At 57.3% G+C, this 115,343-nt stretch carries 100 protein-coding genes and 4 tRNA genes (1 of these 104 cut by a window edge); 46 read left to right on the forward strand and 58 right to left on the reverse strand.

The window, feature by feature from the left end; translation table 11 throughout:
• The 3 genes in view from L881_RS0102765 to abgT are tightly spaced (at most 58 nt apart) and all read left to right on the forward strand, a layout consistent with a single transcriptional unit that may run on beyond the window.
• Positions 1-619, forward strand: the end of a protein-coding gene (locus L881_RS0102765; RefSeq protein ID WP_025732198.1) for a M20 family metallo-hydrolase. Its footprint begins 695 nt before the window's first position; 619 of the gene's 1,314 nt are visible here — the last part of the coding sequence; its start codon lies beyond the left edge, outside the window; its stop codon occupies positions 617-619.
• Complete coding sequence (locus L881_RS0102770) at positions 616-2,061, forward strand: M20 family metallopeptidase (RefSeq protein WP_025732199.1); 1,446 nt, start codon at positions 616-618, stop codon at positions 2,059-2,061. Before L881_RS0102765 ends, L881_RS0102770 begins: the two co-directional genes overlap by 4 nt.
• Before the next feature lie 58 nt (positions 2,062-2,119).
• Positions 2,120-3,655 carry a p-aminobenzoyl-glutamate transporter gene (gene abgT, locus L881_RS0102775; RefSeq protein WP_025732200.1) on the forward strand — a complete coding sequence of 512 codons (1,536 nt, stop codon included), beginning with the start codon at positions 2,120-2,122 and terminating at the stop codon, positions 3,653-3,655.
• A gap of 182 nt (positions 3,656-3,837) precedes the next feature.
• On the opposite strand, the gene L881_RS0102780 is transcribed toward abgT, so the two are convergent.
• Complete coding sequence (locus L881_RS0102780; RefSeq protein WP_051464771.1) at positions 3,838-4,182, reverse strand: hypothetical protein; 345 nt, start codon at positions 4,180-4,182, stop codon at positions 3,838-3,840.
• Between L881_RS0102780 and xseA the strand changes: the two genes are divergently transcribed.
• Entirely contained in the window at positions 4,181-5,821 is a 1,641-nt protein-coding gene (xseA, locus tag L881_RS0102790) for an exodeoxyribonuclease VII large subunit (RefSeq protein ID WP_025732202.1), read from the forward strand. The two genes, L881_RS0102780 and xseA, sit on opposite strands and share 2 nt — an antisense overlap.
• Here the strand turns inward: xseA and L881_RS0102795 are convergent, their stop codons facing one another.
• The 3 genes from L881_RS0102795 to argA form a co-directional block, all read right to left on the reverse strand.
• Positions 5,822-6,394, reverse strand: a complete 573-nt coding sequence (locus tag L881_RS0102795) for a hypothetical protein (protein WP_025732203.1) — start codon at positions 6,392-6,394, stop codon at positions 5,822-5,824.
• 37 nt (positions 6,395-6,431) lie between these two features.
• On the reverse strand, positions 6,432-7,919 hold the full coding sequence (locus L881_RS0102800; protein WP_051464772.1) for a sensor histidine kinase: 1,488 nt from the start codon (positions 7,917-7,919) through the stop codon (positions 6,432-6,434).
• Between the two features lie 145 nt (positions 7,920-8,064).
• Positions 8,065-9,393: an amino-acid N-acetyltransferase gene (gene argA, locus L881_RS0102805; protein WP_025732205.1), complete on the reverse strand. Its 1,329-nt coding sequence runs from the start codon at positions 9,391-9,393 to the stop codon at positions 8,065-8,067.
• A 389-nt stretch (positions 9,394-9,782) separates the two neighbouring features.
• On the opposite strand from argA, the gene L881_RS12720 reads away from it, so the two are divergent.
• A complete protein-coding gene (locus tag L881_RS12720; protein ID WP_025732206.1) occupies positions 9,783-10,679 on the forward strand; it encodes a CYTH domain-containing protein in 897 nt (298 codons plus the stop codon).
• A 33-nt stretch (positions 10,680-10,712) separates the two neighbouring features.
• Here L881_RS12720 and L881_RS0102815 read toward each other — a convergent pair whose 3' ends face one another.
• Both L881_RS0102815 and L881_RS0102820 read right to left on the reverse strand, forming a co-directional pair.
• Positions 10,713-11,333 (reverse strand): L-threonylcarbamoyladenylate synthase, encoded by a 621-nt coding sequence (locus tag L881_RS0102815; RefSeq protein WP_025732207.1) that lies wholly within the window; start codon positions 11,331-11,333, stop codon positions 10,713-10,715.
• Between the two features lie 177 nt (positions 11,334-11,510).
• Complete coding sequence (locus tag L881_RS0102820; protein ID WP_025732208.1) at positions 11,511-12,407, reverse strand: PHP domain-containing protein; 897 nt, start codon at positions 12,405-12,407, stop codon at positions 11,511-11,513.
• Positions 12,408-12,825: 418 nt separating this feature from the next.
• Here L881_RS0102820 and L881_RS0102825 point away from each other — a divergent pair, with 418 nt between their 5' ends.
• The 4 genes from L881_RS0102825 to mnmC all read left to right on the forward strand — a co-directional run bounded on the left by L881_RS0102825 (position 12,826) and on the right by mnmC (position 17,979).
• On the forward strand, positions 12,826-13,389 hold the full coding sequence (locus L881_RS0102825) for a septation protein A (RefSeq protein WP_025732209.1): 564 nt from the start codon (positions 12,826-12,828) through the stop codon (positions 13,387-13,389).
• 60 nt (positions 13,390-13,449) lie between these two features.
• The gene (locus L881_RS0102830; protein ID WP_025732210.1) at positions 13,450-13,749 is read left to right on the forward strand and encodes a YciI family protein; all 300 of its coding nucleotides are present in this window, start codon (positions 13,450-13,452) and stop codon (positions 13,747-13,749) included.
• A gap of 133 nt (positions 13,750-13,882) precedes the next feature.
• Positions 13,883-14,944 carry a lactonase family protein gene (locus L881_RS0102835; RefSeq protein WP_025732211.1) on the forward strand — a complete coding sequence of 354 codons (1,062 nt, stop codon included), beginning with the start codon at positions 13,883-13,885 and terminating at the stop codon, positions 14,942-14,944.
• 998 nt (positions 14,945-15,942) lie between these two features.
• Positions 15,943-17,979, forward strand: a complete 2,037-nt coding sequence (mnmC, locus tag L881_RS0102845; protein WP_025732212.1) for a bifunctional tRNA (5-methylaminomethyl-2-thiouridine)(34)-methyltransferase MnmC2/FAD-dependent 5-carboxymethylaminomethyl-2-thiouridine(34) oxidoreductase MnmC1 — start codon at positions 15,943-15,945, stop codon at positions 17,977-17,979.
• A 238-nt stretch (positions 17,980-18,217) separates the two neighbouring features.
• Here mnmC and L881_RS0102850 read toward each other — a convergent pair whose 3' ends face one another.
• The 3 genes from L881_RS0102850 to L881_RS13345 all read right to left on the reverse strand — a co-directional run bounded on the left by L881_RS0102850 (position 18,218) and on the right by L881_RS13345 (position 22,836).
• The gene (locus tag L881_RS0102850) at positions 18,218-18,502 is read right to left on the reverse strand and encodes a YheU family protein (protein WP_025732213.1); all 285 of its coding nucleotides are present in this window, start codon (positions 18,500-18,502) and stop codon (positions 18,218-18,220) included.
• Between the two features lie 77 nt (positions 18,503-18,579).
• The gene (ligA, locus tag L881_RS0102860; RefSeq protein WP_025732214.1) at positions 18,580-20,631 is read right to left on the reverse strand and encodes an NAD-dependent DNA ligase LigA; all 2,052 of its coding nucleotides are present in this window, start codon (positions 20,629-20,631) and stop codon (positions 18,580-18,582) included.
• A gap of 243 nt (positions 20,632-20,874) precedes the next feature.
• Positions 20,875-22,836 (reverse strand): cell division protein ZipA C-terminal FtsZ-binding domain-containing protein, encoded by a 1,962-nt coding sequence (locus L881_RS13345; protein ID WP_025732215.1) that lies wholly within the window; start codon positions 22,834-22,836, stop codon positions 20,875-20,877.
• A gap of 483 nt (positions 22,837-23,319) precedes the next feature.
• On the opposite strand from L881_RS13345, the gene L881_RS12730 reads away from it, so the two are divergent.
• Positions 23,320-24,066, forward strand: a complete 747-nt coding sequence (locus L881_RS12730; RefSeq protein ID WP_025732216.1) for an AzlC family ABC transporter permease — start codon at positions 23,320-23,322, stop codon at positions 24,064-24,066.
• Entirely contained in the window at positions 24,056-24,400 is a 345-nt protein-coding gene (locus L881_RS0102875; protein ID WP_025732217.1) for an AzlD domain-containing protein, read from the forward strand. The genes L881_RS12730 and L881_RS0102875 overlap by 11 nt, the downstream gene beginning before the upstream one ends.
• A gap of 94 nt (positions 24,401-24,494) precedes the next feature.
• Here L881_RS0102875 and smc read toward each other — a convergent pair whose 3' ends face one another.
• The 10 genes from smc to ccmA form a co-directional block, all read right to left on the reverse strand.
• On the reverse strand, positions 24,495-27,995 hold the full coding sequence (smc, locus tag L881_RS0102880) for a chromosome segregation protein SMC (protein ID WP_025732218.1): 3,501 nt from the start codon (positions 27,993-27,995) through the stop codon (positions 24,495-24,497).
• A gap of 214 nt (positions 27,996-28,209) precedes the next feature.
• A complete protein-coding gene (gene ccmI / locus L881_RS0102885) occupies positions 28,210-29,112 on the reverse strand; it encodes a c-type cytochrome biogenesis protein CcmI (protein WP_025732219.1) in 903 nt (300 codons plus the stop codon).
• Entirely contained in the window at positions 29,112-29,609 is a 498-nt protein-coding gene (locus L881_RS0102890; protein ID WP_025732220.1) for a cytochrome c-type biogenesis protein, read from the reverse strand. Before L881_RS0102890 ends, ccmI begins: the two co-directional genes overlap by 1 nt.
• An 11-nt stretch (positions 29,610-29,620) precedes the next feature.
• Positions 29,621-30,151: a DsbE family thiol:disulfide interchange protein gene (locus L881_RS0102895; RefSeq protein ID WP_025732221.1), complete on the reverse strand. Its 531-nt coding sequence runs from the start codon at positions 30,149-30,151 to the stop codon at positions 29,621-29,623.
• Positions 30,148-32,124 (reverse strand): heme lyase CcmF/NrfE family subunit, encoded by a 1,977-nt coding sequence (locus L881_RS0102900; protein WP_025732222.1) that lies wholly within the window; start codon positions 32,122-32,124, stop codon positions 30,148-30,150. The genes L881_RS0102895 and L881_RS0102900 overlap by 4 nt, the downstream gene beginning before the upstream one ends.
• Before the next feature lie 69 nt (positions 32,125-32,193).
• Positions 32,194-32,751, reverse strand: a complete 558-nt coding sequence (gene ccmE, locus L881_RS0102905) for a cytochrome c maturation protein CcmE (protein WP_025732223.1) — start codon at positions 32,749-32,751, stop codon at positions 32,194-32,196.
• Positions 32,748-32,981 (reverse strand): heme exporter protein CcmD, encoded by a 234-nt coding sequence (ccmD, locus tag L881_RS0102910; protein ID WP_025732224.1) that lies wholly within the window; start codon positions 32,979-32,981, stop codon positions 32,748-32,750. Before ccmD ends, ccmE begins: the two co-directional genes overlap by 4 nt.
• Entirely contained in the window at positions 32,978-33,727 is a 750-nt protein-coding gene (locus L881_RS0102915; protein ID WP_025732225.1) for a heme ABC transporter permease, read from the reverse strand. Before L881_RS0102915 ends, ccmD begins: the two co-directional genes overlap by 4 nt.
• Before the next feature lie 78 nt (positions 33,728-33,805).
• On the reverse strand, positions 33,806-34,507 hold the full coding sequence (gene ccmB, locus L881_RS0102920) for a heme exporter protein CcmB (RefSeq protein ID WP_245587912.1): 702 nt from the start codon (positions 34,505-34,507) through the stop codon (positions 33,806-33,808).
• The gene (ccmA, locus tag L881_RS0102925; RefSeq protein ID WP_025732227.1) at positions 34,494-35,147 is read right to left on the reverse strand and encodes a cytochrome c biogenesis heme-transporting ATPase CcmA; all 654 of its coding nucleotides are present in this window, start codon (positions 35,145-35,147) and stop codon (positions 34,494-34,496) included. The genes ccmB and ccmA overlap by 14 nt, the downstream gene beginning before the upstream one ends.
• Positions 35,148-35,361: 214 nt before the next feature.
• Between ccmA and L881_RS13705 the strand changes: the two genes are divergently transcribed.
• The 3 genes from L881_RS13705 to L881_RS0102935 are packed head-to-tail and all read left to right on the forward strand — an operon-like array spanning position 35,362 to position 36,666.
• Positions 35,362-35,568 (forward strand): hypothetical protein, encoded by a 207-nt coding sequence (locus L881_RS13705; protein ID WP_156926481.1) that lies wholly within the window; start codon positions 35,362-35,364, stop codon positions 35,566-35,568.
• On the forward strand, positions 35,552-36,028 hold the full coding sequence (locus L881_RS0102930) for a LexA family protein (protein ID WP_025732228.1): 477 nt from the start codon (positions 35,552-35,554) through the stop codon (positions 36,026-36,028). The genes L881_RS13705 and L881_RS0102930 overlap by 17 nt, the downstream gene beginning before the upstream one ends.
• Positions 36,028-36,666 (forward strand): IMPACT family protein, encoded by a 639-nt coding sequence (locus L881_RS0102935; protein ID WP_025732230.1) that lies wholly within the window; start codon positions 36,028-36,030, stop codon positions 36,664-36,666. The genes L881_RS0102930 and L881_RS0102935 overlap by 1 nt, the downstream gene beginning before the upstream one ends.
• Before the next feature lie 313 nt (positions 36,667-36,979).
• On the opposite strand, the gene L881_RS12735 is transcribed toward L881_RS0102935, so the two are convergent.
• Together L881_RS12735 and L881_RS14025 are read right to left on the reverse strand one after the other, a co-directional pair.
• Entirely contained in the window at positions 36,980-37,282 is a 303-nt protein-coding gene (locus L881_RS12735) for a chaperone modulator CbpM (RefSeq protein WP_034578254.1), read from the reverse strand.
• 13 nt (positions 37,283-37,295) lie between these two features.
• Positions 37,296-38,276, reverse strand: a complete 981-nt coding sequence (locus tag L881_RS14025) for a DnaJ C-terminal domain-containing protein (protein WP_025732231.1) — start codon at positions 38,274-38,276, stop codon at positions 37,296-37,298.
• Positions 38,277-38,398: 122 nt separating this feature from the next.
• Between L881_RS14025 and L881_RS0102950 the strand changes: the two genes are divergently transcribed.
• On the forward strand, positions 38,399-39,394 hold the full coding sequence (locus L881_RS0102950) for a tRNA dihydrouridine synthase (protein ID WP_245587913.1): 996 nt from the start codon (positions 38,399-38,401) through the stop codon (positions 39,392-39,394).
• A gap of 230 nt (positions 39,395-39,624) precedes the next feature.
• On the opposite strand, the gene L881_RS0102955 is transcribed toward L881_RS0102950, so the two are convergent.
• From L881_RS0102955 to L881_RS0102995, 9 genes are all read right to left on the reverse strand, one after another.
• A tRNA-Arg gene (locus L881_RS0102955) sits at positions 39,625-39,701 on the reverse strand.
• 268 nt (positions 39,702-39,969) lie between these two features.
• Positions 39,970-40,046: transfer RNA gene (locus tag L881_RS0102960), tRNA-Arg, on the reverse strand.
• Positions 40,047-40,082: 36 nt separating this feature from the next.
• Positions 40,083-40,175: transfer RNA gene (locus L881_RS0102965), tRNA-Ser, on the reverse strand.
• A gap of 106 nt (positions 40,176-40,281) precedes the next feature.
• A complete protein-coding gene (csrA, locus tag L881_RS0102970) occupies positions 40,282-40,491 on the reverse strand; it encodes a carbon storage regulator CsrA (RefSeq protein ID WP_025732233.1) in 210 nt (69 codons plus the stop codon).
• A 237-nt stretch (positions 40,492-40,728) separates the two neighbouring features.
• A complete protein-coding gene (locus L881_RS0102975) occupies positions 40,729-41,979 on the reverse strand; it encodes an aspartate kinase (RefSeq protein ID WP_025732234.1) in 1,251 nt (416 codons plus the stop codon).
• 42 nt (positions 41,980-42,021) lie between these two features.
• Positions 42,022-44,628, reverse strand: coding sequence for an alanine--tRNA ligase (gene alaS / locus L881_RS0102980; RefSeq protein WP_025732235.1), 2,607 nt, complete (start codon positions 44,626-44,628; stop codon positions 42,022-42,024).
• A 316-nt stretch (positions 44,629-44,944) separates the two neighbouring features.
• Complete coding sequence (locus L881_RS0102985) at positions 44,945-45,418, reverse strand: regulatory protein RecX (RefSeq protein ID WP_025732236.1); 474 nt, start codon at positions 45,416-45,418, stop codon at positions 44,945-44,947.
• Positions 45,419-45,696: 278 nt separating this feature from the next.
• Positions 45,697-46,770, reverse strand: a complete 1,074-nt coding sequence (recA, locus tag L881_RS0102990; RefSeq protein ID WP_025732237.1) for a recombinase RecA — start codon at positions 46,768-46,770, stop codon at positions 45,697-45,699.
• Between the two features lie 201 nt (positions 46,771-46,971).
• Positions 46,972-47,469: a CinA family protein gene (locus tag L881_RS0102995; RefSeq protein ID WP_025732238.1), complete on the reverse strand. Its 498-nt coding sequence runs from the start codon at positions 47,467-47,469 to the stop codon at positions 46,972-46,974.
• Between the two features lie 277 nt (positions 47,470-47,746).
• Here L881_RS0102995 and mutS point away from each other — a divergent pair, with 277 nt between their 5' ends.
• Together mutS and fdxA are read left to right on the forward strand one after the other, a co-directional pair.
• On the forward strand, positions 47,747-50,314 hold the full coding sequence (mutS, locus tag L881_RS0103000) for a DNA mismatch repair protein MutS (RefSeq protein WP_034578486.1): 2,568 nt from the start codon (positions 47,747-47,749) through the stop codon (positions 50,312-50,314).
• A gap of 280 nt (positions 50,315-50,594) precedes the next feature.
• Entirely contained in the window at positions 50,595-50,918 is a 324-nt protein-coding gene (gene fdxA, locus L881_RS0103015) for a ferredoxin FdxA (protein WP_025732240.1), read from the forward strand.
• 410 nt (positions 50,919-51,328) lie between these two features.
• Here the strand turns inward: fdxA and mctP are convergent, their stop codons facing one another.
• The 6 genes from mctP to L881_RS0103045 form a co-directional block, all read right to left on the reverse strand.
• A complete protein-coding gene (gene mctP / locus L881_RS12740) occupies positions 51,329-52,807 on the reverse strand; it encodes a monocarboxylate uptake permease MctP (protein ID WP_034578259.1) in 1,479 nt (492 codons plus the stop codon).
• Positions 52,807-52,989, reverse strand: coding sequence for a DUF3311 domain-containing protein (locus L881_RS0103025; protein ID WP_342664092.1), 183 nt, complete (start codon positions 52,987-52,989; stop codon positions 52,807-52,809). The genes mctP and L881_RS0103025 overlap by 1 nt, the downstream gene beginning before the upstream one ends.
• Before the next feature lie 221 nt (positions 52,990-53,210).
• On the reverse strand, positions 53,211-53,996 hold the full coding sequence (locus L881_RS0103030; RefSeq protein ID WP_025732242.1) for an acetoin reductase: 786 nt from the start codon (positions 53,994-53,996) through the stop codon (positions 53,211-53,213).
• 19 nt (positions 53,997-54,015) lie between these two features.
• Complete coding sequence (locus L881_RS0103035; RefSeq protein WP_025732243.1) at positions 54,016-54,981, reverse strand: beta/alpha barrel domain-containing protein; 966 nt, start codon at positions 54,979-54,981, stop codon at positions 54,016-54,018.
• A gap of 50 nt (positions 54,982-55,031) precedes the next feature.
• On the reverse strand, positions 55,032-56,819 hold the full coding sequence (locus tag L881_RS0103040; protein WP_025732245.1) for a glycerol-3-phosphate dehydrogenase/oxidase: 1,788 nt from the start codon (positions 56,817-56,819) through the stop codon (positions 55,032-55,034).
• On the reverse strand, positions 56,816-58,366 hold the full coding sequence (locus L881_RS0103045; protein WP_025732246.1) for an FGGY-family carbohydrate kinase: 1,551 nt from the start codon (positions 58,364-58,366) through the stop codon (positions 56,816-56,818). Before L881_RS0103045 ends, L881_RS0103040 begins: the two co-directional genes overlap by 4 nt.
• A gap of 179 nt (positions 58,367-58,545) precedes the next feature.
• Here L881_RS0103045 and L881_RS0103050 point away from each other — a divergent pair, with 179 nt between their 5' ends.
• Positions 58,546-59,328, forward strand: coding sequence for a DeoR/GlpR family DNA-binding transcription regulator (locus L881_RS0103050; RefSeq protein ID WP_025732247.1), 783 nt, complete (start codon positions 58,546-58,548; stop codon positions 59,326-59,328).
• A gap of 160 nt (positions 59,329-59,488) precedes the next feature.
• Here the strand turns inward: L881_RS0103050 and L881_RS0103055 are convergent, their stop codons facing one another.
• The 8 genes from L881_RS0103055 to L881_RS0103090 all read right to left on the reverse strand — a co-directional run bounded on the left by L881_RS0103055 (position 59,489) and on the right by L881_RS0103090 (position 69,413).
• A complete protein-coding gene (locus tag L881_RS0103055) occupies positions 59,489-60,445 on the reverse strand; it encodes a D-ribose ABC transporter substrate-binding protein (protein WP_211238878.1) in 957 nt (318 codons plus the stop codon).
• 46 nt (positions 60,446-60,491) lie between these two features.
• Positions 60,492-61,613, reverse strand: a complete 1,122-nt coding sequence (locus L881_RS0103060) for an ABC transporter permease (RefSeq protein ID WP_025732249.1) — start codon at positions 61,611-61,613, stop codon at positions 60,492-60,494.
• A gap of 37 nt (positions 61,614-61,650) precedes the next feature.
• Entirely contained in the window at positions 61,651-63,192 is a 1,542-nt protein-coding gene (locus L881_RS0103065) for a sugar ABC transporter ATP-binding protein (RefSeq protein ID WP_025732250.1), read from the reverse strand.
• Positions 63,189-63,830, reverse strand: a complete 642-nt coding sequence (locus L881_RS0103070; RefSeq protein ID WP_084055377.1) for a DUF2291 family protein — start codon at positions 63,828-63,830, stop codon at positions 63,189-63,191. Before L881_RS0103070 ends, L881_RS0103065 begins: the two co-directional genes overlap by 4 nt.
• A gap of 54 nt (positions 63,831-63,884) precedes the next feature.
• Positions 63,885-64,991 (reverse strand): MDR/zinc-dependent alcohol dehydrogenase-like family protein, encoded by a 1,107-nt coding sequence (locus tag L881_RS0103075; protein WP_025732252.1) that lies wholly within the window; start codon positions 64,989-64,991, stop codon positions 63,885-63,887.
• Positions 64,992-65,503: 512 nt separating this feature from the next.
• Entirely contained in the window at positions 65,504-66,796 is a 1,293-nt protein-coding gene (eno, locus tag L881_RS0103080) for a phosphopyruvate hydratase (protein ID WP_025732253.1), read from the reverse strand.
• Positions 66,797-66,903: 107 nt separating this feature from the next.
• Positions 66,904-67,752, reverse strand: coding sequence for a 3-deoxy-8-phosphooctulonate synthase (gene kdsA / locus L881_RS0103085; protein ID WP_025732254.1), 849 nt, complete (start codon positions 67,750-67,752; stop codon positions 66,904-66,906).
• A complete protein-coding gene (locus L881_RS0103090; RefSeq protein ID WP_025732255.1) occupies positions 67,749-69,413 on the reverse strand; it encodes a CTP synthase in 1,665 nt (554 codons plus the stop codon). Before L881_RS0103090 ends, kdsA begins: the two co-directional genes overlap by 4 nt.
• A gap of 451 nt (positions 69,414-69,864) precedes the next feature.
• On the opposite strand from L881_RS0103090, the gene L881_RS0103095 reads away from it, so the two are divergent.
• From L881_RS0103095 to betT, 6 genes are all read left to right on the forward strand, one after another.
• The gene (locus tag L881_RS0103095) at positions 69,865-70,785 is read left to right on the forward strand and encodes a 2-hydroxyacid dehydrogenase (RefSeq protein ID WP_025732256.1); all 921 of its coding nucleotides are present in this window, start codon (positions 69,865-69,867) and stop codon (positions 70,783-70,785) included.
• Positions 70,786-70,837: 52 nt separating this feature from the next.
• Positions 70,838-71,785: a 2-hydroxyacid dehydrogenase gene (locus L881_RS0103100; protein WP_025732258.1), complete on the forward strand. Its 948-nt coding sequence runs from the start codon at positions 70,838-70,840 to the stop codon at positions 71,783-71,785.
• A 244-nt stretch (positions 71,786-72,029) separates the two neighbouring features.
• Positions 72,030-72,935, forward strand: a complete 906-nt coding sequence (locus L881_RS0103110) for a LysO family transporter (protein ID WP_025732259.1) — start codon at positions 72,030-72,032, stop codon at positions 72,933-72,935.
• A gap of 101 nt (positions 72,936-73,036) precedes the next feature.
• Entirely contained in the window at positions 73,037-74,476 is a 1,440-nt protein-coding gene (locus L881_RS0103115; protein ID WP_025732260.1) for an ATP-binding protein, read from the forward strand.
• Positions 74,473-75,162, forward strand: coding sequence for a response regulator (locus L881_RS0103120; RefSeq protein WP_025732261.1), 690 nt, complete (start codon positions 74,473-74,475; stop codon positions 75,160-75,162). The genes L881_RS0103115 and L881_RS0103120 overlap by 4 nt, the downstream gene beginning before the upstream one ends.
• 496 nt (positions 75,163-75,658) lie before the next feature.
• The gene (gene betT, locus L881_RS0103125; protein WP_025732262.1) at positions 75,659-77,713 is read left to right on the forward strand and encodes a choline BCCT transporter BetT; all 2,055 of its coding nucleotides are present in this window, start codon (positions 75,659-75,661) and stop codon (positions 77,711-77,713) included.
• A 99-nt stretch (positions 77,714-77,812) separates the two neighbouring features.
• Here betT and L881_RS0103130 read toward each other — a convergent pair whose 3' ends face one another.
• Both L881_RS0103130 and L881_RS0103140 read right to left on the reverse strand, forming a co-directional pair.
• Positions 77,813-78,982 (reverse strand): alpha-hydroxy acid oxidase, encoded by a 1,170-nt coding sequence (locus L881_RS0103130; protein ID WP_025732263.1) that lies wholly within the window; start codon positions 78,980-78,982, stop codon positions 77,813-77,815.
• A 480-nt stretch (positions 78,983-79,462) separates the two neighbouring features.
• Positions 79,463-79,549: transfer RNA gene (locus tag L881_RS0103140), tRNA-Leu, on the reverse strand.
• A 166-nt stretch (positions 79,550-79,715) separates the two neighbouring features.
• Here L881_RS0103140 and queA point away from each other — a divergent pair.
• The 5 genes from queA (at position 79,716) to secF (ending at position 85,287) form a co-directional block, all read left to right on the forward strand.
• Positions 79,716-80,795: a tRNA preQ1(34) S-adenosylmethionine ribosyltransferase-isomerase QueA gene (queA, locus tag L881_RS0103145; protein WP_025732264.1), complete on the forward strand. Its 1,080-nt coding sequence runs from the start codon at positions 79,716-79,718 to the stop codon at positions 80,793-80,795.
• A 29-nt stretch (positions 80,796-80,824) separates the two neighbouring features.
• Positions 80,825-81,955: a tRNA guanosine(34) transglycosylase Tgt gene (gene tgt / locus L881_RS0103150; RefSeq protein ID WP_211238886.1), complete on the forward strand. Its 1,131-nt coding sequence runs from the start codon at positions 80,825-80,827 to the stop codon at positions 81,953-81,955.
• A gap of 116 nt (positions 81,956-82,071) precedes the next feature.
• Positions 82,072-82,410, forward strand: a complete 339-nt coding sequence (gene yajC / locus L881_RS0103155) for a preprotein translocase subunit YajC (protein ID WP_025732266.1) — start codon at positions 82,072-82,074, stop codon at positions 82,408-82,410.
• A 116-nt stretch (positions 82,411-82,526) separates the two neighbouring features.
• Complete coding sequence (gene secD / locus L881_RS0103160) at positions 82,527-84,371, forward strand: protein translocase subunit SecD (RefSeq protein WP_025732267.1); 1,845 nt, start codon at positions 82,527-82,529, stop codon at positions 84,369-84,371.
• A gap of 10 nt (positions 84,372-84,381) precedes the next feature.
• Positions 84,382-85,287 (forward strand): protein translocase subunit SecF, encoded by a 906-nt coding sequence (secF, locus tag L881_RS0103165; RefSeq protein ID WP_025732268.1) that lies wholly within the window; start codon positions 84,382-84,384, stop codon positions 85,285-85,287.
• A gap of 257 nt (positions 85,288-85,544) precedes the next feature.
• Here secF and L881_RS0103170 read toward each other — a convergent pair whose 3' ends face one another.
• On the reverse strand, positions 85,545-86,345 hold the full coding sequence (locus L881_RS0103170; protein ID WP_025732269.1) for an inositol monophosphatase family protein: 801 nt from the start codon (positions 86,343-86,345) through the stop codon (positions 85,545-85,547).
• A 322-nt stretch (positions 86,346-86,667) separates the two neighbouring features.
• Here L881_RS0103170 and L881_RS0103175 point away from each other — a divergent pair, with 322 nt between their 5' ends.
• The 12 genes from L881_RS0103175 (at position 86,668) to der (ending at position 98,690) form a co-directional block, all read left to right on the forward strand.
• Entirely contained in the window at positions 86,668-87,504 is an 837-nt protein-coding gene (locus L881_RS0103175; protein WP_025732270.1) for an RNA methyltransferase, read from the forward strand.
• Positions 87,505-87,834: 330 nt separating this feature from the next.
• A complete protein-coding gene (gene iscR, locus L881_RS0103180) occupies positions 87,835-88,311 on the forward strand; it encodes a Fe-S cluster assembly transcriptional regulator IscR (protein ID WP_025732271.1) in 477 nt (158 codons plus the stop codon).
• 38 nt (positions 88,312-88,349) lie between these two features.
• Complete coding sequence (locus tag L881_RS0103185; RefSeq protein WP_025732272.1) at positions 88,350-89,516, forward strand: cysteine desulfurase family protein; 1,167 nt, start codon at positions 88,350-88,352, stop codon at positions 89,514-89,516.
• Positions 89,517-89,562: 46 nt separating this feature from the next.
• Positions 89,563-89,889, forward strand: a complete 327-nt coding sequence (locus tag L881_RS0103190) for a HesB/IscA family protein (protein ID WP_025732273.1) — start codon at positions 89,563-89,565, stop codon at positions 89,887-89,889.
• Between the two features lie 163 nt (positions 89,890-90,052).
• Complete coding sequence (gene ndk, locus L881_RS0103195; protein ID WP_025732274.1) at positions 90,053-90,478, forward strand: nucleoside-diphosphate kinase; 426 nt, start codon at positions 90,053-90,055, stop codon at positions 90,476-90,478.
• An 87-nt stretch (positions 90,479-90,565) separates the two neighbouring features.
• Positions 90,566-91,696, forward strand: coding sequence for a dual-specificity RNA methyltransferase RlmN (gene rlmN, locus L881_RS0103200; RefSeq protein ID WP_025732275.1), 1,131 nt, complete (start codon positions 90,566-90,568; stop codon positions 91,694-91,696).
• A 41-nt stretch (positions 91,697-91,737) separates the two neighbouring features.
• Positions 91,738-92,478, forward strand: coding sequence for a tetratricopeptide repeat protein (locus L881_RS0103205; RefSeq protein WP_025732276.1), 741 nt, complete (start codon positions 91,738-91,740; stop codon positions 92,476-92,478).
• Between the two features lie 25 nt (positions 92,479-92,503).
• On the forward strand, positions 92,504-93,577 hold the full coding sequence (locus tag L881_RS0103210; protein WP_025732277.1) for a RodZ domain-containing protein: 1,074 nt from the start codon (positions 92,504-92,506) through the stop codon (positions 93,575-93,577).
• Positions 93,578-93,700: 123 nt separating this feature from the next.
• Positions 93,701-95,002 (forward strand): histidine--tRNA ligase, encoded by a 1,302-nt coding sequence (hisS, locus tag L881_RS0103215; RefSeq protein ID WP_025732278.1) that lies wholly within the window; start codon positions 93,701-93,703, stop codon positions 95,000-95,002.
• Positions 95,003-95,116: 114 nt separating this feature from the next.
• A complete protein-coding gene (locus tag L881_RS0103220; RefSeq protein WP_051464773.1) occupies positions 95,117-95,788 on the forward strand; it encodes a YfgM family protein in 672 nt (223 codons plus the stop codon).
• Positions 95,785-96,945, forward strand: a complete 1,161-nt coding sequence (gene bamB / locus L881_RS0103225) for an outer membrane protein assembly factor BamB (RefSeq protein ID WP_025732280.1) — start codon at positions 95,785-95,787, stop codon at positions 96,943-96,945. The genes L881_RS0103220 and bamB overlap by 4 nt, the downstream gene beginning before the upstream one ends.
• Positions 96,946-97,274: 329 nt before the next feature.
• The gene (der, locus tag L881_RS0103235; RefSeq protein WP_025732281.1) at positions 97,275-98,690 is read left to right on the forward strand and encodes a ribosome biogenesis GTPase Der; all 1,416 of its coding nucleotides are present in this window, start codon (positions 97,275-97,277) and stop codon (positions 98,688-98,690) included.
• A 334-nt stretch (positions 98,691-99,024) separates the two neighbouring features.
• Here the strand turns inward: der and L881_RS0103240 are convergent, their stop codons facing one another.
• The gene (locus L881_RS0103240) at positions 99,025-99,882 is read right to left on the reverse strand and encodes an ATP-binding protein (RefSeq protein WP_025732282.1); all 858 of its coding nucleotides are present in this window, start codon (positions 99,880-99,882) and stop codon (positions 99,025-99,027) included.
• Between the two features lie 141 nt (positions 99,883-100,023).
• Complete coding sequence (aroE, locus tag L881_RS0103245; RefSeq protein ID WP_025732283.1) at positions 100,024-100,842, reverse strand: shikimate dehydrogenase; 819 nt, start codon at positions 100,840-100,842, stop codon at positions 100,024-100,026.
• Positions 100,843-101,147: 305 nt separating this feature from the next.
• Between aroE and L881_RS0103250 the strand changes: the two genes are divergently transcribed.
• Positions 101,148-101,633, forward strand: a complete 486-nt coding sequence (locus L881_RS0103250; RefSeq protein ID WP_084055379.1) for a DinB family protein — start codon at positions 101,148-101,150, stop codon at positions 101,631-101,633.
• Positions 101,634-101,646: 13 nt separating this feature from the next.
• On the opposite strand, the gene hemF is transcribed toward L881_RS0103250, so the two are convergent.
• Genes hemF through dprA form a run of 3 tightly spaced genes read right to left on the reverse strand, consistent with a single transcriptional unit; the run spans position 101,647 to position 104,358 of the window.
• Complete coding sequence (gene hemF, locus L881_RS0103255; protein WP_025732285.1) at positions 101,647-102,588, reverse strand: oxygen-dependent coproporphyrinogen oxidase; 942 nt, start codon at positions 102,586-102,588, stop codon at positions 101,647-101,649.
• Between the two features lie 48 nt (positions 102,589-102,636).
• On the reverse strand, positions 102,637-103,215 hold the full coding sequence (tsaC, locus tag L881_RS0103260; RefSeq protein ID WP_025732286.1) for an L-threonylcarbamoyladenylate synthase type 1 TsaC: 579 nt from the start codon (positions 103,213-103,215) through the stop codon (positions 102,637-102,639).
• Positions 103,216-103,275: 60 nt separating this feature from the next.
• Positions 103,276-104,358 carry a DNA-processing protein DprA gene (dprA, locus tag L881_RS0103265; RefSeq protein WP_025732287.1) on the reverse strand — a complete coding sequence of 361 codons (1,083 nt, stop codon included), beginning with the start codon at positions 104,356-104,358 and terminating at the stop codon, positions 103,276-103,278.
• Between the two features lie 335 nt (positions 104,359-104,693).
• Here dprA and def point away from each other — a divergent pair, with 335 nt between their 5' ends.
• The 3 genes from def to rsmB all read left to right on the forward strand — a co-directional run bounded on the left by def (position 104,694) and on the right by rsmB (position 107,629).
• Positions 104,694-105,200: a peptide deformylase gene (def, locus tag L881_RS0103270; protein WP_025732288.1), complete on the forward strand. Its 507-nt coding sequence runs from the start codon at positions 104,694-104,696 to the stop codon at positions 105,198-105,200.
• A 111-nt stretch (positions 105,201-105,311) separates the two neighbouring features.
• The gene (gene fmt, locus L881_RS0103275; protein WP_025732289.1) at positions 105,312-106,286 is read left to right on the forward strand and encodes a methionyl-tRNA formyltransferase; all 975 of its coding nucleotides are present in this window, start codon (positions 105,312-105,314) and stop codon (positions 106,284-106,286) included.
• The gene (rsmB, locus tag L881_RS0103280; protein WP_025732290.1) at positions 106,286-107,629 is read left to right on the forward strand and encodes a 16S rRNA (cytosine(967)-C(5))-methyltransferase RsmB; all 1,344 of its coding nucleotides are present in this window, start codon (positions 106,286-106,288) and stop codon (positions 107,627-107,629) included. The genes fmt and rsmB overlap by 1 nt, the downstream gene beginning before the upstream one ends.
• Before the next feature lie 428 nt (positions 107,630-108,057).
• On the opposite strand, the gene L881_RS0103285 is transcribed toward rsmB, so the two are convergent.
• The 5 genes from L881_RS0103285 to L881_RS0103305 all read right to left on the reverse strand — a co-directional run bounded on the left by L881_RS0103285 (position 108,058) and on the right by L881_RS0103305 (position 112,916).
• On the reverse strand, positions 108,058-109,266 hold the full coding sequence (locus tag L881_RS0103285) for an aspartate aminotransferase family protein (RefSeq protein ID WP_025732291.1): 1,209 nt from the start codon (positions 109,264-109,266) through the stop codon (positions 108,058-108,060).
• Between the two features lie 177 nt (positions 109,267-109,443).
• Entirely contained in the window at positions 109,444-110,352 is a 909-nt protein-coding gene (locus tag L881_RS0103290; protein ID WP_025732292.1) for a metal ABC transporter permease, read from the reverse strand.
• Positions 110,349-111,191, reverse strand: coding sequence for a metal ABC transporter permease (locus L881_RS0103295; RefSeq protein WP_025732294.1), 843 nt, complete (start codon positions 111,189-111,191; stop codon positions 110,349-110,351). The genes L881_RS0103290 and L881_RS0103295 overlap by 4 nt, the downstream gene beginning before the upstream one ends.
• The gene (locus L881_RS0103300; protein ID WP_025732295.1) at positions 111,188-112,009 is read right to left on the reverse strand and encodes a metal ABC transporter ATP-binding protein; all 822 of its coding nucleotides are present in this window, start codon (positions 112,007-112,009) and stop codon (positions 111,188-111,190) included. The genes L881_RS0103295 and L881_RS0103300 overlap by 4 nt, the downstream gene beginning before the upstream one ends.
• Positions 111,996-112,916 (reverse strand): metal ABC transporter substrate-binding protein, encoded by a 921-nt coding sequence (locus tag L881_RS0103305; protein ID WP_025732296.1) that lies wholly within the window; start codon positions 112,914-112,916, stop codon positions 111,996-111,998. Before L881_RS0103305 ends, L881_RS0103300 begins: the two co-directional genes overlap by 14 nt.
• A gap of 407 nt (positions 112,917-113,323) precedes the next feature.
• On the opposite strand from L881_RS0103305, the gene pncB reads away from it, so the two are divergent.
• Positions 113,324-114,493, forward strand: a complete 1,170-nt coding sequence (pncB, locus tag L881_RS0103310) for a nicotinate phosphoribosyltransferase (RefSeq protein WP_025732297.1) — start codon at positions 113,324-113,326, stop codon at positions 114,491-114,493.
• A gap of 110 nt (positions 114,494-114,603) precedes the next feature.
• Here pncB and L881_RS0103315 read toward each other — a convergent pair whose 3' ends face one another.
• A complete protein-coding gene (locus L881_RS0103315; protein WP_025732298.1) occupies positions 114,604-114,909 on the reverse strand; it encodes a hypothetical protein in 306 nt (101 codons plus the stop codon).
• Between the last annotated feature and the right edge of the window lie 434 nt (positions 114,910-115,343).

Genomic DNA, 115,343 nt, shown 5'->3' on the forward strand with positions numbered 1-115,343 from the left:
TGTGCGCTTTCACGGGGTGGCAGCACATGCAGGCGGTCAGCCGGAAGCGGGTCGCAACGCCTTGCTGGCAGCAGCGCAGGCCGCACTGGGGCTGGCCGCCATCGCGCCCCACAGCGGTGGTGCCTCCCGCGTCAATACCGGCGTAATGAGGGCGGGCAGTGGCCGCAATGTGGTGCCCGCCGACGCCCTTCTCAAGATTGAAACCCGCGGTCAAACCGACGCCATCAACCAATATGTAGTGCAGCGTGCTCAGGAGGTCATCACAGGCGCCGCAACCATGCACGGCGTGACGTGTGAGCAGAAGATCATGGGTGCAGCAACTTCCAGCCATCCTTCTCCTGCATGGGTGGACTATCTGCGTGAGGTCGCTTCCCGCGTTACGGGGGTAGAGCATGCGCAGCCCCACTGTGAGCGCGGTGCCGGGTCAGAGGACGCTACGCTGATGATGGAGCGCGTTCAGCAGCAAGGTGGTCTGGCATCCTACATGGTGTTTGGGACCGAACTCAGCGCAGGCCATCACAATGAAGGGTTCGACTTCAATGAAGAGGTTATGCAAACCGCGGTCGAAACACTGGCACGCATAGTGCTGGAATTTCCCTGGCAGGAGCCGATCCGATGACTCGTTACAACGATTTTGCCAATGCGGTGATTGAAGGCAAGCAGCAGCACTTCATAGAGATGGCCGATGCCATCTGGGATCACCCCGAAACCCGCTTCGAGGAGCAGTGGTCCGCCGACCACCTTGCCAGCGCACTAGAGAAAGAAGGCTTCACCCTTGAGCGTAACGCTGGCGGCATTCCTCACGCCTTTATCGCGAGCTATGGTCAAGGCAGCCCCGTTATTGCGCTATTGGGCGAGTATGACGCTCTGGCAGGTCTGAGCCAGCACGCCCATTGCGCTGAACCTTCCGCTATTACGGAAGGCGGTAACGGCCATGGGTGTGGGCATAACCTGTTGGGAACAGCGGCGCTGGCTGGCGCTATCGCGGCCAAGCAATGGCTTGAGCAGAAAGGCGGCAGCGGCACCATTCGCTTCTATGGCTGCCCGGGGGAAGAGGGCGGCTCCGGTAAAACATTCATGGTGCGCGAGGGGCTGTTCGACAATGTGGATGCCGCGCTGACGTGGCACCCGGAAACCTTCGCGGGCATGTTGAATAACCGCACGCTGGCCAATATGCAGGTGGCCTGGCGCTTTACTGGCACTCCTTCTCATGCCGCCGCCTCTCCTCACCTGGGTCGCAGTGCTCTAGATGCCGCCACACTCATGACCGTGGGCAGTAATTTCCTCAACGAGCATCTGATCGACCAGGCGCGCGTCCACTATGCCATTACCGATAGCGGTGGCGTCTCGCCCAATGTGGTGCAGCCGCATGCTGAAGTGCTCTATTTGATACGTGCCCCCGACATGGCCGAAGTCGAGCGGATATTCGAGCGTGTCGATAAGATTGCCCAGGGCGCGGCTTTGATGACGGAAACCTCGGTCAGCTATCGCTTCGACAAGGCCTGCACCAACTACCTGCCCAATCGCTCACTCGAACGAGCCATGTATGAAGTGTTGCAGCACTTTGGCACTCCACAGTGGAGCAGCGCTGAACAGGAGTTTGCTGCTTCCATTCGCGCCACCCTGAGTGACAGCGATATCGACACCAGCCTGCAAACCATCGCCAATACCGGTGGTGACGCTGGTGCCGACTTTATCCGCCGTCATCGCAGCACCGTATTGGCGGATGAAGTCGCGCCCTATGCAGAGAGCGACACCCTATGGGCTGCCTCTACCGATGTCGGCGATGTTAGTTGGAAAATGCCGGTGGCTCAGTGCCATACCCCCTGCTTTGCCATGGGCACCGCCTTGCATAGCTGGCAACTGGTGAGCCAAGGGCGCACCTCGATTGCCCATAAGGGCATGCTGCTTGCAGCGAAGGTGCTAGGGGCTTCTGCCATTCGCCTATTGGAAGACAAAGCGTTGCTTCAGCAAGCGCGTGCAGAATGGCAGCAGCAGCTAGACGAAAAGCCATATCGCTGCCCCATTCCTGAAGGAATAACGCCCTCCCCGCTGAAGTAGCGGCAGGGTCAAAACACCACAATTACAACAAGCGCACTATTGTTCAGGAGCTGCACCCATGAAGACTTCTTCTGCACCGCCCAGCGGAAGCGCTCTCTTTTCTCGCGTGGAAAAGATCGGCAACAAGGTACCCCATCCATTTTTACTGTTTATCTATTTGATCGGCGTTCTGATGGTGGTAACCGCCATTCTGGGCAGCCTGGATATTCAGGCGATCAATCCGGTCAATAATGAAGCAGTAACGGTCAATAACCTGCTCAGTGCCGATGGCATTCACTGGCTGCTGCCCAATATTGTCAAGAATTTCAGTGGCTTTACGCCGCTGGGGGCCATTCTTGCGCTGGTTCTGGGGGCCGGGTTTGCTGAGCGAGTGGGGCTATTGCCAGCGCTGATGGTGAAAATGGCCTCCCATGTTGGGGCAACCTACGCCAGCTACATGGTGCTCTTCATCGCCTTCTTCAGCCACATCTCTTCCGATGCGGCCCTGGTTATCATGCCGCCCATGGGTGCCTTGATCTTTCTGGCAGTCGGCAGGCACCCCGTAGCGGGGCTAATGGCCGCCATTGCAGGCGTGGCATGCGGTTTTACCGCTAACCTGTTGATTGTCACCACCGACGTACTGCTGTCAGGCCTTAGCACCGAAGCCACCAAGGCCATCGACCCAAGCCTTGAGGTCAGCGTACTCGATAACTGGTACTTCATGGCGGTGTCGGTCATCGTACTGACCATTGTGGGTGGGCTTATTACTGACCGCCTGGTGGAGCCGCGACTGGGGCCTTGGCAGAAGGAAAACGACGAAAAACTGCATCAGCTCACGCCTCTGGAGCGACGCGGGCTGCGTGTTACGGGGCTGGTCGCTCTAGTGTTTATCGGTCTTCTTGCCCTGTTGGTGGTGCCGGAAAACGGTCTGCTGCGTGATCCGGTGAATCACACTATTCTGCCTTCTCCCTTTATCAAGGGTATTGTGCCGCTGATCATCCTGTTTTTGATCATCGTCTCGCTTGCCTATGGCATAACCACCGGCAAGATTCGCCGCCAGGGCGATATTCCACCGCTATTGATTGAACCCATGAAAGAGATGGCCGGGTTTATCGTGATGGTGTTTCCACTCTCCCAGTTTGTCGCGATGTTCAACTGGAGCAATCTCGGCACCTTTATGGCGATAGGGCTGACTGATCTGCTGGAGACGATCGGCATGAATGGGGTGCCCGCCTTCCTTGGCCTGACACTGCTCTCCGCCCTGCTGTGCATGTTCATTGCCAGTGGCTCGGCCATCTGGTCGATTCTGGCCCCGGTTTTCGTACCGATGTTCATGCTGCTCGGCTTTCACCCAGCCTTTGCCCAGGTACTGTTCCGCGTAGCCGACTCGTCCGTGCTGCCGCTGGCCCCTGTCTCGCCCTTTGTGCCGCTGTTCCTCGGCTACTTGCAGCGCTACTTCCCTAAAGCACGCCTCGGTACCTACTACTCACTGGTGCTGCCCTATCCCATCGCCTTCCTGTCAATCTGGCTGATATTACTGGTGATCTGGTACCTGGCAGGCTTGCCCATAGGCCCCGGCGTTTATGCCACGCTAGCGCAAACCGCCTCGCCATAAGCTTCAGCCGTAGAGCCTCGACACACGGCCCCGCATCAGCCACACCGATACAAACGCCAACCACTACAAACCCATCAAGGAAGGCGCGGAATCATCCGAGGGCAGCGCATTTTTGCACTCGGATGGTCTGACGCGCCTGACGAAAGCGGGGGTGAAGGGGGCTGCCAAAGTCCCCTTCAACATCAAGCAATAACGTATGTAAAGATGTCAGCAGTGAAGTGCTGCGCAAGCTCTCGATTAATCACCTCGATAAACACACCAACACCTGCAACCTCCATCAAGGAAGGCGCGGAATCATCCGAGGGCAACGCATTTTTGCACTCGGATAGTCTGACGCGCCTGACGCCAGCGGGGGGAAGGGGGCCTGCAAGGTCCCCTTCAATATCAACCAATAACGACTGCAAAGACGCCAGCAGTGAAAGCCTCGGCTCCCTACCTCCCAAAAATTGAAATACCCCCAGCCTAGCGCCCTCCTCCCTCATCAATGTCATACTAGCCACCATATACATCACCATCCGAGCTGCCATGTCCTCCTCATTCCTCAACCGCTTTCTTGATACGTCTGAGCCATCACCGGATAACGACGATGAGGCGCTGACGGTGACTGCGCTGAACAAGCAGGCGCGGCAGCTATTGGAAGGCAATTTCAACAGTGTTTGGGTGCAGGGCGAGATTTCGTCACTGTCGCAGCCGCGCTCGGGGCATGCCTACTTCACCTTGAAGGATGACGATGCTCAGGTGCGCTGTGCGCTGTTTCGTCAGCGGGCACTGGGGGTAAGAGCGCCGTTGCGCGAGGGGCAACTGGTGCAGGTACGCGCGCAGGTATCGCTTTTTGAAGCACGCGGTGACTATCAGCTTATCGTTGAAGCCGTGCGTGAAGCGGGAAAAGGGGCGCTACTAGCAGCGCTGGAGGCACTGCGCGTCAAGTTGGGTGAGGAAGGTATTTTCGCCAATGGTCGCGCGCTGCCCTACCCGCCCGAACGGTTGGCGGTGATTACGTCACCAACGGGCGCGGCACTTCAGGATGTCATCAGCGTGCTTACGGCGCGCTGGCCGTGGGTGAAGGTCATTCTTGTGCCGGTTCAGGTACAGGGCGATTACGCAGCCGAGCAGATCGCTTCAGCAGTGCGACGAGTGAATACGGAAACCCAGGCCGACGCCATTCTACTGACCCGTGGCGGGGGCAGTTTCGAGGACCTGTGGTGCTTTAACGACGAGCGCGTGGCCCGCGCCATTCATGGATCGCATATACCAGTGATGTCGGCGGTCGGCCACGAAACGGATACGACGCTGGCCGATTACGCCGCAGACGTGCGCGCCCCTACCCCCTCTGCGGCAGCCGAACGTCTGGTGCCCGATCAGCGTGAGCTGCGTCGCCAGCTGGCACAGCTCGCGCGCAGGCTGCTGGCGGCCAAGGATAGTTACCTGAACCGGCAGCACCAGCGCCTTGACTACATACGCGCACGCCTGCGCCATCCGGGGGAGCACTTGCGTCATCAGCGCCTCTGGCTGACGACGTTAGAGAACCGCTTGCACAGCGCCAAACAGCGCCGCCAGCTCGACGCCGAACGCCATCTGCAACAGCTCTCCCAGCGCTTGCTCAATGTCCAGCGCAGCCGATTGAATACGCAGCTTCAACATTTGAATGCACTGGAGGCTCGGCTACGTTCACCGCTGGAACAGTTGCGGCGCTACCGCGCACTACTGGCATCCCTTGAGCAGCGTCTGATACGCGCCCAGCAGCGTCGTCTTCATCAGTATCAGCAGGAAATACGGACTGCGCACGAACGGCTACAGCGCCAGTCGCCACAGCGTCGCTTGATCGAGTACCAGCAGCAGCTTGAGCTGCTTGAGACACGTTTACAGCGTATCGGACCGCGCCTCTCCCAACAGGGCAACACGCAAATGGGAAGACTGGAAACACGCCTCTACGCCGCCATCAAACACCACCAGCAGCGCTCTGCCGAGCGTCTTGGCATTCTGGGTAAACGGCTGGATATCGCCAGCCCTCTCGCCACATTAAGACGTGGTTATACGGTGCTGGAGAAGAGCGATCACAGCGTGGTGCGCAGTGCCGCTGATGTGCAGGAAGGAGAGAGGCTCAGCGCCCGACTTGGTGAAGGACGGCTGAGCCTCGAAGTGAAGTCAAAAACACTCAAGCAGTGATCAGCGCTGGCCGCGTTCTCTGTCCCACTGGGACTCTATCGCTGCCAGCTCATTGATCTTGCGTTTAAGATCCGTATTTTCACGCTCAAGCTGCTCTATTCTGGCTGACTGGCTACTGCTGTCTTTGTGCGCTGCCGATAGCGCGGCGTGGGAGCGGATCAGCTTCATATGCTCGGCACGCTGCTCGGCGTCCACTTGCAGCAGGCTGAAGAACGAACGCAACCGCTGCGGCGAATCAGACACACCGCTTTGATACAGCCGCTGCGCCTGTACAAGCTCCTGCTGATCGCTCGACCAGCCCAGCGCTACCGCCCTGACCAAACGATCCTGAAGCGAACTGCTGGGCGCCTGGCGCTCGATGCGATCACGCCACTTCTGATCGGCCCTTTGCGCAGTCATGGCAAAAGCCATCCAGCTATGAAGGGAGCAATCGCTGTTTTTCAGCAGCGGAAGTCCTTCCGACTCACAACTGCTGCCACTGCTCGAAACCAGCTGACAGCCTGAGAGCGTCAGCAATACGCTGACCACGCAGGCAGTAAGGGGGCCACGGTAATTAAGTGCTGATAACGGCATAAGGTTCTGCTGGAATTTTCCTGATTGAAATAAGTGCTTACTGGCTATCGGTGGCGACCGGCGGTGTGTATTCGCCCTCTTCAGCCTGCGGCAACATCAGGCGGAAGCACACATCCTCCTGCGCATCATCGACCAGCCGCAGGCTACCGCCCTGAATCAAGGCACTTTCCGACGCGACGGAAAGACCAATACCCGACCCCTTCAACGGCCCCTTGCGGCGACTGGAGCCCTGGAAAAACGGCTCAAACAAGCGAGTCTGCTCTTCCGCACGGATAGGGTTACCGGTATTGGCGATTTCTACATAGAGCCACTCAGCGTCGGTCCACACACGTACCCACAAGGTGCCGTGATCCTCGCCGTAGGCGATGACATTGGAGACCAGATTATCAATGATGCGGGTAGTACGAACGCGATCGGCCTGCCAATACACCGGCTGACGCGGCAGTTCGAGCGCTTGCCCCTTACTTTCAAGCGCCAGACGATGTTTTGCAACAATTTCGTGAATTAATGTTACTACATCGAAACGAGATATCGTCAACGTGCGATTACGTTGGGTTTGATTGTAATCCAGTAACTGCTCGATCAGGATTTGCAGCTCGGCGCTGCTGTCATCAATCAGCAGCACAATTTCACGCTGACGCTTGCCCAACGCCCCCACCATGCCATCTGCCAATAGCCCGGTGCCTTCACGAATGGCTGCCAGCGGTGTCTTCAGCTCGTGGGACATATGGCGCAGGAAGGAGCGCTTCTGGGCTTCCAGCTCATCCAGCCGCTTGCCCAGCCAGTTCAAGCCCTGATTAAGCGATACCAGCTCCGCCGGCCCATTGATGACGACCTCCGTATCGCGGGGCGGCTCCTCAAGCGTGCGAATCTGCTGCTCCAGCAAACGGATCGGATGCGTAATGCGCCAGGTGAAGAAGATAATCGCGGCCAGCGTCAGCAGCAGTGTAATGCCCAGCTCGATCCATAGGGTGGCATAGATATCACGCGCTTCGTTGCGCATCGCCTGCAACTGCGTATCGACCAGATCGTTGGTCATTACTTCAATGGTGCGCACGTCATTGCCCAGTTTGAGCAGGTCTGACAGCAGTTGATGCTGCTCCTCGGCGTTGTTTCCGGGAAAACGGCGCAGCCTGACAAGGGTCGCGCGGATATCCGACTCAACCTCAAGCCCATCCAGGCGCTTGGCCTGCTGCTCAAACAGCGCCGAAAAGCGGCGCAACCGCTCACGATAGGAGTTCAGCAGGTTGTCGTTGTTGACGATCACATACTGGCGCGCCACGCGCTCAAGCTCACTGCTCAACATGCCGAGCGACTGCGTGCGGCGAGTATCATCGACACCGGCACGGGCGCTGTATTCCCCCAACTGCGCCAGGCGCGATACATCGTGGGCGGCCTGATAGATCATGACCAGAATCGGCAGCATCGCCAGTGCAAAGCCGAGCAACACCAGATACAGCAAGGACATGCGCCGTGGAGCGCGCCCCTTACGCCGCGAAGAAGTCACCTGTCTGGATAATGCCATGGGAAATCCTTACCAAAACACGCTGGTAAACAAGAGTGAATAGATAGCATCGTGCCGAGAGGCTGGCATTAGCGCCCGTTTCTCGGCACCTGATGTGACGACAGGGAAGTGTTAAAGCACTGGCTTCACCAACCGCCGCTACTGTTTAGGGGGCATCACCCGCCTGCAACAACTTGACCAGAATTTTTGAATTACGCGCGTGGTTGTAGCCATCACCACGCTCTTTGGGCAAGTCGTTCAGGCTTCCGGGGGTGAAGCCGTGCTCAAGAAACCAGTGCGACGTATGAGTGGTCAAGGCAAACAGCGCACGGTAGCCGCGCAAGCGGGCTTCATGCTCGATCTCTTCCAGCAGCAATTCTCCGCGCTCGCCATTACGGTAATCAGGATGAACCACCAGCGATGCCAGTTCGCCCATTTTCGCTGTGTCGAAGCGATGCAGCGCGGCGCAGGCGATGGTCATGCCGTCGCGCACGATCACCCGATAATCCTCGATTTGGCTCTCCAGCCGTTCGCGAGAGCGATGAATCAGCACCCCTTTCTCTTCCAGCGGCTTCATCAGCTCCAGCATACCTCCCACGTCACCGCGCTCTGCCACGCGCAGCTGCTCGTAGCTCTCCTGGGTAATCATGGTGCCGATCCCATCGCGGGTGAACAGCTCGCCCAGCAGCGCATTGCTATCGTGCCAGCTCAGCAGGTGCGCACGGCCCACCCCTCCTCGCGCAGCAGCACAGGCGGCATCCAGGTGGCGCGCCAGCTCCGGATTCGCCGCACGGTCAAACGCTACGCGCTGCGCCTCATGCGGCCCCAACTGGCGCAACAGCTCGCCGTTGCCATCACTCAGGCCCTTGGCGTCTCCCAGCAGCACCAGCTTGTCAGCCTTGAGCGCCACCGCCACGCTGCGCGCAATGTCAGTCGCTTCCAGATCGAAGACTTCACCGGTACTGGAGTGGCCCAGCGGTGGGATCAGCACCAGCATGCCAGCGTCGAGCAGCTGCTGGACCGCCTCTGAGCGCACGCTGCGCACTTCACCGGTCTGGAGATAATCAACGCCATGGCGCACTCCCAGCGGGCGTGCCATCACCAGATTGCCGCTTACCGCGTGAATATCCAGCCCGTGCATGGGGGAGTTGGGCAGCCCTACCGAGAAACGCGACTCCAGCGCCAGGCGAGCGCGATTGGCTTCACTCTCGATCACCTTCATCGCCTGGCCTGATATCACCCTGCGTTGCTCGATCAACGGCGCTTCAATGGAGGCGCTCCTGAGCGCGCACTCGATCTGCTCACGCACGCCAAACACCACCACTACCCGCACACCCAGCGTGTGCAGCAGCGCGAAGTCCTGAACCAGCGTATCGAGATGATCGCCCTCGAAGACGCCTCCTTCGATCAATACCACCAAAGTGCGGTGACGATGCCTGTCAATGTAGGGAGCACTGCCGCGAAACCACTCGGCAAAACGAAACCCTGATGTCATGGTTAGCCTCTGAAGCTGACGCTCTTTTTCATGAATGACGCACGTTGAATCACGCGGGTAAAAGCGGAAGCAAGCAGCACTGCTCGTAGGCGAAATGCCCCACAACGCCGTCATGCTTGCTACCCTGTACAATACCGCACACAGCGCGTGAGGTCGCGCTTCCCGCCGGGGCTGCCACGCTCGGCACAGCCGCCAAAAGAGCGTGCCGCCGGATGCCTTGATGGTCATCCAGCGCGTTTCAACGCGCTGGGGAAGGCGACGTTAACGGTATCGGTAAAAATTTTCAGCCTGCGGAGCTAGCCAAGTATCATTGGCTATAGGCCACGCCAGCTTCGCCGCTATCAAGACACACTATTTCAACTACATTTCCACCACAGGGATTCATCGCTATGGCAAGCAACGACAACCGCGAAATCGAGCTGAAACTTGCGCTAGGGCCAGAAGGCCGTACCCAGCTGATGGCAAGCGAACTGCTCAGCCAGCTCACGCCAGCCCGCATGTCGCTGGGCAACCGCTACTTCGATACACCTGACGGCCAACTGCAACAGCATCGGCTGGCGCTGCGCCTGCGCAAGGGAGAAGGCGAGCGCTTGATCCAGACATTGAAAAGCGTCGGCACCAGCACAGGCGGCCTGAGCCAGCGCGGTGAATGGCAGTGGGAGTGCGATACCGATCAGCTCGATCTGGAGGTGCTGAAAGCCCTTGCCCAGCAGCATTCGGAATTGGCGCCCCTCGCCGATGACGCCTTGCTTGAGCAGTTACAGCCGCTCTTCTCTACCGACTTCGAACGCGTCGCTTACACCATTCCCTGGCAGGATGCCGTGATCGAACTTGCGATTGACCACGGCAGCATCGTGGCGGGCGATCAGACGCGCGCTATCAACGAAGTTGAGCTGGAGCTGAAACAGGGCAGCCCAGAAGCGCTGTGGGCGCTAGCCGATGTTGTGGTCAAGGAAGCGCCGATGCGCCCTTCCGATAGCAGCAAGGCGAGTCGGGCAGGTGCCCTGCTCTCCCCTCAACCGCTTGGCGACGAGCTACCGGAAGAGCCGGAGGCACTCTTGGGTGCCGCCATCGCCGCGCTGGACTACGCCGAAGATGAACGCGGCAGCCACCACGGCATCGAAATAGCGCTATTGGCGCTGCAAAAGCTCGATATTCACTATCCTGAACTGGGTGGCGAAAAACTGATCGAGGCGTTGAGCCAGCCCGACTGGCAGCAGCATACCCAGGTAGGTATCGAAATGCTTGCTTTGGTGAATCGGCTAGGTGCTGACCACCAGGACTGACAGCACCAGCCAATCAAGCCGCTTCCCGCGCTGTTACTCAAACGGCGCGGTATCGCCCCGTCCTTCCCTGAGAATCTGCGGTGGCAGCTCGCGCAGATCCACGACCGTGGTAGGTTCCAGCGAACAGGCACCGCCATCAATAATAATGTCGAGCTGGTGACCGAAGCGATCACGAATGTCTTCGGCGTCTGTCATCGGATACTCATCATCAGGGGCGATCAGCGTTACACTCATCAGCGGCATCCCCAGCGTATCCACAATAGCGCGCGCAATCGGGTTATCAGGCACACGCACACCGATGGAGCGACGCTTGGGATGCAACAGCAGGCGCGGCACTTCGCTGGTTGCCGCCAGAATGAAGGTATAAGGCCCGGGCGTATGCGCCTTCAGCAGTCTAAATACCGCGTTATCTACCTTGGCGTAGGTACTGATTTCGGAGAGATCGGCACACACCAGCGTGAAATTGTGCTTGTCATCCAACTGGCGCAGCCGCTTGATACCTTCCACCGCTTTCTTCTCGCCCAGCGAACAGCCCAGCGCATACCCAGAGTCAGTGGGATAGGCGATCACACCACCCTTGCGCACCCGCTCAACGACCTGGTCGATCAACCGCTGCTGCGGTGTTTCCGGATGAATTTCTAGAAAATCGCTCATCGTGTTCTCCTATAACAGCGCCGCCCTGCGAAAAGATTCCAGACGGATCACTTCAGGCAATCTTGAGCAGACAGCCCAAGCCCCCCTTCATTATTATGTGCCAGCAAGCGTCTGCCACAAGCAGCATCTCCATGGAGAACGCCCGCCTACGCGCAGCGTTCCGCCCATCAACGATTATCAGCCCCCACTATAACGCTTAAACCAGCCACACAGACGCGGATGCTGCCAAATGGGGGGAACGCCAGTGCCCGGTGGCTCGCTGAAGCGGCCCGGCGCAAAAGGGCCACGCGTCATATGGAAATCACTGCCCAGCGACGCGTAAAGGCCACGCTCATCAAGCTGACGGGCGAGATCGCGGCCGCGATCGCTGTTCTGAAAGCCACTGACCAGTTCGGCCCCTTCACCACCAGCCGCCGCGAACGCATCCATCAACAGCCCACGCTTGCGGCGCGTCAGCCCATAGCGCAGTGGATGTGCCAGCACGGCTACCCCACCGCTGCCGGTGATCCACTCCACCACTTGCTCCAGCGTCGGCCACAGCGCCTTGATGTCACCGGTTTTGCCAGCGCCAAGGTAACGTTTAAACGCCTCGGCACGATCGCTGACAATTCCTGCATCGACCAGCGCCTCGGCAAAATGCGGCCGCCCCACTGCGGCTCGCCCTTGCGCTTTTTCACGCGCCCGCTGGTAGGCGTTGGCAAGCCCTTTCTTCTCCAGCTTATGGGCGATGCGTTCGGCGCGCTCTTCACGCGCACGCTCAAGGGTGTGAAGTGCTTCTGCCATGGGCGAGGATGGCACCAGCGCCTGCTGCTCGCCATCAGGGAGAAGTGCCACGACATGAATGCCGACGCCCGACCACTGGGTGGATAGCTCGGCACCGGCAAGCAGCGCCATGCCGTGCTGTTCGGCAGTCTGACGCGCCTCAGCCACTCCCGCGAGGGTATCGTGGTCGGTAAGCGCCATCCAACGCACACCGTTGGCGTGGCACTTGGTCACCAGCTCTGTCGGTGTCAATGCGCCATCAGAAGCAGTGGAGTGCATGTGAAGATCAATTCCCGCCACCTCCGGCCCCATGCGCTCGGGCAATCTTGCAGCAGCGGAGGGAAGCGGTGGAGCGTTGGGGTCGGCCATTGGCATCATCAATTGATAGATCGTGGGTAGCTCAGCAACAAACTCTCTGGGAATCTCGGCCCTGGGCACAAGCGCGCCGTCAGCGCTCGGCAAGGCCCGAAAGGATCGTGCTGAAACAGGCATCTTACGGCGCATTCTAACGTTGCCTTAACGCTACCGATAGCGCTTTTACGACAGCAAGGCTCTTCACTCGCTGACCGAGCAGGTATAGTAGGAGCCTTGTTTACGGGGAAGCGCTCTTCCTGAAGCCTGTTCAACATTGCTGCGCGTCGGCTCTACTGCATTAAAACAGGCTCTTGGCGACACTGAGTACAAGGTGTCGGCTTGCCCGCTGCCCACTGCAACCATCAAGAGTTCATTCATGAAACTGCTGCTCGATTTTCTGCCGATCGTTGTCTTCTTTATTGTGTACAAGATGACCGGCAGCCTGATTATCGCCACTGCGGTGCTGATCCCTGTCACCATTCTGCAAGTGCTGTTCACCTGGTGGCGCTACCGCACCGTTGAAAAAATGCAGCTGGTAACGCTGGGGCTGGTGATCGTGCTGGGTGGCCTGACGGTGCTGCTCCACGACGGGGATTTCATCAAATGGAAGCCGACCATCGTCAACTGGCTATTTGCCGCTGCCTTTTTGCTATCACCACTGGTGGGGCGCGGCGAGAATAAAGGCAAGCCCGTTGTGCAGCGCATGATGGAAAAGAACGTCACCCTGTCGGGGCGTGTCTGGATGCGCCTTAACCTCGCCTGGGTATTCTTCTTTATTGTGCTGGGTGCCGCCAATATCGCGGTATTTACGCTTTACAGCGAGAACGTTTGGGTTAACTTCAAGCTGTTCGGCATGCTCGGTCTGACGGTCGTCTTTATTCTGGTGCAGGGCGTTTATATTGCCCGTCACGCCGAGCAAAACACCCCTTCCGACCGCTGAAGGCATGGCATTTGCCGGTTCAACGCGCTCGCCATCATCATCATCAACAGGAGCTATTTAATGCTGTACGCCATTGTCAGTCAGGATCACCCCAATACGCTGGATAAACGCATGGCCGCTCGCCCCGATCATTTGGCGCGACTGGAACAGCTCAAGGCGGAAGGACGCCTGATCGTTGCCGGCCCCAATCCTGCCATTGACAGCGAAGCGCCCGGCGAAGCCGGCTTTACCGGCAGTACCGTGATCGCGCAGTTCGATTCCCTCGACGCTGCCAAAGCGTGGGCAGCGGAAGATCCCTACAACGCCGCCGGCGTTTACGCATCGACCAGCGTGAAGCCGTTCCTCAAGGTCTTCCCGTAAGTATCGCTACGCCCGCGCAGCCTACCCCTTGAGTCGTGGGTGCGCTACGCTGGCGTAACATGAGGTGTGGGCGTGGTGTCGTGCACAGCGACCTGCCACGCCCTGATCTATTTTGTGAAGACGGAGAGCTTTAATGTCAGCCAGTCATGTTGCCAACGCTTCTTATGCTGTCTATGTCGCCAACGCCAAGGACGCATCCATTACGCTGCTGCACCTCGACAGCGATGCCGAAACACTCACCACGGTCGACAGCTATTCAAGCGATGCCAAACCCGGCCCCATCGTCTTTTCCGCCGATGGCAGCACGCTCTATAGCGCGACCCGTGGGGATGAGTCGATCAGCAGCTATCGCATTGATCCGCACAACGGTGAATTAACCTCCGTGGCCCGTACCCGGATAGGCGCGGGTCTGGTCTATCTGACGCTAACGCCCAATCAGCGCTTCGCGGTAGGCACGTCCTACTCCGACCATAAGCTGGTGGTGGTGCGTACCGCCGATCTTGACCAGCCGTCGGCGACTCCTGTTGCTGAAGTCGAGGGGATCAACCGCGCGCACTCGGTTGTGGTCAGCCCCGATGGCAACTTCCTGTATGTCGCATCGCTGGGCGACGACAAACTGCACGGATTCCGCATCAGCGATGAAGGCAGCCTTGAGGCACTGCCACCTGTGACGGTCGCCGAAGGCTTCGGCCCGCGCCACCAGGTAATCAGCAGCGACGGTCGCACTCTCTATGTGGTGAGTGAATTCCTGGCACAGGTTGCGCGGTTTGCCATCGACCCCGCCAGCGGCACGCTGTCACTAGAGAAGATTTCGCCGCGTTTCGATGCGCTGGAAGGTCTCAAACCGGGCTTTGCCGACGCCGCCGACTCCGAGCAAGGCACGGCGGGGCTGATCTGGGCTGCTGACCTGCATCTTGCCGAGTCGCAGGGCTATCTGTTCGTCTCTGACCGCACCTCAAGCCAACTGATTGGGGTTGATCTTGATCTCAATGAAGTATCGGCAGCGCCGACCGAAACCCAGCCGCGCGCTTTCGATATCAGTGGTGATGGACGCTTTGCAGTGGGCTGTGGAGAGCAATCCACCGAAGCGGCGCTTTATCGCGTAGAGGCCAGCAATGGCGCGCTGACACCTCTCGCCAAAGCGGCTGTGGGCCAGGGCCCTGATTGGGTTGCCATTCTGCCGCTGGGCCGCTAACGCTACTGCCAATGGTTGGCCGCTTTATCCTTCAGCGCCGCGCTTGCCGCGGCGTTGTGGGCAAAGCAGCAGCTATCACCGCCACTGCCGGTACATCGCTCCTCCTCAATACTGGCAAACATCCTTCCCCACCGCGGCTAATCTGCTTCGACGAACGTCAATCCCGCCACCGAACATGCGCGTCAGCATGAAGCACTTCTCGTCACTTCTCTCCACTCCTCGGCGGCGCTCGCTCTACTGCTGGGATGCGCCATTATTGCAGCGCATCGCTCCCTGACAGCGATAGCCAAGGCTCGAAGTAGCGACCTGCATCACCTTCCTCGTGGTTATGCACAGGCGAAGGCTTCTGACAGCATTTCGCACGTTATTCACACCCTAACGGTGCAAGCTCAAGAGGACTCTCTGGCGCGAAAAGGCGTAGTGAAGCGCTATTGCCGGCTATCCACACCAGCTGTGGACAACTATGTGCAAGAGCGTTGCAAGAATCTCCAAACGCCCCTTATCATCGGGGCTGGCGCCAGTTGTACACTTTTCAGGCACTCACAATAACGCACCTTTTCAATAGGTTATATAATGCTCATGGACATGAATGATGTAACAACAGACGCTCTTCGCACTCATTTTCGATGAGTCTATTATCACTTCTCCTCCAGTACAGCTCAGGCTATCGCGCCTCCACCACTGTTCACACTATCTGTGAATAACCTTGTGAACGTTAGCCGGAATAACCTTCAGCAGCGCTGTCAGCATGGGGCCGCGCGGAATATGTCTAATTTTTGACCGCACCACCCTCTTTATCCACACCGCCTGGCGGTGGCTGCACCACTGCTCAGCATGTTCTTCTTTATAACAATGCTTAACCGCTCGCCGCCGATCCCTCATACTGGCACCATCCAGGCTAGGGGGAAGCGAGACTTCATTCAGCGTTAACGCGCCTTGCCAACGCCTCACTACACCAGTGCCCAGCGCCCCATTCGATGACCAAGCCCTACAGACCTATGCCACACACAACACCTTCCCTTGCTCCTCTAAGCGCACTGACCACCGCCAAACTTGAGTGGAATGGCGATGAACCGCAGGCGGTCGATTTTGACGACGTCTATTTCTCGCGTGAGGATGGTCGTCGCGAAACGGAGCACGTATTTATTCAGCACAACCACCTGCCGCAGCGCTTTGCCCAATGGCATGAGCAGCGCCCCTTTATCATTGCTGAAACCGGGTTTGGCTCAGGGCTCAATGCCCTCTGTGCCTGGCAGGCCTTTGCTCAACATGCACCGCCGCAGGCACGTCTGCACATGGTGTCGGTGGAACGCTACCCAATGACGCAAACGCAACTTGAGCGTGCGCTTAGGGGCTGGCCGGAATTCAGTGCGCTGGCCCAAGTGCTGGTGGAGCAGTGGCCGCAGCCAGTGGCTGGCGTGCACCGCTTAACACTGACACCGCGCTTCACGCTGGATCTCTATTTCGGGGAAGCCAGCGAGCGGCTGGGCCAGTTGGATGGCGAGGTGGATGCATGGTTTCTGGATGGCTTTGCACCAGCGAAAAACCCCGATATGTGGCAATCGTCACTCTTCGACGCGATGGCGCGGGTAAGCCACGCTGGCACCACCTTTGCTACCTTTACCGCAGCCGGTGTGGTCAAGCGTGGTTTGGCAGCAGCGGGCTTTCATTGGGAGAAGGTGGCAGGCTTTGGGCACAAGCGCGACATGCTGCGCGGCTACCTCGCCACCCCTGCTGCCGACCAGCGGCGTGCAGCAACACCGTGGTTCGCAGGCCCGCGAGGCGCACCTCGTCAGAGCGATCATATCGCGGTAGTCGGCGCCGGCATCGCCGGTTGTGCTACCGCAGCCGCACTGGCCGCTCGTGGGCATCGGGTCACCCTGCTTGATCCTGCTGGCATTGCCCAGGGCGCCTCGGGTAACGATCAGGCGGCGCTTTATATCAAGCTGGCCGTCGCCAGCAATCTGCAAAGCCGCTTTTATCTTGCCGCGCTGCTTTATTTGCGCCGTCTGCTGACATGTATCGCCCCCGCAGCAAGCTGGTGGGAAGGGTGTGGCACGCTGGATGTCGCCCTCGATCAGCGTCAGGCCGATCGCCAGCAGCGCTTTCTTGCCAATCACGCGCTGCCCGACACCATTGTGCGCGGCGTCACTGCCGCTGAAGCGAGCACGCTTGCAGGCAGCGATCTTTCCTACAGCCACGGCGCACTCTTCTATCCAATGGGAGGTTGGCTAGCGCCGCGCGACTTCTGCCAGCGCCTGATTGAGCATCCTAACATTGAGCACCAGGCGCTGGGCGTGGATGCCTTGCAGCGTGGCGCTACCGGCTGGCAGCTCAACTTGTCCGATGGTACCCGAATGACCGTCGATCAGGTCGTGGTATGCGCGGCCTGGGCCAGCCAGCAGCTTGCACCGTTTGAGCAACTACCGCTGATGCCGATACGGGGCCAGGTGAGTTGCGTTGATATCAGTGCAGCGTCTATCACCCCATTAAGCTGTACGGTGTGTGCCAATGGCTATGCACCACCGCCCTATCGCGGTCAGCAACTGTTTGGTGCCACCTTCACGCCGCACTCGCTGGATACCGCCCCCAGCCAGGCAGATGCCGATTATAACCTTGCCGAACTCACCACGGCGCTACCCCAGTTGGCGGCTGAATTAACGGCTGAAGCTCTTGATAGCCATCAGCACGCCCGTGTCGGAATTCGCACCGCCACGCCAGACAAATCGCCCTTTGCAGGCGCGATGCCTGATATAAAGCAGTGGCAGTCGCTTTATGCCGAGTTGCAAAAGGACGCCAAACGTATCAACCCTGATCCAGGGCCGCGGCTTGCGGGGCTATGGGTCAACGTGGGGCATGGGTCGCGGGGCATGGTCAGTGCGCCGCTGTGCGCTGAGCTGATTGCCGCACAGATCAGTGGTGAACCGGCCCCCATGGAACTGGCACTGGTCGATCATCTTGACCCCGGCAGGCGAATCATCCGGGAGCTGATTACGACAGAAAGAAGGCGCGCCCGCGGCACGGAAGAGAAGTAGGCAGGCAAAAAAATGGGCCCTCAAAGAGGGCCCCAATACGCACATACACCTTGAAACACGTTAAAAGACTCTCTCGAAGCCTCAAAAGTGTGGTTCCTTGCAGCGCGCTGCAAGAAAGTGTCGCTACTGTAATAAGTTAGCAGCATAATTAAAATCACTCTAACGGAATATCAGTGTTGCCGCTAAAGCACCAATATTTTTAAAAACGGACTGGATTCTTGCCGATTCGACAGCAAACCTATGAAAGCCCATCGTCCTGTGCGTGGATATGCGCCACAAAAGAGTGATACTGCTGACGCGTCATCACCTCAGTGGTTTCGGTATCCAGATCGTGAATAACCGTCAGTTCACCGCTTTTCAGCTGCTGTTCGAGGTGATCGACCCACCCTTCACTGCCAGCGCTTGAGGTATCGGCGGTATCGTAGCCCTGCCGCGTGGCAAATTCCCCCAGCAGCGCCCGTCTGAGTTCAGCGGGCAGCTCCTGATAGCCAAGCATGACAAAGCGGGATGGTAGTTCACTCATCGCTGGCCTCACTGCTGATCGCTGCGTCACGTTCAATCCCCGCCAAACGCTCAAGAAAGCTTGCTTCGTCGATCACCTCAACGCCAAGCTGCGTCACGTTCAATCCCCGCCAAACGCTCAAGAAAGCTTGCTTCGTCGATCACCTCAACGCCAAGCTGCTCGGCCTTGGCAAGCTTGCTGCCCGCCCCCGGCCCCGCCACGACACAGAAGGTTTTCTTCGACACACTGCCCGCTACCTTAGCCCCCAACTGTTGCAACCGCTCCTTGGCTTCATCACGGGTCAACTGTTCAAGGGTGCCGGTCAGCACCCAGGTTTGGCCTTCCAGCGGCTGAGGACGATCAGCGCTTTCGACCTCCGCCCAATGCACACCGGCCTGTTGCAGCGCTTTGACGGTATCTACATTGACCTGCTGGCGGAAGAAGGTGTGAATATGGCGCGCCACGATTGGCCCCACATCCGGCACGCTCATGAGCTGTTCAAGGGCAGCGCTCATTAGCGCCTCCAGCGAGCCGAAACGATTTGCCAGCACAGCGGCGGTTGCTTCACCCACTTCACGAATACCAATGGCATAAATAAAGCGTGCCAGGGTGGTGCTGCGCGCCTTATCCAGCGCAGCCACCAGATTGCCCGCAGACTTCTCCGCCATCCTCGGCAATTCGGCCAGTTCCGCCACGCCCAGCCCAAACAGGTCGGCGGGGGTCTTGACCATCTCGCGCTCTACCAGCACGTCAATCAGCTTTTCGCCCAGCCCGTCGATATCTAGCGCCTTCCTGCTGGCAAAGTGCTGCAAGGACTCCTTGCGCTGCGCAGGGCAAAACAGCCCCCCCGAACAGCGCGCCGCTACTTCACCTTCCAGACGTTCGATCTGGGAGCCGCACACCGGGCAGTGACTGGGCATAACGATTTCATGCGTATCATCAGGGCGCTGGTCGATGACGACCTGCACAATCTGCGGAATCACGTCCCCCGCCCGCCGCACGATCACCTGATCGCCGATACGCGCATCAAGCCGCGACACTTCGTCCATGTTATGCAGAGTGGCGTTGGTCACCGTTACTCCCGCCACCTGCACCGGTTCAAGCCGCGCTACCGGTGTAAGCGTACCGATACGCCCCACCTGAAACTCGACCCCCTTGAGGGTGGTCATCTTCTCTTCGGCGGGAAACTTGAAGGCAATGGCCCAGCGCGGCGCACGCGAGACAAAGCCAAGCTCGGCCTGCTGCGCCAGCGAATCAATCTTGAGCACCGCGCCATCAATGTCGTAATCAAGGGAAGCACGACGCTCGCCCATCCGCTGGCAAAATCCGATAACGCCGCTGGCCCCCTGCACGATGGCCAGTTCGGGATTCGAGCGAAAGCCCAGTGCCCGCAGTCTAGCCATCATCTCGGAGTGCGTATCCGCCCATTCAGCGCCTTCCAGCTGCGCCACCTGATAAGCGAAAAATTCCAGCGGCCGCTGGCGGGCAATCGAGGCATCAAGCTGACGCAGGCTGCCTGCTGCAGCGTTGCGCGGATTCGCAAACACCTTGCCGTTCTCCTGACGCGCGCGCTCATTCATGCGCTCGAACCCGTGCTGACCGATAAAGACTTCGCCCCGCACTTCCAGCAGTGACGGAACATCATTCCCGAAAAGCTTCAGCGGAATCGAGTCGATGGTGCGCACATTGTGGGTAATGTCTTCGCCGGTAGAGCCGTCGCCCCGTGTAGCGCCCTGCACCAGAATGCCATCGCGATAGAGCAGCGATACCGCCAGGCCATCAAGCTTGGGCTCACAGCAAAATGCCAGCGACTCAGGATCGCTGCCCAAACGGGTGGCGGCGCGTTTAACAAAGGCGCTGAGCTCTTCATCGCTGAAAGCGTTATCCAACGAGAGCATGCGCACGCTGTGAGTCACGCTGGCAAAGTCACCTGCTACCGGCGCACCCACGCGCTGAGTCGGCGATTCAGGCGTTACCAGCGCGGGATATTGTGCTTCCAGCGCCTCCAAACGGCGCATTAACTGATCATAATCGGCATCAGGAATATGGGCTTCGTTCTCGACGTAATAGCGATAGTTGGCTTCGTCGATACGGTGGCGCAGATCGTTGACTTCATTAGCGATGTCAGCAGGAATCTCTTGAGAACTCACAGGGCGAATCCGTAGGTGCAGGACACATGTCCAGATAGAAAATAAGGCGCGCAGAAAGAAGGCGTGACAGCGTTACTGTCCAAGCCATGCGCATGGGCGACATTTTAACAGAGGAAGGGGGAGAAGAAGGAAGAAGACGACAGAGAAGCGCATGGCTGGGAGTGAGCACGGCATGCCGCTATCAAAAACGCCTTCGGCCCAAAAAGGCACGAAGGCGTTGTAAGGCGGAAGCGGACATTCCCGCTAGCGGCTATTGCGGTAGAGGTGCATGCGGCGCTCGAAGTCACCGACCCGCTGACGCAGGAAGCCTACCGTTTGCACGGTCATGACGCTTTGGTTTTCATCACGCAGCTCACCGTCAAGATTGCGCACAATGGCTTTCGCCGTTTCGTACATGGCATCGAACGCCTCGCCGATATGCTCTGCTGACGGCAGCGGTAGCAGGAAGGAGACGCAGCGCGTCGAAAACTTCTCCATGTCGAAGATCGGGAAGCGGCCCGGCTTGAGTGCGTTGATTACCGAGAACTGCAAGGGGCTGTCGGCAGCTTCCGTTTCGAAGCGATGGAACATTTCACCTTCTGACGAGTAGTTGAGGCCACAGGCGAGGAATAGCTTGGTCAGATCAAGTCCTTTGAAGCCAAGCTCGCTGCGCGATACAACGTTGATAATCACCAGCTCGTCGGCATTCCCCAGCACTTCACGCGGTACATCACCGTCAACGCGGTGGCGCAGCGCTTTTTCGATCACCGGATGCATCTTCTGTTCCGGCTCGGGCAGATCACGCACCCAATTGCGCTCGGCAGCCGGGCGTGGCGCAGGCTCGTGCTCCTCGTAACCGCGCGAGCTACCAGCGGCCGGCGCTACCCGATCATGGTGATCATCATGGCGGCGGCGCGAACGCTCGGCAGGGGCATCTTCTTCAAAGGTATCCACCGCTCCCAGATAGGGCACACCATGGCGCATGGCGGATTCACGCGGATCCGAGCCGTAGCCGCCGTCATGACGCGACGGTGCAAACAGCGGATCGTCGTCGCTGGCATGATCTTCGTGATCGGCCTGACGGTGACGATAATCATCACTTCTGAGCTGCTCGTGGCGCTGGCGCTCGTTGCGGTCGGCTTCATGCTCGGCGCGCGCCTTGCTCTCATATTCAGCGCGACGCTGCTGCTCCTGTTCAAGACGCTGCTGCTCACGCAGGCGCTCTTGCTCCTCGCGCTGTTGGCGCAACGCTTCGGCTTCACGCTCTTTCTCTTCACGCCGCTTGGCTTTCTCTTCAGCGCGGCGTGCGCGATCTTCCAGACGTTTGACCCGCGCCTGCTCACGCTTGATGGCACGCTTCTCACGGCGCTCGGCGGCCGCTTCCTGAAAGCGGTGCACACCGTCCATCGGACGTTTCACCAGAATTTCCGACAACCCTTCGTAGCGCGGGTCATCAATCTCTTCCTCTTCGCCCTGGAACATGCCGTAACGACGACCGTTGTTCTGCTCATCGTCGTCGCCTTCATACTCCTCGTACTCTTCCTCTGTGTACTCCTCCTCGGCGTACGCTTCTTCCTCATACGCTTCGGCGTCATGTACCTCAGAGGAAGGCTCGTCAGCGGTGGCGACTGGCTGGGCGTGTTTTTCCTCAGGCTGATGCTCCTGCGGCTCGCTACTTTTCGCGACAGGCTCATGATGCGCGCTGGCAGGCGCTGCCGACTCGTCTTCCGCCTCTGTCGCTGGCAACTGAGGCGCCGCGCTGGATGCCTCCGCGTGCGCAGCCGCTTCTGCTTCTGCCGCTTTGGGATCGACATCACCGGCATCAGCAATATGGGGGGCAGAAGGAGACTCAACCGCAATAGGTTCCGGCTCGACAGTGGCATCGTGCAGCGCTGTGTTGCTGCCGATATGAGGCTCGGTAAAGGCGTGCTGCTCGTCCCCCAGCCCTTTCTCGGTAAAGGGAACCCGCGTTTTAAGGCCGCGCCGCTCGAACGAGCCGCCCTGAAGATCAGGTGCCGCCACCCGCTCCGACTTGACCACTCGCGCGTTACCACCGGGCAGCTCCCACGCAGTTTCGCGGGCGCGCTCCTCTTCGCTTTCACCATCGACAAGCTGATCGTCAATCGTGCCGATCTGCTGCTGTTTACGATAGCGCCGCACACCGTCGATCACGATCACGACGATAAATACCAGCCCCAGAACAATAAGCCATTCGCGTAATTCCATGGAGTCTCGACCTGTTCACACGACCACACCACGGCGTGATCAATAAAGAAATGCGCACCCGAACATAAAGAGGATCGCGACCAGACGCTCTGCTGGGTGGAAAAACCGACCCACAAAGATGATTGTTGCAAGTTTTCCATAGAATCCAGCGGGATAACAGTAACGGTTGGTTATAGAACAGAAAAAGCGTCAAAATTATCGCTGCAAAATGCTTTAGAAACACTCACTGGCCCACTTGTCAATGCCAGTGGCAGAAAGAAGCGGTGCTGTTTTCGCCGCCTCCCTTTTAGAGCACGGGTTCTTCCTCGCTCATCATGCAAAAAGCCAACGCGATAAATGCCGGTCGTTCACGCGCACCTGACGTTTAGCGCCGACCTTTCGCTGTCACAAAGAACAGCCACTGGTGTATCGTGTTACGCTTCATGAATGGGGTCGAACTTCATCCACACCTTCAAACCGCCAGCTTCACGAGCCATACCACTGATGAGCAGCACAGCCACACCCCACGACTCCGACCCTCGCCTGTCTCAGGCGCTGCTTGCGGCACTACCGATCATGCTGGGCTACCTGCCCGTCGCATTTGCCTTTGGCGTTGCCGGTGTGGCGCACCAGGTCTCGGGCACGGCACTGGTAGCGATGTCGTTGCTGGTGTTTGCCGGCGCCAGTCAGTTTGTACTGATGACAACGCTGGCAAGCGGTGGGTCGTGGCTTTTGGTTGTGGGGCTATGCACGCTGATGGACTTTCGCCACCTCTTCTACGGGGCGATTCTCAGACAGAAGATGCCGTTTGGCAGCCGTCGGCGCTTTTTCTCGGCCTTCTTTCTTACCGATGAAGTTTTTGCCACCGCCCTCACCCGTAGCGGCTATATCACGCCACAGCAGCGCGAACGCTGGATGTTACAGGTCGGTGTGGCCGTCTATCTGGTGTGGGTTGCGGGTACCGCACTGGGCGCCGTGCTGGGCAGCCAGATCAGCGATGCCTATCCCGCCGCGATGCAGGCGATGCTGTTCTCGCTACCGGCGCTGTTCCTACTGCTCAGCCGTGAATGTACCACCGCTGGCAATCTGCCTTCGGTGGCAGTATCGGCGCTGGTTACGACGCTCTGTCTGATTGCGGGGGAGAAGCATCTGGCACTGCCATTAGGCGGAGTGAGCGGTGCGCTGGTCGCTCTTATCAAGCCGAGCAGTGCGGCGGCAAGCGAGACACAGGAGCAGCGCAATGACGTTTAGCAACGCTCTCCCCGCCATTCTGCTAATGGCGGCTATCACCTATTTATTCCGCCTGCTGCCGCTGCTTATGCGCAAGCAGACCAACGAGCTGTTCGGGGAGCGTGTCAATAACGCCCTCTCAGCGCTGGGGCCGTCGCTGCTGGTGGCGATTGCCGTCACCACCATCGTGCCGGATATCATGGAGAAAGCGCAGCAATCAACCGGCCAATTGCTGCTTTATGCGCTGGGGCTGGCAGCAGTGCTGCTGATTCACAGGCTGGTCAAAAATGTAGGCGTGACGATTTTGCTGGCGATGCTGCTCTACGGCGGGTTGAACGCTTCGGGACTGTTTTAACGCCCTTCTCTGTACATGCGTGTGGCCGGTCTTCCCGAGTTCACAGAGCACGCTCAGCGTTCATGATCATGCTGCTATGCGCAAACCATGGCGATCACGCATCGGCCAGCGCGGCAGCCGCTTCTACATCCACCGATACCAGACGCGAGACGCCCGGCTCCTGCATGGTTACCCCCATTAAACGATCAGCCGCTTCCATGGCAATCTTGTTATGAGTGATATAGATAAACTGAACGTTGGCTGACATATCCTTCACCAACCGCGCATAGCGCCCCACGTTGGCATCATCGAGCGGCGCATCGACTTCATCGAGCATACAGAAAGGCGCAGGATTGAGCTGGAAGATGGCGAACACCAGCGATAGCGCGGTCATGGTCTTTTCACCGCCGGAGAGCAGGTGAATGGTGGAGTTTTTCTTGCCCGGCGGGCGCGCCATGATCGCCACGCCGGTTTCAAGCAGATCGTCGCCGGTCAGCGTTAGCCAAGCCGAGCCACCGCCAAACACACGGGGGAAGAGATCACCAAGCCCCGCGTTGACCTGCTCGAAGGTCTCCTTGAAGCGGGTGCGCGTTTCCTGGTCGATCTTGCGGATGGCGCGTGTCAGGGTTTCAAGCGCTTCCTGAAGTTCATCGTGCTGCGCTTCAAGGTAGTTGCGCCGTTCGGACTGCTGCTCATACTCCTCGATAGCCGCCAGGTTGATTGCGCCCAGGCACTTGATGCGCTCGGCGGTCTCCTCAAGGGACGCCTGCCAGCTCGATTCCGTGGCGTCATGTGGCAGATTCTCGCTCAACTGGTCGCTATCGTGGCCCAGTTCGGCAAGATATTCGTCCTGGCTGGTGGCCTTGAGCACCAGCTCCTGTACCTGCATGCGCATCTCTTCAAGCCGCTCGCGCAGTTTTTCAAGATCGCTCTCATGGCCTTGCCGACGCAGCTCGTAATCGCGCATACGCTCGCCGATATCGCGTGACTGCTCGCGCACCTTGCCCAGCGCCTCTTCTTCACTGCTGCGCTGTGCCAGCAATTCATCCAGCTCGGCGCGCTGCTCTTCCAGCGGCTCACTCAGGTTTTCACGCTCTTCAAGCAGCGCTTCACGGCGCATATGCAAACGCTCACGCTGACCGTCGCCGCGCCCACGCGAACGCAGCATGCCTTCCCGCTCGGTATTGAGCCGCTGATATTCAAGCGCCAGTTGGCTCACCTGCTCACGGGCGGGCGCTACCGCGACCCGCGCACTGGTCAGCGCCTCGCCACCGGAACGGCGCGCCTGTTCAAGCTGCTCCCGACGTTCACCGCTTTCAAGCAGTGCCTGCTGCGCCTGTTCGACCGCTTCGCGCTGCTCTTCAAGCACCAGGGCACGCTCTTCCTGACGCTCGCGCAGCACTGCCAGCTCTTCTTCCAGTTCAGCGGCACGTCCCCCGAGATGCTCAAGTCGCGACGCGATGTTGGCCTGCGCCAGAGCAATGCGCTCACGCTCGCTGCCCTGCTGACGCTGCTGATTGGCGAGTTCGGTGAGCCGAGCGTCGCCATTTTTCAACTGATCGCGCTGCTGGGCAATCGCCACATCCAGCTCACCAAGCTGCTCATCAAGGGCAGCCAATTCCAGCTCGACGTCATCGCGGCGCTGGCGTTGACCAATCACGCCATCTTCGCGCGCCGCGCTGCCGAGCTGCCGACGCCAGCCATGCCCTAACCAGAGGCCGTCAGCGGTGATCACGCTGTGTCCGGCGGGCAAATCAGTCAGTTGCTCGCCGGCCTTGAGGGGCGATGCTGCCACATGAATGGTATCGAGCCATGGGCCTAGCGCGCCTGCGCCCTCTATCTTGCCCGCCAGGGTATTCTCACTGGCGGGATACTCACCCTCGTCGATAACGCCCAGCTCTCCTGTAGCGGGCGGCTCGATAGTAGTCACTGGCGTCGCTACGACACGGGCATCGAGCCACGGCGACAATACCCAGGAAGCGGCACTTTCCCACTCCTTGCTGACCCGCAGCCGTTCAGCCAGCTGCGGGGAGTCGCCCAGCCCCTGCGCGGTCAGATAGGCGGAAAAGCTATCGTCCTGATGTGCCAGTGCAGCGTCAATCAGCGCACTGAGCGAGGCGTGTTCACCACGCAGCTGATGCTGACGCTCCACCCGCTGTTCGCGCTCCGCGCTATAGTGCTGTAGCGCTTCCTCGACTTCGTCACGCTCGGCGTTCAACAGCTCGCGCTGCTCATCCAGCGCGGCGAGCGTCTCTTCGAGTTCAGCCAACTGTTCAGCATAGGTTTCACGCTGCTCTTCAAGGCCCGCCAGTTCAGGAAGTTCGCTGCGCTGAGCCTGACGACGCGCCAGTTCGGTACTGATCGACTCAAGCTCGCGCTCCAGGCTACGCACGTCGCCCTGCAGACGTTCGACCTCGCGGGCGCGGGCGTTATCCTGCGCCACTGCATCATCCCAGGCCGCCTGACTGGAAGTTTGGCCTGCTTCGACCTCTTCCAGCCGCGCCTGCAACAGTTCGAGCTGCTGCTCCGCCTGCTCGCGCTCCGGCCCAATCTCTTCAAGACGCTGTTCAAGCTCGGTCAGCCGCCCTTGATCCTGCTCTTCGAGCGTCGCCAGCTCCTGCACTTCGCGATCAACACCGTCGAGATCAGTCGCAATCTGACGATGACGCGCCTGGGCGTTGTCGATCCACTGTTCGATACGGGCAATCGCTGCGCTGGTTTCGGAAAAGCGGGTTTGCTTGCTGTCGAGTTCTACGGCTAGCTGATCGTGATCCAGACGGGCCTGTTCGAGCAGACGCTCCGCTTCACGTACCCCATACACATTGCGCTCACGCTCGATCTCAATATCACGCACCTGCGCTTCAGCCTGCTGCTGACGATCCCGCAGCGCACGGGTACGCATCAGCGCCAGCTCACCCTTGAGACGATGTTCCTGCTCTTTCAGCCCTTGATAGCGCTTGGCAGCATCAGCCTGCCGCTTGAGGCGTTCAAGCTGCTTATCGAGTTCTTCGCGCAGGTCATTCAGGCGCTCCAGATTTTCCTCGGTGCGACGCATGCGATTTTCGGTTTCGCGACGTCGCTCCTTGTATTTGGAAATCCCGGCGGCTTCTTCGAGGGTAGCGCGCAGCTCTTCCGGGCGCGCTTCAACCAGACGGGAGATCATCCCCTGACCGATAATCGCGTAGGAGCGTGGGCCAAGCCCAGTGCCAAGAAACAGATCGCTGATATCGCGCCGACGGCACTTTTCGCCATTGAAGAAATAGAGCGACTGGCCGTCGCGCGTGACCAGACGCTTGACCGAAATTTCCGCGTATTGTGCGTAGGCACCGCCCAGCTTGCGCGAAGGCTCTTCAGGATCATTATCGAAGGTGAGTTCAATGGAGGCCTGGCCGACTGGCTTGCGCCCGGTCGAGCCATTGAAGATGACATCGGCCATCGACTCGCCGCGCAGCATCTTGGCGGAAGATTCACCCATCACCCAGCGTACCGCGTCGATAACGTTGGATTTGCCGCAGCCATTAGGCCCGACGATGGCCGTCATGTTGCTTTCAAACGGTACCGTCACAGCGTCGACGAACGACTTGAATCCCACCAGTTTGATAGATTTAAGCCGCATGGCGCTTGACTATACCCGCTTGCTAGGCAACCGCATCTGAATGAAGCTGCGCGTCATGATTAGTGCCGCCCTCCCGCTGGGAATAGCGCAAGGTACGGCACCCTGGTGTTGAAGGAGCCCCTGCAAGGCTACCCTAAAATGAGCTATCTCGCGCAAGGCGACAGATCAGGACAACGCCTGCGACCGTCACAATGCTCAACATCAGCGCAGATTATCATTGGCGGGTGGTCTCAGGCGAGCCACCATTATCGGCCTGCGCCAAACGCTGGCGAGCCAGCGCAATGCCTTGACGCAAGGTGGCTTCATCGGCGCTGTTCGATTGCCCTGCCAGGGCCAGCCGCCAATGGTCAATGGCGTTCTGGTAGTTGCCCTGAGTGAACGCAGTGAAGCCCAGCAAGCTATGCATGGTGGGCTGGCGCGGATCGAGGCGCTTGACCTCATCGAGGGTAGACATGATATCGCTGTTCATGACGCGCCCGGCAGCGAAGAACTTCGCCTGTGCCAGCTCTGCCAGCAGCGCAGGGTCATGCTCGGCATGGTGCAGCTCGATCACCCTGGAGAGTGCATGCACGGCATCCTGATAGCGGCCGGTATCACGATACAGAGGATAGAGCAGCTCCCATACATCAGCGTTGCTCGGGTGCTGTCTGGCTTCAGCTTCAAAGCGCTGAATATAATGCTCGGGAGAAGTATCACCACTCTGCTCCACGCTTTGGCGCACGCCATAAAGCTCCACGTTACTGCTACTGCCGGTAAGGAGATAGGCTGTCCAGGCCACAGCCACGGCAACCACTATCGCCAGCGCCCACCACAGCGACCCCTGATAAGGTTCCGCCAGCTCTCTTTTATGCATCGTGGTACTGTCGCTGAGCAGGCTGCGCTCCAGATCAAGACGCGCCTCGTTGAACTGCTGGGCGGAAAGCTGCTGTTCATCACGCTGCTGCTCAAGCTCTGCCAGCCGCGTATAAAACACCCGCACGTTGGATGCGGTCGCGCTGTCTTCCTGCTCAAAGCGCTGCTGCGAGCGGGCAACCTGTGGGGCCAGCCGCCACGCCCATAACGCAAACAGTGCAAACACCACCACCAGCAGTGCCATTCCTAACCATAGCGCTATCATCAGCGCGCCTCCCTGTTACTGCTCTGCTGCTCGCCGTGACGTGCCAGCAGGCTTGCCAAGCGCGCACGCTCGGCCTCATCCAAATCATTCACCCGTAGCCGACGCCGGCGTCGGATCAGTAGCGTCAGCACCACTGCTCCCAGCACCACCGCAACCGCAGGCAGCCCCCACAGTAGCCAGGTGCGGCGCTCGATACGCGGCTTGTAGAGGACGTATTCACCGAAGCGCTGGACCAGGTGGTGGCGAATCTCGTCGTCGCTCTGCCCTGCCTTCAGCCACTCGGCAATACGCTGACGAATATCGGCAGCGATAGGCGCTCCCGAACTTGCCAGGCTTTCATTTTCACACTTGGGGCAGCGCAGCTCTTCGGTCAGCGCGCTGTAGCGCTGGCCCAGCGCAGGGTCCTGAAATTCCGGCGGCCCGTTATCCGCCAGGCTTATCCCCGCCGACAGACACAGCAATAGTGCCGCGACCGCCAGCATCATCCGCTGAAGCATTGCGTTAAACCTCACTGCTGCAACCTCTTAAGGGTCGGCATAATGGTGTTGTCGACATCTTCTGCGGTGATATACCCCGTGTGGTGATAGCGAATTACCCCATTGGCATCCACGATAAACGACTCAGGAGCGCCATAGACGCCGAGATCAAAGCCCAGAGAGCCATCAGGATCGAAGATATTGAGCGCAAAGGGGTTGCCGAAATCACTCATGAACTTGTCGGCTTCACTACGCTGATCCTTATAATCGACGCCTACGATGCGCACCCCGCGCTGAGCAAGATCAAGCAACTGCGGCATCTCCTGCTTGCAGGTAGGACACCAGGCCCCCCACACATTCACCAGGGTCACCTGCCCCTTGAGCACCTCGGGCGTGACCTGCTTGTTCTCATCATCGACCGTCGCCAGCGTAAAATCGGGGAACGGCGTACTCAGAAGCGCCGACTCGCGATCGGTGGGGTTGTTCCCTAACCCATGCCACAGCAGTACCGCCAGCCCCACAAAGATCACCAGCGGAATGAACAAAATCGGTTTGGCCTTCATGCCTGCGTCTCCTTCACTGAACGGCCGACACGGCGGCGTTTCTGACGATAGCGCTTGTCGCTGGCGGCCAGCAGTCCGCTCACTACCATCATCAGCGCGCCCGCCCAAATCCAGCGAACAAAGGGTTTGACCTGAATGCGCAGCGCCCAGGCTTCGCCATCCAGAGGTTCACCCAGCGCGACATAGAGATCGCGGAAGAGATTGAACGACAGCGCCGTTTCGGTCAGCGGCTGGCGCGTCACCACATAGATCCGTTTTTCAGGGTACATCGTGCGCAAGCGCTGCTGGTGGTGCGTTACCTCAATGGTGCCGCGCGTCGCCACATAGTTGGGGCCTTTGATATCATCGAGCGACTCCAGGGTGAAGTGATAGCCGCCGACCTCCACACTGGTGCCCGGCGCCATGCGCACATTCTTCTCAACGCTGTAATGCGACACCAGCACAATGCCGACGATAGTGACCGCCAGCCCAATATGCCCAATTACCATGGCGTAGTGGCTGCGCGGCAGCTTGCGCAGCCCCGCCAGACCCGCACGACGTAACTGGTGAATAAAGTCACGCAGCAGCGGCAGCGTAATCCAGAGTGCCATCAGCAAGCCAATGGTAACGCCGAGGCTCCATTCACCGTCATACAGCAACGGTGCAGCTATCGCGATGACCAGCGCCGCCAGCGCTCCCCAGCCGCTGCGTTTAAGCAACACCTTGAACGGGGTGTCCTTCCACTGCGAAACCGGCCCCACGCCCATAAAGATCGCCAGCAGCGCCGATAGCGGCACAAAGATCATGTTGAAGTAAGGTGGGCCCACCGAAATCTGGCCGAGATCCAGCGCGTTCAGCAGCAGCGGATAGAGGGTGCCAACAAGCACCGTCAGCAGCATTACCAGCAGCACAATGTTATTGATCAGCAGCATCGCTTCACGGGAGAGCCAGGAGAAGGCTCCACCGCCGCTGACGCGCGGCGCACGCAGCGCATAGAGCAGTAGCGACAGCCCTACGGTAATGCCCAGCAGCACCAGAATATAGTTGCCGCGTGAAGGGTCATTGGCGAACGCATGCACCGAACTGAGCACACCGGAGCGCACCAGGAAGGTGCCCATCAACGACAGCGAGAAGGCGGTAATCGCAAGCAGCACTGTCCAGCTTTTGAACGCGCCACGCTTCTCGGTAACAGCCAGCGAGTGAATCAGCGCGGTGCCCGCCAGCCACGGCATCAGCGAGGCGTTTTCAACCGGGTCCCAGAACCACCAACCGCCCCAGCCCAGCTCGTAATAGGCCCACCAGCTGCCAAGGGCAATGCCCCAGCTCAGAAATGCCCACGCGACGACCGTCCAGGGGCGTGCCCAGCGTGACCAGATGGCATCGAGACGACCGCCCAGCAGAGCGGCAATCGCAAATGCGAAGGCGACCGAGAAGCCAACATAGCCCATATAGAGAATAGGCGGATGAACGATCAGACCAGGGTCTTGCAGCAGCGGGTTGAGATCCACGCCATTTTCCGGCGGGTTCGGCAGCAGGCGTGCGAAAGGGTTCGAGGTGATAATGACGAAGCTGAGGAAGCCGACGGCGATCAGCCCCATCACGCCCAGCACGCGGGCGAGGAAGTCACGCGGCAAGCGTTTTGAAAACAGCGTGACCGCCACGCCCCAGCCCGCCAGAAGCAGCGACCACAGCAGCATGGAGCCTTCATGCCCGCCCCACACGGCACACAGCTTGTAATACCACGGCAGCAGCGAGTTGGAGTTCTCAGCCACATAGGCCACGCTGAACAGGTCATTGGCGAAGCTCAGGCTGAGCATGACATAGGCCACCGCCACCATGACGAACTGAGCCACGGCCATTGGCTGGGCCACGGCCATCCACAGCGGCTTGCGCCACCAGGCGCCGAGCAAGGGAAACAGCGCCTGCACGCAGCTGGCAACAAAGGCAAGAATCAGGGCGAAGTAGCCAAGTTCCGGTAACCACTCAAGGAACATTCAATCATCCACTATCAGGCTATGGCGCGATCGCAAACGCTATGTGCTGCGCAGATCGGGCCAGGTGAGTCAGTCGGTTGTTGCTGTGTGATTATCATTCTGATGGTCAAGGCGTCGTTCCAGACCGCTAACCGTTGCAGCGCTTTGGATCGCCTGGGGCGAAATGCCAGCATCAAGCTGGAAACGGTACTGATGCGGCATTTCTCCGCCCTTCTCAAGCGCCTTGACGACTTCAGGGGGCGTGTACTTCTCATCATGCTTGGCGAGCACCTGGGTGGCATCCAGATCGTGACGATCATCCAGCTTGCCTACCACCACCACTCCCTGTCCTTCACGAAACAGATCGGGGAGGATGCCGTCGTAATGAACGGTCACATCATCCGCGAAATCTGTGACCACAAAGCTGACCGACACGCCGTTGGGATCACGCTTTACGCTGTTGAGGCGCACCACGCCACCTGCGCGCAGCGATTGCCCCATGGGGGCTGCTCCGCTGGCAATTTCGCGCGGCGTGTAGAACAGGTTGATATTGGAGCGCAGCGCGTAAAGGATCAGGCCAATCGCGATGCCGGCCAGCACCAGCAAACCGCAGATCAGCACCAGACGCTGGCGACGTTTTGCATTCATGATGGAGACCTGCTGTCGGTGGAGACGTGAGCGCGTTGAGGGCTATCGTCAAGGGCCTGGCGACGGCGCTCCTGACGTCGGATATCGGCAAGCACAGCGCGCCGCTCGTAACGCCCATAGAGTGCCGCAATAAGCAATATGCCCAGCACTACCGCAAAGGCGGGCCACACAAAGCGTGCGTAGCCATTCATGGCAAGGAAATCGGAGAGCGAAGCAAAGTAGATGGTCATGATGCTTTCCCCGTACCCAAGGCAATTTCCTTCACCCAGCGAGAACGCGCTTCACGCTTCAATAGCTGGTTGCGAGTGCGCGTCAGCGTATATGCTGCGAAGAACAGATAGAAGCCCAGCACGCTGAAGAGCAGCGGTAGCCACATGGAAGCGGGCATCGCGGGCGCCTTGTCGAGACTGAAGGTGGCCGGCTGATGCAGGGTATTCCACCACACCACCGAATACTTGATGATCGGCAGGTTCACGACGCCAACCAGGGTCATGATGGCCGCCGCGCGCGCGCCGCTGTCACGGCTGGTGAAACTGGCGCGCAGCCCGATCACACCGAGATAGATGAAGAGCTGAATCAGCATCGAGGTGAGGCGTGCATCCCACACCCACCATGTGCCCCAGGTAGGAATGCCCCACACCGCTCCGGAAAAGAGCGCGGCAAACGTCATCGCAGCCCCGAACGGCGCCATCACCATCGCCGCGATGTCGGCAATCTTGATCTTCCAGACCAGGAAGATAATGGCCGAAACAGCCATTACCGCGAAGCAGGATTGCGCCAGAATCGCAGCGGGAACATGCACGTAAAGAATCCGCGCAGAATCGTGCTGATAGCGATCAGGAGGAGCGATTGCCAGCCCCCACACGACGCCTACTATCAGCAATATCAGCGCGGCACTCCATAGCCACGGCAGCCAGGGGCCGGTAGTGGTATAGAACCACTTGGGAGAGCCCCATTTATGTATAAATCGCCACATGCATTTGCCAATAAGTCGTTATTAATGAGTGCCTCATCGCACACATCACCCTGCTGCCAGTTATCGCGGCAGAGCTTGCTAGTCAGAAAGCGTTAGTCGCAGCGCGGCGGCTGTTGCCCAGGGTGCCAGCCCCAGAGCAATCGCCAGCATCGCGCCCATCAGGGCGAGCTGCGGCGCAATACTCGCCCCTTGAAGGGCTAGCTGCGCGGCACCGGCCCCGAAAATCAGCACCGGCGTGTAAAGAGGGAGTACCAACAGAGAGAGCAGTACACCGCCACGCTGCACGCCCAGCGTGAGCGCCGCTGCGATACTTCCCACCAGACTGAGGGTGGCGCTGCCCAGCGCCAGGGTAACCGCTACCGCCCACCACTGCTGCCACGGCAGCCCCAGCATGGCGCTGAACAGCGGCGAAAACAGCGCCAATGCGAAACCAGACACCAGCCAGTGGGCCAGCACCTTGGCAACAATCAGCGGTGCCTGCGGATGCGGCGACAGCATGAGCTGTTCCAAGGTGCCATCATCGTAATCGTTACGAAAAAGGCCATCCAGCGACAGCAGCATCGCCAGCAGCGCTGCCACCCACAAAAGTCCCGGTGCCAGTTCAGCCAACCGCTGCGGCTCAGGCCCCAGCCCAAGCGGAAACAGCACCACCACCAGCGCGAAAAAGAGCAACGGCCCCGCCAGCTCCTGCCGGCGTCGGAACCGCAGCACCAGTTCACGCTTCAACACGCTACAGAAGGCGCGCCGCAGGCTGACCCTGGAGTGATCAGAGCTCGACATGGTGGCCTCCGCGTCCATCAAAGCGAATATGCCCTACGCTGCCGCTCAGCTCCAACGGGTGGTGGGTCGTGACCATCACGGCACCGCCTGAATCACGATGCTGGGCAATCCAGCGCTCCAATTGCTTAACACCTGCGGCGTCAATGGCGGTAAACGGCTCATCGAGTATCCACAGCAAGCGAGGTTCAAGATGCAGCCGTGCCAACGCCACACGACGCTGCTGGCCTGCCGACAATCGCTCTACTGTCACATCTTCGAAACCGCGAAGGCCCACCGTTTCCAATGCCTGCCAGCGGCGCTGCTCGGCATTTGGCGCACGGTATTCAGCCAGCGCCTGATACCAGGCGAGGTTTTCGAGCGCCGTCAGTCCTGCCTTGACGCCAGAGTGATGGCCCAGATAAAGCAGATCGCCGCGCAAGGCGCGAGCATGACGATCCAGTTGCTCGCCTTGCCAGTACAACTGCCCCTGGTACTCGGCAAACTGACCGCTGAGTATTTTCAAAAGCGTTGTCTTGCCACTGCCGTTAGGGCCTTCGATCCACGCCAGCTGTCCTGCTTCAAGGGAGAAGTCGAGGGCCGAGAAGAGCACGCGGTCATCGCGCTCGCACCCAAGTCCAACGGCAGACAACAGAGCTGGCACTGAACATTACTCCGGTTAGAATGAAGTCGCTACACGCCATCAAGCCGATTGATTACTGCTATCACGCGCTTTAAAAGGTCGCCGATTATACAGGGTGATCGCTGCTCGCCTCTACCCACGTGCACACGCTTCCTTTTTATTGGATATTCACGCTACAACTGCTCGACAACTGTTTGCACATACAGTATCTTTTTTTCGGCATACAGGATAACGCTTGCGTATCACTCGCCCTTATCGAGAAAGCGGCAGCGCCTGCCTGCACCTGGTAAAACTGCGCAAGATACCGTCGGCGCAGCGCAAGGCCACTACCGTTTGCATGTACAGGCCCACCGTTTTACAGGGCGATCACTTTAGCTATCGCGACCTTTCGCACTACCGGGCGAGCCGTCGCAAGGAGACTTCTGATGAGTACTGCTGTTGAACCCAGCTTTTTCTCGCGGCTACCCAATGTCCCTCTTAATGTGGATGCGTGGGAGGCTATTGCGGCAGGCAGCATGACAGAGATCCCTCTGCTCGGTAATGTAGCGGCGGGAATGCCCATAGAGGCTTGTCTTGAGCAGGAGAAAGTGTCGGTGCCGACCCGCCTGGTGCGCCACAACACCTACGCTTTGCAAGTGCGCGGCGACTCCATGATCGAGTGCAATATCTTCGATGGCGACATTATTATCATCGAAAAAACGGAGTCAGCCGAGAATGGTGAAACCGCTGTGGTGATGATCAATAACCGTGAAGTAACGCTCAAAAAGCTCTACATCGAAAAGAACGGCGTGCGTTTGCAGCCTGCCAACCAGTCGATGCCCCCGATTTATCTGAAAAACGGCGACATACAGGTACTCGGGCTGGTAATGGGCGTCGCTCGTCGCCCAGCTCAGGCGGCCTGATGGCAACCGCGCACCGCTATCAGGTACCCGCCGTCGCAATGAGCAACCCTCACTGCGCCGAGTTTGAGGTCAATAAAAGCCGGTTCATCGCATGGGTTGCACGCTGCGAAAGCATTGCGGACGCCCAGCGTCTCGAACAGCAGGCGCGAACTACCTATGCCGATGCGCGGCACCACTGCAGTGCCTTTATCGCTGGCCCTCCCGGAGAGCAGATCGCCATTGGCTTTTCAGATGATGGTGAGCCGGGAGGAACCGCAGGGCGTCCTATTTATCAGGTGCTTGCCGGCAGCGGCCTGGGCCAGCTTGGCTGTATCGTGATCCGCTACTTCGGCGGTATCAAACTGGGAACCGGCGGGCTGGTCAGGGCCTATACCAAGGCGGCCCTGCTGGCGCTTGAGCAGCTCCCCACCCAGTCGTATGTCAGCACCGAGCAAGTACATCTGCAAGTGGGCTTCAGCGATGAACACCCTGCCCGCCAATGGTGCGAAGCAGCCGGTGCGCGCATTAGCGATGTTGCCTATTCCGCCAGCGGGCCGGTACTCACTCTGGACTGGCCCTGCGATCAGCCGTTGCAGCTCGATCAACTGGCACTTTCACTTGCCACGCCACCGCAGTTGATTGAGGCTGACACTCCATAAGCAGCACACGGAGTCGGTTTCCTTGCCTACTTCCCCCCTGGCCGATGACAAATTGTCCCCCAAGGTACCTGACCAGCTCCCGCTGATGAGCATTTTATGAATCATCATCGAGCTAATCGGGAATATTCAAAAAGCCAGCGCTTCGCATCAAAGCACTGGCTTTTTTCTTTTAGCCCCACATATAGCGCCACAGCCCCTTGCTCACTTCTGGCGTGTGCTGGCTTGAAAATGCTCACCTGCTTCAGCACTCGACATTATGCCAGACTCCCATGTAGAGAAAATCCTTCATTGGCAATCGGCTCAAAGGTTCCAGCTACAGAGCGGCGACAAAACGCAGCAGGCGCTGCCGCAAGCGCTCGTTTTCATCGCGCAGGCGCTGATTTTCATCAAGCAGCTCAAGCGCCAGCGCCGCGCCCTGCCAATCCAGCTCCAGTTCTCGCTGCAACCGCACTGCGCGACGCACCACCCATACCGTGCTGATGTCGAACTGCCAGCGCGGCGCCACACTATTGATCGGGGTGATAATGCCGTGCTCCACAATGGTCACCAGCGTTTCACCGGGCACCGAGGTACGCTGGCACAGCTCATCGAAGTCGAAACAATTTACACTGGTCACGAGTCACTGCTCCTCAGCGCCATTTGGCGCGTGGATTGAAGTGTTGGTGATGTTCGGCAAGCGTCTTCCATGCGGCATCATCCCCTTCTGCCGGACGCTCGGGCAGCACGATTTTCAGCTGTGCGATCAAATCGCCCTGGCCATTGCGCTGCGGCAGCCCCTTACCCTTCAAGCGCAAGCGCGCCCCCGCATGACTGTTGGCAGGCACGGTGAGCTGCAAGCGACCTTCCAGCGTCGGAATTTCAATTTTGCTGCCCAAGGCTGCTTCCCAGGGGGCCAGCGGTACCGTGAGCAGCAAATTGTGTCCATCCACATCAAAGTCAGGATGCGGAGCAAACTGCACCTTGAGATAAAGATCGCCGTTAGCGCCGCCATTACCTCCAGGGCCGCCCTGCCCTTTCAGCCGAATCCGCTCACCGTCACTCACGCCTTTGGGCACCCGCACCTTCAGGCTCTTTTCGATATCTTTGGGATATCCCTGCTCATCATGAGTGCGCAGGGTAAAACGCACCTCTTTAGGCGCAGCGGCCATGACTTCTTCCAGAAACAGAGGAAAATCAAGCTCCACATCCTGCCCGGGATAAGGCCGATGCGCGAAGTCATCGAATCCACCAAAGCCTGCGCCGCCATGCCCTGTACCGCCGCGCTGGCGTCGCTGACCGAACAGGTTATCGAAGAAATCCGAGAATTCAGATTCGCTGCCGCCCGCCTGATGAGCACCGCCCTGCTGCCAGCCATCCCATCCGGGCGGCGGTTGGAACTCCTCGCCGCCGCGATGCCCATATTGACGCAGCTGATCGTATTCGGCGCGCTTCTCTTTGTCGCCGAGCACTTCATACGCTTCACCTACTTCCTTGAAGCGCTCTTCCGCGTTCTCTTCCTTGCTGACATCCGGATGATACTTGCGTGCCAGGCGCCGATACGCCGACTTGATCGCCTTGGCGTCGGCATCTGCGGGCACATCCAGGATCGCGTAATAATCCTTGAATTCCATATATCCCCCAACGCACGGAGCAGATGCTCCTGTCACAGCGGCGCCACATTCACTCTACACCGCCCCTATTCCTCTATAAAATGGCAGCTTTTACACCATTAACAAGCGCTGCCCAGAGAATAATGATAGACGTTCCCCGCCCCGATAATGCTACTCACGCGCGCATTGGTCTAGCACCCATGGAGGGCGTAGTCGATGTACACACCCGCGCACTACTGACGGAAATCGGAGGCTTCGACTGGGTGGTGACCGAATTTGTCCGCGTGGTCGATGCCCGCTTGCCACCGCGCGTATTTACTCGGTTGTGCCCAGAGTTGATGACTGGCGCAGTGACCTCAGCCGGTACACCGGTAACGCTGCAACTATTGGGTTCTGACCCTAGGGCGCTGGGCGAAAACGCACAGCAGGCGGTGGCTTGCGGTGCTCGTTCAATTGATATCAACTTCGGCTGCCCCGCCAAGACAGTCAATCGTCATCGCGGGGGCGCATCGCTGCTGCAAAATGCTAATGACGTTTATCACGCCGTGCGAGGTGTCGTGGAGGCACTGCAAGGCAGTGGTATCAAGGTAAGTGCGAAGTTAAGGCTCGGCTTTAATACCAAACAGCTGGCACTCCATTGTGCCTGTGCCGCCGAAGCCGCTGGAGCTTCCCATCTAACGCTCCATGCGCGCACCAAAAAAGAGGGCTATCGTCCGCCTGCACACTGGGAATGGGTCGCACGCGTGCGTCAGCAGGTACGCATTCCGGTGGTGGTCAATGGGGATATCTGGTGCCTGGAGGATTTTTGGAAGGCGCGCTCACTGTCGGGCTGCCGGGACGTTATGCTAGGGCGCAGCGCACTGGCCGACCCATGGCTGGCGCTGCGCATCAAGCACTGGCAGGCCACCGGCGAACGTCTGGCGGTAACGCGCTGGGAGCAACGGGCTGAGGTACTGCAACAATTTGCCGAACGCTTGATGGCAGCACCAGCTCCGGGGAGAGCGCCAGACAAGGTCATTGTTTCGCTGCTCAAACAGTGGCTGGCGATCATGCGCCAGCACGATGCTGAATCGGCTCAACGTTTTGCTGAGCTAAAACGCATCAACCACCTGCCCGAGATGCTCGCCGCGTTTAAATAGAAGTTGCCGCCACGAACGTCATGCCACCGGGCCGCCCCTACCCTGCTTCAAGACAAGGCCGAGATTCCTGCTAACCGCTTGCTGAAACACCAGCGAGCAGCCGTTGTGCATCAGCCATGTACGATCAAGCGTGTTTCGATCGCTATCCCGGCAATTTATGCGCTGAATATTGAGTACAAGTACAAACAGAAAACCCCGAACCGGCATGTACCGATTCGGGGTTTAGAATATGGCGCGCCCGAGAGGATTCGAACCTCTGACCCCTTGATTCGTAGTCAAGTACTCTATCCAGCTGAGCTACGGGCGCTTTTTGTAGTGCTTTCAAGCTAACGTTTATTGGCGCTTGCTGCTTGATTGCGGGGCACATATTACCCACTCATGTGCAGGAATGCAAAGGTTTTTTCATATCACTGTAAAATGGGTAGCTCTTTCAGATTCAGAGACAGGTTAACCTTCCACGCACGAGAAACTGCCATGGGAACGTATACAACGTAACAGCAAGAACAGAATAAAGAGAAGCTGTGAGGAAAACCAAGAGAAAGAAAAGCAGATTACAGCAGGAAGGAAAATAAAGATGGCGCGCCCGAGAGGATTCGAACCTCTGACCCCTTGATTCGTAGTCAAGTACTCTATCCAGCTGAGCTACGGGCGCGTATGTGTAACTTGGAACGTCACACGGTGTACTTAATGGCGGAGAGAGAGGGATTCGAACCCTCGATAGAGCTATAAACCCTATACTCCCTTAGCAGGGGAGCGCCTTCAGCCACTCGGCCACCTCTCCTTAAGTACGGCGCGTATGCTATTAAATTTAGCGCGGGTTGTCTACCCCATCCCTTCGATTTTCTCTTATCAATTGAAAACGTTAGAGATGAAATAGCACAAAGCAGTCAGCCACTGATAGGGGCATCGTCGTCACGATCAATCATCGCGCCATCTTCAGCAAGGATACGCTGGTAAATCTCTTCCCGATGAACCGCAACGTCACGCGGCGCGTTCACACCAATGCGCACCTGATTTCCTTTCACGCCCAGCACCGTCACGGTAATATCATCACCTATGGTCAGGGTCTCGCCGACTCGACGAGTAAGGATCAACATAAGATCTCCTTCTCTCAGTGACGTTCCACAGTGATCGGATAAATGAATCGTCACCGTTTCAACGCACTCAATCCACTTTCTGTTTCAGTCCACTTGCTGTGCGCCGCCAGGCCTGGGCAACTGCCTATCATTGAGCGGGCTCACCGACATTCTGCTCGATAAGCCCGACCATTAATGAATAACCATAGCTGAAATATCTTCAGTCAGGCCCTGCTGCGCGAGAAAGTGAACGATCTTTTATTCTTCTTCGCTGATATCAGTACGATCAAGCCCGAATGCAGTGTGCAGGGAACGTACCGCCAGTTCGACAAACTTCTCGTCGATCACCACCGAAATCTTGATCTCTGAGGTCGATACCAGGCGGATGTTAATACCCTCTTTCGACAGCGTCTGGAACATCTTGCTGGCAATACCGGAGTGGGAGCGCATGCCTACACCAACCAGCGACACCTTGGCGATATCCGGATCACCCTTTACTTCTCCACCAAGCTCGGAAACCACCTGCTCTTCAAGAATGCGCTGCGCTTTCTTGTAATCGCCCTTCGTCACGGTGAAGGTGAAGTCGGTGCGTTCGCCGCTGGCAGAAGCATTCTGGATGATCATATCAACTTCGATATTGGCATCCGCAATAGGCCCAAGAATCTTGGAGGCCACGCCGGGCACATCCGGGGTGTCCAGTATGGTCAGCTTGGCTTCGTTGGTATTGAACGCAATGCCCGAGATCAGGGCTTCTTCCATATGCTGTGGCAATTCGTATTCCTCCGCAACAATCAAGGTACCGGGGCCATCCTCGAAGGACGAGAGCACCCGCAACGGGACGTTATATTTTCCGGCAAATTCGACAGAACGAATCTGCAGCACCTTGGAACCCAGACTTGCCAGTTCCAGCATCTCTTCCAGCGTAATGGTTTCAAGGCGCTGCGCCTTGCTGCACACGCGAGGATCGGTGGTATAGACGCCGTCAACATCCGTGTAAATCTGGCACTCATCGGCCTTTAACGCTGCTGCCAGCGCAACAGCCGTGGTATCGGAGCCGCCGCGCCCCAGGGTGGTGATGTTGCCGTTTTCATCGACACCCTGAAAACCGGCGACCACCACAACCTGGCCCGCATCAAGCTCCTGCTGCATCAGTTCGGTATCAATGGTCTGAATGCGAGCGCGTGAAAACGCCGTATCGGTACAGATACCCGCCTGCGCCCCCGTATGAGAGATGGCGGGAATGCCGCGCGCCTTCAGCGCCATCGCGAGCAGCGATACCGTGACCTGTTCGCCAGTGGAAATCAGCATGTCCAGCTCGCGGACATCGGGTTCTTCACCGATTTGCTCCGCCAGCCCGATCAAGCGATTGGTTTCGCCGCTCATTGCCGAGGCCACTACAACAATCTGATGCCCCTGCTCACGGAATTTCCTGACCTTGTCGGCGACTGCCTGGATGCGCTCAATCGAACCCACCGAGGTGCCGCCAAATTTTTGTACGTATAACGCCATGATGTCCTATTCTTCCGCCGTTGCGGGTAACGATGGGCGGGCCTAGCCCAACCGCTCGCCAACCCATCCAGACACGCTCGCCAGCGCAGCGTCGAGATGCTGCGGCTCGGAGCCACCGGCCTGCGCCATATCGGGCCGACCGCCCCCCTTGCCACCGACCTGAGCCGCTACTGCATTGACCAGCTCACCAGCCTTCACTTTAGCGGTCAAATCGCTGGTAACACCGGCAATCAAGCCCACCTTGGTGTCGTTCTCAACCGTGGCCAGCACAACAATGCCAGATCCCAGCTTTTGCTTGAGCTGATCGAGCATACCGCGCAGATCCTTGCTGGAAACGCCTTCGAGCCGCTTGACCAAAAGCTGCGTACCGCCCAGTGCCTGAGCCTCCTGCACCAGATCACCGCTCTGGCGACTGGCTAGCTGCGACTTGAGCTGCGCTACCTGCTGCTCAAGCTGCTGATGCGATGCGACCAGCCCTGCCAGACGCTGTTCGAACTGATCGGGGCGACTCTTGATCTCGGCCGCGGCACGCTCAAGGGTAGTGCCGGTGCGCTGGAAGTGATCGAGCGCCACCTGACCGGTAATCGCTTCAAGACGACGCACTCCTGATGCTACACCGCTTTCAGCGATGATATGGCACACACCGATATCACCGGTACGTACAACGTGCGTACCGCCGCACAGCTCAATGGAGAAGTCATCAGTCCCCATGGTGAGCACGCGCACCTTCTCGCCATACTTGGCTTCAAACAGCGCACGCGCGCCGAGTGCCTTGGCTTCATCAAGCGTCATCAGGCGGGTAGTAACCGGCGTATTGTGACGAATCTCCGCGTTGACGATGCGTTCAATCTCGTCGAGCTGCTCTCGGGTAATCGGCTCGAAGTGCGCGAAATCGAAGCGCAGGCGTTCATCGTTAACCAGTGAACCTTTCTGCTGTACGTGATCGCCGAGTACGCGGCGCAGCGCTTCATGCAGCAGGTGAGTGGCGGAGTGGTTCGCCATGGTGAGCTGGCGGCGGCTGTCATCCACTTCCGCGCTGACCGCTTCACTTATGCTCAGCGAGCCTTCTTCCATGATCCCCTGATGCAGATAGTGTCCATTCTGCTTCTGGGTATCGGTTACCTTGAAACGTCCTTGCGCGGTGCTGATATAGCCGTGATCTCCCACCTGACCACCAGCTTCCGCATAGAAAGGAGTGCGATCAAGCACTACCACGGCGTGCTGACCGGCAGCCAGCAGTTCAATCGGCTCATTTTGATCGTTAAGCAGCGCGACAACCTTGCCCTCATCCTTAAGATTGTCATAGCCGGTAAATTCGGTCTGACCATCAAGGGAGAGTGCTGCCACCTGCTTGGCATCAAACTGGCTGGCCGCACGCGCACGTTCACGCTGGGCATTAAGCTCACGCTGAAAACCGCTTTCATCGAGTTCAATGCCACGCTCGCGAGCGATATCAGCGGTCAGGTCGTAGGGGAAACCGTAGGTGTCATACAGCTTGAAAATCGTTTCGCCATCCAGCGTATTGCCTTCCAGCGCGGAAATAGCGCTATCGAGCATACGCATGCCGTTGTCCAGCGTGCGAGCGAACTGCTCTTCTTCCTTCAACAGCACTTTTTCGATTTGTGCCCGCGCCTCGTGCAGATCGGGGTAGGCATTGCCCATCTCTTCGTCGAGCGCAGCCACCAGTTTGAAGAAGAAGGGTTCACGCACGCCCAGCTTGTGACCATGACGCACTGCTCGACGGATAATGCGGCGCAGCACATAGCCGCGGCCTTCATTGCTGGGCAGAACACCGTCGCTGATCAAAAACGAGCAGGAGCGGATATGGTCGGCGATAACACGCAGCGACGGCTGGTTGATATCCTGCTGGCCGGTAAGCTCGGCCGCAGCCTGAAGGAGCTTCTGGAACAGGTCGATATCGTAGTTGGAGTGAACGCCTTGCAGGACTGCCGAGATGCGTTCAAGCCCCATACCGGTATCAATGGAGGGGTTGGGCAGTGGGTGCAGCTCGCCGCTGGCATCGCGCTCGAACTGCATGAAGACCAGGTTCCAGATCTCGATGTAGCGGTCGCCATCTTCTTCGGGTGTGCCCGGAGGGCCACCGGCCACATCGGGGCCATGGTCGTAAAAGATTTCCGAGCTGGGACCACAGGGGCCGGTATCGCCCATCTGCCAGAAATTATCTTCGCCCAGGCGTGCTACACGTTCGGCAGGAACACCGATTTCATCAATCCAGATCGCAGCGGCTTCATCATCAGTGTGATGCACCGTGACCCACAGTTTATCTTTCGGCAGCCCCAACTCCTGGGTCAGAAAAGTCCAGGCGTGATTGATGGCTTCACGCTTGAAGTAATCCCCAAAGCTGAAGTTGCCCAGCATCTCGAAAAAGGTGTGGTGGCGCGCGGTATACCCGACATTGTCGAGGTCGTTGTGTTTACCGCCGGCACGCACGCAGCGCTGCACCGATGTCGCACGGGAATAGGGACGATGTTCGCGGCCTACAAAAACGTCCTTGAACGGCACCATCCCCGCGTTAACGAACAGCAAGGTCGGGTCGTTATTGGGAATCAGAGAGCTGGACGGGACGCGCGTATGCCCATTGCGCTCGAAGAAGGTTTGAAACGCTTCGCGTATTTCTGCGCTTTTCATCGTCATTCCGTGGTTGATTCGAATTACCGTTACCGTGCCCGCAGGAAGCCGGATCAACCGGTACATTGACAGGATGATGCGGGAAACAAGCGCTGGTGATTACCAGCACTTTGGCGTGATCGCTGATCGACACGGTAATGATGGAAAAAGACGATAGTATACCGCTTGACGTGGCGGTATAAAGAGGAGAGCACCCGATTGACTTAATTGGATCTCATTCATCCCTGCTACAGATGCTTGTTAGACGGGAGTGAAGCAGGCCCATAGGGGATCCTTTGAATACGCGATGCCGCTTAGACGGAGAAGCCGGCAACGATTACTGATCGTCTGCCGCCAGCGCCGCGTAACTTTGCTCAGCGTTGAAACCGCGTGATGCCAGAAAACGCAACCGCTTGGCACGTTCGCGCGCATCGCCGGCCGGGGAGCTGTACTTGCGTTCCAGCACATCTCTTGCCATCGTCCTCCAATCAACCTCGGCGGCTTCCAGCGTCACCGCGATCAACGTCGATGATACGCCGCGCTGGCGCAGCTCCGCCTCGATCTTGAGCGGCCCCTGCCCGCGTCCGATGCGCGAGCGCACAAACACTTCACAGAAACGCTCGTCAGACTGCAATCCCGCCTGCTGTAACTGCTCAATGGCTTCGGCAATATCCTGACGGGTATAACCATTACGCTCCATTTTAGAATGAAGCTCGGCGACTGAATGCTCACGCCGCGCCAGCAGCATGACCGCATGGTCATAAGCGGAAGGAAGGTCGCCAGCGGCGGCGGAATGTTTACCTGAAAACATGGCAAGTTCGCGTTGTTGGACAGTAGATATTGAGAACACGGCGGGTGGAGAACAGCGGAGAGTGAAGAGCGCTTTTTCATCGGTCTGAATAGCGACACAAAGCAGCTTTCACCGGCTAGCCCAGGCTGTTGAAAGCTCCTGATGGGCAAACCTGGTTGATTGGACAAGCTACGCAAGCGCCTGCCTCGCAAAACCGTATCCGACAAAAACGCCCTTGAGGTTCCCTGGGGAGCCGCAAGGGCGATCGTTCAATCACTCAGCAAACATATGCCGTGCGATTACAGCAGATCATCCTGATCGTCGGCGCTTGCACCTGCGCCAGCTTCACCCGTTTCCTTCTCTTTTTCCTCGACCACTGGTGTCTGAAGCAACTGGGCGCGAATCTGGGATTCGATCTCTTCCATTATCGCGGGATTTTCCGACAGGAACTGGGCGGCATTGGCCTTGCCCTGCCCGATTTTCTGGCCCTTGTAGCTGTACCAGGCACCGGCCTTGTCCACCAGGTTGCACTGCACCCCAAGGTCTACTACCTCACCAGCATGATAGATACCGCGACCATACAGGATCTGGAATTCGGTTTGACGGAACGGCGGCGCCACCTTGTTCTTGACGACCTTCACGCGGGTTTCGTTACCGACCACTTCATCGCCCTGCTTCACCGAACCGATGCGGCGAATATCAAGACGCACACTGGAGTAGAACTTCAGCGCATTACCGCCGGTAGTGGTTTCGGGGCTACCGAACATCACGCCGATCTTCATGCGGATCTGGTTGACGAACATCACCATGCAATTGGCGCTTTTGATATGGCCGGTAATCTTGCGCAGCGCCTGCGACATCAGACGCGCCTGCAAGCCCACATGGGAGTCGCCCATTTCGCCTTCGATTTCGGCACGCGGCGTCAGCGCGGCAACCGAGTCAACCACGATCACATCGACACCGCCAGAGCGCACCAGCATGTCGCAGATCTCAAGCGCCTGCTCGCCGGTATCAGGCTGGGACATCAGCAGGTCATCAAGATTGACCCCCAGTTTTTCGGCATAGCTGGGATCGAGCGCGTGCTCGGCATCGATAAAGGCACAGGTTTTGCCCTGCTTCTGAGCCTGTGCAATCACCGAGAGCGTGATGGTGGTTTTACCGGAAGATTCCGGGCCGTAGATTTCCACGATACGACCGTAAGGCAAGCCGCCAATACCCAGCGCGATATCAAGCCCCAGCGATCCACTGGAGACAGAAGGAATAGCCACGCGTGGCGCTTCGCCCATGCGCATGACAGCGCCCTTGCCGAATTGCTTCTCGATTTGAGAAAGCGCCGCGTTGAGTGCCTTGGTACGGTTTTCGTCCTGAGCCATGAAAAGTGTCCGCGTCTGATAATCGAAAAGAGCCGAATAAACTATTTGGCATTATGGGTGAGCACTGCTGCCCCAAAGCCTTGGCGCAATCTTGTGGAATCACCGGAAACCATGTGCAGCAACGAGTGAACACAGCACTACACATGGTTTTATATACAGCATTGTACAGTGCCTATTGCCCAAGCGCTACCGTTGCAACGTTCAGGTCAGCTGTGCAATCAATCCTTCAAGGGCTGCGTCTACTGCCTGAGCGCGCACAGCCTCACGATCACCGCTGAAATGATAACACTCAGCGTGTTGCTGCACCTGGTTGCCCCATGCAATAAACACCGTCCCTACGGGCTTGCGACGGCTCCCTCCTCCCGGGCCTGCGATACCGCTGATCGCCACCGCAAGTGATGCGCCACTGGCCTGGCAAGCGCCAGCCACCATCTGGCTGACTACCTCCGCGCTGACCGCGCCTACCTCGTTGAGGGTCGCGCTCTTTACGCCCAGCTGACGCTGTTTGGCTTCATTTGAATAGGTAATGAAACCGCAGCCAAACCAGCGCGAACTACCGCTCACCGAGGTGATCGCGGTCGCCACGCCGCCGCCGGTACAGGATTCAGCCGTCGTCACAAAAGTGCCTGCCGCGGTAGCCAACTCACCGAGGCGCGACGCCAGTTGAATGGCGCGGGAGCGATAGGGTATTTCGGCCATGACGTACCTTCAATTGAATGGTGGCGCTGCCAGCAGCGCACAATGATCTAATTCGAATCCCGCATCTTCTCGCCACGAGAGAGAATCAGCAAGCTGCCAGCCTGAAGGAGATGAAGAATTAGCCAGCATCGTCTCGCTCAAGAAACATGACAGCCCCCTGTGAGCCGCATATGACCGCGTGATATTCTTCGCCCCATTATCCCGTCAGCCCTACCCTCAGGAGTGGAAGCGCACCGTGTCAGCCAGCGACAGCTCAGCTCAATCAAAACACACCCCCATGATTGCCCAATACCTGAAGATCAAGCACGAGCATCGTGACGTGCTGCTGTTCTATCGAATGGGCGATTTCTACGAGCTGTTCTTCGACGATGCCAAACGCGCCGCGCAGCTGCTGGACATTACGCTCACGGCACGCGGCTCCTCTAATGGCGCCCCCATTCCCATGGCGGGCATCCCTTACCACAGCGCCGAATCCTATCTGGCGAGGCTGGTTAGACTCGGTGAGTCAGTCGCCATCTGCGAGCAGATTGGTGATCCCGCTACCAGCAAAGGGCCGGTAGAGCGTCGTGTGGTGCGTATCGTAACGCCCGGCACACTCCACGATGAAGCCTTGCTCGACGCCAATCGCGACAACCTGCTGGTTGCACTGAGCGCAGCTCCTCTTGCTGCTGGGGAACCAAGCGAGCAGCGCAGTTGGGGAATTGCCTGGCTGGAAGTCGCCAGCGGTCGCTTTGGAGCATTGGAAGTAGTGGGGGATGTTGAGCTGATGGCCGAGCTACAGCGCCTTAGCCCCGCTGAACTGCTGGTGCCGGACGCTTTAACCCTGCCGGAAGGATTGGCACAGCGCAGCGGGCTACGCCGCCAGAGCGACTGGCTCTTCGACTACGACAGTGCGCTGCGACTCCTGTGCGATCAGTTGCAGGTACAGGATCTCAAGGGCTTTGGTGCCGACCATCTCGATCACGGGCTATGCGCAGCAGGAGCGCTGCTTGACTACGCGCGCGACACTCAGCGCGGCGCCCTGCCCCATGTTTCCAGGCTGGAAGTCGAACAGCGTGATGATGCCGTCGTCATTGACGCCGCCAGCCGCCGCAACCTTGAAATCGACCTCAACTTGAATGGCAGCGGCGACAATACGCTGGCCTCCGTGCTGGATACCACAGCGACGGCGATGGGAGGGCGTCTGCTCAGACGCTGGCTCAATCGTCCGCTGCGTGATCGTCAGCAGGTCGAGCAGCGTCAGGCAGCCGTCGCCATGCTGCTGGAGCAAGGTGCGGTTGATAGCTTGCAGCCACCGCTGAAACGGATTGGCGACGTTGAGCGCATTCTAGGGCGTGTGGCGCTGCGCAGTGCGCGCCCACGAGATCTGGCGCGGCTGCGGGATGCACTGGCCGAGCTGCCGGCGCTGGCCGAGCAACTGGCCCGCTTCCCTACCGGCAGCGTGCTGGATCAACTGCGCGAACACAGCGTGCCCTACCCTGAGCTGGCCGCTGAGCTACTGGCGGCGGTCATCGACACACCTCCAGCGGTGATCCGTGAAGGAGGCGTGATTCGTGAAGGCTACGACGCCGAGCTTGATGAACTGCGCGGACTCAGCGAGCACGCGGGCGATTTTCTGCTCTCCATCGAGAAGCGCGAAAAAGCGCGCACCGGCCTGCCAAACCTGAAGGTTGGCTATAACCGCGTGCACGGCTACTTCATTGAAATTCCGCGTACGCAGGCTACCCAGGCGCCTGCCGACTATATTCGTCGTCAAACGCTGAAAAATGCAGAGCGATTCATCATTCCTGAACTCAAGGAATTTGAGGATAAAGCGCTGTCGGCCAAGTCGCGTGCGCTGGCACGCGAAAAGCTGCTCTATGAACAGCTGCTCGATCTGCTCAACGAGCATCTCAGTGCGCTGTCAGCCACGGCGAGCGCGCTGGCAACCCTCGACGTGCTCACGGCATTTGCCGAGCGGGCCGACGCCCTCGACTTCACGCGCCCCATACTGCGCGACGCACCGGGCCTGGAGGTCGAGCAAGGACGCCATCCGGTGGTTGAGCATGTCAGCACAACGCCCTTTGTGCCCAATGATCTGCTCTTTGATGACACCCAGCGCATGTGCGTGATTACCGGCCCTAACATGGGCGGTAAATCGACCTATATGCGCCAGAATGCACTGATTGCGCTCCTCAGCTACACCGGCAGTTTCGTACCTGCAAAGCGCGTCGAAATCGGCCCGATTGATCGCATTTTTACCCGCATCGGCTCAAGCGATGATCTGGCGGGCGGACGCTCTACCTTTATGGTCGAGATGACCGAAACCGCCAATATTCTGCACAACGCCACCGCTCAAAGTCTGGTTCTCATGGATGAGATCGGGCGCGGCACCAGTACCTTTGACGGGCTATCGCTGGCCTGGGCAGCCGCCGAGGAGCTGGCGCGCCTGCAAGCCTTTACGCTTTTTGCCACCCACTACTTCGAGCTGACCACGCTGGCAGAGCAGCATCAGGCCATTATCAACCTGCACCTGACCGCTGCCGAGCATGGCGACGATATCGTCTTCATGCATCACGTAGAGCAAGGCCCCGCCAGTCAGAGCTACGGCATTCAGGTCGCCAGACTGGCAGGCGTACCGCGTACCGTTATTGAGCGCGCACGCGAACAGCTCAGCGCCCTGGAGAAGAACAGCAGTGGCGAGCGCCCCACCATACCGGAGCCGCCTCGCTCCACGCCGCAGCAAAACGATTTATTCGCCAGCACGCCTCATCCTGTCGTGGACGCACTGCAAGCGCTGGATATTGACGGACTAACGCCACGTCAGGCCCTGGAACAGCTTTACCGCTTGCGCGACAAGCTATAGCGCCGCCACATTAACGCGCTTCAGCCAGAACAGATGAATCGCGGTCAGGCCCCTTCCAGCACGATACGGGAAGGGGCCGCATATTGCGAAAACGCACGGTACAGCCTCGACGTAGCTGCCCCAGCATCCTAGAATATGCTCCCCAAAGAGGCGCGCCTGCATTCAGGCTACCTTGAAGAGTTCATCGTTATCCTCCCACTCTTCAGTGTTGCCTGCCCCAAGACTCGTGACCACACGGGCGAAAACTGCGTCCAGACCGTTACGACTTCGGAGAAATTCCATGGCATTTGTTGTTACCGAGAACTGCATTCGCTGCAAGTACACCGACTGCGTTTCTGTATGTCCGGTCGACTGCTTCTATGAAGGCCCCAACTTCCTGGTGATTCACCCCGACGAGTGCATCGACTGCGCCCTCTGTGAGCCAGAATGCCCCGCCAAAGCCATCTTCTCGGAAGACGAACTGCCCGCCGATCAAGAGCATTTTATCGAGCTGAATGCTGATCTGGCCGAAGAGTGGCCCAACATCAGCGAGCAGAAGGACCCGCTGCCCGACGCCGAAGCGTGGGATGGCAAGGAAGGCAAGTTCCAGTACCTCGAAAAGTAAGGCATTTCAGGAAAGCAGGTTGGTATCACTTGCGGGGAGAAAAGCTCGTGGTGAAATCAACCTGTTGCTGGGGCTGAAAGAAAAAGTATTTTTCTTGCTTCTGGAGTCAGCCAGATTACGCCATCGAACATAGTGCGTAATAGCAAGTTAGATACAAATAAGCGACTGAACAATAAAGCTCATCTTATAATTAGCTACCGATTCAGATAGCCAAACATGCGATGAATACAAACCGCTTAAGTCATGCGATTTCACTCCCACCATCCCACTTTATTCTGACAGTCACCCATCTTTCATATCCCCCGCGTTTAATTACTATTCACACTAAAAACAAGGGCTTCACTACTCGATTTTGCTGAGTAATGAAGCCCTGTGCCTTATCTCATCGTATAGGATATTACTGCCTGCCTTTAAGCAGGTAGCGCGTCACGCTTACCCCGCAGCAGCTGGATCACGACCGCTGCCAGGATATTGGCCGCCAGCGCAATCAACCCTGTGTACATGGAGTATGCGTCTCCGCCAATCATCAAGGTATGCACCGGTTTGATACCATCACTGAACGCGAGCCATGTTCCCAACGAGATACCTACTGCCCAGCCAATCAACAAGGCAGGGGCACGGAACCACTTGAAGAACAGCCCAAACACAACCGCCGGGAAGGTCTGGACAATCCAGAGACCGCCCAAGAGCTGTAGATCCAGCGCATACTGGGTAGGGAGGAAAATGATACATGCCAGCGCCCCCACCTTGACGCCAAGAGAGGTGATCTTGGCAACCTTCGCTTCATTGGCGGGAGTCACCTGTGGATTCACATAGGCTTTCCAGAAGTTGCGAGAAAACAGGTTCGCCGCACCAATCGAGAGCACTGCTGCTGGTACCAGAGCACCAATCGCCAGAGCTGCAAAAGCAAAGCCTGCAAACCAGCTGGGGAACAGCGTGTTGAATAGAGCCGGCACGATATCGTTGGGTGAATCTACATGCACATTCGCGGCGTAGGCCATATAACCCAGCATGGCAATCAATCCCAGCAGCACGGTATAAGCTGGCAGGAAAACAGCATTCTTGCGAATGGTATTAGCACTTTTAGCGGCGAAAATCCCCGTCAGGGTGTGAGGGTACATGAATGCCGCCATGGCTGACCCCAGCGCCAGAGTGGCATAAGGCAGATATTGCTGAGGATGCAGTATAAGCCCCGTTGCGCCGCCCTTCGCATCATAGGCTTCGCGTGCCGAATCAAGAACAGCGCCGTAGCCACCCAACTGCATGGGAATCAGGATGATGGCAACAAGCACCACCACATAGATCATGATGTCCTTGACGAAAGCGATCAGTGCGGGAGCACGAAGGCCGGCAGCATAGGTATAGAGCGCCAGAATCAGGAAGGCCGCCGCAATAGGTACTTCACCGCCAAGCCCCAGCGCCTGAATACTCACCTTCATGCCGACCAACTGCAAGGCAATATAGGGCATGACAGCCACAACACCGGTAATTGCCACAGCCAGTTCAAGCCAGCGCGAACCATAGCGCCCCAGCACAATATCGGCTGCGGTGACATGCCCATTGTCGCGCGCTTCTTTCCATAGTTTGGGCATGATGACGAAAACAATCGGATACACCAGCACGGTATAGGGCAGCGCGAAGAAGCCATAGGCACCTACCGCGTAGACAAGGGCGGGCACGGCGATCACGGTATAGGCGGTATAGAAGTCGCCTCCTACCAGGAACCAGGTAATCCATGTGCCAAACTTGCGGCCACCAAGCCCCCACTCATCCAGATGTTCCATGGAGGAGCCTGATTGCCAGCGTGAGGCCATGAACCCCATGATGGTCACCAGGGCAAAGAAGAAGATGAATACCGAGAGGGCTATCCAATTGATCTGGGTAGGCATTACTCGTCCTCCGACTGATATTCACGTTTGTAGAGCACCCATAGAATCAAGGAGGTAATAGGGATGGTGGCAAACTGATACCAGTAGAAGAACGGGATACCCAACCAGGCCGGCTGAACATGGTTGTAAAAGGGCAACCATAGCAAGCCTACGAATGGGAGAAGAAGCAGAAGGCGCATCATGTCATATTTCCAACATCAAGCTGCATACGGCAGCATTTTTTTATGGAGGCACAAGATCCGCTATTCCTGTTGCAGTGGTCAATAAAAAATGGATGAGACTTTGGTAGGGAGAGGGATATTAAATTGCTCTCCATCATCTTGTTTTACATACAAATAAATCATGAATATTTATATAAAAAAGATGATGAAGCAACAATCATGATCCTAAAATCAGTCATTTCTCAATTAAATACCATCCCACCATCAATCAGCAGCGCCTGCCCCGTCATGTAATTAGAGTCCTTCCCGGCCAGGAAGGAAACACCATTGGCTACATCCTCCGGTTCAGAGATACGTCCCAGGGTAATCAGCTTGGCATACTGCTCCATTCCCCACTCAAGAGGTTGATCGTGCTCATCGGCCAGTGCTTGAGCAATACTTTCCATCATCTGAGTACGCACAATCCCGGGACTGAAAGCATTAACCGTAATCCCCAGCGGTGCCAGATCCTTGGCGGCCACCTGGGTAATGCCACGGATAGCAAACTTGGTAGCGCTGTAAACGGCTTCATCAGCATTACCGAGATGCCCCGACTGGGAGGAGGCATTGATAATCTTACCGATAATATCGCCCTTATGAGCGGGTTTACGTTTTTTGAAGTGTTTCACCGCCGCCTGAATGCCCCAATAGGTGCCACCAACATTAACGTCGTATACCCGGCGATATATTTCAGGCGTCACTTCTTCTATGGGTGTAACGAATCCAATGCCCGCATTATTGATCATCACCTCCAGACTGCCCAGCTGCTCAACCACCTTATCTACAGCGGCAAATACTGCCTCGCGATCTGATACATCTACCTGTACTGCCACGCTACGCTGCCCAAGCTCTTCTATCTGTTTAACGATATTCTGAATATTCTGCGACTTGCCCAGCACACCAATATCAAACCCATCTCTTGCAAGCCGCAATGCAATCGCGTGTCCAATGCCTTGGCCTGCACCTGTGACGATGGCTACTTTGGTCATAAGAAAATCTCCTCTTCATTTATACCAATAGTGTCGGTTCAGTTACTTGCTGATCCTGGATAATTGAACGTTGGGGGGAGACCTGCTGTGCATCCAAACGCTGGTGATATTCAGTAACGGCTTGCTCGGGAGTAAGCGTTCGATTGGTTACCGCGCGCATCATGGCAATCATTGATAGTGGATCTTCGGCATCTAGAATCTTGCGTCCGAAGAGTGCCGCACGAGCACCCGCGTGCTGGGCCTGAGAAAGTAGTTCCAGACAGTCACGCGTCGTGCCACTACCACCCCCCATGATGCCCACCACCAGAGTAGGGTCAAAAGCAGCTAACTCGGCCAATGAGTCCGCCCCGTTGTAGGCCAGTTTCAGAAACGCAGGGCGGTCCTTTTCAGTGATGCCGGCTAATGCACGCGTCAGCATATCGTTATTGAAATCACCAAAATCCCTGGGAGCAATGGGAGAGTACGATGGATTAAATATTTCCAGAAAATAACGGACGCCTGCTTCTGCAGCTTCGGCACGAAATTCACGAAAACAGTCCAGTGCAAAGACATCTTCTTCCGCAATACCGCTAAAGGTAACCGAATAGAGCCCAAGGTTGACGGGCAGGTCAAACAGATTGGCAGTGCGGAATGGAGTGGCACTCTGCCGATTAAAATCCGCATGCCTGATGCGCCAGACATCTGTAGTATCATTTAGCCTGACTGCTGGCTGAATCGCACTGTCGGCAAGCGCGCCTCTCTTGTTCAAGCGCTCCATTGTCGATACGGAAGTCAGCATGATATCGACAATATCCTGTTCAATGACTCGCTTAATCTCATCATCAAACTCACCAAGATTGCGGAGTCGGGTATTGGCTCCTCGTACACGCCCTACTCCGGATAAGCCGGCTGCCATATCAGCATCCTTGGCATCCGCAAGAATAAAATCCTCCGGACTGAAACTCCCCTTTTTCATACACTCCAGTTTTTGCTCAAAACGTTTCATTAATATGGTCTCCTTAAATCTTTAAATTCACTATTAATGAGATAATCAAACTATTCGTATGAGGGAGAGTTCTCAGGCGCAGGACTATTCGTGCTCAGTAAGCCTGACGCCACTTCAGGGGAGAGTCGTACACCATGTTGACGGATTGCTTCCTCCCTGCTGCTGGCGATTTCCAGCTGCTGGCGTGCCTCATCCCAGCCCAGGATGTCAGCACATAACGCCGCAACCTCTACGATGACCTCGCTGCTGAGCGATCCTGAAAGCGCAATCGGCAAGCGGCGAAAAAGCACATCAGAGAGATGCTCAACCCGCTCGAATTGGCACACGTAGTAAAACTCACCCCGAGTGTAAGAAGGCAGGGAAGATAATGTTTCATTACCACCAGCACACTCAGCACAGTATCGGGCGATGGCTTCGCCCGTTGTGCCATAACGATCCAGCAAGGCAAGTGCTCGCTGGCTATTGCTTCTGCATGAAGCCGTGGCAACGCGCTCTATCCACCGTTCTTTTTCAGCGGCACTGGTTGGATAATCTTTTCCACCACCAATGGGTAACTCCTTGGTAACCACTTCTCGCGCCTTAGCAAGTTGACGCAATACCTGGTCCGTTACTTCTTCTGAAAAACCACGAAAAGTCGTCCATTTCCCCCCAACCAGAGAGAGTACATTCCACGGCCCAATAGCATCTTCTTCTACCGAATGGTCACGGCTGACCTGCCCCGGGTCCTTGGCATCAGAATTGGGCAATGGACGCACGCCGCTGTAGTGGTAAATGATCTGCTCCCTTTGGAGAGAAATACCAGGGAACAGATCACGAAGAGCATCAATGACATATTCACATTCATCCTCTTCACACACGGCATCATCAGGGTTCTTGATCGGTATGTCGGTAGTGCCAGCAAGCACATGCCCCATAAAGGGGTAGAGAAGTAACAAGCGACCATCTTCGGCCCCAAAGTAGACCATACGACCATTGAGTTCCTGCAGCAGTTGTGGCGAATCAATAATCAGGTGGCCCCCCTTGTTACCACCGATATGCTCAGTCTGCTTGCCTAGTATGGCGTTGATCTGGTCAATCCATGCACCGCCAGCATTGATAACGATTTTAGGTTTTACTTCGAACTCACCCGTTTTTTTATCCTTTAATCGGATAACGTCATTATCAATACCTTCAAGCGCTATATAATTAAGCGCAGCAGCACCATCATGGGTTCGGCACGCCTCTTCAATCAGCTCATAGCCGAGACGCTCCGCCTGTGTAATGGCTGCGTCATAGTAGGTATGCAGCCCCTTCACATCATGACGGATACTTGGCATCGCTTGACGAAGCTTATTGCCCAGCAGCATCGAATGGCGCGGCATACTGCGATAGTGGCGACCAAAAAAGTCATATACATAAAGCCCTAGCTCAGTAATAAGAATACCGCGTTCCTTGATTTTGGCATCCATACGCAGGAATCGTTTGATGGAGGGCACAATGCCAGCACACCAGTTCGTGGTGGGAATCGACGAGGGCAATGGATGAACAAAATGAGGGGCATTGCGTAATAGCAGATTGCGCTCAATCGTCGAATGCTTGACCAGATCGAACTCACCGGTTTCCAGATATTTGAGCCCCCCATGAATCAGGCGTGAAGGCCCAGCGCTGGCACCGGTCATGAAATCACGCTTATCGATAATCAAAACATTCACGCCCTGCAAAGCAAGATCACGAAATAGCCCTACCCCATTGATACCAGCACCAATAATCAGTACATCGACTTCTGGAGTTGTTCTGATCCGATCCAGCGCCGCCTGACGATCAGGGTATGGCGCGTTGTTGCAGGTATTCTGGGTCATCGCGCTGTCTCCTTCTGTTTAACAGATACAGCAGAGACCTCATCCGGGGATTCGCCATAAAGCGTTGGCCAGCTAGGCTTCAAGCGTTCGATCAGTTCGTTGTAATGCTCGAAGCTCTTTTGGCACCTTTCTATATTTGCAGGTATGGGGGAATAGGCGATGTGATTCCCTCCCTCTCCAACCGCAGACTCCAAAGCGTCAAATGCTCCCACGGCAACACCTGCACACATGGCTGCTCCCCATGCGGCCGCCTCTCTGATACATGAGGTTTCAATGGTCAGATTCAGAGAGTCCGCAAACAATTGAGCAAGACGCGGCGAATAGCTGCCACCGCCTGTAATCGAGGCGCGATTGAAATTAAAGGCCGATCCCAGGCCATCAACATGAATACGATGATTAAAGACAACTCCCTCAAGAATGGCCCTGAGAACATGCCCTCGGCCATGCCATCCTCTTAATCCCAGCAAGGCGCCGCTGGCGGGTTCCTTGTATGGGGAGCCGTAGAGAAAGGGGTGATAAATCAGTTGTGAAGGAGAGGCAAATGCCTCTTCCAGCTCATCGTCCATATCCGCCAGGAAGGAAGTGGCGCTGCCTTCATCCCCATGCCGCCACTGACGGTAGAACCATTCAAGATTGCTGGAGGAAGCAGGAGAGATCGCCATGTTTAGCCATTGCCCTGGCCGTATGCCATTACGTGTCGCCCAGCGCAGGTCAGGGCGAGGCTCATCCGAGAAGACCTCATTGATGCTGAAGGTGCCAGTGGTAATGGTCATTTTCCCCGCCTCAGCATTACCCAGCCCTACTGCACTTGCGGTTACGTCATGCAGCCCCGTCGCAACGGGAGTTCCTTCCAGCAGGTGAGTCTCACGGGCAGCTTCAGCACTCACATAGCCTGCAATCTGGTCCGGCATAAGCACTTCAGGAAGCGCTTTTTCAACTTCACTGATGCCGAACAAGGCAAGCGCATTGTCGCTATAGGTTTGCGTATTGACGTTGGTGAAGCCCGTACTTGATTCGGTGAAGTCAGCCGCAATTTTCCCCGTCAACTTGAACCGCAGCCAATCCTTGCATGAAAGAACATGGCCAATTCGTGCATAACGCTCTGGCTGGTTATCCTTCATCCAGGCCAAAAGCGTCACAGGCGCATACGGTACGGGCATTTGACCAACTTCATCCAGTGCTGCCTGCGTCAGGTTCATATCCTGCCAGCGAGCCACGACTGAACGAGCACGTTCGTCCATGGAGGTAATTCCAGGACCGAGAGGCTCCCCTTTGGTATCGGCGACATAAAGCCCATCACCGTGAGCAGTAACGCCTATGGCTGCGATGTCGGCCCCGCTTAAGCGCGCATTTTCCAATGCTTCCCGGATTGCATGGGCACTGCCTTGCCAAGCCTGTGCCATATCACGCTCAACCCAGTTTGGCTGGGGAAAGGAGATCGGTGATGCGCTACGTCCAACACCGATGACCTCTCCTTTCATATCGAATATGACCGCCTTGGTAGAACTTGATCCGCCATCCAGTCCAAGCAAATAACGTCCTGACATCGTAGCCTCCAACCCATTGCGAATACCCGCTATCGTGTTGGAAACGTTTTAACGTTATAGTGATATAAATTCCTACTAGACCTTCGAAGGACACTTAGCAACAAAGCTATTTTTTACATTAATATCATCTGGTTACTTAAAAAAAGCGATGAAAAAATATAACACCAAGGTGTTTTAATATGAAAAAAGCGTCGAAAGCAAACAGTGCTGCCGAACGTCAGCAGGAGATACTCACTCATTTAATAGAGGTAGGATCATCTTCCCTTGATGATCTTGCCCACAGGTTCGATGTCAGCCTGATGACGGTCCACCGGGATCTAACCACGCTGTCACTACAAGGGATGGTCGTGAAGCACCATGGAAGCGTGAGCATCCACTCTTCCAATGTTTTTGAGAGCAATTTTGAATTCCGGTCGTTACTTGCGGTAGAGGAAAAAAAGCGACTGGCGGCAGTAGGCGCACAGGAAGTGCATTCCGGCGAATCCGTTCTGCTGGATGACTCAACAACAGCCTCCTTTCTTGCACCGCTATTGGCAGACCTCGAACCACTCACGGTTATTACCAATGGGCTTAGCAGTATCGAGCAGCTGAAGACACTGCCAGGTATTCGCTTGATTACCCTGGGAGGCGAATATTATCCCAAGTTCAATGCCTCCTTTGGTTTGCTATGCGAACAAACGATCCAAAACCTGAAGGTTGATATCGCGATTCTGTCTGCCTCTGCTGTGGATGGTATCGAAGCCTATGTACAGGACCCGGCGGTGACCCAGATAAAAAGAGCCATGCTCAATGCGGCCAGGCGTACCGTCTTGCTGGTTCATAGTGGAAAATTTGGCAAGACAGCTCTACATCGGCTCGCCAGTCTCACCGACTTCGATCTGGTATTGATTGATCACGGATTATCGCCAGAGCATCAGCGATTGCTTGAGGAGGCGGGGGTAAACTTCAGACAGGTGGAGTAATACGAAAGAAGACACCACGGAAGCAGTGATTGCCACCACTTTTTAATCACCTCCAAGGCATGCCCCCACTCTCTTGAACGAGTGATTCAAGACAAAACCGCCGTGGTCTCTATTCCACAGCGGTTTGCATTTTCCTTACGGTTTTACTGAATGATTAAAATTATTCTTTCATTTCAAACGGGCCAACATAGTTCTTGACGTTTTCCGGGGTAATCAGAGAGCAATCATAGAGATGCTTTTCACCTTCAACGCCTGTCTCGCCAGTAGTGACATACTTGTCAGCCATGGTGACAGCGTCCTTGGTAAACCTGGCAACTGGTTGCAGCACGGTATAAGGTAACTCACCGTTCTTGATCGCCTTGACTGCATCAGGAGAGCCATCGAATGAGCCGACCACAATATTCTTGAGCTTGCCCGCCTGCTTCAGCGCTGCAATAGCACCCATGGCCATGTCGTCATTGCCGCTTAGCACCCCCTGAATATCAGGATGGGCCTGAAGCATGCTTTGGGTCTTGTTATAACCTTGGGTGCGATCCCAGCTGGCGATGTCAGAAGCTACCAGTTTCATATCCGGATACTGGCTGAGTACGGTCTGATAACCATTCGAACGGGTAGCCGCATTGTTATCAGACGGTGGCCCCTTGAGCTCAATATAGCTACCTTTCTCCCCCATTTTCTCTACCCAGTATTGAGCACCGAGTGCTGCACCCTGGGCATTATTGGAAACCAGCTGTGCTTTAGCCAAACCTTGCTGGTTGATCTCGGCATTGACGATAAATACCGGAATATTAGCCGCTACCGCCTTGCGTACAGCACCGATGGAGCCATTGACATTAGCTGGATCAAGAATGATCGCTTTTACTTTATTGGTAATGGCAGTATCTATCTGCTGGCTCTCAGAGTTGGTATCCCCCTTGTGTGAAGTAAGATCAACCTTGTAGCCCAGCTCTTGAGCGGCCTTCTTGGCAATCTGTCCTTCTGCATACCAATAGGGGTTGGCGGGATCATTGACAATAACGGCCATGGTTCCCTTATCTTGAGCAGCCATTGCACTGCCTGCTATCAGCGCTGTAGCAGCAAACCCCACAGCCAGCGCACGTTTAAAGATATTTCCCATGATGAACATCCTCCATGCTTAATATTAGGAATTCGCACCGACTACTTCAGGAGACTACAGCCGATTTGGAATTCCGATTGCCTGTCACTGCATCAACCACACCACCTGGCTTTGAGGAGGGAGGTATTGCTGTACTACGCTTCTTGCGTCCGCGGTACTGCACGCTGTTGAGCAGCACGGCAAGGATGATCACGCCACCGGTGAAGACCATCTGCCAGTAGGCTGATACACCAATGATAACCAGACCGTCAGAAAGAAAACCGATAACAAAGGCCCCCAGCAGTGTGCCGCCAACAGAGCCACGACCACCCGATAGGGCCGCTCCGCCGATAACCACTGCTGCGATAGCGATCATTTCATAGGTTGTGCCTGCGGTCGGGCCTGCCGAGGTAAGCTGTGATGAGAGCACCAGTCCTGCAATGGCTGCGCATACACCAGACAGCAGATAGACCGACACCTGCACTCGTTTTACCGGCACTCCGGATAGTTCAGCGGCACGGGCATTACAACCAATGGCATACACCCAACGGCCATAGGGGGTGCGTCGCAGCAGCAGCATGCCAATCACCGCGACAGCAATAAGTACCCATACACTGACAGGCACGCCTAACAGACCGTTGAAACCGAGCCAGTCAAAGCCGGTATTTCCCAGTTCCGGGTCACCTTCCAGAGTATTAAAGGTGAGGCCATTGGTCATCAGCATGGCAGCACCACGAGCCACATAGAGCATGCCCAAAGTGGCGACAAAGGCAGGCACCCGGAAATAGGCAATCAATACGCCGTTGATACCACCAACCACGGCACCGAGCATTGCGGTGAGGATTACCACTGCCCAGACCGGTGGATACAGAGTGACGCCAAAGGCGTGAATACCCACTCCCTGCATCAGAAAGCCGGCAATAACCCCTGAAAGGCCCAGGGTGGAGCCAACCGAAAGATCAATCCCCCCAGTCAGGATGACCAATAGCATGCCAAGGGCCAATAAACCGTAGATGGCCACATGAGATGACATGGTGAGGAAGTTGTTGGTAGAGAAATACACCGGCGACAGGGTCGAGAAGATGATGATAATGGCGATCAAGGCAAAAAAGGCGCGTCCGTTGAACAGCATTCGCAGGAGGTCGAAATTGCCATGCGGGCGTGTCGATGCCGAAGTTGACTGAGTCATGGTTGAAGTACTCCTCAAAGCCATAAGGCTATGTCGTTCATGCGGCAACACTTTCACCTGAGGCTGCCATGATTTCTTCCTTGGTCACATCTGCCCCAAATTCAGCCTTGATGCGCCCCTTGCTCAAGACCACTACTCGGTGAGCAATGCTCAGGCATTCGCCGACCTCAGAGGTGGAAAAGAGTACTGCCAGTCCCTTTTGTGCTGCGCCTTGAGCCAGCAGCCTGAATACTTCTGCCTTGGCACCGATATCTATGCCACGGCTGGGCTCGTCAAGCAGTACGACCCTGGGCTGAGTTGCCAGCATCTTGCCGATCACTACCTTCTGCTGGTTGCCCCCCGAGAGAGAACCGATCTCGGCATGGGCGCCCCCCGCCTTGATACGAACCTGACCAATAGCGTTATCAATCACTTCGGTTTCGCGCGGACGGGAAGTCAGCAGCCAACGGGTGAAGTCCTTGATGCTGGCCAGCGACAGGTTTTGCCCAACGGATTGCGTTTGTACCAGGCCGTCGCGCTGCCGATCCTCTGGTACAAGCACAAGGCCCTGTTCAATGCGCTCGCTGATAGTCAGACGGGAAATATCCTTGCCCCCAAGCAGTACTTTTCCATCATCAGCGGGCAATCGTCCCGCTACACATTCCAGCAGCTCCGTACGCCCTGCCCCCATCAATCCATAAAGGCAGACGATCTCGCCTGCACGTACTTGCAGGGAAAGATGGTCGACGAGGAAACGACCAGCCACTTTGGCGTCGGCTACGCTCAGGTTCTCAATATTCAACGCGACTGCGCCGAATTCATGGTCAACAGGAGGCGAGCCAAGATCGAACCCTTCCCCTACCATGTTGCGCACAATCCACTCCAGATCTATATCGGCGCGCTTGGCATAGGCGGTCATCAGGCCATCACGTAGCACTACCGCATGGTCAGTGACCTCCAATGCTTCTTCCAAATGGTGGGAGATATAGACGATCGAGACTCCTTGGCGCTTGAGACGTGCAATAACATCAAAGAGCACGCCCACTTCAGTCGCGGAGAGTGCGGAGGTAGGCTCATCCATGATCAGAATGCGCGACTCAACGGATAGCGCGCGGGCAATCTCGATAATCTGCTGCTGCCCCAAACGTAAATCTTCCACCATATCCAGCGGGTCAATGGAGCCGTCCAGATCGGCCAGCAGTTTCTGAGCCTGACGCGCCTCTTCGGCATAATTGATACCCGAGGCTCCCTTGATTTCACGTCCCATGAAAATGTTGTCACGCACATTCATGTTGGGGGCGAGGCTAAGCTCCTGGTGGATGATCGAGATGCCCATCCGCTGGGCATCCACGGATGAAGAGAAGCTCACGGGCTCTCCGTTAAGCGTGATCTCTCCGGATGTGGGCTGAATGACGCCAGAAAGAATCTTCATCAGCGTCGATTTACCAGCTCCATTCTCTCCGAACAGCGTGGTGACCTGACCGCGATGAATGTCAAAGTTAACGGTCTTGAGGGCATGGACGTTGCCAAAGGATTTAGCGACATCCTTCGCTGACAGGACAATTTCGTCTGTGGGCGCGTGCTGGGTTAATTCGCTCATTGCACACTCATCCTTACCGGTGTTACCAGCCAGTTATTCGGGTTGATCAGCTTGAATACCCCAGTGATTTCAACCGTCTTGCCCGTGAGGTTGGCGGTATCCACCTTGTCCAGTATTTCCGCCTTCATGGCCTGGTTCAGTGAGGCGCCAGCATTCTGATAGTCGATCTGGTTAGTGAATTGGCTAAACTGGATCTTGCCGGTGGCATCACGCAGGTCGGTGCCATTGATGGCTGGCCCTGTCTGCACACGTATTTTGATCTGGTCCGGCATGTCCTGGGCTTTTATCGTATAGATACCGGAGCGGACATCTTCTGCAGTCCCAACAAAATGAACCGGGATCACCGGAGCGAAATCGCCCACTCCGTATTGCTTACCGGCAGCCGTGGAGTCAGTCAGTACAGCCTTGGCAAGTTCGGGAGCCTCAACGGCACGTTGCTCCACATCCTGAGCGATACCGGGAAACTCTGTGGTTCCGAAACTTTCTACGGCAGCTTGTGAAGGATCTTCCCCATCCTTGACGACTTTTGTATCCAGCGCGATGGCGCCGAGTACCACCACGGCACAGGCACCGATTATCCAGCGCGCGCGCCCTTTTCTGGGCGCTTTTATAGTGGATGGAGCTACTGTCATGTTCATCGCGATGAATCTCCTGCGACACCAGTGGATACGAGGTAGTAGTAACGGGGTGAATCAGGGGATCAGTACAATCTTGAGTGAGTTGGCCCCGCTTTGCATGAGATCGAACCCTTCCTGGAATTTCTCCAAAGGCAGCTTGTGGGTGACTACACCGTCAGTCGGAAAGTCGCCGTTGCGGATACCTTCGATCACCAGCGGATAGCAGTAAGGGCCAAGGTGAGAGCCGAGTAGATCCAGCTCTTTGCGGTCGGAGATGATGCTCCAGTCCACGCTCACCGGGTCCTTGAACACACTGAATTCGACAAAGCGGCCAAGCTTGCGAATCATCGCTAGACCTTGCTCTACCGAAGCAGGATGCCCAGTCGCCTCGATATAGGTATCGCACCCATAACCGTCGGTCATCTCCTTGATGATCGAGACCACGTCATCACGCTTGGGGTTGAATGTCAGATCGGCGCCAAACTCTTTCGCCAGTTTCAGACGATCATCAAACAGGTCGAGGACGATCAGCTTTTCGGCGCCGGCTTTTTTCGCTGCACCGACCATCCCGAGGCCAAGCGTACCGGCGCCCGAAAGCACCACCACATCACCCAACTGGATCTGAGCACGCTGGACGGCGTGCAGGGAGCAGGCATAAGGCTCAATCAGGATGGCCTTTTCCAACGGCAGATCTTCCGGCACATGGTAATTGATCGCTTCCTTGGTGAACTTCATGTACTCGGCCATACCGCCATTAACATTATTCTGGAAGCCATAAAGATCATGTTTTTCACACATCCAGTACTGCCCATGATTGCAGAAACGGCAGTTCCAGCAGGGAACAATCTGCTCCGAGATTACCCGTTCGCCGATCTGGAAACCTTCTACTTTGGCACCGACCTTGACTACGCGAGCAATGAATTCATGACCGGGGATCATCGGAGCCTTGATATAGGAGGGTTGTTTATCATCTCCCCAAAAGCTGGGGGCGCCTCCATAGGCTTTTAGGTCACCAGCACAGATGCCGCAGCCTTCGACCTTGACCAGAATTTCCTGATCGGTTATCTCAGGAACGGCCACTTCTTCAAGGCGGTAATCTCCTGGGGCATAGGCAACTACCGCCTTCATGGTTTTAGGAATCTGAGTGGATTCTGTCTGGGTGGCTGTGGCTGGGCCGGACATGATGGCTTCCCCCTTGGCAGGTAGTCATAAAACCAGTGAACAAAACACATGATCGTGCATTGCTCATATGTTTATATACATAAACCTGTCAGAGGCAATGACATTTTAATAATACTTTAGGAGATCGCCTTGCTATTCGATTGAATTTTATAGATTTAAATCATAAAAAAATAATTTCTTAACCTTAAAAATACCCTAAAAACTTTTCATAAAAAATAGAGGGCACACAAAAATGCCTAATCACTCCTAATGAAAGGGCTATGCTTTGGTTTATTAACCGTTGGTCGATACAGACAAGTAATATCAATAATAATGACCATTTATTATGTGATAAGCATGCTAACTTTACTTATCTGTACATGATTCTGGAGAGAGATAAGGCAAGAGTACATCATCATGCTATGGGTGCATTTGATCACTTGATGAACAAAACGATGGCTCGGTTCGCTATAAAACAAAAACGGCCACCCTATCGAGGGTGGCCGTTTTACGTGCGACGGTGAGTGTCGGGCTTACTGGCCTTTCACTTCCTTGATGCCGCGGTACGGTGCTTTTTCACCGAGCTGGTTTTCAATGACCAGAAGACGGTTGTACTTGGCAACGCGGTCACTGCGCGACAGTGAGCCGGTTTTGATCTGGCCGGCGCTGGTGCCCACCGCGAGGTCAGCGATGGTGGTATCTTCGGTTTCGCCGCTGCGGTGCGAGATAATCGTGGTGTAGCCCGCATCGTGAGCCATTTTGATCGCATCCAGAGTTTCGCTCAGCGAACCGATCTGGTTGAACTTGATCAGAATGGAGTTACCAATGCCCTTCTCGATGCCTTCCTTGAGAATGCGGGTATTGGTGACGAACAGGTCATCACCGACCAGCTGGATTTTGCTGCCAAGACGATCAGTCAGCACCTTCCAGCCGTCCCAATCGCCTTCATCAAGACCATCTTCGATGGAAACCACCGGATACTCTTCGGTCAGGTTGGCGAGGTATTCAACAAAGCCAGCCGCGTCGAACGATTTGTTTTCGCCCGCCAGCACATACTTGCCATCCTTGTAGAACTCGGAGGCTGCACAGTCGAGTGCGAGGGTGATGTCGCTGCCCAGGGTATAGCCTGCATCAGCCACCGCCTGTTTGATATCGCTCAGCGCCTCTGCGTTGGAACCCAGGTTCGGTGCGAAGCCGCCTTCATCCCCTACTGCTGTGCCCAGCCCTTTGCCTGACAGCACTTTTTTCAGCGCGTGGAAGATTTCAGCGCCGGCACGCAGACCTTCAGCGAAGCTTTTCGCACCCGCTGGCTGGATCATGAATTCCTGAATATCAACGTTGTTGTCGGCGTGCTCACCACCGTTAAGGATGTTCATCATCGGCAGCGGCATCGCGTACTGACCCGGCTGACCGTAAAGCTCGGCGATGTATTCATACAGCTCGACACCCTTGTCGATAGCGGTCACTTTGGCCGCTGCGAGGGAGACGGCAAGAATAGCGTTCGCGCCAAGGGTTTCCTTGTTGTCGGTGCCATCAAGCTTGAGCATCGCGTCATCAAGACCACGCTGATCCGCAGCGTCGAAACCTGTCAGCGCTTCCTTGATCGGGCCATTGACCGCGGCAACCGCCTTGGTCACCCCTTTGCCCAGATAGCGCGACTTGTCGCCATCACGCAGTTCGAGCGCTTCGCGTGATCCGGTCGATGCTCCGCTGGGAGCATACGCATTGGCCTTGATGCCACCTTCGATCTCAACTTCTGCATAGACAGTGGGGTTACCACGCGAGTCGAGGACTTCAAGGCCACGAATATCAACGATTTTAGCCATTATTGCGCATCCTTTTGGGGTGTGACGCCGCCGGAGCGGCATGGAAGAAAATAACGTTATCCAACAACATACCAAAAAAAACGCCTCAAAGTGAGGCGCTTCTATATTTACTCCACATTCAGTGCAGGAAATCCTTTAATCAGGCGATCCAGCTCATGAATCTGGCGCAGGAAAGGCTCAAGCTTGTTCAGCGGCAGAGCGCTAGGGCCATCACACTTGGCGTTATCAGGATCAGGGTGCGCTTCAAGGAACAAGCCACCAATGCCCACACTGACGCCAGCGCGTGCCAGCTCGGCAACCTGCTGCCGACGCCCACCAGCGCTATCACTGCGCCCGCCGGGCCGCTGCAACGAGTGGGTCACGTCGAACAGCACCGGCAGGCCGGTTTCCTTCATCTCGGCCATGCCCAGCATATCCACGACCAATGTGTTGTAACCGAAGCTCGAACCGCGCTCGCACAGTAGCACGTTATCGTTGCCCGCTTCGTGACACTTTTGGATGATATGACGCATTTCGTGCGGCGCGACAAACTGCGGTTTCTTGACGTTGATCACCGCGCCGGTAGCTGCCATTGCCAGCACCAGATCGGTCTGACGTGCCAGAAACGCCGGAAGCTGGATAACGTCACACACCTCTGCCGCTGGCGCTGCCTGCCACGGTTCGTGAACGTCAGTGATCAGCGGCACCTGATAGCGCGACTTGATCTCGGCCAGAATTTCCAGCCCCTTCTCAAGACCCGGTCCGCGGAAGGAGTTGATGGAGCTACGGTTGGCCTTGTCAAAGCTCGCCTTGAACACATAGGGCATCCCGAGCTGATCGGTCACTTCCTTATAGGCAGCGGCGGTTTCCATCGCCAGCTCGCGCGACTCAAGCACGTTCATACCGGCAAACAGGGTGATGGGCAGCTCATTGCCCACCTTCAGCCCTGCGATATCAATCACCCGCTGCTCGCTCATGACTTCGGCTCCTGAGGGGCGGAAGCACGCGCCTGACGGGTGGCGCGCTGCTCAAGCGCCGCGTTGACAAAACCGGTGAAGAGCGGATGCCCATCGCGCGGCGTCGAGGTAAATTCAGGGTGGAACTGACAAGCCACGTACCACGGATGGTCCTTGAGCTCGATCATTTCGACCAGAGAGTTGTCCACACTGCGTCCCGAGAAGATCAGCCCTGCCTTTTCAAGGTCGGCCACAAATTGATCGTTGATTTCATAACGGTGGCGATGGCGCTCAACGATCTCGGCACTGCCGTAGATAGCGCGCGCTTTGGAGCCTTCAGCCAGATGGCAGGTTTGTGCGCCCAGACGCATGGTGCCACCCAGATCAGACTGTTCGGTGCGCTCCTCGATTTTGCCTTCGGGCGTGATCCATTCGGTAATCAGGCCCACTACCGGATGCTTGGTATCGAAGGTCCACTCGGTCGAGGCGGCGTCTTCCCAGCCTGCGACGTGACGCGCATACTCTACAACCGCCACCTGCATGCCAAGGCAGATACCCAGATAGGGCACCTTGTTTTCACGCGCCCAGTGCGCCGTGGCGATTTTGCCTTCGATACCGCGCGAGCCAAAGCCGCCAGGCACCAGAATCGCGTCCTTGCCTTCCAGACGCTCAACGCCAACACGCTCGATCTCTTCTGAATCCACGTATTCGATATTGACCTTGACCCGCGTCTGAATCCCCGCGTGAATCAGGGCTTCGTTAAGCGATTTATAGGCATCGAGCAGATCCATGTACTTGCCGACCATCGCGATGTTGATGGTCTTGAGCGGATTCAGCTTGGCATCCAGCACATGAACCCACTCGCTCAGATCAGCAGGAGCCGCCTCAAGGCGCAGCTTGTCGCAGACAATCTCGTCGAGGCCCTTCTCGTGCAGCATCAGCGGAATACGATAGATGGTATCGGCGTCGAGCAGAGGAATAACTGCGCGCTGTTCAACGTTGGTGAAGAGCGCGATTTTCTTGCATTCCGCTTCTTCAATATCCACTTCGCTGCGGCACAGCAGGATATCCGGCTGAATACCGATGGAGCGCAGCTCCTTCACGCTGTGCTGGGTCGGCTTGGTTTTGGTTTCACCAGCGGTCTTGATATAGGGCACCAGCGTCAGGTGCATGAAGATCGCCTGGCTTGCACCCAGCTCGGCACGCATCTGACGGATCGCTTCAAGGAACGGCAGCGACTCGATATCCCCTACGGTGCCGCCAATTTCGACCAGCGCCACGTCGTAGCCTTCACCGCCTTCCACCACACGACGCTTGATCTCGTCGGTGATATGCGGAATCACCTGCACGGTGCCGCCCAGGTAATCGCCGCGGCGCTCCTTGCGCAGTACGTGCTCGTAAACACGACCGGTGGTGAAGTTGTTGCGCTGAGTCACCCGCGAACGAATGAAACGCTCATAGTGGCCCAAATCTAGATCAGTCTCGGCACCATCTTCGGTAACAAAAACTTCACCGTGCTGGAAGGGGCTCATGGTGCCCGGGTCCACATTGATGTAGGGGTCCAGCTTGAGGATAGTCACCTTGAGACCGCGCGCTTCAAGAATGGCCGCCAGTGAGGCAGCGGCAATGCCCTTGCCCAGAGAGGAAACCACACCACCGGTGACAAAGATGTATCGCGTCATGAAAAACCCATCGTTTGGGCCCTGAGTCGTGAACCGTCTGACTTCCGCAACACAAAAGGTTGCTGCTACAGACGTTGTGCGAGCGCAGGGAAATTGGTAAAGGAGCGCTTTTAAAGCCAGTTAGAAGAGGATCGGATCAACCGACCCGACAGCGCGAGGTATCAAAAGCGAACGCCTGAGAGCTGGCGTTGGCTCGCGCCTTGGATGGGACATCAGAATACCAGAAGGCCCGGTGTGACTCAATTTTCTAACGCAGCAATTGGGCCAGAAAAGCCACTTTCCCGCTGCCCTCTTGTCGGCATGGCGCTCCCGCTGAGTCGCCCAGCCCCCACTTAAAAGTGCCGCACGTCTTGATCTTTCTCGTTCGGACAACGAAGGTACTCTGACTAGCGTGCTGAAAGATCGCAACGCCTCCCTTGTTCGCCCTTCTGACAACATTAAAAGGCTGCTTATGCGCATTATTGTTCACCACCCGCTCGCTGCGAAACTGCAAGCGCTGCTGAGCGCCATGCTGCCCCATGCGGAAGTCGTTACCAGCGACGAGATGCCCGCTTCCAGAGCGGATTATCTGGCGGTGTTCAACCCTCCAAAGGCGCTGCTGGAAGCACAGGACGCATCACTAAAGGGCATTATCAATGTCGCGGCGGGCGTCGATGCGCTGCTCAATAACCCTTCGCTGCCGCCGAACGTGCCGATTACCAAGCTGCGCGATGCGGGCATGGCTTCGCTGATGCTCGATTACAGCCTGTATGCGCTGCTGCACTTCTCGCGCGATTTCGATCGCTACGCAGAGCAGGCACGCGAGCGGCGCTGGAAACTACGCTTCCCGCAGCCACGCAGCCAATGGCCGGTAGGGGTGTTAGGGCTGGGGGCCATTGGTGCTCAGGTGGCAGAAGGGCTGGCGCGCCACGGCTATCAGGTTAACGGCTATAGCCGCAGCGCCAAAACCCTGGAGGGCGTCACCACCTTTCACGGCGAAGAGGGGCTACAAGAAGTGCTGCAACGCAGCCGTACCATTATCAATATTCTTCCCGCCACGCCAGCCACATCGGGCATTCTCAACCGCACCACTCTCTCCCAGATGCCCGAAGGCGGTGTAGTCATCAACCCAGGGCGCGGTAATGCCATCATGCTCGATGATCTGGTGGAATTGCTCGATAGCGGCCATTTGCGCGGTGCAGCGCTGGATGTTTTCCCCCATGAACCGCTGCCCCCTGAATCGCCGCTATGGCAACATCCGCAGATTCTGATTACACCGCATTCGGCGGCGCCGACCATGATGGAAGATGCGGCTGCTCAAATTGCCGATTACATTGAGCGCTGGGAGAACGGCGAAGCCATTCCCAGCGTTGATCGAGACGCGGGCTATTGAAGCCACGCCACCTTCACTCATCACAGCTCCTTCGACGGGATTCATCTGAATCATGCGCCACTCCATACTGCTGAGATATGCCGCTCCACAACCGCTGGTCAGCGCCCTCGCTCGTGACTACCACCTGCTCGGCCCGCTTACTGAGATGGCCCCGACGGTTCTGCCTGAAGGGAGCTCTCAAGCGCGGGTCATGGTCACCAAGGGCGGCCTACCGATCGACAAGACGCTGCTCGACCAGCTACCGGCGCTGGAATTCATTCAGTGCTACGGCACCGGTTATGATCTGATTGATTTGCAGGAAGCGGCTGTGCGCGGCATTCGCATTGCCAATGCGGGCGACGCCAATGCACCGGCAGTAGCCGAGTTCGCCACTGCGATGATGCTGAGCGGTGTGCGCAACCTCGCGGGCTACGATCAACTGGTGCGCTCAGGGCAGTGGAGCGACGCCAACCGAGGCGCGCTACCGCTAAGCCTTGGGCTGGCCGGGCGGCGTATCGGTATCTACGGCCTCGGAGCAATTGGCAGCCGCGTGGCGCAGCATGCTGAAGCGCTGGCGATGGAAGTAGGCTACACCGGCAGACGTGAACGCCCCGATTCGCCTTATCATTGGTGCGATAACATTGAGGCATTGGCGACGTGGGCCGATGTCTTGATGATCACGGTGCGCGCCGGGGCCAGCAATCGTCACGCTATTAATCGCCGTGTGCTGCAAGCGCTTGGGCCAACGGGCTATCTGGTCAATGTTTCCCGCGGTTATGTGGTGGATGAAGAAGCGCTGGTCGACGCCTTGGCGCACGATGAGCTTGCGGGGGCTGGACTCGACGTTTTCGAACATGAACCCTGGGTGCCCGAGGCATTACGCAACGACGCCCGTGTGCTGATGACGCCTCATGTAGCCCCCCATACCGAGTTTGCCCAGCAGCGTATGCGTAACCGTACCCTGACCAATGTACGCGCCTTCTTCGAGGGGCAGTCGCTGGAGTGCGAGATCACGCGTTGAAGGCCGACTGGCTACTGCCCGCAGAGGCTTTTATAGCGCGCTGCATGATGCGCCATTGCTGCTCTTCTTTATCTGAATCTGATGAATGAAATAGAACGTGGCGCACGCGCATCACCTCCAGAGAGAATAGGAGAAAATGGCGCGCGCCATGCGCCGCTCCCCCCACCACCTTTCTGACAGCGCCAGCCCTACGCCTGCTACCTTATAAAAGGTTACACTAGGCGTTTTGCATTGAATTCCGACCATGACCCTCGATTTGCTTTTACTGCTGCTACCGCTGGTAGCGGGCTATCTGATTCCTTCCCTTGGCAAGAAGCTCGAACGTACCCTCGAACGAACCACCAATGCCCTGATATACGCCATTTTGCTGCTGATGGGCGCCAGCATGACCGATTTCGGCATTGATCTTACGGATGCTGGCACCCTGCTGGTGAAGGTCGGCGTATTTGCGGTGATTGCACTGCTGCTCAATATTGTGGCGCTGCGCTGGGTGGAGCATCGTCATCTGACTACCGCCGAGCGCCCTGTCAGCGAAGGAAGTGCCACTTTCGACGCGCTGAAAGGGGCGCTCATACCGCTGATTGCAGTGACGGCAGGGGTGATCGTGGCGCTGCTGATCCCTGCGCTGGGAGCGCTTTCACACCATGGCATTTCGCTGGCGCTCTATCTGATGCTGCTTCTGATAGGCCATCAGCTACGCGCTTCCGGCATTAGCCTGCGCCAGGTCTTGCTCAATACTACTGGCGTCAAGCTGGCGGGAGCGGTCATCGTTGCATCGCTGCTTGCCGCCTTGATCGCGGCACCGCTGATCGGACTTCCCCTCATGTCGAGCCTGGCGCTCGCTTCAGGGTTTGGCTGGTATTCGCTTTCGGCTGTGCTGCTCAATGATCAGATCAGCCCCGTCATGGGCGCGATGGCGCTGCTTAACGATCTGTTCAGGGAAGTGGTCGCTATTATGCTGCTGCCGATGCTGAGCCGGCGTCATCCGGGCACCGCCGTCGGCTACTGCGGCGGCACCGCCATGGATATGACGTTGCCGATAATCTCCCGCTACGCAGGGGTTGCGTATGTGCCGATAGCGCTATCGTCCGGGGCCTTGCTGTCGCTGGCGTCTCCGCCATTGATGGCGCTGTTTGCTTCGCTGGCCTGATGCGCTCAAGCCTTGCACAATCATTGCGCTAACCTGCGCCCTATTTGCTATACACTGCATTTTCCGACTCCCCCAACGACCGCCGGAATACGCCCATCCCCATGCTGAACCGCCTGAGTATCAAACTGTTCTTCACCATTTTATTGGTCAACGTGCTGATTAGTGCGGTGATCTATCTGTCGGTGTCCCGCAGTATTGACAATGGCTTTCTCAACTACGTAAAGCACGGTCAGAAGCACCAGATCGGCAATATCGTACAAACGCTGGAAGAGAACTGGCGCGAGCATCAAAGCTGGGAGTGGCTGAATGAGCATGGTAGCTGGGCGCAGGTACTGCGCGACTCGATCGGCGGACGCCACGGCAACATCTTTGATGTTTCCTCCCCTCCCGACAGCAGCACGCCTTTTATTCCGCCGCTCTCCGATCCGCGTCAGTTTGTGCTGTTTGATGCCCATGGCAAGCGTGTGCAGGGGCGTCCCAATCCGCCCAAGGATCTGCTGCGTGAACCTATCGTGGTCGATGGTCACGAGGTAGGCGAGCTTGGCTACTGGTCACCGGATCGCTTCTCATCCACGCTGGATGTGATCTTCCTTGATAACCAGATGGACAATCTGGCGATTATTCTGCTGGCGCTGCTGCCCGCATCCCTGCTGCTGGCCGCAGGCATTGCCCTGTGGCTGGGGCGCCGTGCTCGCCTGATGGCAATGGCTACCCAGTCGCTGACCATGGGCGATTTCCGCGTGCGCTTGCCTACCGGCGCCCAGGACGAGCTATCGCGCTTCTCCAGCGATATCAATACCCTGGCCCGCACTCTGGAACATAACCGCGTCGCCCGCCAGCGCTGGGGGGCCGACATCGCGCATGAGCTGCGCACGCCGCTGGCTATTCTGCGTGGCGAGCTGGAAGCGATGCAGGATGGCGTGCGCCCCCTGACACCGAGCAATATTGGCTCGCTGTCGCGCGAAGTCGAAGTGCTTAGCCGGCTGGTGGATGATTTACGGCTGCTGGCCGAAACCGACAACCGGCAGATCGACGCGCAGCTTGAAGAGCTGAATCTCAGCGAAATGCTGGCCCGACAGATCGAGGATCGTCGTGGAGCCGCCGACAACCTCGGCTTCACCCTTGAAGCGGAGATCACCGACGGTGTGCTTATCGAGGGAGCGCCATACCGACTGCATCAGCTTTGGCGTAACCTGCTGGACAACTCCATCGCCTATACCGATGCTCCCGGCACGATCAAGGTCACGCTGACCCGTAACAAGCAGCATGCTGTTATCGTGTGGGAAGATTCATCGCCGGGTGTTCCTGATAAATACCTGGGACGCTTGACCGAACGCCTGTTCCGCGTCGATGCTTCCAGAAATCGTCAGAGTGGTGGCAGCGGTCTTGGTCTGGCGATTGTTCAAGCGCTGGTCGCCATGCACAAAGGCACCATGCAAGCGCAGTCATCCAGCCTGGGCGGGCTGCGCTGGGTCATTCACATTCCGCTGCTGCGCCAACAGGTGGCATCGGCAGCATCCAAGAAGAAGGACGTCAGGTGAGCGATATTCTTATTGTTGAAGACGAGCCTAAAATTGCCGAGCTTGTCGCGGATTATCTGAAGATCAACAACTATTCGACGCACCACATCGCCCATGGCGATGAAGTTTTGCCGTGGGTCGCCGAGCATCCGGAAGTTAAAGTGGTGCTCCTCGATGTGATGCTGCCGGGCAAGGATGGCCTTGAGCTGTGCAGGGAGCTGCGCCGCCTTTATGAGCCGATGGGCATTATCATGCTGACTGCCCGCGTCGAAGAGATAGATCGCCTGCTGGGGCTCGAAATTGGCGCTGATGATTATATCTGCAAGCCTTTCAGTCCGCGTGAAGTCGTGGCGCGCTGCAAAGCGCTGATGCGCCGCGTATCGCTGGCCGCAGAAGATGAAGCCGTCAGTGATGACGACAATGCTCTGGTGCTTGATGGCGATGGCTGGCGCGCGCTGGCAGGCGGCAAGGATATCGGCCTGACCGCGATCGAATTCCAGCTCCTGAGCGTAATGATGAGCACCCCGGGGCGTATCTACTCGCGCGATCAGTTGATGGAGCAGATGTACCGTGATCATCGCATCGTCTCGGAGCGCACCGTTGACAGCCACATCAAGAAGCTGCGCAAGAAGATCGCCGATACCTGGCCGGATAAGGAGATCATTCACTCGGTCTATGGCGTCGGCTACAAGTACATGCCGGAATAACTGCTGACACTTGCTGCATCATTGCGCTCACCTTTCCCGCCATGATGCAGCGTGGCTCAGCGCTTTTTGCGTCACGCCTCCCGCCTTCAACAGACATTGCCCTCTGGTGCCCAGCGGCCTGACGGCCCGCATTCAGAGGCTTCTTTAATGTTAGCTCCATAAACCCTCCCTGTGGCAGTGGCTGACGTACCCTCCCCTCTCCATGTTAGCCTAGCGCTCACTTTGCAAATACGGCGACTGGCCCTAGCGCTAAACCTGTTTGCATGGTTAGCTAATACGCTTGCAGCACCGGCGACCGCATTGCCCTTCGATTGAGCCTTGCACGGCACTCGACTGGCTTACCCGTTTTATACATGGATCGCCGACCTGCCACGCGCACAGCCCTCGTAACGGTCGCTCGCTGGAAGGCTGCCGGATCTATCTGCCCATACGCACAGGCAGTGGGGGTCTGGCTGCCGAGAGCGGCGGTTTCCTATCACTCACCGACAAACAGCCTATGAGTAATCACTCCGACACAAATATAGAAACGAAAGACGGGCTTAATCCGATCGTCTTTTTCAGTTCCGCCACGGTGATTGTGGCGCTCGCCATTTGGTCACTGACCGCCCCCGCTAACGCAGCTTACGTAATCCAGTCGATTCTGGGCTGGATATCCGAAGGCTTCGGCTGGTACTACTTCCTGGCCGCTGCCATCTACGTTGTGTTTGTTATCTTCATCGCCTGCTCACGCTACGGCGACATCAAGCTGGGGCCAGAGCAATCCAAGCCCGAATACAGCATGTTCACCTGGGCCTCGATGCTGTTTGCCGCAGGACTTGGTGCTGACCTGATTTTCTTCTCGGTAGCCGAACCTCTCACCCAGTACCTTCAACCGCCACAAGCCACGCCTGAGAGCATGACTGCCGCTCGTGAGGCCGTAGTATGGCCACTGTTCCATTACGGCATTACCGGCTGGTCCATGTATGCACTGATGGGCATGGCGCTGGCCTACTTCAGCTTCCGCTACCATTTGCCTCTCAGTATCCGTTCAGCACTGTTTCCGCTGATCGGCAAGCGCATTTATGGCCCCATCGGCCACACCGTTGATACGGCAGCCCTGCTGGGCGCCATTTTCGGTATTGCCACCTCGCTGGGGATTACCGTAGTGCAGCTTAACTACGGCCTGAACTTCCTGTTCGGTGTTCAGGAAGGCATCGGCCCTCAGGCTGTGCTGGTGGCCATTTCTGTCGTTATTGCCACCATTTCGGTAGTATCAGGCGTTGGGCGCGGTATTCGTCGTCTTTCCGAGCTGAATGTGCTGCTGTCGGTGCTGCTGTTCGTCTTCGTGCTGTGCGCTGGCGACACGGTCTTCCTGCTGAATGCAGTGGTGCAGAATATCGGCGATTACGTTGGCAGCTTCATCACCATGTCGATGGATACCATGGCCTATAACCGTCCGGTGGAGTGGCAGAACGCCTGGACGCTGTTCTTCTGGTCCTGGTGGATTGCCTGGGCACCTTTTGTCGGCCTCTTTTTGGCGCGTATCTCGCGCGGCAGAACCATCCGCCAGTTTGTGCTGGGCACGCTGATCATTCCGCTGATCTTCACCCTGATGTGGCTCTCGATGTTCGGGAACGGTGCCCTGTATGAAGTGATGCACGGCAATCAGGCACTGGGCGAGATCGCCTTGAATCATCCTGAGCGCGCCTTCTATGCGCTGCTTCAGCAGTACCCCTGGGTGACCTTCTCTGCTGGCCTGACCACTCTGACCGCGCTGCTGTTCTACGTGACGTCGGCGGACTCAGGCGCGCTGGTACTGGCCAACTTCTCTTCCCATCTGAAAGACCCCGAGAGCGACGCCCCCAATTGGCTGCGTATCTTCTGGTCGGCGGCGATTGGCCTTCTGACCATCGCCATGCTGTTTGTGGGAGGCATCAGCACCCTGCAAAGCGCCACCATGATCTTTGGGCTGCCGTTCTCGTTCGTGATGTTCCTCATCATGTGGGGACTTTATAAATCGCTCAAGGTGGAAACCTTCCGCAAGAACAGCTTGCAGGGAAGTCTGCCCGGCCAGCTTTCAGGCCGTCTGGAAGGCGAGAAGAACATCGCGAAAACGTGGCGTCAGCGTATTTCGCGCTCGATGAGCTACCCCGGCAAGCGCCAGACACTGAGGGCCATCGAGACGATTTATCGCCCTGCACTGCGTGAAGTGACGGATGAGCTTGAGAAACAGGGCGCTATTCTGACCCTCAATGAAGAGATATCAGAGGAGTCAGGTCTGCCGCAGCTGAACCTGCATGTGGCGCTGGGTGAAGAGCAGAACTTCGACTACTCGCTGTGGCCAACGCGCTATGCCTCACCTGCCTTTGCGATCAACGGCAAGCGCGCCGATGACTACTACTTCCGTATGGAGGTCTATCTGCTGGAAGGTACTCAGGGCTACGACCTGATGGGGTACAGCAAGGAGCAGGTAATCAACGACGTGCTCGACCAGTACGAGCGCCACCTGCACTTCCTGCATTTGAACCGTGAAGCGCCAGGCAGCAACCCGCAAGTGCCCGATACCGAATAGGCACTAAACCCACTGCGGTTTGCTTAACGCCAAAACGCCCGAAGCAACAGTGTTGTTTCGGGCGTTTCTCTTTATATGCAGCTTATATTCAGGCCATGTTCAGCGCTGCTCGTCGTTCACTGTGGGATAACTGCCTGGCCGCAGAATGCTGGTATCCACATCAGCAATGTTGCGCAGCCCACAGAACGCCAGGGTGATATCCAGCTCATTGCGAATCAGCTCAATACATTTGCTGACGCCTTCTTCTCCCATCGCGCCCAATCCATACAGGAACGGGCGTCCAATAAAGGCTCCCTTCGCTCCCAGTGCCAGCGAGCGCAGCACGTCCTGCCCCGAGCGGATACCGCCGTCGATATAAAGCTCGGCCCGATTCCCGACCTGTTGTGCAATCGCCGGGAAAGCATCAATGGAGGCCACCGCGCCATCCAACTGGCGCCCGCCGTGGTTTGAAACCACAATGGCATCGGCTCCCGCATTGACTGCTTCTTCAGCATCTTCGGGTTCAAGGATTCCCTTGATAATCAGCGGCCCGCCCCAGCGCTCCTTGATCCACTTCACATCATCCCACGACAGCGACGGATCGAATTGCGACGCCGTCCATTTGGAGAGCGAGGTGAGATCCGTGGAGTCCTTGATGTGCCCGGCGATATTGCCAAAGGTGCGGTGTTTGGTTTTCGACATCGCCAGACACCAGCGCCATTTGGTCAGCATGTCGGCGATAACCCGCGCCGACAGTTTGGGCGGCACCGATAGGCCGTTTTTCAGATCAGCATGACGCTGCCCCAGTATTTGCAGATCGGCAGTCAACACCAGTGCAGAGCACCCGACCGCTTTGGCGCGATCAATCAGGTTATTGATGAACTCGCGATCCCGCATCACATAAAGCTGGAACCAGAACGGTGACGATACCGCCGCCGCCACCTCTTCCAGCGAGCAGATGCTCATGGTCGATAGCGTATAAGGAACACCCGCCTTTTCGGCCGCTCGCGCTGCCAGAATTTCACCGTCAGCATGCTGCATGCCGGTCAGCCCTGTAGGGGCCAGCGCCAACGGCATCGACGCCTGCTGCCCCATCAAGGTGGTGGACAACTGACGACCGGCCATATCCACCATCACGCGCTGCCGGAACTTGATGCGCTCGAACGCCTGCTGGTTATCACGGTAGGTACTCTCGCTCCACGCCCCTGAATCGACATAGTCGTAAAACATCTTTGGCACGCGCCGCTTTGCCAATACGCGCAGGTCTTCGATACAGGTGATGGTGGACATGACAGCCTCTTGCTGGAAAGGATAATATCCCACCAGATTACCTTAATATTGGGTTTCGTGGGGTTAAAAGCGCTTCCTCCCCATGAAAATAGCCCACCGGCCGGTTTTGGTTAGCGGCGGTGACTACTTATATGGGTGGATACATCAGCCGCCAAAAACAAAACAGCGTCGGCTCAGCAGCCATAAGAGCGTTAAGAGAGATGGAGTCTGGCTAGATGCTGGTCAAGAAAGAGGAAGGAGCCTGCAAAAAGGAACTGAACATTCGTCAGGAATCATGCTGAATCAGCAGGGAGAATACTTAATATGGTGGGAATTCCTAAGCCATTCGAGCTTGTCTATTACAAGTCGATATATCCATCTATTAAGGAAAAGGCTTATAAGGAAAGGCTGGAGGCTGTTCAGAAAGCTCTTTTGAGCCTATGCAGCAACCAAATGGCAACCAGAAAGGATGTGTAACTTACAGTACAGGGCTATAAGCCTTGGTACCAGCGGTCGGACTCGAACCGACACGGTGTCGCCACCGGGGGATTTTGAATCCCCTGCGTCTACCAATTTCGCCACGCTGGCTCGCTGAGAGCGGCTGCCATTATACGACGGATCCTTTTCACGTCAATGACTTCCTGCCACGAATTGTCTATCATAGCGCCCCCACAGGATGCGCTGCTGTTTGTCGGCGGTGTATCACGCTGGCCGCATACTCCAGGCGGTTCATTTTCCCGATACCAGTACAGCCATGCATCTTTCAGATTTTCATTTCGAGCTGCCTTCGCGGCTGATCGCCAACTATCCGTCGGAGTCGCGTACCGACTGCCGTCTCCTCAGCCTGAACGGTGATAGCGGCGAGATTAAACATCAGCGCTTCGCCGAGTTGCTCGACAAACTCGATGAAGGCGACGTGATGGTATTCAACGATACCCGCGTGGTTCCTGCGCGTCTGTTCGGCCAGAAAGCCAGCGGTGGCCGTGTCGAAATGCTGCTGGAGCGTCCGCTGGATGAACACCGTGCTTTGGTGCATCTGCGTTCAAGCAAGGCGCCCAAGGCCGGCACCGAGCTGATTTTCGAAGGCGATATTCATGCCGAGGTCGAAGGTCGTGATGATGCGCTGTTCATTTTGCGCTTCGCGGGCGATACCCCGCTATTCGATCTGCTCGAAGCTCACGGGCATATGCCGCTCCCTCCTTATATAGAGCGCGCCGATGAAGACGATGATCGCGAGCGCTATCAAACCGTCTATGCGCGTCATAAGGGGGCCGTAGCTGCCCCCACGGCGGGGCTTCACTTCGATGACGAACTGATGGCGCGTATCCGCGAGAAAGGCGTGCATATCAGCTTCGTAACGCTGCATGTGGGCGCGGGTACTTTCTTGCCCGTTCGCGTGGACAACGTCGAAGAGCACAAGATGCACAAGGAGTGGCTTGAGGTGGGCGAGCAGTGCTGCGCCACCATCAAGGCGGCTCAGGCGCGTGGCAACAAGATTGTTGCCGTGGGCACCACCAGTGTGCGCTGTCTTGAAACTGCGGCACGTAGTGGTGACATCGCGCCCTATCAGGGCGATACCGAGATATTCATTCGCCCAGGCTACCAATGGCAGTGCGTCGATGCTCTGGTGACCAATTTCCACCTGCCGGAATCCACGCTCTTGATGCTGGTCTGCTCCTTCGCGGGGTTCGATCATACCATTACCGCCTACCAGCAGGCCGTGGAGCACGAATACGCCTTCTTTAGCTATGGTGATGCCATGTATCTGGAGCGCCGCCATCTTTCCGATCCTTGGCTGGCGCGTACCCACGCGGCTTCCTCTACTTCCGAATGATTGAGCCCCTCATGCGAGACGAATGTTTCATGCGCTTCGAGCGCACTCACAGCGACGGTCGTGCGCGCCGCGGTCGCCTCGAATTTCCCCGTGGTCACGTCGAAACCCCCGCCTTCATGCCGGTGGGCACCTACGGTACGGTCAAGGGCATGACACCCCGTGATCTGAAGGATATTGGCGCTCACATCATTCTCGGCAATACCTTTCATCTATGGCTGCGTCCTGGCACCGAGGTGATTGAAGCCCACGGCGATCTTCACGATTTTGCACAATGGGATCGTCCGATTCTGACCGATTCGGGCGGTTTTCAGGTGTTTTCCCTTGGCGAAATGCGCAAGATCACCGAAGAAGGCGTACATTTTCGCTCGCCTATCGACGGTTCGAAGATCTTCATGGGGCCGGAAGAGTCGATGGCAGTACAGCGTTCGCTCGGCTCGGACATCGTGATGATCTTCGATGAGTGCACGCCCTACCCCGCTACCCATGAGCAGGCGGAGCAGTCGATGGAGCTGTCGCTGCGCTGGGCCAAACGCTCGAAGGAGGCCCATGGCGACTCTCCTTCTGCGCTGTTTGGCATTATTCAGGGTGGCATGTACCGCGACCTGCGCGAGCGCTCATTGGCAGGGCTCAGCGAGATCGGCTTCGATGGTCTGGCGATTGGCGGCCTCTCGGTAGGTGAACCCAAGGACGAGATGTTCAAGGTGCTCGACTATCTGCCCGAGCTGATGCCTGCCGACAAGCCGCGTTATCTGATGGGCGTTGGCAAGCCGGAAGATCTGGTGGAAGGCGTAAGGCGCGGCGTGGATATGTTCGACTGCGTGATGCCGACCCGCAATGCACGCAATGGCCACCTCTTCACCATGGATGGGGTGGTACGCATCCGTAATGCCTCGCACCGCTTCTCAACTGCCCCGCTGGAAGAAGAGTGCGATTGCTACACCTGCCGCAACTTCAGCCGTGGTTATTTGCACCATTTGGACCGTTGTGGAGAAATGCTGGGCGCGGAGCTGAATACCATTCATAATCTGCGCCACTATCAGCGCCTGATGAGCGGTTTGCGGAGCGCCATTGAAGCGGGTAAATTGAGCGCTTTCGTGGATACCTTTTACGCGCGACGCGGCCAGTCAACGCCGGCGCTGAGCACTCCTGAGCGCAGTTGATTCAGGGCTTCAGTGAGCTTTCACGCACACACTCAAAGGATCAGGCAGCGCCAATCGCTTTCACGGCAGCCTGGCTTGCGATAACGATTACGACCCTTACCTTTAAAGGAAACACCATGCTCAACTTCTTCGTCTCACAAGCACAGGCGCAGGCCGCAGGCGGCGGTGCAGCTACCGGTGGTTCAACAGCGACCATTATCATGCTGGTCGCCTTCGTGCTGATTTTCTATTTTCTGCTGTGGCGTCCGCAGTCGAAACGCGCCAAGGCACAGCGTCAAATGCTGTCGCAGCTGAATAAAGGCGATGAAGTCGTGATTGGTGGCGGTATTGCAGGTCGTATCGTCAAGGTAGGCGACGAATTCCTGACCCTTCAGATCAGTGAAGGTACCGACATCGTGGTCCAGAAAGGTGCGGTCTCCTCTGTACTGCCTAAAAACACTCTGAAATCAATCTAAGAGCGGGCATCAACCTTAACCAAGGTACGGCGCGACTTCCTCATCAATGCTTTGCAGCGAGACGAGGAAGCGCGCCGGTTTGATAACCTCTTCTCAGCAACCAGGACCTCGCCTCGATGCTGAATCGTTACCCCCTATGGAAGTATCTGCTGATACTTGTCATTGTCGTGGTCGGCGCCGTCTATGCGCTGCCCAATCTCTATCCCGAGCAACCCGCTGTCCAGATCAGCCGTGATCGCGGTGCCTCTGTCACCCAATCCGATCTTGATACCGCCTCCTCAGCACTGAGGGAAGCGGGGCTGTCCGCTATCAGCAGCAATATAGAAGAGAGCGGTACAGGGCTGATTCGTCTCGATGACATCAACCAGCAGCTCAAGGCACGCAACGTGATCGCCGGCGCGCTTGGCGACGGCTACACCACGGCGCTTAACCTCGCTGACAATACGCCGAACTGGCTGCGCGCGATTGGCGCTGCACCGCTCAAGCTGGGTCTCGACCTGCGTGGCGGCGTGCACTTCCTGCTCGAAGTCGATATGAACGGTGCGGTTGAGCAGCGCCTTGGCAGCACTTCCAGTGCGATTCGCCAAACGCTGCGCGATGAGCATATTCGCTATCGCGACAACAGCGTTAACGGCAACCAGATCAGCTTTACCTTTGCCGGTGGCGAAGATCGCCAGCGCGCAATGCAGCTGATTCAATCGCAGTTCCAGGGCTACAACCTGAGCACCGAGGATCGTGGACGCGCCGCCATTCTGCACATGAGCATGACGGACACTGCGGTACGTGAGCTTGAGGATTACGCGGTCAACCAGAACCTGACCACCCTGCGTAACCGTGTGAACGAGCTAGGCGTCTCCGAGCCGCTGGTACAGCGCCAAGGGGCCAACCGTATCGTGGTCGAGCTACCGGGCGTGCAGGATACAGCGGCTGCCAAGCGCATCGTTGGCGCTACTGCCAACCTTGAGTTCCGTCTGGAAGCTTCTCCCAGCACTTCAGCGGAAGATCAGGAAGCCATCGCCTTCCGTAATGATCCTGAGCGTCAGGCCGCGGTAATGCGCGATGTCATCATTACCGGTGACCGTGTTTCCAACGCCAGCCGTTCGTTCGATGAAAACGGTCGCCCGCAGGTGAACATCAACCTCGACGGCACCGGCGGTTCGCTGATGAACCGCGCCACACGCACCAATATCGGTCGCGCGATGGCCGTGGTCTTCATTGAGCACCGAGCTGATGCGCCCAAGCCGGGCGAGCCTGAAGATGCGCCGCGCCGTACGCATACCGAACGCGGCATCATCAGTCTTGCGACCATTCAGTCGGCGCTTGGCAACCAGTTCCGTATTACCGGCCTGAGTTCGCCCAATGAAGCACAGGAGCTGTCGCTGCTGCTGAGATCCGGTTCGCTGGCGGCCCCGATCTACTTCGCGGAAGAACGCACCATCGGCCCAAGCCTGGGACAGTCCAACATTGATGCCGGTGTTACCTCGGTACTGGTTGCCCTGGTGCTGCTGCTGGTCTTCATGCTGCTGCGCTACCGCGCCTTTGGCCTTATCGCGGCTGTCGGACTGTTCGTTAACCTGGTCCTGATCCTGTCGATCATGTCGCTGATGGGCGCCACCATGACGCTACCAGGCATCGCCGGTATCGTGCTGACGCTGGCCATGGCCGTCGATGGCAACGTGCTGATCTTCGAGCGTATTCGAGAAGAGCTGCGTACCGGCATGAGCATTCAGCAGGCGGTACATGCGGGCTATGATCGCGCCTTTACGTCGATCATCGACTCCCAGCTCACGACCCTGCTGGTGGGCGTTATCCTGTTCTCGATCGGCACAGGTCCGGTACAGGGCTTCGCTGTTACGCTCTCGATCGGGATCGTGACCTCGATCTTCACCGCCGTGAACGTCAGCCGCGCCTTGACCAATCTGGCGATTGGCAAACGCTCGCTGAAGAAACTTTGGATCTGAGGACAACGCGATGAAACTGATTAACTTCATGGGCATGCGCCGCATCGCCTATGTCATCTCGATAGTGCTGGCCGTCATTTCCATTGGTTCGCTGGCCTACAAGCACCTGAACCTTGGCCTCGATTTCACTGGCGGCACACAGGTCGAGATTCACTACGACACTGCCCCCAACGTTGACAGCGTGCGTCAGACACTGGACGACGCGGGCTATCAGAACGTCTCGGTACAAACCTTTGGCGATCAGAGCGAGCTGCTGGTCAGGCTGCAAAACAACTTCACCAACAACCTGGGCGACACCATTGTTCAGCAGCTGTCGGAGCATGGCGAAAATCCGAGGCTGGTACGCTCGGACTTCGTTGGCGCTCAGGTAGGCGATCAATTGCGCGATCAGGGCGGGCTTGGCCTGCTGGTGGCTGTTATCGGTATCGTGATCTACCTGGCGATCCGCTTTCAGTTCAAGTTCGCGATAGGCGCAGTGGTAGCCCTGCTCCACGACGTGCTGATCGTGCTGGGTATCTTCTCGCTGTTCGGTCTTGAGTTTAACCTCACCGTGATGGCCGCCATTCTTGCGGTGCTGGGTTACTCACTCAACGACACCATCGTGGTATATGACCGTATCCGTGAGAACATTCAGAAGTCGCGCAGCAACGATGTCATTCGCCTGTGCAACGACGCTATCAACCAGACCCTGGCACGTACCATCGCCACCTCGGGTACTACGGTGATCGTGCTGGTCGCACTGCTGCTGATGGGCGGTGACATGCTGCACAACTTCTCCATCGCACTTCTGCTGGGTATTGTGCTGGGCACCTTCTCCTCGATCTATGTGGCAGCGGCGCTGCTGGTACTGCTGAACCTCAAGCGCAGCGACCTGATTTCAGGAAGACACCAGGCGCTGGATGACGGCATGCCCTAAGCGGCTCCGGTAACATCCCTTACCCCGAGTAATCGCTGATTGCTCGGGGTTTTTTATGCTGATGTTATAAGCCCCATCTTTAATGAAGTCTTCCCTTCCCTGATAGCTCTTCCTTTCCTCTATCCTTGAAGGAGATCCTTCCTGCTTTCAGCAAAGCCCCACGCCTGAGCACATCACAGCCGCCCACTCCCCCCCAACTTCCCGACATAAAAAAACCGCCTCCCGAAGGAGACGGCTTTCATGACTGACATTACCGCTTAGCTGCGCAGCGCAGGCCCAACCAACTGAGCCAGCGGGCGGAACAGGCGCTGACCACACGCCATCACGACCTGCTCCGGCGCTACCTGCGGCGAACCGTCAGGCTGACTCATCAGAGCACCGCTCTCTTTGAGCAGCAGCGACGCTACCTGAAGATCGTGGGAATCAAGCCCCATCGCGAAGGCGGAATCAACCTGCCCTATCGCCAGTTCAGCCAGATCAAGCAGTGCGCAGCCGCTGGCGCGCATGACTTCAACTTCACTGCCCAGCGCCGTTACCAGCCGAGTGTAGGTCTCGAGATATTTGGTACGCATCCAGCGCTCGGGCAGCCCCAGCGCTACACGCGAGCCAGCCATGGAGGTAATCGACGGCGCACGCACGCGACGCTGATTGAACTGCACGCCGCGACCGCGGCTGGCAATATATTCGTTTTCAGCAAAGGGAGAGATAACAACGACGTGCTCTGGCCGCCCCTGATACAGGCAGACCAGCGACATGGCCCAGGCAGTGGAACCGGCGGCGAGGTTGGAATAGCCATGCAGCAGCTCGATGCGCCACTCGTAATCCTTGCCATCGCCCTGCCCTTTGCGAGCAGGAATGTAGCGGCCAACCATGCCGTGATTGGGGTAGCCACGACTGAACTTGCGCGCGATATCCTGTTCACAGTAACGAGCAGTATCTTCGAGCAGGTTATCAATCAAGCGATCCTGACGCGCGATATCAATTTTATCGCGAATTCGAAAGAAGTTTTCCTGCGCATTACGCAGCGCACGGAGCGCGAATTCAACCATCGGTTGCATAGCATTTCCATCCACAAAAGAGGCGTGTTGGCACACTGAATAGTTCAGCGCACACCACCGGCCAGCCTGTTAAAGAGCGAGCACTGCACCTTGCTGCTGTAGATATCAAGCAACAAATGAAAAAGTGCAGTGGAAACAATGAATTGACGATGCGGCAAACAAACGCTCGTGTGAGCGTGCCGCGAGGGAGCGAGATTATAGCAGTCCAATGCCGCGCATACCATGGTCCACGCTTCCGTTCGTGGTAACCTAGCGCTTTTGATCATGGCTCAGAGGCACTCACCGCCTCGCGGCTTACCGCGCAATACCGGAGGCGCTCCCCGTGTTATCCCCTTCTGACAACGACACTACATGGCTTTCCCGCATCAGAATTGTACTGGTAGGCACCAGCCACCCGGGCAATGTGGGCGGTGCCGTGCGCGCCATGAAAACCATGGGCCTCAGCCAGCTCGCTCTGGTAGCGCCACGCTGTGATCCCTATACGTCAGAGGCGGTCGCGCGCGCGTCAGGGGCCGATGAACTGATCCAGGCCGCGCAGCGCTTCGACTCTCTGGAAGAAGCACTGGCCGACTGTAGCTGGGTAGTGGGATGCAGCGCACGTACTCGCACCATGCCGTGGCCGATGATTACGCCGCGACGCTTTTCCTTGCAGCTGGAAGAGGAAGTTGCACGCGCCGCGCAAGAGAGCCAGATCGCGATCGTGTTCGGTCGGGAAGATAGCGGCCTGACCAATGAGGAACTCGCGCGCTGCAACACCCATGTCCACATTCCCACTTCCAGCAGCTTCGGTTCGCTCAACCTTGCCGCTGCGGTGCAGTTAATGGCCTATGAATCCCGCCAGGCATGGCTTGAGGCAACTGGCGACAGCGAGGCAACAGCACTGAGTGATCGCCAGAACGAAGCAGCGGCTCTTCAGCAATCAATGCAAAATGTCGAGTGGGATAACCCCTTGGCGTCACACGCTGACGTAGAGCGTTTACTGGAACATTTCGAACATACGTTAATCGCAACAGGATTCCACGATCCCGAGCATCCGCGTCAGTTGATGGCGCGTTTGCGCCGTTTGTTACTCAGAGCCCGCCTCGATAGCATGGAAACCAACATTTTACGCGGCATTCTATCCAGCGTAGACAAGCTGACCCGCCCCTCCAATAGTTGACTGTTTTTGTCAGAAATGACAATAATGCGCCATAGCGTAAGTGCCACCGGCTCCCGGTCAGGTGGCACCCAATACGTCCGCCGCATCTGACCCTAGCGCCATTTTCATGGCCGTGAGCGTCCGCTACGAAGGCAGCCTGTTCAACGACAGAGTGCGCCACCGCATCCTTCACTATCTTCCAGGCATCTTCGCGTTCCTCACCAGGCGCTGGTCATCCGTTGGATGTGCCAACTCAGTGCGGCATAACGTCACCCTTTCGCTGTCAATCCTATGTTCATCTACGTTTAAAAGTAACAATATTCCAATAACCGCTCCCACCGGACGATACTTATGCGCCTCACTACAAAAGGCAGATACGCCGTGACCGCGATGCTTGACCTGGCCATCAATGCTGAAAATGGCCCCGTAAGCCTTGCTGAAATTTCAAAACGCCAGGAAATCTCTCTCTCCTATCTGGAACAACTCTTCGCACGACTGCGCCGCAACGACCTCGTGAGCAGCGTGAGAGGCCCCGGTGGTGGCTATCGCCTGCAAGGTGATCCTGCGGGCATCTCCATCGCAAAAATCATCGACTCGGTCAACGAATCCATTGATGTAACGCGCTGTGAAGGACGGGGAGATTGCCAGCACGGCAATACCTGTCTGACGCACCACCTGTGGTGTGATCTATCGGACGCTCTCTACAGCTTCCTTGATAACATCACCATCAGGGATCTGCTCAATCGCCGGGATATTCAGGAAGTGGCAGCGCGCCAGCGCGGCGGTACGCTGAACGACAGCCTGATCTTTTTCAGCGAAGGGGCGTAGACTCTCCTTCACTCAACATCAATCGCAGTGGATTTCCCATGTCACTTCCCGCAACGCCCATTTACATGGACTACGCCGCCACCACCCCTGTCGATCCACGAGTAGCACAGGAGATGGCGCGCTATCTGGGGCTGGATGGCACCTTTGCCAATCCGGCCTCGCGTAGTCATATGCTGGGATGGCTGGCAGAGCAGGCGGTGGAAGGCGCTCGTCGCCAGGTGGCTGACCTGATCCATGCCGATCCCCGCGAGATTGTCTGGACATCAGGCGCCACCGAGGCTGACAACCTGGCGCTTATCGGCTTCATGCGCGCGAACAGGGCACGCGGTCGCCACCTGATTACCTCATGCATTGAGCACAAGGCCATTCTCGATACCGCGGCCAGCCTTGAGCAGGAAGGTTTTGAGGTAACCCTGCTCTCCCCTGATCGCAACGGTCGTATTACGCCTGAACAGCTAAGCCGCGCACTACGCCCCGACACGATACTGGTATCATTGATGGCGGTGAACAACGAGACTGGCAGCCGCAACGATATTGATGCTCTGGGCCGCGTTGCCCATGAGCACGGCGCAGCCTTTCACGTTGATGCGGCGCAGGCGGCAGGCAAGATCCCGCTGAATGTCGAAACGCAGCCCATCGACCTGCTCTCGCTATCGGCCCACAAGGTGTACGGCCCGAAGGGGATCGGCGCGCTGTACGTGCGGCGCGGTACTCAGGTGGCACCGCTTATTCACGGCGGCGGCCATGAGCGCGGTATGCGCTCGGGCACCCTGCCTACGCACCAGATTGTAGGCATGGGCACCGCCTTCGCCCTCGCCAGGGCCGAACGCGAACAGGATAACCGGCATATCGCAACCCTGCGCACTCGTCTGGTAGCAAAACTTGAGGGGCTGCCCGGCCTTCATTTCAGCATTGAAGAAGGATACGGCGTTGCCAATATCCTCAGTGTGGGCTTTGACGATGTGGATGGACAAGCGCTGCTGATGGAGATGCGCTCACTGGCGACAGCCAGCGGTTCTGCCTGCAACTCGGCAGATGTGGCGCCCTCTTATGTACTCAAGGCGCTCGGCATTCCTTCATCACGCGCTCTTGCCACCCTGCGCCTGAGCCTGGGCAGGTTCTCAAGCGAACAAGATGTCGACGGAGCCGCCGATATTATTACCACGACCCTGACACGCTTACGCTCTATCAAGTCCCCAGCGTAATCAGGTCGATTACTACCTTTATTGCTTTACCGGCAGGAGTTTTCCAATGGCCCATATCAGTATCAGCGAGGCCGCCGCTCATCAAATTCAGCATGTGCTTGCCGAGCGCGGCAGCGGCATTGGCTTGCGTGTAGGCATCAAGCCAAGCGGATGTTCAGGCTATGCCTATGTGCTTGATATCGCTGACAAAGCGGGCGCAGATGACCACCAGTTCGAACAGCACGGCGCTACCGTGGTCATTGATAGTGAGGCGCTGGCAGTCATGGATGGCACCGAGGTGGACTACATCAACGAGGGGCTGAACAAGCTGTTCAAGTTCAATAACCCCAATGTGAAGGATGAGTGCGGCTGCGGCGAGAGCTTCAGCGTTTAACCTCTGCCATATGCAAGCGGGGGCGCAAGCGATTATACTATTGCGCCTTGAACATTCGCTCTTTGCGCCAGCGTTTCTGTTGATAAGGTACGTTAGGCGTAACAGACCTTTTATGTCGCCGGCACAGCGCTGGTGGCGTTCATTTAGCTTAATTGGAGCCAACATGGCCATCGAACGCACTCTTTCCATCGTTAAACCCGACGCCGTTGCCAAAAACGTGGTGGGTGAAATCTACTCCCGCTTCGAAAAGGCCGGCCTGAAAATCGCTGCTGCCAAATTCGTTCACCTGTCTCGCGCACAGGCTGAAGGTTTCTACGCTGAGCACAAAGAGCGTCCCTTCTTCAACGATCTGGTTGAATTCATGACCTCTGGCCCGGTAATGGTACAGGTACTGGAAGGCGAAGGCGCTGTCCTGAAAAACCGTGAGCTGATGGGCGCTACCAACCCCAAGGAAGCGGAAGCAGGCACCATCCGTGCTGACTTCGCCAGCTCCATCGACGCCAATGCCGTACACGGCTCTGACGCTGTTGAGTCTGCCAAACGTGAAATCAGCTACTTCTTCGCTGAAGTTGACGTTTACGCACGCTAAGCGCCAACGGCATGACTCTGCCTGCCACACATCTGCTGTGGCGGGCATTCGTGTTTCCACCCTCTTTAAAGTAACGTTGCCGACACCATGACACCGCACACCGACAGCATGGAAACATCACCGGTCAACCTTCTCGGCCTTTCACGACAGGAGATGGAGCATTTCTTCGTCGAACTGGGTGAGAAGAAGTTCCGTGCGCCTCAGGTAATCAAATGGATTCACCAGGAAGGCGTCACTGATTTCCAGCAGATGTCGAACCTTTCCAAGGCTCTGCGCGAGCGGCTTGAAAAGGTAGCTGTTGTGCGCCCGCCCGAGATTGCCTATGAAGGCGTATCGAAGGACGGTACACGCAAGTGGGTTGTCGAGGCGGAAGGCGGTAGCCTGATCGAGATGGTGCTGATTCCTGCCGATAACGGCAGACGTACCCTGTGCGTCTCCTCTCAGGTAGGCTGCTCGCTCGATTGCAGCTTCTGCTCGACCGGCAAGCAAGGGTTTGCCCGCAATCTGACCGCCGCCGAAATTATCGGTCAGGTCTGGATTGCTTCTCACTCAGAGGCAACCTACGAGGATGGCCGCAAGCCCGTCACCAACGTGGTGATGATGGGCATGGGCGAACCTCTGATGAACTTCAATCCCGTAGTATCGGCCATGAAGCTGATGCTCGACGACAACGCCTATGGAATTTCAAAACGGCGTGTCACGCTTTCCACTTCCGGGCTGGTGCCGAAAATCGACCAGCTTGGCGACGAAATTGATGTCAGCCTAGCAATATCGCTGCACGCTCCCAACGACGAGCTGCGCAACGAGCTGGTGCCGCTGAATCGCAAATACAACATCGAAACCCTGCTGAATGCCTGTCGGCGCTACCTCGACAAATGCCCCGACGCGCGCATGTTGACAGTAGAGTACACCTTGATGGCCGGTGTTAATGACCAGCAGCATCACGCCACTCAACTGGCAGAACGGCTGGGCGACATTCCGTGCAAGATCAACCTGATTCCCTTCAATCCGTTCCCCGGATCAGGCTATGAGAAGCCTTCGCGCAATCAGGTCATGCGCTTCCAGCAATGGCTGTTCGAGCTGGGCCACAAGGCACCGGTCAGGGTAACGCGTGGTGATGATATTGATGCTGCCTGCGGCCAGCTGGTAGGGCGGGTCAAGGATAAAACCCGTCGGCAGCAGCGCTATATCCAAACCCTGTCGATTGATGCCAGCTAAGCCAGCACTGGATTTGCTCCCTACCTTATAAGGTTAACGCCATGAACACTCACCTACGCCGCGCAGCCATCTCCGCCCTGGTTATTCTGGGAGTGCTGCTGGGTGGGTGTGCCTCCTGGTCATCGTCCAATAATGACCAAGAGTCCGCTGATGCCTACACTGAGCTGGGCATGGGCTATCTGGCCAAGGGGCAGGCTGACAAGGCTCATACGGCACTGAGCAAGGCGCTTGCCAAGCGCAGCAATGATGCAGCCGCCCTGCATGGCATGGCGTTGCTGGAACAGCGCGAAGGCAATGTTCAGGCATCAGCCGAGTACTATCAGCGCACCCTCAGTGCGCTGGCGAACGTCAAATCCGGTTCTGACAACACTGCCGTCAGCTTGCCGCAAGTGCAAAACAACTACGCGTCACTGCTCTTCGAGCAAGGCGATGCGCCGGGAGCCTGTGCCCAGCTTGCCCAGGCTACCGAAGATACGCACTATTCAGGGCGAGCAGGCGTGCTGGTCAACCTTTCCCAATGCAGGCTCATGACGGGCGACAAGGACAGTGCCCGCCAGGCGCTTGCAGAAGCCCAACGGCTCGCACCGCACCAGCCAACCGTTATCATTGCGGTCGCTTATCAGAAACTGGAAGATGGTGATATCGCAGGTTCAAGAGCTTACCTGACGCGCTATCAACAGCTAGCGGGCGACGGCAGCCGCGAAGCCCAGCTGCTTGACGCCGCGCTTGCACGCAAAGAGCAGCAGACGTCAGCAAGCGACACTCAAACACACAATCATTAACCGCGACCATCAAAAGGACTTCGGAATGAGCGAACAGCCACCTACCGCGGAATCCCAGCCCACCTCGCCCACAGCCGGCGAAATGCTGCGCAGTGCCAGGGAGCGCAAAGGGTGGGGACTGGAGCGAGCGGCAGCTCAGCTTAATCTGCGCCCGAGCCTGGTCAACGGTCTGGAAACCGAAGAGTACGATCAACTGCGTATTCCTGCCTATCGTCGCGGATACCTGCGCGCCTACGCGCGTCTGCTGGAAATCAGCCCGGAAGCCGTGCTGAAGGCTCACGACGCGACCCACGGTACCGGTGAAGAGCCTATGCGCCCTTCATCACCGATCAAGCCTATCAAGCGCCCCAGCAAGCTGGGAAAATTCGCTTTCCGTCTGATTAGCCTGATTGTGCTGGTGGTGCTGATTGCGGTCACCGTACTATGGTGGCGCAGCCACAGCGGTTCTGATTTCAGCGCTCAACAGGACAACAGCACCTCTTCCTCACAGCTTGCGCTCGATAACGAGCAGCCCTCCTCCGATGCAGGCAATAACGCTGAGGAAAGCCCTTCGTCGAGCAATGCTGCGTCCGATGATTCGGCCTCCCAGAATGCCGATGCCGCCAGCGACGATAGCCAGAACGATACTTCTACCGATAACACCACTGCCCAGCAGGATACTTCGGGTAACAGCCTGCAAATGGATGTGGGTCAGGGCGTCGATGGTGCCAAGATGACGGCCAGCGAAGCCGAAGCGATGGGCCGCCGTGCTCAAGAGCAGCAGAGCAGCGATACCGCCACTAACGCCTCGACAGAGAGTGCCAGCAACAGCGCCGCCGCCAGCGAGGGTGAACAGGCCAGCGCTGCCAGCGGCAGCAACAGCATTGCGTTAACCTTCCAGCAAGAGTCGTGGACGCGCATTACCGATGCTTCCGGTCAGCGCGTGCTGGACGGCCTGCAGAGAGCGGGTAGTCAGCAAACCATCAACGGCACCCCACCCTTCCGGCTGGTGATCGGCAACTCATCGCATGTGAGCGTTAACTATAACGGGCAGGCGGTTGATCTCGGCAACCATTCACGCGGTGGTCAGGTGGCTCGACTTACCCTCGGCAACCCATAGATCAACGCGTTACTCCCCACCCTCACGTCAGGATGGGGAGTGGCCCTTGAGCGAGCGCATTCCCGCGCCGGGGCCAACTGTTAAATATCTCAATATCTGGAATACTACCCGCCCAGCTGGCCAATTTCGGAGTCGATAGTGAGCAAGTTACAAGGCCTTCGTGGCATGAACGATCTACTGCCTGAACAATCTTCCAAGTGGCAGTACGTAGAAGCGACCTTCAAGCAGATTCTTGCTCGGTACGGATACAACGAAATCCGTACCCCGGTACTTGAAGATACGTCCCTCTTCAGACGCTCCATCGGTGAAGCGACCGATGTAGTGGAAAAAGAGATGTATACCTTCGATGACCGCAATGGTGAGAGCGTTACCCTGCGTCCTGAGTTTACCGCCGGTGTTGTCCGTTCGGTGATCGAGCATAGTCTTGCCCACAACCAGACCCAGCGTCTGTGGACCATGGGCCAGGTTTTCCGCTACGAGAGACCGCAAAAGGGCCGCTATCGCCAGTTCCACCAGCTTAGTGTCGAAATATTCAACCTCGCCGGGCCGGATATTGATGCCGAGCTGATTCTGCTCTCCGCCCGACTGCTGCGCGAGCTGGGGCTTTCCGATCAGGTAACGCTTGAGCTTAATTCCCTCGGCACTCCCGAAGCACGCGCCCACTATCGCAACCTGCTGGTAGAGTATCTGACCCAGCACCAGGACGTGCTTGATGAAGACTCTCAACGGCGCTTGACCACCAACCCGCTGCGAATACTCGATTCGAAAAATCCCGATATGGCCGAGATGCTGGCGGGAGCGCCTCGCCTGCTTGACCATCTCGACGATGAATCGCGCGCGCACTTCGACTATCTCAAGGATCGCCTGACGGCGCTCGGCATCTCCTTCCGAATCAATACTCGGCTGGTGCGCGGCCTCGACTATTACAGCCGCACCGTATTCGAGTGGACCACGACCGCACTGGGCAGTCAGGGCACCGTCTGCGGCGGTGGCCGCTACGACGGCATGGTGGAGCAGCTCGGTGGCAAGCACGTTCCCGCGATAGGCTTTGGCCTGGGAATCGAGCGTTTGGTGCTGCTACTTGAAACACTCGACCTGTTTCCTGATACCATCAGCAGCACTGTGGATGTCTACCTGACGGCGGTTGGCCCTCAGGCTGAACAGCTCGCTCTGCCGCTGGCTGAGCAATTGCGCGATCAGCTCCCCGAGCTGCGCCTACAGTTGCACTGCGGCGGCGGTAGCTTCAAAAGCCAAATTAAAAAGGCCGACCGTAGCGGTGCTCGCGTCGCCCTGCTGTTAGGCGAAGACGAAAGCGCCAACGGCGCCATTGGTATCAAGTTCCTTCGTGAAGAGCGCGATCAGGAGCAGGTATCACAGGCGCAGCTCAGCGAGCGTCTGGCGGTACTGTTTGAAGCAGCACAGTAATAGATACGATGCCGAGCCATATCATGCGATCAGCAGCCCCATGGCATGCTGCTACCGCTTCATCATGACGCTCGGCAACGTCGCAACAGCGAAACGCTAACAGGAGACAACTGCGTGGCGCGAGATATCAAAGATATAGACCTTGAAGATGAACAGTCCGATGCGTTCATCGCGTGGTGGAAACGCAACGGGGTATCGTTGATTGCTGGCGTGTTGCTGGCCGTCGCAGCCATTCTGGGATGGAATGCGTGGCAGCAGCACAAAAGCAACCAGGCTGCTACTGCCTCCCAGACGTATGACCAGTTGATGGAGCTGACCAGCGACTTCACCAAGCTCTCGGACACGCAGCGCAGCCAGGTATCGCAGCTGGCTGACAGTCTGGCCGACGACCATGGCAACACACTGTACGCTGACTTTGGCCGCCTGATTCAGGCGCGCGTAGCGGTGGATGCCGGCGATACCGGCACCGCAGCGGCCAGCCTTCAGCAGCTGATTGCCAACGCACACGATGACTTCCTGAAACAGGTAGCCACCATCAATCTGGCACGTATTCAGATTGATCGGGAAGATTATGACAATGCGCTGAAAACGCTCGATATCGACATGCCCGACGAGCTGAAGGCGCAGCAGCTTTCGGTTCGCGGCGATGCGCTGGTAGGACTGCAACGTCTTGCTGATGCTCGCAAGGCTTATCAGGCCGCTCTCGATACTGCAAAAGCGCAGCAGATGCCGGACTACGGCATCAGGCTCAAGCTTGATGATATTGCTCCCCAGGAGGCTTCATGAAATTGCGTTCTTCCCTCCGCACGGCCGCATGTGCGCTTTCAGTGTCAGCATTTCTGGCAGGCTGCGGCGGTGGCGTGAAACCGGACCCAGCGCCCAAGCCACTGACCGACATTCAGCAGACCGTCGCGCTCCAGACTCTCTGGAATCACGGTATCGGTAATCTTGGCCGCGCACGTAACCATATTGAGCCAGCCCTCGATAGCGGCATACTCTACGCGGTCAATGCCAAGGGCGAGCTGACAGCCGTTGACGCCGAAACGGGCAAGGTTCAATGGGAGCACCAGTTGCATGTACCGGTCTCTACCGGCGTTAGCGTCAGCAATGGCCGTCTGTTTGTAGGCACGGCCAAGGGTGAAGTGCTGGCGGTCAGCATCAGCGACGGCAGCGTCGTATGGCGTACTCAGGTCGCCAGTGCAGTCGCCAGCACGCCTCAGGCCAACAGCAATCTGGTAGTCGTGCAGAGTGTCGATGGCACCCTGACTGCACTCGACAAGCTGTCGGGCAACCAGCAGTGGCTTTACGCCTCACAGCAGCCGTCACTGACGCTGCACGGCAACCCCACGCCACGCACCATTGATCCTGTCACCTTCGCAGGCTTTGCCAATGGTCAGGTCGCGCTGTTCGACAACCGCTCGGGCGAGATGATGTGGAGCGCGCGCGTCGGATCTCCTGAAGGCAGCAACGCGGTGCAGCAAATGAACGATGTGGTTGCCCAGCCGGTGCTGACAGAAGATGGACGTCTTTATGCTTCCGGCTATAACGGCAGCCTGATCGCGGTCAATGTGCGTTCAGGGCAGCCGCTGTGGGAGCACGACGAATCGAGCTACCGCACTCCTCTGCTGGAAGGCAATACGCTCTACACCGTCGATGCGAAGAGCCATGTGCACGCCTTTGACGCAATGAGCGGCCAGCAGGTCTGGGAAAACAGCGACCTTGAAGGACGCAACCTAACCGCGCCTGCCTATGTTAATGGGCAGTTGGCAATGGGTGACTTCGAAGGCTACGTGCATCTGCTGGACGCTACCAGCGGCAAGATTGATGGCCGCGACAGCCTCGGAGGCGACGGCATCGGTATTACTCCGATAAGTGATGGCAACACCTTCTATGTGCTGACCTTCTCCGGCAAGCTGGTGGCTTACCGGGCCGGTGCTCAGTAAACGCAGCACGCTGTTCCGTCACACCTGACAAGGGGCGCTTCGAGCGCCCCTTCTGCTTGCTGGCCGATGCCCCACTGACAACTTTCGTGTTTACGCCAGCATATCAAGGGCAAACCTACGCTTTTCATGCCCGATGTCGGCTGCCAAACAACACAGCAGTGAAAAGCCGCTATGGAAATCTTCCATAGTTCGCTACCATTGCAGCACTTTCACCTGCGTGCTACCGACAAGGCCGATACATGGCCTCCATGAGCTTCCAAGGCTCTCGCGCCACGCAGTGATTACCCTATTTTGCGCACTATCATGCGTATGCTTTGTTGAGTTTGTTTATGAACCCCGTTATTGCCCTGGTCGGTCGCCCTAATGTCGGCAAATCGACGCTTTTCAACCGATTGACGCGCTCCCGCGATGCCATAGTGGCGGACTTTGCGGGCCTGACGCGCGACCGTCAGTATGGCAACGGCCAGCTGGGGGACAAGCCCTTTACCGTGATTGATACCGGCGGTATCAGCGGTGATGAGCGCGGTATCGACGCTGCCATGGCCGAACAGTCGCTGCTGGCGATAGATGAAGCGGATATTGTGCTGTTTCTGGTCGATGCTCGAAGCGGCCTGACCCCCACTGATGAAGCCATCGCTCGCCACCTGCGTATCAATCAGAAAAAGACCTGGCTGGTGGTCAACAAGACCGACGGCCTGCCTGAAGAAACCGCGACTACCGAGTTCTATGCGCTGGGCATGGGTGAGCCTTGCCCCATCGCGGCATCACACGGGCGCAACGTTACCCAATTGATCGAGCTGGTGCTGGAGCCTTTCCCTGAGGTGGATGAAGGCGATATTCACCCTGAACTGGATGACCAGGGTATCCGTATCGGTGTGGTCGGGCGTCCCAACGTGGGCAAGTCAACGCTAGTTAACCGTTTGCTCGGCGAAGAGCGCGTGGTGGTGTTCGATCAGGCAGGAACCACTCGCGACGCCATCGAAATTCCATTCGAGCGGCGCGGACGTCCCTATGTGCTGGTCGATACTGCCGGTATTCGGCGGCGCAAGAACGTTAGTGAAATCGCTGAAAAGTTCTCGATCATCAAGACCCTCGACGCCATCAAAAGCTGCAACGTCGCGATTATGGTGCTGGACGCGCGTAGCGGTCTGGTCGAACAGGATCTTCACCTGCTCGATTATGTGCTGAATACTGGCCGTGCGCTGGTGATTGCCGTCAACAAGTGGGACGGTCTTGAGCAGGAAGCCCGAGAGAAAATGCGCTCTGAAATTAAACGCCGTCTGGGCTTTGCCGATTACGCTGACATGCACTTCATCTCGGCACTGCATGGCACCGCGGTGGGGGATCTCTACCCTTCCCTGGAACGTGCCTACAAGAGCGCCACTGCGCGCTGGTCAACCAACCGTCTGACCACGCTCTTGAAAGATGCCGTGAGTGAGCACCAGCCTCCGATGATTAACGGACGCCGCATTCGCCTTAAAATGGCGCACCAGGGGGGCAATAACCCACCCCTGATCATTGTGCACGGCAACCAGATCAATCGTCTTCCCGAAGCCTATAAGCGCTACCTGATCAACACCTTCCGCAAGGTGCTAAAGGTCAAGGGCACCCCGTTGCGCTTTGAATTTCGCGGTGGCGACAACCCCTTCGATCGCAGCAGCGATGCCAATGATCGCGAGAAATCCAAGGCTCGTCAGCTGGCTAAAACCCGCGAAAGTCGAGAAAGTCGCCGCAACCGTCGTTAGGGTACGCTATTCGCCGGTGCCACCGAAGCAACCGCGCCCCGCCTGATAGTGAGCCGGGCGCGTGTTCTTTCCCGAATGGAAGAATACCATCAGCGCCTGAGCTGCAACGCCTCTGGTGGGGTCAATAAGGCCCGATACGGCACCGGAACCAATGCTTGCTATTCACGTTGGCAACCATTCGCATAGCACAGCGCATCAATTCAACGCATAGATATTCTGGCACGCCCGTGCTCAATACAGAAAACGCCCGTTTACCAGATATCGTAAACGGGCGTTTTTCATGAAGAGTAACAGGCCAGCTCTTCCAAACCGCTTTTAAGGTAACGGTATAACGCTAGGCGTTAGCGTCAGCTCCAGCCCACTGGCAGGCAAATTGCCACGCCGCCCTGCCGCTTCTCACCCCGCGCAGCGTGGCATAGCGCAACGCTTCAGTGCGCGCCTGCTCTGACCACTGGCTGCCCAGATACGAGACCCAATGCTCACAGGCAGCCACAAAGTTATCCTGATTGAAGGCGTGGAATGCCAGCCAGACACCGAAACGGTCAGAGAGCGATATTTTCTCTTCAACGGCATCACCATGATGCAGCTCACCATCCACGATGTGGGTCGCCTGATTGTCCGCTGAACTCTCCGGCAGCAGGTGACGGCGGTTGGAAGTAGCGTAAATCAGCACGTTTTCAGGCGGTCCGGTCAGGGTGCCATCCAGCACGCTTTTCAGCGCTTTATAGGCATCGTCACTGCCTTCAAAGGAGAGATCATCACAGTAGACGATAAAGCGCTGCGGTACATCACGCAGACGTGCGACCAGACCAGGCAAGCCAATCAGATCATAGCGATCCACCTGAATCAGGCGCAGCCCCTGATCGTGGAAGTCATTGAGCAAAGCGCGAATAATCGACGATTTTCCGGTTCCACGAGCGCCCCATAGCAGCGCATGGTTGGCCGGTTTGCCCGCAAGAAATGCTCGGGTGTTATCTACCAGCTGCTTTTTTTGGCGCTCAATCCCCACCAGATCACTCAGGCTGACATCATCACGCGGTGCCACCGGCACCAGCTGCCCACCCGCCAGCGGATGCCGCTCCCACAGCGCCGCTATATCCTTCGTCCAGTCAACATCGCTGCGCTCGGGGGGCAGCAGCGGCTCGATACGCGTCAGAAGCTCCAGCAAACGCGCACTCAACGTCTCATTCATGTTTCACCCGTTATTTTGTTTATACAGCGGCAGTCATCAGAGCTGTAGGCAGGCGTTGCCCTGCATCAGCGCGTCGCTGCCGCACCTCTCTCATTGCAGTGTGTCTCACGCGGTGAAGAACAGCGGCCGCGCCACGAACCGTTAAGCCGACAACTGCTGACGCAACTGGGCCAGCACCGGCTCGGGATCAGGGCTTTTGCCCAGCCAGACGCGAAACGACTCCGCAGCCTGCCCCACCAGCATGCCCAGGCCATCGGCGCTATGGCCGCCTTGCTCGCTGGCCCAGCGCATAAACGCCGTCGGCTTTGCAGCATAAACCATATCATAGCCCCAGCCATTGGCCGCCAGAGAGACGTTACCCAACGCAGGAAGCTCATCCGACAGGCTGGCACTGGTGCCGTTGATCACAAGATCAAAGGACTCGTCAAGCGCGTCGGGAGCCACTGCTTCGATAGTGCCCATATCGGCAAACTCACTGGCAAGCTGCTCGCCCCGCGCTACTGTGCGGTTGGCGATCACCACACGCTGCGGCTGCTGCGCCAGCAACGGGGCCAGCACTCCACGCACAGCGCCGCCGGCACCGAGAATGGCAATGTTGGCTCCCGCGAGATTAATGCCCAACCTTTTTAGATCACTGACCAAGCCTTCGCCGTCGGTGTTATCACCATAAAGAGCGCCATCATCGGCTCGTTTCAGGGTATTGATGGCGCCCGCGCGCTTCGCTCTGTCAGATACCTGGTGGGCAAGCTTCAATGCCTCCTTCTTGAAGGGCACCGTTACATTGGCGCCACTTCCCCCTTCGGCAAGAAACGCCGCCACACTGTCAGCAAAACCATCAAGGGGGGCCTCACGCTTTTCATAACGCAGGTCGAGACCGAATTGACGCGCAAAGGCGAGGTGGATCTCCGGAGAGCGCGAGTGATGAATGGGGTGGCCAAAGACGCAATACAACAGCGACACAAGAACTCCTTTAAATAAAGACAGTCTTCCAAACCGCAGAGAAAAAAGCTGCCGGGCATGCACTATCAGGGCAATGCGGGATGCTTGAAATTACCGTGGCCTGCCTTAATCACCTATGAGTGACACGGTAGCCTGATCGTAACGCATTCGTTAAGCCCGCTTTGCAGTAGCTTTTCGATCTCTCGATAGGTTACCTTGTGGGAACACTACTAAAGTGACATATCGTGACACCAGGATACTGCCATTACGCGACATTAACCGGCTAATCGCACGCATCTTACAACTTCAGGGTATATCAACCATCCATGATTGCAGACTCTCTACGTTCACTCATCACTTATCACGAATGGGCTACCCAGCGTATGTTGGGGGCTTGTATGGAGGTCAGCGAGGGCGACTATCGTCGAGATCTGGGGCTGGACCACGGGTCGATCCACGACATGTTGAACTATCAGCTCAACATCGAGCGCCGCTGGATGGGCAGCTATCTGAACGACCACAGTGATGCCTCGGAAGTTACCATCACAGGGCGTGACAGCCTCGCAGCCGCGCTACGCGGGCAGTGCCGCAAATGGCGTGAGCTGGCAGCAGGGCTTGATGACACACAGCTGGATGGAATGACCAAAACGGTAGGAACAACCGGCATCAAGTGTGAGCTGACTCACGCCGAGCTGCTGTTTGAGGTGATTAATTTCGGGGTACTCCAACGCGGCAAGCTGACCTATGCCGTGACCTGGCTCGGAGTGCCCGACCCCGAGACCGATTTCATCTCCTACCGTAGCTCCCCTTGAGCGAAGCAGGCGTTCAGCTATTACGCAGATCAAGCCAATCGCGCGGAGTAAGGTACGCGGCCAGCTCTGCCTCGCGTGAGCCGGGTTCAACCGTATAATTGTAGGTCCAGTTGGCCTGCGGTGGCATCGACATCAGGATTGATTCCGTGCGCCCGCCGCTTTGCAGCCCAAACAGCGTGCCTCTGTCCCATACCAGGTTGAACTCAACATAGCGCCCGCGCCGATGCGCCTGGAACAACCGCTCCCGCTCTCCGAAATCGAGCGTTTTACGCCGCTCGACAATGGGAATATAGGCAGGCAGGAAGGCGTTGCCCACCGAACGCATCAGGGCGAAACTCTGCTCGAAGCCCAGTTCGTTGAAATCATCGAAGAAAAGCCCGCCGATGCCACGGGTCTCATTGCGGTGCTTGAGGGTAAAGTAGTGATCGCACCACGCCTTGAAGCGCGGGTAGATATCGTCGCCGAATGCAGCACAGGCGTCATGTGCGGTCTGGTGCCAGTGCACGGCGTCCTCTTCAAAGGGGTAATAGGGCGTCAGGTCGATACCGCCACCGAACCACCATACCGGTGGCTCACCCTCTTTTTCGGCGATGAAGAAGCGCACATTACCATGAGAGGTGGGAACGAAAGGGTTACGCGGATGGATAACCCAGGAGACGCCCATTGCGGTAAAGTTGCGCCCGGCCAGCTCAGGGCGGGCAGCTGACGCAGACGCAGGCAGCTGCTCACCATGCACATGTGAAAAGTTGACACCGCCCTTCTCAAGTACATCGCCATCGCTGATGACTCGCGTGCGCCCACCACCGCCCCCTTCGCGCTGCCACTCCTCTTCAATGAAATCGGCCACGCTATCCTGCGCGGCAATGCCTTCACAAAGGCGATCCTGAAAATCCTTCAGGAAGTGCTCTACCTGACGCAGCATATCGTGGGAGGAGAGTTCAGAGTGAATGGTCATTGTATTGCCTGCCAGACGCCCTATGGCATCGTCGAGTGGGTAAAAAGATCAGTGTTCCGGCCCGCCACGCAGCCAGCGGCCATCAGCGAGATCGCGAATTGTGCTGGGCTCGCGACGGCCGCCCGTAGCGCCTTCCAGTATCAGCGCCAGTTCACTGCCAAATATCTGCTCGACCTGCCGGGCCGTAAGCGCCGATGGCTCATTGGCTCGATTGGCCGAAGTAGAGACGATCGGTCCACCGAAGGCTGTGCAGAGCGCAGCAGTGAGAGGATGATCGGTAACCCGCAGCGCCACCTGCTGATGATTACCGCGCACCAACGGATGCGAACGCCCGTTATCGGGCACTAGCCAGGTATGGGGGCCAGGCCACGATGCCTGCAACTGCTCTCGCTCGGCAGCGCTCACCTCGGTTAACCAGGGCGCTAGCTGCTCAATGGAGGCCGCGATCAGAATCAGTCCCTTGGCAGGGTCGCGCTGTTTCAGCGCCAGCACCTGCCGAAGGGCCGCTTCATTATCTGGATCGCACCCCAGCCCCCACACGCCCTCGGTAGGATAGGCAATCACATCGCCCTGAAGGAGCGTAGCAGCAGCCCTGCTGACATCGGTAGTTGCGTTAGCGCTAGCCATTTCCATGCCTTTTGTAAGGTTATTGTACCGGTCATGTTCATCCGGTCCATACTTTTTTCTTTACCCAACGTTCTTTACCCAGCCGCCCGGTACGCGCAGCACTTTATTGTCAAGCTCCAGCCACTGTAGCTCAAGCTGACACTCTGTGGGGGTTAGCTGGCTACGTGCAGCAATGGTATCCAGCGATAATGCTGTGGCACCAAGCACATCGACGAGTGAATGGCTCGTCTTACCGGATTCATCGGGGGCGTTGGTTACTTCCGGCACCGCCCACTGCTCGGTGGCGTACTCTTCCAGAATATCCGTGGCACAGGTAACCAGCTTGGCCCCCTGCTGGATCAACTCCAGGCAGCCTGCTGCGTTCGGATTTTCCAGTGCGCCGGGCAGTGCGAAAACATCACGGTTCTGCTCAAGCGCCAGCCGTGCGCTGACCAGCGAACCGCTGCGCTGCTTGGCTTCCACCACCAGCACCCCACGGCACAGGCCCGTGATTATACGATTGCGGCGCGGAAAATGTCCTGCCCTGGCGGGTGTACCGGGGCTGAACTCCGAGAGAATCAGGCCATTGCCCGCCACCACCTGCTGGTAAAGTGCCCGGTGGCTGGCGGGATACACCAGATCAATGCCGCACCCTAACACACCGATGGTAGCCCCTGCCGCTTCAAGCGCACCACGATGCGCAGCAGCATCAATACCGCGCGCCAGCCCACTCACGACACACATGCCGGCAGCGGCAAGCTCACGCGCCATCAGCAGTGCATGATGCAGGCCATCAAGCGAGGCGTGGCGGCTGCCGACCATTGCAATCGCCGGCCTGGTCAGGCAATCAGGATTGCCCGAGGCCCATAGCACCATGGGAGGATCATCCAGTTCATCAAGCAGCGGCGACCACGTGGCATGACCAGGGTAGAGAATGGCGCGGCGTAAATTCGTATCTTCCCAGGCAAGCGAAGGCGACAATTGTGCCGTCGCTTGGTCACTCAATAAAAAGCGCAAATAGCTGCGCTGAGCACCGCTCAACTGCTGCATCCACCCTTCAGGCCAGGGGAGCTGCTGCTGACGCAGCCATTTCACCCGCACCGGGCCAAGTTTCGGTAATAGCGACAGCGCGATCCACTCGCGCGCGTTGGTCGGGCAATTCATCACAGCTCCTGTATGCCACCGTGCGGTTTAATTGCGCTGCGTGTCGCACTACAATAGGGCCCACGGCGTTTGCCCGGTGTCGCCCGTTATCGGCACAGCCCAGCAATCCTTTAGCGCGTTTAGCGACCAGCATTGGCCCAATGCCTTCGTGAATGCGCCTTCAGTGTCTTGTTTAACATTCAGGCTGAATACAGCAGCGACATCACCGCTGAGGAGCAGAATGGCATGCCTTGAGCGCCATGTGCTTCCACAGGCGACATGTGCTACTTACTGCCGCGGCTTGCCCCACACGCCTTTATTCATGCGTCTCGACCACATTACCAGCGGACCTTTTCATGGCTCTACTTACCATTCTCGAATATCCAGACGAGCACTTGCGCACCGTCGCCCAACCGGTTACCGACTTCGGTGATCAGCTGCAAACGCTGATCGACGACATGTTCGAGACCATGTATGCCGCTCCCGGCATTGGTCTGGCAGGCGCTCAGGTCGATCAGCACTTGCAGCTGTTTGTGCTCGACGTCAGCGAGCATCAGAATGACCCTCGCGTCTATATCAACCCTGTATGGGAAGCGCTCGACGATGAACGCAAGCAGATGCAGGAAGGCTGTCTGTCGATTCCTGAATACTATGCCGAGGTGCCGCGCGCACTGCGCATCAAGGTGAGCGCCCTCGATCGCCACGGCAAGCCATTCGAGCACGAAGCCGACGGGCTGCTGGCACACTGCATTCAGCACGAAACCGATCACACCAAAGGCGTGCTGTTTATTGATTACCTGTCGCCATTGAAACGCGAGCGCGTTAAGAAGAAGATGCTCAAACGCCATAAAGCCAGCGTTTGATGCTTACAGGGCGCTCTGTGTCGCGCGGTAGTGCACAGCGCCCCTGCTCATCCAGTCACCCAATCCCGCCGGCTACCGGCGTCGATGCTCTCCAGTTCGGACCAACACTTCATGCCCTCTACCTTGCGCGTCGGATTCGCCGGCACCCCTGATTTCGCTGCTGACATACTGGCTGCCCTACTGGCGAGCCAGCATCAGGTGGTGTGCGTTTTCACCCAGCCCGATCGTCCAGCAGGGCGCGGGCGCAAGCCTCAGGCAAGCCCGGTCAAGCAACTGGCAGAACAGCACCAGTTACCGGTACACCAGCCCCTTAAGCTGCGTGATGAAGAGAGTCGTGCGCCCCTGGCAGCCGCCGATCTCGATGTGCTGGTGGTGGCGGCCTATGGGCTGATTCTGCCCGCGGAAGTGCTTGAGCTGCCACGTTTCGGCGCGCTCAACGTGCACGCATCATTGCTACCGCGCTGGCGCGGTGCAGCACCCATTCAGCGCGCTATCGAGCATGGCGACAGCGAAAGCGGTGTCACGATCATGCAGATGGATGAGGGGCTAGACACCGGCGATATGCTGCTGAAAAAGACTGTCCCCATTGATACCACTACCACGGGCGGAAGTCTCCACGATGCGCTGGCGACAGCAGGTGCCGAAGCCATTGTCACCGCACTCAATGAGATCGCGGCCCACCAGCAGAGAATCGCCGGTACACCACAGCCACAGCAAGGCGTAAGCTATGCCGCCAAGCTATCGAAGGCAGAAGCGCTGCTCGACTTCACGGCAGCGGCCAGCGATCTGGCAAGACGCGTGCGCGCCTTCAATCCATGGCCGGTCTGCTGGGCTTACGCAGGCGACAGCACCCTGCGTGTCTGGGAAGCCCACGCTGAACAGTGCAGCTACGCTGCTGCGCCGGGCACCATTCTCAGTGCCGATAGCCACGGTATTCTGGTGGCCTGCGCCGAGGGCGCACTCAGAATCAGCCGCGCCCAGTTACCCGGCACGCGACCGCTGGAAGTCAAAGAGCTGCTCTCAAGCCCCAAACGTGCCGACCTGCTTCCGCAAGGCAGTATGCTTAACGCTCAGGAGGCACACTAATGGCCGCCGTGACTAACCCGCGCGCGGTTGCCGCGCAGCTACTGGTGCCCGTACTTGCCGGAAAAGGCTCTCTGGCGGCCCTCGACACCATGCAAGTGGCAGAGCGCGACAAGAGCCTTGTGAAAGCGCTGTGCTATGGGGTGTGCCGTACCTTGCCTCGCCTCGAAGCGTTAGCGGCGCTGCTGCTGTCACGCGGTTTTAAGTCGCGTGATACCGATGTGCATGCGCTACTGCTGGTCGGCCTTTATCAGCTGCTTTACATGCGCGTGCCCAGCCATGCAGCGGTCAGTGAAACCGCCGGAGCGGCACGTCAGTTGGGCAAGGCGTGGGCCACACGGGTGCTGAACGCCTGCCTGCGGCGCTGCCAGCGAGAGCAGCATGCGCTTGAAGCACAGGTCGATAAAAAGCCTGAAAGCCAGCTATTGCACCCCCAGTGGCTGCATCAGGCACTCCACCGCGCCTGGCCCGAGCAGTTCAACGACATCATTGCAGCGAACAACACACCCGCCCCTATGACGCTGCGAGTCAACCTCGCGCGCAACAGTCGCGAGCACTATCAGCAGCAGCTAACGACAGCGGGGATTGAATCCCGCGGCTGTGACGACTCCCCTTATGGTCTTACCCTTGCCAGCGCCAGCGACGCCACTGCGCTGCCAGGATTCACCGATGGGTTGGTCAGCGTGCAGGATGAAGCCGCTCAGCTGGCGGCGCCGCTGCTACTCGATCCGCTGCTGCGCCGCTCGCCCGACAAACCGCTGTGCGTGCTGGATGCCTGTAGTGCGCCGGGCGGTAAAACCATGCATCTGATTGAGCTGGCCGAGGCTGCGGGGCAGGCGCTTGAAATTATTGCGCTGGACAGTGATCCACATCGCCTTGAGCGAGTGCGCGGCGCAATCGAACGCCTCGCTCCCGGCAGCGCAATCCAGCATCGTGTGATTGCCGCCGACGCAGCGCAGCAGGAGTGGTGGGATGGCATACCCTTCGATGCCATTTTGATCGACGCGCCTTGCTCGGGTACTGGTGTTATTCGTCGCCACCCCGATATCAAACGCCTGCGCACCGCCCGTGATATCGAACAACTGGCACAACTCCAGCAGCGTATTCTCGATAATCTATGGCCACTGCTGCGCGAGAAAGGACGCTTGCTGTACGCCACCTGCTCGGTGATGCCGCAAGAGAACGAAGCACAAGCCGCCGCCTTTGCCGCACGCACCAGCGATGCACAGCTCATCGCGCTGGAAGTCGAATGGGGAATTGCGACCGGCCATGGCCGCCAGCGCTTGCCGCAGCAAGACGGTAGCGATGGTTTCTTCTACGCCCTGTTCGAAAAACAGTCAGCGTAGCTTCCGCTACCACAGTTCAGGCTGGAAAAAACATCGCTCGGCTAACGGCCCCCCCCTTCGAATAGCCCCGTGAGTTGGATACCTTCCAGCTTGCGGGGCTTTCATATGCAGCATGACAAGCACTTCACATAACGGTTTTCTCCACAGGTAGAGGTAGTGAAACAAGGCCGGTGGAATAATGTTGATCGCCATTCGCTCGCCCCATCTCTTGATATATGCTGCCCTGATCTTAAGTGGTGCGTGCTGTATCAACGGCATGACATTGATGGGCTGAATATCGAGAAAAGTGGAGAGAGCTGCCGCTATCTACATAGCCTGTGATGGGTTCAAAAACAACGAACCCCACCAATAAGGCGGGGTTCGTTGGAAATCTGACGGCGTAGCCCTTATCAGATCAGGCTCCACCGTTTTTTATCACGCTACCGGCATCACTCCGCCAGGCGCTCCAATGCTCGTTCCAGGCGCGCCATTCCTTCTGCGATCTCTTCGGGCGTAATCACCAGCGATGGCGCAAAGCGCAGCACATTAGGGCCTGCGACCAGCAGCATCAGCCCCTCTTCTACCGCAGCGGCCAGAATCTCGCCGCCCCGCTCCTGCCAGGCATCCTTCAGCTCCGCCCCAATCAAAAGCCCCGCACCACGAACTTCGCTGAACAGCGCGAAGCGTTGGTTAAGCCGCTCAAGGTTCTCCTTGATCAGCGCATGGCGTTCGCCAACTCCCTCCAGCGTAGCGGGGTCAGCGATGGTTTCCATTGCCGCCAGCCCGACCGCCGTCGCGAGCGGATTACCGCCATAGGTAGAGCCGTGAGTGCCCGGCGTAAACACGCTGGCAATTTCATCGGTAGTCAGCATGGCCGCCAGCGGAAAACCGCCACCAATCGCCTTGGCCGAGGTCAGTATATCGGGCACCACGTCATACTGCATATAGTTGTAGAGTGCGCCCGAGCGGCCTGCACCGCACTGCACTTCATCAAATATCAGCAGCGCTTCGTGCTCATCACATAGCTGACGCAGCCCTTCGAGGAACTCCTGAGTGGCAGGACGCACCCCGCCTTCCCCCTGCAACGGCTCAACCACAATGGCGCAGGTACGTTCATCAATCAGCTCGCGCACACTCTCCAGATTGTTGAATTCAGCGTGCTCGATGCCACCCAGCGCTGGCCCGAAGCCCTGTGAATACTTCGGCTGCCCGCCCACGCTCACGGTAAACAGCGTGCGGCCATGGAAGGAGTTACGAAACGAAATGATCGTATCCTTGTCCTCACCGAAGGTGTCGTGGGCGTAACGACGGGCCAGCTTGAAGGCGGCCTCATTGGCTTCACCACCGGTAGAACAGAAGAACGCCTTGTCGGCAAAGGTGTGTTCGACCAGCCAGCGCGCCAGTCGCAGCGCAGGCTCGCTGGTATACACATTGGAGAGATGCCACACCTTGTCGGCCTGCTCCTTGAGCGCCTTTTGCAGCGCGGGATGCCCATGTCCCAACGCATTTACCGCAATACCACCGGCAAAATCGACAAACTCTCGGCCCTGCTGATCCCATACTCGGCTCCCCTCTCCTCGCACCGGAATCATCTGTTGCGGTGCATAGCAGGGAACCATATACGTATCGAAATCGGCGCGGCTTGGCGTCCAGTTCATGTCGATCTTCCTGTGGAACGGAGAAAAGAAAAGATGCGAAAAGGCCCGACCATTCCTTCAGCAAGGAAGCGCTGGTCGGACCTCCCAGTATGCGACGCTTAACCGCGATTGGCGAGAGGCAGAGGGGAAATCAACTCCTTTCAGGAAGAAGCCGCTCGGCCCCCATGCCAGAAGGGATCAGACCGAACGTACAGGCAGCGGCGAGCCTTCCTCCGATGAAATGCGACGGCGCCCACGCCAGCGGCGCGCCAGATAACCGCGATATGGCGATCCAATCAGCGTGAGAAGAAACAGCGCAAACTGCACCAGCACAATACAGGAACCGGGCGATAGATTGGCATGGAAGGCGATCAGCAAACCGCTCCACACCGCCAGCATGGATGCGGCAATGCCAATCATCATGCCGGTGACAAAGCGGCGCGACATCAATGTGCCAATGGCCCCAGGCGTCACCAGCATCGCAATGGCCTGCACCAGCCCCACCGCCTGTAGCGTTGCTATCGTCGTTAGCGCCAGACACATCAACAGCAGCATGTTCAGTACAGTGGTATTCAACCCTGCTACGCGGGCCTGCACGGCATCGAAACAGAACAGTTTGAGATCACTGAACCTGCACGCGACGATCAGCAGCGCCAGCCCTCCCGCGCTCAATAGCTGAAGGCGCGCCTCCTGAGTAATTCCAAGCAGGTGCCCCAGTAACACATGGGAAAAGTGCACATTGCTCGACACCGTGCTCATCAGAATCAGGCCCAGCGCTAAAAACCCGGTGAAGCAGATACCCAGAGCCGTATCGGCCTTGATGCGCGAGCGGCGATTCACCCAGCCCGCCAGCAATACGCACAGAATACCGCTGACCATCGCTCCCACCAGCAGCGGCACCGCTGCCAGCCACGCCAGAATAATGCCCGGCAGCACGGCGTGCGACACTGCATCACCGACCAGTGACCAGCCCTTGCTGACGACAAAGCAGGAGACCACGGCACAGCACAGCGCACCGAAACAGCCCACCCATAGCGCTTCCCACATGAAATCGAAGGTGAAAGGGACTATCGCCCACTGCCAGACAGCATGCCATGAGTTGCTCACCGCACTCCTCCTCGGGCAGAACACAGCCAGCCCATACCGCGCGGGGAGCACAGCAATATCGGGAAAAACACGATAAATTGCAGCAGTACCACCACTCCACCAGCGGAAACATCAAGAAAATAGCTCAGATAGACGCCACCGAAGGCCAGGCCACCTCCCAGCAGTGCCGCATATAGCAGCATGGCGGGGAAGCGTCGCGTCAACAAAAATGCCGTTGCGCCAGGCGTAATCAACATCGCCATGACCAGAATTGCACCGACCGCCTGTAGCGCCGCAACCGCTACCAGAGCAATCAACGCAAGCATCAGTAGCTGTAACCCGCGCACAGATAACCCCTGACCAATGGTCTGCTGCTCATCGAAGGTAAACAGCAGTAAATCCTTCCAGCGCAATGCGATCACGCCAATGCAGAACAGTGAGATCACCAGCAGTTGGAGAGCATCATGAGGGGCAATTCCCAACAGATTGCCAAACAGGATGGTGGTCAATGACAGCATCGACGGGAATGCCGAAATCAGCAGCATTCCCACGGCGAAGAAGGCAGTAAACATGATACCAATGGAAGTGTCGCCCTTAAGCCCGCTGAGCTTGCGTAATCCACCAATGCCCACTGCCGCCAGCATTCCCGAGATAAAAGCGCCTACTACCAGCGGCCAGGCCATCAAGTGCGATACCACCACACCAGGCACCACCGCATGTGATAACGCATCTCCCAGCAGCGACCAGCCTTTAAGAATAACGAAGCACGACAGCAGTCCGCAGGTGACGCCAATCAGCGTCGCTACCCAGAAGCCACGCACCATAAAACTGTAGGCAAAAGGGTCCAGCAGCACGCTCATTGTGGATATTCCGGCAGCTGTGAACGGCTCATCGCTACGTTACCTTCACCAGCTACTGCGCCAGTGACCTTGAGTAGCTCGTTGACCACGCCACCAAAAGTGTTACCGAGATGGGTTGCGGTGAAGGTGTGAGCAGTAGGCCCGCAGGCGATCACGCGCCGGTTGAGCATCATCACCTGATCGCTGTAATCGGGCACCGACGACAGATTGTGCGTCACCACCATGATAGTAGTACCAGCATTTCGCTCTTCACGCAGAATATCCAGCAGGTCATTTTCGGTCGTCATGTCAACGCCCGTAAACGGCTCGTCGAGCAGCATCAGGCGCGCGTGCTGGGCCAGCGCTCGGGCGATGAACACGCGCTTTTTCTGCCCTCCGGACAGCTCGCCTATCTGACGCCTGGCGACGGCCTGCATTCCTACCCGTTCGAGGCTTTGCGCTACCCGCCGCTTGTCATCACGGGAGGGAATGCGCAGCCAGTTCATCTGCCCCTGGCGCCCCATCATCACGACATCCTGTACCGATACCGGAAAATCCCAGTCGATATCATCACTTTGCGGCACGTAGGCGATGGTGTTGCGCTTCAACATGCGATTGACCGCCCCACCAAACAGCCGAACACTGCCACGATGCGGGCGCTGAATGCCCATCAGCGCCTTGCACAAGGTGGATTTACCACCGCCGTTCGCCCCCAGCACCGCACAGATCGCACCGCTCGGTAGCTGGGCACTAACATCATCAAGCGCAATAACGCCGTTGCTGTAGCCAACGCTCAGATGCTGGATATCGACGGCGATGCTTCCATTATTTGCTGTCAACGCCAAACCCCTTAACGATGGTGTTCGCATTATGTCGAAGCATGCTTAAGTAGTCGGGAACCGGGCCATCCTTTTTCGACAGCGAATCGACATAGAGCACTCCACCAAAGGCGGCTCCGGCTTCGCTCGCGACCTGCTTCATGGCTCGATCACTGACGGTGCTCTCACAGAACACCACCGGCACCTTGTTCTGCCTTACTGCATCAACCACATGCCGCACCTGACGGGGCGTGCCCTCTTCTTCCGAGTTCACCGCCCACAAGTAGAGCTCCTTGAAGCCGTAATCGCGGGCCAGGTAAGAGAATGCTCCTTCACAGGTCGCCAGTTGGCGACGCGCTTCCGGAATGCGTGCCAGTTGCTCGGCAATTGGCGTATTGAGTGCCGCGATACGCTGGTTGTAGCGCTCGGCATTAACACGATATGTCTCCGCATTGGCGGGATCGAGCTTGATAAATGCGTCGCGAATATTGTTGACGTAAATGGCAGCGTTGGCCGGCGATATCCAGCCATGAGGATTGGGCCGGCCTTCATACTGCCCTTCGCGCAGCGATATCGGTTTGATGCCTTCTGACAGCACCGCTACCGGCGTCGATTTCAGGTTGCCGTAGAAGCGCTCGAACCAGCGCTCCAGCCCCAGCCCATTCCACAACACCAGATCCGCACCGCGTGCCTTGATGATATCCTGCGGCGTAGGCTCGTAATCGTGGATCTCGGCGCCAGGCGGGGTAATAGAAACCACCTTGAGCTTGTCGCCCGCCACGTTCTGGGCCATATCCTGAATAACGGTAAAGGTCGTAGCGACCACCTTCTGGTGTGAGGGTGGCGAAGGATCAGCCGCCGCGCCCTGCGACATCACCAGCAATGCAGCGGCGGCAGACATGAAGAACAGACGAAGCACCATGCTCATCGAACATCACTCCCAATGATCGAAACAGGCAAAAAAGAGCCGCCCGGTTGGGGGCGGCCCAAGTCGATATGGACGCTCATAATAACAATGATTCACATATGAAAATAAAGTGAAATTGATAAACCATGGTTAATATTAAGCTTGAGTTCAACTACCTCTGATGGCGCTGGGCAACGCATAAATAGATGGTAGTAAATTAACCAAAAAAGCGGGCAGAAAGTGCAGAGACGACGCCAGTTACGCTATGCTGTGCCAATTATTCAGAAATACCGCAGTGGGATTCTCAGCGCTCGGAGCATGGTCAATGGCTTTCATTGTGATGGCCTGCGTCCGGCTCTCTGGCGCTCGCATGCTGCGGGTCTGGGCACTCATTCGTAACCGTGTTTCCGCGAGGCTTTAGTCACACCATGCTGGTATCCATGCTCGACAATGACTTTTACAAGTTCACCATGCAGAACGCGGTTATCAAGCTGTTTCCGCGTGCCCTCGCCCGCTACGCACTGATTGATCGCGATAATCGCGAATATCCCGAAGGGTTTGCCCAGCGCCTGCGCAGCGCCGTCGATGCCATGCGTGAGCTTGCATTAACGTCGGAGGAGTGCGACTTCCTTGAAGAGACCTGCCCCTATCTCGACCCTACCTATCGGGATTTTCTGCAAGGCTTTCGCTACGACCCCAGCGAAGTGACCATTTCCCAGCAAGGTTCGTCGCTGTCGGTTGAGGTTGAAGGATTGTGGTATCGCACCATTTTGTGGGAAATCCCGCTGTTGGCACTGGTCAGCGAGCTTTATTTCGAAGGGCTGGAAGCACCGCGCGACAGTGATGAAGAAGTGCTCGCCAGAACCCGCAAAAAGATAGAGCACTACCGTCACCTGGGGCTTAAGGTGGCAGAGTTCGGCACGCGCCGTCGCTACAGCTTTGCCCTGCACGACAAGATCGTCGATGTGCTGCATCGCTACGGCGAATCCACCTTTGTCGGCACCAGCAATGTCTATCTGGCCTACCGGCACGGGGTTAAACCGCTCGGCACCCACGCCCATGAGTGGTTTATGTTCCACGCAGCGCACTATGGCTTCAAGGTCGCCAACAAGGTGTCACTGAACAACTGGGTCGATGTGTATCGCGGCGATCTGGGCATCGCCCTGACCGACACCTTCACCACCGATGCCTTCTTCAGAAGCTTCGACAAGATGCTCGCCAAGCTCTTCGATGGCCTGCGCCACGATAGCGGAGACCCCATCGACTTCGCTGAAAGGGCCATCGCTCACTACACCGCCCTGGGCATTGATCCCCACAGCAAGGTGATTATCTTCTCGGATGCCCTTGATCCCGAGAAGGTGGAGCGCATTGTGCGTTTTTGCAGCGGCAGAATCGGCATGTCCTTCGGCATTGGCACCAACTTCACCAACGATGTGGGCCTTAAGCCGATGAATATCGTCATGAAGATGACCTCCACCAGAACCGACGACCACAGCAGTTGGCTGCCCACCGTTAAGCTGTCCGATATTGCCGGCAAGAACACCGGCGACCCTGACATGATCAAGCTGGCGCGCCAGATTCTGGATATCAACGCATAAACGCCCCCAGGCTCTAACGCACAAGGCCCGTTTGGAGAATTGATCCAAACGGGCCTTGTCGTGATAACGCGCCGAGTCTGCGTCAGCGCTTCAATCAGGCTATGGGAGCCTCAGGCGCGGCGCAGCAGCTTGCCGTCGTCCTGCTCAACTTCAGTATCAGCAGTCGAATTGTCGCTGGAACTGGAACCAGCCTGCGAGCGTGCGCGAGCCATTTCCATCAGGCTATCCAACTGTTCAACGCTGATATCAACGCGTTCGATACTACCACTCTCTTCCCACAGCACTTCCAGTATGGGGCGTGCATGGTACTGATTCAGGCCGATGACACGGCCAATCCGATCGTTCTCGGCATCGCGCAGAGTAGAACCGAGCAGGTAGTGAATGTCGCTGACGAGAGGTGCTTTTCTGTAGCGCATGACAAGATACCGACGAGTTACTGTTCACAAGGATGGGGAGCCGCCCCGCGCTAACCCAGAGAGCGAGGCAAGCCTTCCTGATCAGTGAAGCTCTTTCAACAGAGCCCACTCTCACACTTCCGTTACTCAATCGGGCAATCAGAAAACGCAATCAACATGAACGGCCTGGCGCAACACCGTGTGCGTCAGGCTACCGCTTGCAGGCTCAGGATTCCCTAAAGGAGGCAACGCTTATGCAAGCGTAAGGCGAAAGAAGAAATTTTCCAAGGGATAACGGCAATATTCCTCTACTTTCTTTGTGCAAAATCGAGGAATATCGGGAAAAGCGATGCAGTTGAAGCGGTAATTAGCAGAAAGTAGTAGATAAAGAGCTTCACGTTGCGGCTCGGCAAGGTGGAAGTCTTCGCCATGAAAGTATTCAAACTCAATAAAGG

This window comes from Carnimonas nigrificans ATCC BAA-78 (assembly GCF_000526695.1).
In the GTDB taxonomy this organism is placed as follows: Bacteria; Pseudomonadota; Gammaproteobacteria; order Pseudomonadales; family Halomonadaceae; genus Carnimonas; species Carnimonas nigrificans.

What these genes read in the sequence shown, in the direction of transcription:
- L881_RS0102770 (WP_025732199.1), top strand. Translation starts at nt 616, where the DNA reads ATGACTCGTTACAACGATTTTGCCAATGCGGTGATTGAAGGCAAGCAG.
- abgT (WP_025732200.1), top strand. Translation starts at nt 2,120, where the DNA reads ATGAAGACTTCTTCTGCACCGCCCAGCGGAAGCGCTCTCTTTTCTCGC.
- xseA (WP_025732202.1), top strand. Translation starts at nt 4,181, where the DNA reads ATGTCCTCCTCATTCCTCAACCGCTTTCTTGATACGTCTGAGCCATCA.
- L881_RS0102780 (WP_051464771.1), bottom strand. Translation starts at nt 4,182, where the DNA reads ATGGCAGCTCGGATGGTGATGTATATGGTGGCTAGTATGACATTGATG.
- L881_RS0102795 (WP_025732203.1), bottom strand. Translation starts at nt 6,394, where the DNA reads ATGCCGTTATCAGCACTTAATTACCGTGGCCCCCTTACTGCCTGCGTG.
- L881_RS0102800 (WP_051464772.1), bottom strand. Translation starts at nt 7,919, where the DNA reads ATGGCATTATCCAGACAGGTGACTTCTTCGCGGCGTAAGGGGCGCGCT.
- argA (WP_025732205.1), bottom strand. Translation starts at nt 9,393, where the DNA reads ATGACATCAGGGTTTCGTTTTGCCGAGTGGTTTCGCGGCAGTGCTCCC.
- L881_RS12720 (WP_025732206.1), top strand. Translation starts at nt 9,783, where the DNA reads ATGGCAAGCAACGACAACCGCGAAATCGAGCTGAAACTTGCGCTAGGG.
- L881_RS0102815 (WP_025732207.1), bottom strand. Translation starts at nt 11,333, where the DNA reads ATGAGCGATTTTCTAGAAATTCATCCGGAAACACCGCAGCAGCGGTTG.
- L881_RS0102820 (WP_025732208.1), bottom strand. Translation starts at nt 12,407, where the DNA reads ATGGGGCCGGAGGTGGCGGGAATTGATCTTCACATGCACTCCACTGCT.
- L881_RS0102825 (WP_025732209.1), top strand. Translation starts at nt 12,826, where the DNA reads ATGAAACTGCTGCTCGATTTTCTGCCGATCGTTGTCTTCTTTATTGTG.
- L881_RS0102830 (WP_025732210.1), top strand. Translation starts at nt 13,450, where the DNA reads ATGCTGTACGCCATTGTCAGTCAGGATCACCCCAATACGCTGGATAAA.
- L881_RS0102835 (WP_025732211.1), top strand. Translation starts at nt 13,883, where the DNA reads ATGTCAGCCAGTCATGTTGCCAACGCTTCTTATGCTGTCTATGTCGCC.
- mnmC (WP_025732212.1), top strand. Translation starts at nt 15,943, where the DNA reads ATGCCACACACAACACCTTCCCTTGCTCCTCTAAGCGCACTGACCACC.
- L881_RS0102850 (WP_025732213.1), bottom strand. Translation starts at nt 18,502, where the DNA reads ATGAGTGAACTACCATCCCGCTTTGTCATGCTTGGCTATCAGGAGCTG.
- L881_RS13345 (WP_025732215.1), bottom strand. Translation starts at nt 22,836, where the DNA reads ATGGAATTACGCGAATGGCTTATTGTTCTGGGGCTGGTATTTATCGTC.
- L881_RS12730 (WP_025732216.1), top strand. Translation starts at nt 23,320, where the DNA reads ATGAGCAGCACAGCCACACCCCACGACTCCGACCCTCGCCTGTCTCAG.
- L881_RS0102875 (WP_025732217.1), top strand. Translation starts at nt 24,056, where the DNA reads ATGACGTTTAGCAACGCTCTCCCCGCCATTCTGCTAATGGCGGCTATC.
- smc (WP_025732218.1), bottom strand. Translation starts at nt 27,995, where the DNA reads ATGCGGCTTAAATCTATCAAACTGGTGGGATTCAAGTCGTTCGTCGAC.
- ccmI (WP_025732219.1), bottom strand. Translation starts at nt 29,112, where the DNA reads ATGATAGCGCTATGGTTAGGAATGGCACTGCTGGTGGTGGTGTTTGCA.
- L881_RS0102890 (WP_025732220.1), bottom strand. Translation starts at nt 29,609, where the DNA reads ATGCTTCAGCGGATGATGCTGGCGGTCGCGGCACTATTGCTGTGTCTG.
- L881_RS0102895 (WP_025732221.1), bottom strand. Translation starts at nt 30,151, where the DNA reads ATGAAGGCCAAACCGATTTTGTTCATTCCGCTGGTGATCTTTGTGGGG.
- L881_RS0102900 (WP_025732222.1), bottom strand. Translation starts at nt 32,124, where the DNA reads ATGTTCCTTGAGTGGTTACCGGAACTTGGCTACTTCGCCCTGATTCTT.
- ccmE (WP_025732223.1), bottom strand. Translation starts at nt 32,751, where the DNA reads ATGAATGCAAAACGTCGCCAGCGTCTGGTGCTGATCTGCGGTTTGCTG.
- ccmD (WP_025732224.1), bottom strand. Translation starts at nt 32,981, where the DNA reads ATGACCATCTACTTTGCTTCGCTCTCCGATTTCCTTGCCATGAATGGC.
- L881_RS0102915 (WP_025732225.1), bottom strand. Translation starts at nt 33,727, where the DNA reads ATGTGGCGATTTATACATAAATGGGGCTCTCCCAAGTGGTTCTATACC.
- ccmB (WP_245587912.1), bottom strand. Translation starts at nt 34,507, where the DNA reads ATGTCGAGCTCTGATCACTCCAGGGTCAGCCTGCGGCGCGCCTTCTGT.
- L881_RS0102930 (WP_025732228.1), top strand. Translation starts at nt 35,552, where the DNA reads ATGAGTACTGCTGTTGAACCCAGCTTTTTCTCGCGGCTACCCAATGTC.
- L881_RS0102935 (WP_025732230.1), top strand. Translation starts at nt 36,028, where the DNA reads ATGGCAACCGCGCACCGCTATCAGGTACCCGCCGTCGCAATGAGCAAC.
- L881_RS14025 (WP_025732231.1), bottom strand. Translation starts at nt 38,276, where the DNA reads ATGGAATTCAAGGATTATTACGCGATCCTGGATGTGCCCGCAGATGCC.
- L881_RS0102950 (WP_245587913.1), top strand. Translation starts at nt 38,399, where the DNA reads ATGATAGACGTTCCCCGCCCCGATAATGCTACTCACGCGCGCATTGGT.
- csrA (WP_025732233.1), bottom strand. Translation starts at nt 40,491, where the DNA reads ATGTTGATCCTTACTCGTCGAGTCGGCGAGACCCTGACCATAGGTGAT.
- L881_RS0102975 (WP_025732234.1), bottom strand. Translation starts at nt 41,979, where the DNA reads ATGGCGTTATACGTACAAAAATTTGGCGGCACCTCGGTGGGTTCGATT.
- alaS (WP_025732235.1), bottom strand. Translation starts at nt 44,628, where the DNA reads ATGAAAAGCGCAGAAATACGCGAAGCGTTTCAAACCTTCTTCGAGCGC.
- L881_RS0102985 (WP_025732236.1), bottom strand. Translation starts at nt 45,418, where the DNA reads ATGTTTTCAGGTAAACATTCCGCCGCCGCTGGCGACCTTCCTTCCGCT.
- recA (WP_025732237.1), bottom strand. Translation starts at nt 46,770, where the DNA reads ATGGCTCAGGACGAAAACCGTACCAAGGCACTCAACGCGGCGCTTTCT.
- L881_RS0102995 (WP_025732238.1), bottom strand. Translation starts at nt 47,469, where the DNA reads ATGGCCGAAATACCCTATCGCTCCCGCGCCATTCAACTGGCGTCGCGC.
- mutS (WP_034578486.1), top strand. Translation starts at nt 47,747, where the DNA reads ATGATTGCCCAATACCTGAAGATCAAGCACGAGCATCGTGACGTGCTG.
- fdxA (WP_025732240.1), top strand. Translation starts at nt 50,595, where the DNA reads ATGGCATTTGTTGTTACCGAGAACTGCATTCGCTGCAAGTACACCGAC.
- mctP (WP_034578259.1), bottom strand. Translation starts at nt 52,807, where the DNA reads ATGCCTACCCAGATCAATTGGATAGCCCTCTCGGTATTCATCTTCTTC.
- L881_RS0103025 (WP_342664092.1), bottom strand. Translation starts at nt 52,989, where the DNA reads ATGATGCGCCTTCTGCTTCTTCTCCCATTCGTAGGCTTGCTATGGTTG.
- L881_RS0103030 (WP_025732242.1), bottom strand. Translation starts at nt 53,996, where the DNA reads ATGACCAAAGTAGCCATCGTCACAGGTGCAGGCCAAGGCATTGGACAC.
- L881_RS0103035 (WP_025732243.1), bottom strand. Translation starts at nt 54,981, where the DNA reads ATGAAACGTTTTGAGCAAAAACTGGAGTGTATGAAAAAGGGGAGTTTC.
- L881_RS0103040 (WP_025732245.1), bottom strand. Translation starts at nt 56,819, where the DNA reads ATGACCCAGAATACCTGCAACAACGCGCCATACCCTGATCGTCAGGCG.
- L881_RS0103045 (WP_025732246.1), bottom strand. Translation starts at nt 58,366, where the DNA reads ATGTCAGGACGTTATTTGCTTGGACTGGATGGCGGATCAAGTTCTACC.
- L881_RS0103050 (WP_025732247.1), top strand. Translation starts at nt 58,546, where the DNA reads ATGAAAAAAGCGTCGAAAGCAAACAGTGCTGCCGAACGTCAGCAGGAG.
- L881_RS0103055 (WP_211238878.1), bottom strand. Translation starts at nt 60,445, where the DNA reads ATGGGAAATATCTTTAAACGTGCGCTGGCTGTGGGGTTTGCTGCTACA.
- L881_RS0103060 (WP_025732249.1), bottom strand. Translation starts at nt 61,613, where the DNA reads ATGACTCAGTCAACTTCGGCATCGACACGCCCGCATGGCAATTTCGAC.
- L881_RS0103065 (WP_025732250.1), bottom strand. Translation starts at nt 63,192, where the DNA reads ATGAGCGAATTAACCCAGCACGCGCCCACAGACGAAATTGTCCTGTCA.
- L881_RS0103070 (WP_084055377.1), bottom strand. Translation starts at nt 63,830, where the DNA reads ATGAACATGACAGTAGCTCCATCCACTATAAAAGCGCCCAGAAAAGGG.
- L881_RS0103075 (WP_025732252.1), bottom strand. Translation starts at nt 64,991, where the DNA reads ATGTCCGGCCCAGCCACAGCCACCCAGACAGAATCCACTCAGATTCCT.
- eno (WP_025732253.1), bottom strand. Translation starts at nt 66,796, where the DNA reads ATGGCTAAAATCGTTGATATTCGTGGCCTTGAAGTCCTCGACTCGCGT.
- kdsA (WP_025732254.1), bottom strand. Translation starts at nt 67,752, where the DNA reads ATGAGCGAGCAGCGGGTGATTGATATCGCAGGGCTGAAGGTGGGCAAT.
- L881_RS0103090 (WP_025732255.1), bottom strand. Translation starts at nt 69,413, where the DNA reads ATGACGCGATACATCTTTGTCACCGGTGGTGTGGTTTCCTCTCTGGGC.
- L881_RS0103095 (WP_025732256.1), top strand. Translation starts at nt 69,865, where the DNA reads ATGCGCATTATTGTTCACCACCCGCTCGCTGCGAAACTGCAAGCGCTG.
- L881_RS0103100 (WP_025732258.1), top strand. Translation starts at nt 70,838, where the DNA reads ATGCGCCACTCCATACTGCTGAGATATGCCGCTCCACAACCGCTGGTC.
- L881_RS0103110 (WP_025732259.1), top strand. Translation starts at nt 72,030, where the DNA reads ATGACCCTCGATTTGCTTTTACTGCTGCTACCGCTGGTAGCGGGCTAT.
- L881_RS0103115 (WP_025732260.1), top strand. Translation starts at nt 73,037, where the DNA reads ATGCTGAACCGCCTGAGTATCAAACTGTTCTTCACCATTTTATTGGTC.
- betT (WP_025732262.1), top strand. Translation starts at nt 75,659, where the DNA reads ATGAGTAATCACTCCGACACAAATATAGAAACGAAAGACGGGCTTAAT.
- L881_RS0103130 (WP_025732263.1), bottom strand. Translation starts at nt 78,982, where the DNA reads ATGTCCACCATCACCTGTATCGAAGACCTGCGCGTATTGGCAAAGCGG.
- queA (WP_025732264.1), top strand. Translation starts at nt 79,716, where the DNA reads ATGCATCTTTCAGATTTTCATTTCGAGCTGCCTTCGCGGCTGATCGCC.
- tgt (WP_211238886.1), top strand. Translation starts at nt 80,825, where the DNA reads ATGCGCTTCGAGCGCACTCACAGCGACGGTCGTGCGCGCCGCGGTCGC.
- yajC (WP_025732266.1), top strand. Translation starts at nt 82,072, where the DNA reads ATGCTCAACTTCTTCGTCTCACAAGCACAGGCGCAGGCCGCAGGCGGC.
- secD (WP_025732267.1), top strand. Translation starts at nt 82,527, where the DNA reads ATGCTGAATCGTTACCCCCTATGGAAGTATCTGCTGATACTTGTCATT.
- secF (WP_025732268.1), top strand. Translation starts at nt 84,382, where the DNA reads ATGAAACTGATTAACTTCATGGGCATGCGCCGCATCGCCTATGTCATC.
- L881_RS0103170 (WP_025732269.1), bottom strand. Translation starts at nt 86,345, where the DNA reads ATGCAACCGATGGTTGAATTCGCGCTCCGTGCGCTGCGTAATGCGCAG.
- iscR (WP_025732271.1), top strand. Translation starts at nt 87,835, where the DNA reads ATGCGCCTCACTACAAAAGGCAGATACGCCGTGACCGCGATGCTTGAC.
- L881_RS0103185 (WP_025732272.1), top strand. Translation starts at nt 88,350, where the DNA reads ATGTCACTTCCCGCAACGCCCATTTACATGGACTACGCCGCCACCACC.
- L881_RS0103190 (WP_025732273.1), top strand. Translation starts at nt 89,563, where the DNA reads ATGGCCCATATCAGTATCAGCGAGGCCGCCGCTCATCAAATTCAGCAT.
- ndk (WP_025732274.1), top strand. Translation starts at nt 90,053, where the DNA reads ATGGCCATCGAACGCACTCTTTCCATCGTTAAACCCGACGCCGTTGCC.
- rlmN (WP_025732275.1), top strand. Translation starts at nt 90,566, where the DNA reads ATGACACCGCACACCGACAGCATGGAAACATCACCGGTCAACCTTCTC.
- L881_RS0103205 (WP_025732276.1), top strand. Translation starts at nt 91,738, where the DNA reads ATGAACACTCACCTACGCCGCGCAGCCATCTCCGCCCTGGTTATTCTG.
- L881_RS0103210 (WP_025732277.1), top strand. Translation starts at nt 92,504, where the DNA reads ATGAGCGAACAGCCACCTACCGCGGAATCCCAGCCCACCTCGCCCACA.
- bamB (WP_025732280.1), top strand. Translation starts at nt 95,785, where the DNA reads ATGAAATTGCGTTCTTCCCTCCGCACGGCCGCATGTGCGCTTTCAGTG.
- der (WP_025732281.1), top strand. Translation starts at nt 97,275, where the DNA reads ATGAACCCCGTTATTGCCCTGGTCGGTCGCCCTAATGTCGGCAAATCG.
- L881_RS0103240 (WP_025732282.1), bottom strand. Translation starts at nt 99,882, where the DNA reads ATGAATGAGACGTTGAGTGCGCGTTTGCTGGAGCTTCTGACGCGTATC.
- L881_RS0103250 (WP_084055379.1), top strand. Translation starts at nt 101,148, where the DNA reads ATGATTGCAGACTCTCTACGTTCACTCATCACTTATCACGAATGGGCT.
- hemF (WP_025732285.1), bottom strand. Translation starts at nt 102,588, where the DNA reads ATGACCATTCACTCTGAACTCTCCTCCCACGATATGCTGCGTCAGGTA.
- tsaC (WP_025732286.1), bottom strand. Translation starts at nt 103,215, where the DNA reads ATGGCTAGCGCTAACGCAACTACCGATGTCAGCAGGGCTGCTGCTACG.
- dprA (WP_025732287.1), bottom strand. Translation starts at nt 104,358, where the DNA reads ATGAATTGCCCGACCAACGCGCGCGAGTGGATCGCGCTGTCGCTATTA.
- def (WP_025732288.1), top strand. Translation starts at nt 104,694, where the DNA reads ATGGCTCTACTTACCATTCTCGAATATCCAGACGAGCACTTGCGCACC.
- fmt (WP_025732289.1), top strand. Translation starts at nt 105,312, where the DNA reads ATGCCCTCTACCTTGCGCGTCGGATTCGCCGGCACCCCTGATTTCGCT.
- rsmB (WP_025732290.1), top strand. Translation starts at nt 106,286, where the DNA reads ATGGCCGCCGTGACTAACCCGCGCGCGGTTGCCGCGCAGCTACTGGTG.
- L881_RS0103285 (WP_025732291.1), bottom strand. Translation starts at nt 109,266, where the DNA reads ATGAACTGGACGCCAAGCCGCGCCGATTTCGATACGTATATGGTTCCC.
- L881_RS0103295 (WP_025732294.1), bottom strand. Translation starts at nt 111,191, where the DNA reads ATGAGCGTGCTGCTGGACCCTTTTGCCTACAGTTTTATGGTGCGTGGC.
- L881_RS0103305 (WP_025732296.1), bottom strand. Translation starts at nt 112,916, where the DNA reads ATGAGCATGGTGCTTCGTCTGTTCTTCATGTCTGCCGCCGCTGCATTG.
- pncB (WP_025732297.1), top strand. Translation starts at nt 113,324, where the DNA reads ATGCTGGTATCCATGCTCGACAATGACTTTTACAAGTTCACCATGCAG.
- L881_RS0103315 (WP_025732298.1), bottom strand. Translation starts at nt 114,909, where the DNA reads ATGCGCTACAGAAAAGCACCTCTCGTCAGCGACATTCACTACCTGCTC.